A 115,343-nucleotide genomic window follows, 5' to 3' on the forward strand; every position below is an offset into this window, starting at 1 on the left:
TACCATTCCGAACAGAGAAGTTAAGCCCATTTGCGCCGATGGTACTGCATTTGTGGGAGAGTAGGTCGTCGCCTTTTTTAAATCCTCAACATTTATTTGTTGAGGATTTTTTTTGTTTTATTTAAATTTGATATATCCTTTACTGGCATTTAGACATTTGTGTTTTGTTTGTAACTTTTTTGTGTTTTTTTTCTAAACTTCTATTCTAGATTTTATTTGAAAACTTCTTCATATTATTCTACATTAGGCATAGCATAATTATCATAATTATAATTAATCTCATTGTCAATATTATGAGGAAACAGAGCGTTTTAAATAGCAAAACATTTTTTCGTCTAATTAAGAACTGTTGAAATCACTAAGAACAATATGTTTATGTTAATATATCAATGTCCTAAAGTTTAACCTTATCAGTTTTATATAAACATATCTTAAACAAAAGAATGAGATCCTTTTGAGACCTCTTTCTTTTGTTATTATAGATTTACTATTGTTTAATGACTCGGATTGTATTTGTTTGATTCTCGATGTATATTCTTATAATATAAACTCCTACCTGAACATTAGAAATGTCAATATTTTGAATAGTATTTTGACCGTCTTTACATATAATACCTTGACCTAAAACATTAAACACCTCGACTTTATCAATAGCTCTTGATGATTTTATTGTCAATATATCTTAACTGGGTTAGGATAATATATAAAGCCTTCAAATGTATTGTGTTCAAGACCTAAGCTGCTTGGTGACCTAGCACAAATATTAAAGTTTCCTTTAAAGTCATAACCAAATTCCCATACATGTATAAGTAATACTTCTCCTGATGTTCTTCCTATAATAGTTACATTAGAGAATAAATCGTCACCATTATTATTATCACAAGCAATTTCGATCAAAGCTCCAGACGATCCAGAGTAAACTTCCATAACGGTATCAAAAATAGGATAATCATCAGCAAGAGAGGTCTCAATGGTGAGATTGCCTGAGGATGGCACCAGGACTTTAAACCATACATCTTCAGCAGGATCAAAACTAGAGCATGAAGCTTAATTGTCATTTTCAATAGAATTGGTAGCTCCTGCATTTGTAGCAGTAACAATAGTTTCACAAACTGTGTTACCCACTGGTAAATTCATACCACCATCGATTTCATCATTATCTGGAGGACATTCAGATGAATTTCCGTCGTCTTCTATGACTACTATCGTAATACTCAAATTTCCTGTAGAGTTCCAAAAGCCATCTCGTCTTACAAAATAGGTGGTTGTGGTGATAATGTTATACTAAATCCTGTTCCGATAGGACTATCGGTTTCCACGTTAACATCGAAAGGGAAAATATATTCCGAAATACATGAGGTCTCATTATACCACTGAATATTAGCATCCGTACCATTAATGCCACTCGAAGCAGTCAAAGTTGTTGAGTTACCTATGCATATCGTATAGTAACTAGCAGAAACGACTTCTAGTGCTGTGGACTTTATACATGGTTCCAAGGTAAATGGAGTGCTTTGTATTTGGTCATCTGAAACAAAAATAGTACCGAACTCATCAGTGAGGGAATATCCTTCACCTAAATCACAGCATACACTATCTCCATTAGCATCGTATATGGTAAAATTATAAGTACCATCTGGAATACAAAATGTTTCTTCATAATCTAAATTTGCATATTCTGATGGAATACCATGTGCATCATTGTAGCCTCCTAAGTATGGACCACCTGATTGAATGATATCAACACTAGCATTTTTTATATCCCAACTGATATCTTGAGGGAATTCATCAAAATTAATTAATAAGGTCATTGCTCTATTTGATTCTCCAGGACACGATGGGTCTTGTGTATCATAATTGTAGGCAAGCCCTTGAGAACTGACAATTAATTCTCTACCTCCCAAATAAGATTCAAACGTTGTTCTCATTCTCTGTTTTTGCCCCTCAGTAAATAAATTTCTACAATCATCATTAGAGTAATCCATGTAGTTTTGTACCATATCTATTGAGCCACAAGATTCCAATCCTATTTGACAACCATAATTAGGATTACTAGTATTTGGAGTGTCGGAAACCAAGTCATCATCACCAGAACTAGGGGCATTAACACTCCAAGTATGTAATAGACTCAAACAATGCCCAACTTCATGTGTTGCTGATCGACCCTTGTTATTCGGATTTACATTTCCAGTACTTCCACCAACCCAAAATAGTCAACGTAAATTCCATTGATAGGATTATCAGGATTATTATAATCTGGATACGTTGCGAATCCTGCTTGCGAAGGAAGATTAGCAATCCAAAAGTTTAAATAAGAACCAGAAGGCCAGCCATCTTTATCACCATAATCTGAATCAGAAATATAAGCTCTACCTTGACTATCAACAACTGAAATATCTGTTGCAGTATAGGTTCGTGTAATTGCAGTAGTCGGAAAGCCACAAGGGTCATATTTTGCAAGGACAAATTCAATTTCAGTATCAATAGCTTGTGGCCAAATGTCATCAGCATCGGTGTTTTAGCTTCTAAAATCTTGATTTAGAACATCAATTTGTACCTGGATAAGTTCGTCTGATATATTTCCCCATCATCATGATAAACGACATGCACCACAACAGGTATGGTAATCACTCCACTTATAGATTTTAAATTCGGGTTTTCTACTAAATGTTTTATTTTTTCTTCTCTCAACCTTATCTTCTCTTTGAGGTTCGGATCTTTTTTTAATTGTTCTCTATGAATTATATTGGTCGCACAAGGTTCTTGAGCAAATGCTAGTTGAGTTAAACAGAGGCCAAGGAATAGCGAAAAAAGTAAAGATTTACACATGTGTTTTTGATGATTAGTTGATGATATTAATAGCTTATATGTGTTATGACTAACACATTACTAAATTAAACAACACTTTGTCATTTGTCAATCATATGATAATGTGTAATTTGGTTTTATACCAAACGATATTTGAGACTAAGTTCTTATCATACTATCGATTACGATAATATTTAATAATATTTGGAAGTACATTAAAAAAAAAGTGAGCTTAGAAACATCTTGTTATGTGTATTTGCTACATAACTCTTATAATTTTTTTAGTATTATTGGATGTTTCTCTATAAGAAGGGTTACTATTTAAACATACTGTCCATGACTGTTTTTAAACCTTTAAAGGCAAAATAGATGGCTAGAATACAGAATATTGAAGCAACAATTAGAATAGGGATATAAAGTGGTTTTTCTGAATTACTCAATGCCACATAAAAAAGGGTAGGACCTAGAAACATTAAAACTAAAGATATTCCCATGGTTTTAATTCCTATTACAAGTAAGTCTTTATTTGTTCTTTTGGTTTCAGTTTCCATTGCTATAATTTTGTATCACAGTTCTTACGTTTTTATGTTTTTCTAACAAACTCTGAGCTTCTTCAAAACTAATATTTAATTCTTTTACAAGCATTTTGATACCTCTATCAACCAACTTGTTATTGCTCAATTGCATGTCTACCATTTTGTTGCCTTTTACTTTATTCAACTTAATCATGGTAGATGTAGAAATCATATTAAGCACTAATTTTTGAGCTGTGCCTGCTTTCATCCGTGAACTACCTGTTACGAATTCTGGACCTACGACCACTTCAATGGGAAACTGAGATACCTGAGCTAACGGACTATTTTGATTACAAGTAATACAACCTGTTATAATTTTATTTAAATTACATTTTTCTAATGCTGCTATTACATAAGGTGTTGTGCCAGAAGCTGCAATACCAATGACAACATCTTTTTCTGAAATATTAAAATCTTGAAGATCTGTCCATCCTTGGTTTGTTGAGTCTTCGGCAAATTCTACTGCTTTTCTTATAGCTATATCTCCTCCAGCTATAAGGCCAACAACTAGATCGTGAGAAACTCCAAAAGTTGGAGGGCATTCTGAAGCATCTAAAATGCCTAGTCTACCACTGGTTCCAGCACCAATGTAGAATAATCTTCCACCTGTTTTTAGTTTAGATACTATTTGTTCTATTAGTAATTCAATTTGTGGAATTGCTTTTTCTATAGCCAAAGGCACAGATTTGTCCTCAGTATTCATATTGGTCAATAATTCATTTATAGTCATTTTTTCTAAATGATTATAATTTGAATCTTGCTCAGTAGTTTTTGTGAATTTCATAATGTAAAAATAGCTATTTTTTTCTTCTGCGTTAATGGTAGAAGTGACATCCTCTTACATTTTTGTAAGAGATATAACGGATGACACGACCATTTGTAGTTTTACTACAAAAGGTAACGCCCAAAATAGATAACTCTATTGTATAAAAGTCGTTTTAATACTCTAAAAATTTAAAATTAGTTTCGTTAATAGATTTATTTAAAACTATTTATTGACATCAAATATCTATATTATTAGGTAAACATTGATGATTTGTTAAAAATATAAAAGCTCCATTTTTTAAGTGGAGCTTTTAAATATTATTAATATAATGAGTGTTAATCTATGATCTTGTTCAGAGTTTTACTTGGTCTCATAGCTTTAGAAGTCAAATCTTCATTTGGCTCATAATAACCTTTAAGGTCTACTTCATGTCCTTGAACAGAATTTAATTCTTCGACAATTTTAGCTTCATGTGCTTGCAAATCTTTAAATACTTGAGCAAATTCATGTTTCAAATCTTCATCTTTAGTTTGGTTAGCTAAAGCTTCTGCCCAAAATAAAGATAAATAGAAGTGACTTCCTCTATTATCTAATTCATTAACTTTTCTAGATGGCGATTTTCCGTTAGATAATAATTTTTCTGTTGCTTCATCTAAAGTTTCAGATAAAATGATTGCTTTTTTGTTATTATTTGTAGTTCCGAAGTGCTCTAAAGAAACCGCAAGGGCTAAAAATTCACCTAGAGAATCCCAACGTAAATGATTATCTTGTAAAAACTGTTGTACGTGCTTAGGAGCAGAGCCACCAGCACCAGTTTCAAATAAACCACCACCATTCATTAGAGGAACAATTGACAACATTTTTGCACTCGTTCCTAATTCTAGAATAGGAAATAAATCGGTTAAATAATCACGTAATACGTTTCCAGAAACAGAAATTGTATCCTTCCCATCTTTAATTCTTTCAAGCGTAAATTCTGTTGCTTTAATAGGAGAGAGGATTCTAATATCTAAATCAGTTGTATCGTAATCTTGTAAATATGTATTTACTTTTTTGATTAATTCTGCATCATGAGCTCTCTTCTTGTCTAACCAGAAAACTGCAGGAGTTTGTGAAGCTCTAGCTCTACTCACAGCTAATTTTACCCAATCTTGAATTGGGGCATCTTTAACCTGGCACATTCTCCAAATATCACCAGCATCAACTTTATGAGACGTTAAAACTTTCCCTGAAGCATCAATAATTTCTACTTTACCTTTTGAAGCTATTTCAAATGTCTTATCATGAGAACCATATTCTTCAGCTTTTTGAGCCATCAATCCAACATTAGGCACAGTTCCCATAGTAGTAGGATCAAAAGCACCATGTTTTTTGCAGAAAGCTATAGTTGCAGAATAAATACCAGCATAACTACTATCTGGAATAACTGCTTTTGTATCTTGTAATTTCCCTTCTGCATTCCACATTTGACCAGATGTGCGAATCATTGCTGGCATAGATGCATCAATAATTACATCACTCGGTACGTGTAAATTTGTAATCCCACGATCACTATTAACCATCGCTAAATCTGCACTATGGTCTAAAGCAAATCTTATGTCATCTCTAATTTTGTCACGCTTAACTTCAGGAAGTTGACTTAATTTATCTAAGAGATTGGCAAAACCGTTATTAACATCTACACCTATCTTATCAAAAGTATCACCATATTTTTCAAATAAATCTTTAAAGAATACACGTACAGCGTGACCAAAAATAATTGGGTCAGATACTTTCATCATTGTAGCTTTCATGTGTAATGAAAACAATACACTTTTATCTAAAGCATCTTCTACTTGTTCTTCTAAAAACTCAAGTAATGCTTTTTTACTCATGATAGTTGCATCAATGATTTCACCTTTAAGTAAGGATAAGTCATCTTTTAAAATTGTTGAAGTACCAGACTTATCTGTGTGCACAATTTTAACGGTGGTTGCTTCTTCTAAAGTTACAGAAACCTCATTGTGAGCAAAATCTCCATGAGTCATTGTTGCAACATGCGTTTTAGAATCTTTAGACCATGCTCCCATAGAATGTGGATTCATTTTTGCAAAATTCTTAACTGCTTTTGGCGCACGTCTGTCTGAGTTTCCTTCACGTAAAACAGGGTTTACTGCACTACCTTTAATTTTATCGTAACGTGTTTTTATTGCTTTCTCATCATCATTTGAAGGCTCATCTGGATAATCTGGTAATCCATAACCATGCTCTTGTAATTCTGTAATTGCATCTTTTAATTGCGGAACAGAAGCACTAATATTTGGAAGTTTAATAATGTTTGCATCAGGGCTTTTTACTAATTCTCCTAATTCAGCCAATACATCTGGCACACGTTGTGATTCTTTTAAAAAATCCGAAAAATTTGCCAAAATACGAGCAGTAAGTGAAATATCTCTACTTTCAATATTTATGTTTGACGATTTTGTAAACGATTTTATAATTGGTAACAGAGAGTGTGTTGCTAATGCAGGAGCTTCATCTGTTTTTGTATAAATGATTGTTGGAGTATTTGCCATAAAATATTTTGAATTTAGTGTATTAAAAATGCTTAGAAATTAAGCAGTGCGAATATACGAAAAACTAAGGTTTTTTTGAAATGTAAGAAACACATTAACTTTATTTTTTAAGACGAAAAAAGCTTCATTTGAATATAGGATAAAATCTAGTCAATTAATCAATATTAATTTGGAAAATAGTCAAAAGTCCTAAGGCGTTTTCTTTTGAAAAATTTGCATCCTTAATTCGGTTATTGTTTGGATTAATACTAAGATTGTATGAGGTTGTAAAATCGACTTTTTCTAATAATGTATTATCAAAAATGGTTAGATATAAATCACAGTTATCAAATGAAGAACCACTTAAATTTACATTAGTAAAATCCGTTTGTTCAAGTTTACAGTCTTTAAATATTGTGTTTTTGAGTTGTAAATTGAAAAAGGAAGATAAATTAAGTTGAGACTTTATAAAGGTCATAGACATTAAAAACGAATTACTGTCATGAAAAGGGAAACCTAAAAGTTTGCAATTATCAAATATCACATCTTGTAAAGAAGTATTTTTAGCTTTCACCATACTAAAATTACAATCAATAAACACACACTGTATAAAACTGATATTGGATATATGAGATTCTGAAAAATCACAATTTATGAATGTGCAATTATCATATTCTGCCTGTAGCAAGTGATCAGTAGAGTAGTTAGTACTTTTGAAAGTTTTATCACTTATATATGGAAGGTTCATAGGTAAGTTGGTTTTGAGAAACCAAAGTTATGAAAAAGTGTGAGACGCCAACCTTTGTTGAAATTAGTTTAATTAATGATTTTGAATCAGTTTTTAGCTCTTCAAAACGAGATCTCACTAAAAAACAAAAGCCATATCACTGTAGCTAACTACTTTGACATGGCTTTTTTTGAAATAGCTTTACATGACCTATTTAACATTGCTGCTAAAATTAAGACAACTTAACTACTGTTCTTGTGTCTTTTTCAGTTCAAGTATCCACTAAATCAATGAAACGGTTCATAACTTTCAAAATGTATTGACCTGTTATTACTAGGCTTCGTTTTTAGATTGTTTTTCTTGATGTTTATTGTTTACTATTTTTCACTTTCATGATAAATAGAACAATAACATTGCTCTTCCTTTTCACATTCACTTTCGGTTCTGCTACTTTTTCTAAGCTTTCTATTTAAAATTCTATTACCTGCTTGCACATTTAATATAATTTAAACTTCATGATTTTATAGTTACATGTTCATACATGTATTTTCTAAAACCTCAAAAAACAATACTATATAAAGAATAAATCTTTATTACAATTTAACATCAATTTGAAAGTATATTCAAAAACAAACTAAGTTTGTTGTTAATTGTTTAGTAAATGTAAGTTTTTGTTTGGGAATTCCAAATTTATATGAAGTTTAGATATTCACATTTTATGAACTGTAGTTATTAACTTTTGTTAATAACGTGTAGATATGTAAAAAGCCTTGACATTTAATTGTCAAGGCTTTATAAATTTTATGTAGTCGAAACTTATTTTCTTCTAACTTCTTTAATTCTAGCTTTCTTACCAGTAAGACCTCTAAAGTAAAAGATTCTTGCTCTTCTAACTTTACCTCTTTTGTTAACTTCAATTTTTTGAAGTGCAGGTAAATTAATTGGGAAGATACGCTCAACACCAACTGTACCAGACATTTTTCTAATTGTGAATGTTTGAGAAGAACCAGCTCCTTTAACTTGTAATACCACACCTTTAAAAAACTGTGTACGTACTTTTTCACCTTCTCTAATTTCGTAATACACTGTTAATGTATCACCAGCTCCAAATGCTGGAAAATCTTTTTTTGTTACAAATTCGTCTTGTACAAATTTAACTAAACTCATTTTATACTATTTATAATGATTGTTTCAAATCAACATTCGCGATTCTCGCCAGAGGTTAATCCAAAAGTGGGTGCAAAGATAGTTAATAATTGATAATGGACAATTAATAGTTAATTTTTTTTGGGTGTTCCGTTACTACGCTTTTTTGCTTCGTAACGTCAGGCTTTCAGCAGTCGCTCTCTACGAGGAGCTCCAACAATGCTTCAATCCTTAACACGAGTTTTGTATGACTCTAGGTCTTATTCTAAATTAGAAAACAATAAGACGTAACCTATCATCTTTAATATTTCGGTTTAATGATTTAGTTTAAGATTCTCCCTTTTTTAAGTCATTTACTACAAAGAGTAATAAACCTACACAGAACATGCCATACGTTATACCACTAACAATATTCGCAATAACATTGATTTGTATATATGTTTCTACATCATATCGCCCAGCAATTAAACTTAGAAAGATGTCGCCCAAATTAAATATAAAGGCAGAAATACTACCAATTAAAACTAATATTGTCGCGGTTGATTTTACTTTATTATGTAATAGGATACTTGCAATAACTACAATTATACTTGTAATAATGTAAATTACAGTACTTGCTGCATAAAGATATTCGTAGCTTTCCATAGTTTAAATATTTAGTCTTCCAATAAGCCTGGAAGATATTTTTTTAGAACTAATTTTTCAGTTTTAGTACTTTTCCATATCTCTATGGAATAGTAATCATCTCCAGAATCTCCAATAACGCTATCTAGGTTAGCATAATAAATTCTTAGTCTATAATTATCTGGTTCAAGTTTTATTTCTAATTCTATTTCAGAGTTAGGACAATCTAATAATTGTAAATAACCTGAATCTATTTTTATTCCTATCTCTACAATATGATCATATTTAGTTTCATCATATTTTTGATTTTCGGAGATTAATATTCTTAATTCACCTGTAATATCACCATAAGAAGCGGTTCGTATGCCCAAAATTCTATTTTCAATAGCTATTCTATCCTTGTGAGCCTCATCAGTCCAAAATGTATCACTGTTGGTATTCTTACTCGAATTTTTATCACAAATATAGAATTGATGATAGCTTGTATAAAAATTAAATTGATATGTTGATATCATAAATTATTTAATCTTCCAATAAGTCTGGACGAAGTTTTTTAGTCCTCTCATAAGCTTGTTCTTCTCGCCATTTCTCGATTTCAGGAAAATTTCCGCTAAATAAAACCTCAGGAACTTTCATTCCATCATACTCTCTAGGCTTTGTATAAATAGGAGGAGCTAGCAATCCATCTTGAAAAGAATCGGTCAATGCAGAAGTCTCATTACCTAAAACACCAGGTATTAATCTTATAATGGCATCACATAATACTGCAGCGCCTAATTCGCCACCAGATAATACATAATCACCAATGGAGATTTCTCTAGTCATAAACTTATCACGAACGCGTTGATCTACACCTTTATAATGACCGCAAAGAATAATAATATTTTCTTTGAGTGAAACTTGATTGGCAATACCTTGATTAAGTCGTTCACCATCTGGAGTCATATAAATAATCTCATCGTAGTCACGCTCACTTTGTAATTTGGTAATGCACTTGTCTATAGGCTCAATCATCATCACCATACCTGCACCACCTCCAAATTGTGTATCGTCAACAGATTTGTAACCACCAGTTGCAAAATCTCTTAGGTTGTGAAAATGTACACTCACTAAATTAGCTTCAATAGCGCGTTTTAAAATAGAAGCTTCAAATGGGCTTTTAAGTAATTCTGGTAATACTGTTATGATGTCTATGCGCATTGTTAATGATTTTGGATTGCAAAGATAGATGAATTAAAAGATTATTAGTTGTTCATATATTTCTTAAAACCATTTTTTCTTCTTGAAAAATAATAACATTCCCACAGCAACCACTATCATAACAAACCACATTATGAAATAGCTATATTTATATTTTAGCTCAGGTAGGTACTCAAAGTTAGTTCCATATATGCCAGCGATGAAAGTGAGAGGAATAAAAATAACAGAGAAAACAGTCAAGAATTTCATGATGTCATTTAACTTACTACTTATAGTTGTGTGATAGATGTTTAGTTGGTCTGAAAGTATCTCACGATAATCATCTGAAGCATCGTTTGCTTGACTAATATTATCTTCGAGTTCTTTGAAGTGAACATACGTACTTTCAGTTATAAAATCAGAGTCGGTTTTAGCGAGTGAAAAAATCATTTCTTTGGCAGGTTTGATGCTCTTTCTTAAGAAGTTTAATTCTTTTTTGTAATTATTGATTTCATTAATCACATTTTGATTAGGATTTAGAAGAAGCGTTTCTTCTAAGGTTTCAATTTTTTCTCCTAAAATGCTAATGACAAAGAGATAATTATCAACGACAATATCTAACAAAGCAAATATTAGGTAATCTGTACCTCCATTACGAATCCTCTTTTTTTGTTTTCTAATTCTTTCTCTAACGGGTTCAAAAACATCTCCTTTTTGTTCTTGAAAAGACATTAAAACAGTTTTTGTGAGTATAAGACTTAGATTTTCAACGATTGTTTTACCGCTCTGCTCATCAAGTCTTAACATTTTAACTGTTACTAATGTACAATTGTCATACTCAATTACTCTAGGTCTTGCTTCAGTATTTAAAACCTCTGCCATGACTAAGGTGTCAAAATTAAACGCAGAAGTGATTTCCTCCATTATAGAAGTATTATGGAGACCATCAACATTGATCCATGTTACTGTATTTTTATGTTGAAATTCACTGACCTCTTTAACCGTTTTTACAGCATCTTCTGTTAAGTGAGTTGAATCAAAATCGATAATACGTAATAAGACTTGATCAATTTTTTGTTGTCCTCTAAAAATCAATTCGTCTGGTGAAAGTCCAATTTCACTTCTGTTTTTTTTTATAAATCTTGTCATTTTTTTTATTACATTTTAGTAGATACTGATTGTCTAATAAAGCTCGATTTTGATCAGTACTTTTAAATTAAGAAATCTTTATTGTTTTTGACGAATTCAATTGGAAAAATACTAATAGAAAGAATATAAAAAAGGTCCAATCATTAATCCCATAAATAGAATAAAAAATACCAGCCATTGTATCTTTTTCAAAGACATATGAAACAGAATTATTAAGTATCCATTTGGTCCAAATAATACCATAGATTAATTTCTCGATAGCGAATACTAATACCAACCATTTCACATGATTATATGTTTTAGCAACCGATATATAAGCAAAACCCCAAATAATAATCATTAGTAATCCAAAATTTGACATCACATCTTGATCAAATTCATTGATTACTGGGTTATTGAAGAATCTTGAAAATATCAATACAGATATGTTCATTAATCCAGCGATTAGAAATCCTTTGGATATTGTTTTGTTTTTTACGATCATTTTTGATGTTTGAATGTAATAACTAATATAGTTATTGCATTAGATATAAAAATTACTTAAATCAATTTTATGAAACTAAATTTTCAATCTTCTCCAATCTACTGGTACGCATATATAAAAATAAAGGAAAAGTAAAAGCAATGACTTGGAAGCCCAAAAATTATTAATTATGTAGATAGAAGTGTTGCTTTATTTAATTTTTTTAATAATTCAACAAATTTTGGTTCTTTCAATTGAGGTTTCTCTTTTCCGTAGTTGATATAGCGTAGTGTAATTATACTATTATCGTCACCATTTATAAAGATCTTATCATTCTCTATAATTTCTATATCTAAAATTGAATATTTTGGGATATTGATATCTTCAATTAAAGCGTTGTTTTTGTCTGTGTAAAATAGAAATTTAGTTTGTCTATGGCTATAATTATCATAGCCATATATCAATATATTGTTTTCAGAATACAACACAGTTAAATAACATTCAAGTAATATATGTAATTTAGAAAAGTGCACTCTTCCGCTAATTTTAAATTGATACTCATAATCACTTTCTAAAGATTTTATAGCGTTATCTATTTTCTTTTGTTTCTTTTTACTGTTCAAGGCAGACAATAAGATGTATATAACCAAAGCAATAATTAAAGGATAATACAAATCATTCATTTCCTTAGAGGCTTTTAAAGTAACTAAACATTGATATTTTATTTGAGAGAATAATAGTTCTGGAGGTGTTACTTATTGCTCCAGAAAAACTGCAAATCAGGATCCTTTTTAAAACCCAATCGCTCATATAAATGTTGCGCAGGATTATTAAAAGCAGTTTGTATGGCTAGACCTTTATTATTTTCAGTTTGGCATAACTGCTTAGCACGTTCAATCAATGCTTCACCTATACCTTGACCACGATGAGTTGAACTTACAAACAAATCATTAAGCATATACATAGGTTTTATAGAAACCGATGAAAACAATGGATACAATTGTGTAAACCCAACAGCCTCATCATTATCATAAGCGATATAGATAATAGAGTCATTCTTAATCATGCGTTGTTTTAAAAATCGTTTGGCAACATCTATGTTTGAGTTTTGTTTGTAGAACACACGATATGCATCAAAAAGTGATGCTAGATCGTTTAGGTCTTTGAGTTTTGCACGAGTTATAGTCATAAGAAAAACGTTTCGACTTCACTTAATGAACGAGCTTAGTCTATTTAGACAAAAAAATCTGTAATTAAAATTACAGATTTTTATTGATATAATGCGCTTCGATTTCGTTCAGCGACTAAATTTGTCTTTAAATAAATTAATTAAGCTTTCTTTTGCTCATTAATCATATCTTGTAATTGACGTCTTACTTTTTGCTCACGCTCTAAAGCATTACGTCTATGCTCTTCAAATTCTTCTTCTATTTCTGCTAAACTTTTATTAGCTTGTTTAGTAACTGTATTACTACTTTTAAATCTATAAATAAAGAATAATAACAATGCAGATAATACACCAACAATACTCCAAAGTGTAAGGCTATAATTTGGTTTTGTCATTGGGACTCCAAATAATGTCATACTGTCTTTTTCTTCGATAGTATTATCTAAGCTTGTTTTCGTATTACTAAGATTTAATTTTAAACCTTCAATTTCTTTAGCTTGAGTTTCTACAATTGCCTGCGTATCGTATAAATCTTTATGAACCGCTTTAAGAGAATCAATAGTATGTGCTTTTAATGCATATAACCACGTTTTTTTAACAGTCTTGTAATCTTGCCAACTGTTTGATCGTCTAATAACATATTCAAATTGATTGTCTATTGTACCACTGTTTAAAGATAGTTTTTCGTCATCATTTGCATCTTGAGCATTTGATGTAGAAAACAATAAAAGTGTTAAGGTTGTGAGTAAAAGCGTCTTAAAAAATTTCATTTTTGGCTTGGTTGATAATTAATAGCTTATTAATAGTTGGCAATATAATAATTTATAGCGTAAAAAGTATATAATTTAGCCTCACAAAATGCAAGGCTAAATAATATAATTTATATACGAACGAAATTAATTTTTAGATGTTAATAATAAGTAAAACGTCTTACTTTGGCAATATATTTCGCTAATCTAATCACTTGATGGCTGTAACCATACTCATTATCGTACCATATATATAGGATGGCATTTTTTCCGTCAGGACGAACAATTGTCGCTTTACTATCATAAATAGCAGGAGCAGAGCAACCCACAATATCGCTAGACACCAACTCATCATTCATTTCATATTTAATTTGCTCTACAAGATTCCCTTCTAGTGCATATTTTTTCATGATGGTATTAATACTTTCTACGGAAGTCTCTTTCTCTAACTCCAAATTAAGTATCGCTAAAGATCCATTAGGCACAGGAACTCTAATAGCGTTAGACGTTAATTTACCTTCAAACGAAGGTAATGCTTTAGTGACCGCTTGACCTGCACCAGTTTCTGTGATGACCATATTGAGCGCAGCAGCTCTACCACGACGATATTTTCCGTGGAAATTGTCTACTAAATTTTGATCGTTTGTGTAAGCATGAATTGTTTCTAAGTGTCCACTGATAACTCCAAACGTATCTTCCATAACCTGTAAAACAGGAGTAATAGCGTTAGTTGTACACGATGCAGCCGAAAATATATCAACCTTATCTGGATTATATTCTAAATGATTTACACCATGAACAATATTAGGCACTCCTTTACCAGGAGCAGTTAATAAAACTTTATCTACACCTTTAGATTTCAAATGTCTTTTTAAAGCATTTTCATCTCTAAAAGCACCTGTATTGTCAATAACTAAAGCATTATTGATCCCGTATTTTGTGTAATCGATATCTTCTGGTGCGTTAGCAGAAATAATATTAACAGTAGTACCATTAATAATAAGTGCACTGTTTTTTGCATCTGCAGTTACAGTTCCTGAGAAATCTCCATGAACAGAATCGTTACGTAATAAAGAAGCTCGTTTTTCTAAAACCGTTGCATCAATTGCACCACGAGTTACGATAGCTCTTAATCTTAACTGGCTACCTTTACCAGTTCTTGTCATTAATTCTCTAGCAACTAAACGTCCAATTCTACCAAAACCATAAAGCACGACGTCTTTAGGTTCAATAGCTTTATTCTTTTTTGCGTCCTTTAGTTTGTCTGCAACAAAGCCAGTTGCGTTGCTGTATTTTTGATCTTCTAAATGGAACTCGTACGTTAATTTTCCAATATCTAATTTAGCAGGAGGCATATCTAAAGCTAAAATAGCTTGTGCGATTTCTACCGAGTCAAAAATAGAGATTGGTTTTTGTACAAATTCTCCAGCATACTCATGAAGATTTAAAATTTCGCTCACATTACGATCAATTAATTGGTTTCTAAAAAGCACCAATTCTATTGATTTGTCATACCAAAGGTCGCTAACAATTTTAATAAATTCTACTGTAGCTCGTCTTCGATCTGCTTGAAAAGCGAGTTCTTTTTCGTAAGTTCCGTTCAAACCCATTGTGATTAATTTTGTGTTGTGTTGTTTAAAATTTTTGCAAAAATAGTATATTTCAAACGTTTTCGTAGTGTAATATTTAAAAAATAAAACCCCTTTAGAATTTTGAATCCTAAAGGGGTTTTTCTACGAACTAACCAATTTTATCTAAAAATGACTTCCTTACGCTCTAATCTTGTATTCATATATTCTAACTTAAAAATGTTGTCTTGAGCATTGCTACCGTATTTTGCAACAAAGTCTGAAATATCTTCAACCGTCTTAATTGGGATGTCATTAATGCCAGTAATTATATAACCTGGTCTAATGCCTAATTTTGTATATAAAAACTTGTTATTATTGGATTGTACAACAACACCTTCATTGATATTTGTTTCTTTTTTAAACTTCTGCGGAAGGTTGCGTAACTCCATATCAATAAAATCAACACTTATAATATCACTTTTTGAAAGCTTCACAGGTATAGATTTGATTTCATTGTCTCTGAGCACCTCTACGTTAATAACATCATCAGGACGCTTCGTTTTTAAGTAACCACTTAAATCTGAAAACTTAGACACTTCAATATTATCGAGTCTTTTAATAATATCACCATTTCTAATACCAGCTTTTTTAGCCCCAGATTTTTCTTCAACTTCAGATACGTAAACACCTTCAATTTCATTAATGCCTTTTTCTAATGCTTCTTTAGAGTTTCTGTTGAGAATTGAAACTCCCAAAATGCCTTCTTGCACATCACCATATTCTATAATATCTTGGATTACTTTTTTAGCAATATTGCTAGGTACTGCAAATGAATATCCAATATAAGAACCCGTTTGTGATGAAATTGCTGTGTTGATTCCTATAAGTTGTCCAGTAGAATTTACCAATGCTCCACCAGAATTGCCAGGATTAACAGCAGCATCAGTTTGAATAAATGACTGCGAATTTCTACCAGATAAGTCACGAGCTTTTGCACTTATAATTCCTGCTGTAACTGTAGATGTTAAATTAAAAGGGTTACCAACCGCTAAAACCCATTCACCAATTTTAGCAGTATCTGAGTCTCCAAACTCTATTGCTGGTAAATCATCTTCTGCATCAATTTTTAGAAGCGCGATATCAGTTTTTTCATCAGTTCCAATTAATTGAGCTTCATACGTACGATTATCATTTAACGTAATTGAAATTTTATCAGATCCAGCAATCACATGATTATTAGTAATGATGTAGCCATCTGGTGAAACAATAACTCCACTTCCTGTTCCTACTTGTGCTCTTTGCTTAGATTGACGACCATAAATTAGATCTTGAAGAGTTTGTCCTCCAGTTACCAAAGAAGTGTTTTTTACATGTACCACAGAGTGAATTGTGTTTTCTGCTGCTAGTGTAAAATCTGGTGTATTGGCATTTAATACGTTAGTTGTCTTGGCATTATAATTCGCGTTTAAAAATGACGGTTGTTTATTACCATCTTCAATAGTGACGATTTGTTCATTGTTTAAAAAAAAGGTGTAGGCAGATAAAGCTATTATTCCACCTAACACAGATACAAATACTAAGGTTAAAATCTTTTTCATTTGTTATTAGGGTTTTAAATGTTATATAAAATGATTAACGATTAAAATTAACTAATTATTGAATTGGGAATTCAACTTTAACGATTTTTAACGTCACTATTAACGCTCATTTAACAGTATAGTTTTCGATTCATTATTCATATATTTGTGCGACTTATGAATCTTACTTTTTACAAATACCAAGGAACAGGAAATGACTTTGTGATGATTGATAATCGTCAACAAGTCTTTGATAAAAATAATACCAAGCATATCGCATTTTTGTGTGATAGACGATTTGGTATTGGAGCAGATGGTTTGATATTGCTAGAAAATCATGATACTTGTGATTTTAAGATGGTCTATTTTAATGCCGACGGAAATGAAAGTTCTATGTGTGGCAATGGTGGTCGTTGCATCACAGCTTTTGCTAATTTTTTAGGCGTTATCAAAAATGAAGCTACTTTTGAAGCTATTGACGGTTTGCATAAAGCGACGATAGATAAAGGATTGGTGCATCTTCAAATGCAAGACGTTAACAATATAGAACAGCATAAAACGCATGTATTTATGGATACAGGTTCTCCTCATCATGTTCAAATGGAAGCCGATTTATCAGCTTTTGATGTTAAGTTCTTCGGAAGAAAAATTCGCCAAGGTTCGCCTTATAACGAAAAAGGAAGCAATGTTAACTTTGTTTCTAAAATTTCCGAAGAAAAATTTGGAGTAAGAACATATGAAAGAGGTGTTGAAGACGAAACGTTATCCTGCGGAACAGGTGTTACAGCAGTAGCTTTAGCGATGAATTATATTGGAGAAACCGAAAAGAATTTAATTACGCTCCAAACAGAAGGTGGTGATTTACAAGTGTCTTTTGAAAAGGCAGATAAAGGTTATCAAAATATTTGGCTTATTGGTCCAGCAACTCAAGTTTTTAAAGGTACTATATAATGATTACACTCAAAGGTGACACTATTTATTTGAGAGCTTTAGAGCCCGAAGATTTGGACTTTATCCATAAGATTGAAAACAATCAAGATATATGGGAAATCAGCAATACGATTACGCCATATTCTAAATTTTTAATAAAACAATATCTAGAACAAGCACATAAAGATATTTTTGAAGTGAAGCAATTGAGACTCGTTATTTGTGATTTTGATGATGTTGCGATTGGAATGATTGATTTGTTTGATTTCGATTTTAAAAATAGACGTGCAGGTGTTGGAATTTTGATCAATGATTCGGTTAACAGACAAAAAGGCTACGGAAAAGAAGCACTACAATTATTGACAAGCTATTGCAAGTTAGATTTAGATTTACATCAATTGTATTGTAATATTTCCGAAGATAATGAACACAGTTTAAAATTGTTTAAAAATCAGGGTTTTGAAATTATCGGACTAAAAAAAGATTGGAACTACATTAATGGTTCTTATAAAAATGAATACTTATTACAATCTATATTAAATGTACATTAAAAAAATACTTTGGGCAATTGCCATAATTGGTTTAATTGGAGCTGCAATTTTTGGCTACTTTATCTATAATGCGATGCTCGCACCAAATACAGCATTCAATAATGATGAGGCTTATATTTTTGTGCCTTCTAATGCAAATTATGTTGAGGTAAGAGAACAATTAGAACCGCTATTGAAAGATATTGATGCTTTTGATGCCTTGGCAAAACAAAAAAAATACACAACCCATCTCAAGGCTGGGCGTTTTGTGATTAAAAAAGGGATGAGTAATAATGATATTATTAATTCTATTCGTAGTAATAACCTACCATTAAAAATAGCCTTTAATAATCAAGAAAAATTATCAAAACTAGCTAGTCGTATAAGTACACAAATTGAAGCAGATAGTATCTCGCTTTTGGAGGCTATGACAGATCCTAAGTTTTTAAAAGCTAGCGGATTTACAAATAAAACAGCTCTTGGTATGTACATCCCAAATAGCTACGAGTTTTTCTGGAATACATCTGCGGAAGGGTTTAGAGATCGCATGTTAAAAGAATACAATCGTTTTTGGAATGATAGTAGAAATGTAAAAGCCAAAGCCATTGGTTTGACTAGAGATCAGGTTATGACGCTTGCATCTATTGTGCATGAAGAATCAAAGCAAGCGAGTGAGCAACCTAGAATTGCTGGTGTTTACATGAATAGAATTAGAATTGGAATGCCATTGCAAGCAGATCCAACTTTGAAATTTGCAGCTTACCAATTACCAGAATATGAAAACACGATAATTAAGCGTATACTAAATAAACATAAAGAGATTAAATCACCATATAATACATATATGAATACTGGTTTGCCTCCAGGTTTAATTGCTATGCCAGACGTGTCTGCAATTGATGCAGTATTGAATTATGAAAAGCATAAGTACTTGTATTTTGCTGCTGATGCTAAAAAATTGGGCTTTCATAAATTTGCGAAAACATTGAGTCAGCATAATGCAAATGCAAGGGAATACCATAATTATTTATCATCTCAAGGGATTAATAAGTAATGAACATGAGATGTTGCACACTTCTGTTTTTATGTTGTTTTGTAACGCTTTTTGCTAACTCACAGTCGCAATCTAAATTTGATTCTTTTCTAAAACCAAGTGATTCTCTCAACAAATCACGAAGAAATACTGTTGTTATTACTGAGGCTACTTTGGCTTCTCTTACTTTAATTGGTCTTAATCAATTATGGTATGCAGATTTTGAACATTCTAAATTTAAAACCATTAACGATTCCGACGAATGGTTGCAAATGGATAAACTAGGTCATGTATTCTCTTCTTATCAATTGGGTAGAGTGGGTGCTAATACGCTTAATTGGGCAGGAGTTAGTAAAAATGATCAACTTATTTATGGAGCAACTTTAGGTTTTGGGTTTTTAACTGCAGTTGAGATGTTTGATGGTTATTCAAAAGAATGGGGATTTTCATGGTCTGATATGGCAGCAAATGCAGCAGGAACAGGATTGTATGTTGGACAAGAATTACTTTGGGATGAACAACGTATAACTTTAAAATATTCATTTCATCAAACCAAATATGCAAATCAACGTCCAGATAAATTGGGCGATGGTTTTTTAGAGGAAGTTCTAAAAGATTACAATGGTCAAACCTATTGGTTAAGTGCTAACGTGAATTCTTTCTTTAAAGATAGTAAAATCCCTAAGTGGGTAAATGTTGCATTTGGTTATGGAGCAGAGGGAATGTTGACAGGAAAAACAGAGCCTACTGATAACTTGCTCATAACGCAAAATAGGAGGCGTCAATTTTATCTTAGTTTGGATGTTGATCTAAGTAGAATAAAGACAAATTCTCGCGTTTTGAGGACTATCTTTGACGTTTTTAATGTCATAAAAGTGCCAGCTCCAACGATTTCGTTTGACCGAGAAAATGGCATGAAGCTCCACTATATCTACTTTTAACAACACTTTAACAGCTTATTTTCAGTAAGTTAATAAATGTCGTATATTTGCATGCTGAAATTTTAGGACAGTTTAGGGAACATTTAGTCTTAAAGAAAGTGAGCATTTATGATAAAAAAAACAAAAAATTATTTCGTCATTTCATTAGCTATTTGTGTGACGCTTTATTTGGCTCTCAAACCTCAAGAATCATTAAATATTGAAGATTATTCTACAGCAGGTTTAGAACTTAATTATGATATGAGCCATGATCTTGCATCTCTTGATGAAAATAATCAGATGCAATTATCAAATCCATTACAATCAACTCATTTGTCTTTTCCTCATATAGGTAAATCTTATGTAGGTTTTAAAGAAGCTTTGGCTTTTAAAGAATCTAGAGGTAATTATTTTACAGTAAATACTTTGGGTTATTTGGGTAAATATCAATTTGGAGCAGAAACATTAAAACTTATTGGAATATATAATCCTAATCAGTTTTTATATAATCCAAAACTTCAAGAAAAAGCGTTTTTAGCAAATGCAGAACGTAATAAATGGATTCTTAGAAAAGACATCAAACGTTTTGAAGGCAAAAAGATTAAAGGTGTTGTGATTACAGAATCTGGCATCTTGGCAGCTGCTCATTTAGCAGGTCCTGGAAGTGTGAAGAAATTTTTAAGAAGTTATGGAAAAACAAATGTATCTGATGCTTATGGTTCTTCTGTAAGATATTATATGAAAAAGTTTTCTGGATATGACACCTCTTTTATTGAAGCCGATAAGAAGGCAAAGGCTGTTATGTAAACTATTTAAAGTACTATAAAAAAAGCAGAAAGTTACAGTGTAGCTTTCTGCTTTTTTATTTAAAATTCTTAATTATAATATTCGTATTCAATTTTAGTAATAGCTTCTACATTGTTCTTTTTACATTTCTCTTAGAATAGATTTGATAGTTAGAGTTGTCTGTGACGTAGAAATTTTTATTGAATATAAGATGATGTAAATAGCTATAAAATCGTAAGATGTATTAATGATTTCATTAATCCTTATGAATCACAAAAATTGCAGGTCGTTTATGTAAATCAACTTTTGCATGTTTCCATTCACTTACGGTCATTGTTTTAATATATTCTGAAGGTAGAGTGATATCACAAGCAATACAAACTCTTGTATTTGGGTGAAGTGTCGCGCAAATATCTTCTAATATTTTATTATTGCGATAAGGTGTTTCAATAAATAATTGTGTTTGATTTTGCTCAAAAGATAAACGTTCTAAGCGTTTAAGAGTTGCTTTGCGTTCTCCTTTATCTATTGGGATGTAGCCATTGAAAGCAAATGATTGCCCGTTCATTCCAGAGCTCATCAAAGCTAACACAATAGAAGATGGACCAACTAATGGTACAACTTGTATGTTGTTTTCATGTGCTAGTTTTACAATATCTGCACCTGGATCTGCAATACCAGGACAACCAGCTTCAGAGAGTAAACCCATTGATTTTCCGTTTTTGCAGTCATCAAGAAAATGTTGTGTTTCTTCTGGTGTTGTGTATTTATTTAAAACCTTGAAGTTTAAGTTGGATTGTTGCTTTCTAGAATCTACTTTTTTTATAAATCCTCGAGCAGTTTTTTCGTTTTCGACAATATAGTCGTCAATCATTTCAATAATTTTTTTTACTGAAATAGGCAAGACTTCTAAAGGAGGATTGTCACCAAGACGTGTAGGTATAAGGTATAGTTTTCCTAAGGTGTTCATAATTGTTATTCAATAATAAGTTTACGAATATTTCTGCTTCCTTTAGAGTTTTTAATTTCTATGAGATATAATCCGGTAGTTAACATTTCCGTAGAAATAGTCATTAATTGCTCATCAAAATTAGAGTGCTTTGCTATTAATTTTCCTTGTACATCATAAATATTGATATATTCTATTTGGTTTGATGTATTGATTAAATCAAAGGTTAGTTCATTTTTTGCAGGATTAGGATACATTTTAATATCAGTGATTGAATACTCTGCAGTATTTAGTGTGTTTTCTATAATTCTAAAAATAGCACCTTGGTATAGACTAACCACATATAATTCACCGTTAACATCTTCTCCAAAAGCAGAGATTCCTAGTCCAGATAAATCTTCTATAAAAGCAATCTCATAATTATCAGGTGTTGTTTCTTTAACATAACCTATATCATCACTACAAAAGTCTGAAAAGAAATATAGGCCTGCTAAGGTGGTTTGAGAAGAGCCTCTGTAAATGTAGCCACCAGTAATAGAACATCCACCAGTAGCGCTATGAGTATATTGAGCTATAGGAGCTTCGTGGGTTATGATATCACAACCGGTTTCAGTACTAAAAATAGAATTTCCTTCAAAACACTTCCAACCGTAATTTTCACCTCCTGTTGATGATACACTAGCTCTATTGATTTCTTCAATTTGATTTTGTCCTACATCTGCTATCCATAAATCTCCTGTAGTTCTATCAAATGAAAACTTCCAAGGATTTCTTAATCCATAAGACCAAATTTCATCTAAAGCAGTTGAAACACCAATAAACGGATTGTCTGATGGAATTAAATAAGTCGTCCCAGCAGAAATTTGCTCTGGAGTAACATTAACATCTATTCTTAGCATTTTACCAAGTAATAAACTTAAATTTTGAGCTCTATTTCCAGGGTCACCTGAAGCACCACCATCACCTAAAGAAATATATAAATAACCATCAGGACCAAAATTTAAATCACCACCATTATGATTTGGGTAAGGTTGTACAACGTTTAGGAGTGTAACTTCAGAGTTTGGATCTGCTATACCTGTAGCGCTTCTTGTAAATCTTGAAATTACAGTGTCTGCGTTATTATCAATATAGTTAACGTAAAAGAATCCATTAGTAGCATAATTAGGATGAAAAGCTATGGCTAGTAAGCCTTGTTCTCCTCCAAGATCGGTTACTCTATCATTGATATCTAAAAAGGGAGTTGGGTTTACAGTGCCAACTGCGTTAATTATTTTTATAACACCAGCTCTTTCAACAACAAAAAGTCTATCGTCTCCAGCATGTTTAACATTAACAGGACTTGAAAGACCGGTAACAAAAGATTCTAAAGAAATGTTTTGAGCGAAACTTAATGACACAAAACTGAAGATTAGTAGAAATGTAATTTTTCTCATTTTTCTAAAATTTAAGATTTTTTTTACAAAATACGAAAAAAACCCGCAATAATTATAGCAATTATACTGATGTTCAACTCAATAGCTGACGTGAGATAATATTAGTAACATTATCTAAAAGCTTATAAACGTTCTCGAAATTTGAAATATCTCCATGATATGGATCAGGAACGTGTTTTTCTGAAATAGAGCTGTCAACCTCTAAAATGAGTTTTACTTTAGCAATGTCTTCTGTATGTCTTGCAAGTTTGACAATATTCTCAAAATTAGAATGGTCCATAACATAGATATAATCAAATGTATCAAAATCTGTAATTTTAAATTGGCGACCTTGTTGTTGAGAAATATCTATACCATGAGCTTTGGCAACCGCAATTGAGCGTTGATCTGGTGAATCGCCAACATGATAATTTGCTGTGCCAGCAGAATCTACATAAAATCGATCACTAGGAAGCTTAGATTCTAAGATCCCATGAGCTAATGGAGATCGACAAATATTGCCTAAACAAACCACTAGGATGCTTGTCATAATATTTAATTAAAGAGATAATTTTTTAGAAAGATCTTCTACGTATTTTCTGAATTGCTTGTCTGTAGATGATAGATTATCAACAGTTTTACAAGCGTGAAGAACTGTAGCGTGATCACGTTTTCCTATTTGAGAACCAATACTAGCTAAAGAAGCTTTAGTGTATTTTTTCGCAAAGAACATTGCTAATTGTCTAGCTTGTACAATGTGACGTTTTCTTGTTTTAGATTGTAATGTGCTTACATCCATTTGGAAATAATCTGAAACTACTTTTTGGATATAATCTATTGAAACTTCTCGCTTGGTGTTTTTTACAAACTTTTCAACGATTTCTTTAGCAAGACTAATTGTAATCTCTTTTTTATTGAAAGACGATTGAGCAATTAATGATATAATAGCACCTTCTAATTCGCGAACATTAGTTTTGATATGTTTTGCAACATATTCTATAATGTCATCTTCCATTTCAACACCATCACGATAGAGTTTGTTTTTTAGAATAGACACTCTAGTTTCAAAATCTGGACTTTGCAATTCTGCGGAAAGTCCCCATTTAAAACGTGATAATAAGCGTTGCTCAATATCTTGCATATCAACAGGAGCTTTGTCACTAGTTAAAATAACTTGCTTTCCGTTTTGATGTAAGTGATTGAATATGTGAAAAAATACATCTTGAGTTCCTGACTTTCCAGATAAGAACTGTACATCATCAATAATCAATACATCGATGATTTGGTAAAAATGTATAAAATCGTTTCTATTGTTCTTTTTTACAGAATCAATATACTGTTGTGTGAATTTTTCCGCAGAAATGTATAAAACTGTTTTTTCTGGATACTTATCTTTAATATCAACACCAATAGCATGTGCTAAATGTGTTTTTCCTAGACCAACACCTCCAAAAATCAATAATGGATTAAATGATGTTCCTCCAGGTTTATTAGCTACTGCTAAACCAGCATTTCTAGCTAAACGATTAGAATCTCCTTCAAGAAAATTCTCGAAACTATAATTAGGATTAAGTTGAGACTCAATCTTTACATTTCTAATTCCAGGAATTATAAACGGATTTTTAAGTTCTGGGTTTTTGTTATTTAACGGAACATCTACATCTTGAGATTTTAAAGCGCCTCGATTTGAACTAGGAATTTTTTCTGTAAATGGTTGCTTATTACCATAGGTATTTTCCATTTTGATAACATAAACCAATTTAGCAGATTCGCCAATTTGTTTCGTAAGTGCAACTTTTAAAATCTTAACGTAGTGTTCTTCTAACCATTCGTAAAAAAACTTACTAGGAACTTGAATACTTAAAGCATTATCAGTAAGTTTAACTGCTACTATAGGTTCAAACCAAGTTTTGTAGGCTTGAGGTTGAATATTATCTTTTATAAATGAAAGACAGTTATTCCAAACCGATTGCGCAGTTACATCCATTCTTTAAGTTAATTTTTGTGTTGATAATTAGTTAGCAAAAAAAAGAGAAATCTGAGTTTCTCTTCAAACATTCTAGACAGCAAATATGTGAACAAATTTCTTAATAAAAAAATTTAAATCTGTTGATTAATTAGAAATTTTTCCTCATGTTTAATTCCTCTCGAAAGTACAAAAAAAATATCAAAATTTATGAGTAATCTAACTAAAACAATTGAAATAGAATTTAGAGTTCGTTATGGTGAAACAGATCAAATGGGAGTTGTGTATCATGGTAATTATGCACAATACTTTGAAATGGGAAGAACTGGCTGGCTTCGTGAAATGGGTTTTTCCTACAAAGCGATGGAGGAAAGTGGTATTATGTTGCCTGTGGTTTCATTATGTATAAATTACAAAAAGCCAGCACGTTATGATGACCTCATTAAAGTAAAAACTACACTTGTAAAATTACCAACTGCAAAAATAGAATTTGATTATGAAATCGTAAATGAAAAAGATGAAATTTTAACTACTGGAAATTCAGTTTTGGTATTTGTTGATGTTAATAAGAATCGACCTACAAAATGTCCAGATTATATTTTAGATAAACTACGAAATTAATCGTTTAAATCCTTGATATTTATTTCGTAGAGTGAGTCAAAAATTTCAAATATTGAAGAAGCGTCTTTTAATCGTACCGAAATTGTAATCTCGCAACTCAATTCTAGCTTTTGATTTGTGATATTTAAATTTCTCTCTTTAATAACTCTCATCACTTTATTCATATTCTTGTAGTCAAAATAGATCAAATATTCAATGTTTACAGTTCTGGTTACAATTTTTGAAGCTTCAAGACTCATTTGGGCTCCTGTTTTGTATGCGTTTATTAATCCGCCAACACCTAATTTAGTGCCTCCAAAATATCTTACAACGACAATAAGTATATTGGTGGCTCCAAAAGATTGTATTTGTCCATAAATTGGCATTCCTGCACTATTGTTTGGTTCTCCATCATCATTGGCTCTAAAGACATGGTCTTGTTCTTGCTTTCCAAATTGGTAGGCATAGCACCAATGTCTAGCTTGATGGTGTTGTTTTTTTAGATCTTCAAGGTGTTGTTTGACCTCTTCTTCTGAAGTAACAGGGAATGCGTAACCAAAAAACTTGCTATTTCTATCTTTAAATAGAACTTCTGGCGAAGGTTTGGTGATGGTTTTGTAAAGATCTGTTGTTTCCATTTATGCTAAAGTAACAATTACAATAGATATGATGGCTAATATAATTCCTGCCCAATTTATCTTAGAGATTTTTTCCTTAAAAAAGATCAAACCTAAAAGTGTAGAAATCATAACTATTGAGACATTGTTTACCGTGAATAAAGTTGAACTTTCTAAACTTTCGTGATTAAGAGCTTTTAATAGATAGTAGATTGAAAAGTAATTTGTGATCCCTAAAATAACACCTCCAATTATTGCTTTAACTGGAAATCTAAAAGGCTTTCGTATTGCTTTTACAATTAAAATAGTTGAGCCAATAACAAAGGCAATTGCAAAAATAGTAGCTGAGAAAATAGGAATACTATTACCTGGTAGGTAAGTAGTTTCAATATATTTTATTGAAGTGTCAATAACACCAGATCCAAAAAACAATAATATAGGTAGCCACAAACCCTTAGTTGGATTGTCAATGTTTTTGGATTTGATAGAACTCAGGTAGACCGAAACAAGTGCTAATACAATCCCAATAATTTTTTGGGCACCAACGCCTTCATTATAAACATATATTCCAAAAATTATAGGAATTATGACGCTCATTTTAGAAGCGACAGAAGCAACAGAAAGCCCATTTCGTTGAGCAGTCAAAGCCATAACATTAAAAATAGCGATAAATAGAAACCCTAAACCTATAGCTCCATAAATCCATTTTGATGATACAATCTCGCTTACAATTATTGGTTTGTCATACATCAACAAGCCAAATAAGCATGCAGTAAAATAATTGACTACAATGGCTTGGAGTGTGTTGATGTTATATTTATCGAATAGTTTAAAAATGATAAATATAAGTGTAGACGCAATAATACTTAATAATAGGTAGATCAAAATAAATCTTTATTAATGGCAAATAAATCTACTATATCTTGTGAAGTCTCATCAATATTCCATGTATGGATACCTAAAGAAGCTGCAGCAACAGTGTTTTCTTTGGTGTCATCAATAAAGAAACACTCTTCTGGTTTTAACTTGTTTTCTTTAAGTACAAACTCATAGATATCTGTATTTGGTTTTCTTAAATTGATTTCATGTGATAAGTAGAATTCATTAAAACAGGATTTGAAATCTTCATAAAAAGATACGTTTTCTGCAATCCAACTAATATGTAAATCATTGGTATTACTTAACAAAATAAGTTTGTGTGTTTTGTCTTCTGCTAGTTGTTTTATGAATTCTAATCTGTGCTCAGGAAAATCTTTTAAGATATAATTCCATGCTTCGATGATTGTTTTTTCTGATAACTTCGGAAAATTATCTGTGTAAAATTCTACAAATTCTTCCGTAGAAATCAAACCTTGTTCATATAATGTATTTACAGAGACGAGTTCTTCGGGTAATTCGTCGACTTCAAATAATTCTAGCGCATTTGTCATGGCGCCTTGCTTATCTAAATTGATGAAAACATCTCCAAAATCGAATATTATTGTTTTAATTGTTGACATAAATATGTAGTGTATCTTCTATTATTTTTTCTTCGGAAATGAGCTTGCCATAAAATTCAGGCGCTTTAATCCCATTTTTAAAAGTTGTATTTCCTGTAAATACTCGAGCTTCATCCCAGAGATTTTCATCAATAAAGGTTTGAAGTGTTTTTTCTCCACCTTCTATAATTATAGAGTTAATATTTCTTGAATGTAAAATTGTTGCAATCTGCTTAGCTAAAGGTTTATTAAAATCAAAATCATTCTTAGAAATCTCAATAGTTTCAGCTTCAGCATTAAAAACCGAATGTTCTTTAGATAATTTCAGTTCTCGATCTATAACAACACGAATTGGGTTTTTACCAGTCCAATCTCTAACTGTTAAACTAGGGTTGTCCTCCAAAACGGTATTTGTGCCAACCAAAATAGATTGTTCTTCTGCTCGCCATTTATGAACCAATTGTCTAGAGTAAGCATTTGTAATCCAAACAGGTTTCTTTTCGTCTTTCTTTATTGGAGCAATAAAACCATTTGCAGTTTCTGCCCACTTCAATATAATATAAGGACGCTTTTTATTGTGAAATGTAAAAAAACGTTTGTGATGTTCTTTGCATTCAGTTTCTAGAACACCAACAGTAACGTGGCATCCAGAAGCTATTAGTTTTGCGATTCCTTTTCCTGCAACTTCAGGATTGTCATCAACACAACCAATCACCACATTTGCGATTTTATGATGTATAATTAAATCACTGCAAGGAGGCGTTTTTCCGAAGTGAGAACAAGGTTCCAACGTCACATAAAGCGTCGCATCTTTGAGTAGTTCTTTATTTTCTACGGAATTAATCGCATTTACTTCCGCATGATTTCCACCATAAGCACTCGTGTAACCTTCACCAATAATTTTGTTGTCGTATACAATAACGCTACCAACCATTGGATTTGGCGCAGTAGAGCCCAAACCGCTTTTGGCGATTTCTATAGAACGTTTTATGTAGATTTCGTGAGTTTTCAATAGTCTAGTTTAACCATTTCGGTTTCGTCAATAGGATATGTATATGAAAACCCAAAAGTTTTGTAAACAATGTCTCCTTTATATTGCACTTTAATTTGTTTGTTGATTAAGCTAGTTAAAAATGAACCAATAGCATCTGTTCCTCGCATTTTTAAAATACTATCTGTGCTAATGTCTACTTTTAACGGAATTGTAAACTCCTTTCGAGCAGGAACATCAAAACTTTCAGATGATAATTTAGCTAATTTAATGTCATTTACATAAATAGAAATATCATCACTTTTTAAATTACCACCAACATCGTTCGGGTTTTCAAAAAGAGCGGTTGCTGTTAGCGTAATTATTTGCGAATTAGAATCTACAACTTCGATATCCTCAATACCTTTAAAAATTGGTTTTTCTTTCACAGAGCAACTCATCATACTAATGGTTACTGTTAATAATAAAATGAGTTTGCGCATGTTCTTAAAATAGATTTATCTGTATCTTCACAGCGCAAAAATACTATAATAAGTTGAGTGAAGAAGCGATAGTAATTAGAGAAATTAGAGCAGAAGATAATCCGCAAATGGAAGCAGTCATAAAAAGCTGTTTTATAGATTTCAAACTGCCTTTAACTGGAACAGCTTATGAAGATGCCGAAACACCTTTTATGTATGAAGCATATAAAGATGAGAAAGCAGTTTATTTTGTTGTAGCAAATGGGAATCAAGTTCTTGGAGGTGGCGGAATTAAGCAACTCAAAGATTTCGATGGTAACGTTTGTGAGTTGCAAAAAATGTATTTCTCATCATTGGTTAGAGGAAAAGGTTATGGAAAAAAGCTGATTGACAAATGCTTAGAAACTGCCAAAGGGTTTGGTTATGAAACGTGTTATTTAGAAACCATTCCAGAACTTAAAGCTGCAATTCATATTTATGAAACTCATGGATTTATACATAGAAACGAACCTTTAGGTAATACAGGACATTACTCATGTGGTGTTTGGATGGAAAAAGAACTATGATTTTAAAAGACATACTTAATATATACCATAAGGAATTAGATGATCTCTTCGGAAATGAGGAAGTCAATTCATTTTTCAACATTTTGATTGAACATTATCTCGATCTAAAACGAATTCATTTGGTTTTAGAGCCAGAATACGCAATTACAAAAGAGGAGGAGCAACCGCTTTTTGAAGCTTTAGCACATTTGAAATCACAAAAACCCATTCAATACATTCTTGGAGAAACAGAATTCTACGGACTGCCTTTTAAAGTCAATCAGCATACGTTGATTCCAAGACCAGAAACCGAAGAGCTCGTAGATTGGATAATAAATAGTCATTCAGAGCGTAGCGAAGAATCTCAGCTAGAAGAATCTCAATTAAAAATTCTAGATATTGGTACAGGAACAGGATGTATTGCAATTTCATTAGCGAAACATCTTAAAAAAACAAAAGTTTCAGCTTTAGATGTTTCCGAAGACGCATTGAAAATTGCTAAGCAGAATGCAAAGCTTAATGAAGTTGATGTTGAATTTATTAAAGATAATATTTTAAATTCTCGTCATGCTGAAGGTGTTTCAACATCTCATTATTATGACGTCATAGTCTCTAATCCACCATACGTACGCAACCTGGAAAAAGCAGAAATACAACCCAATGTTTTAGAAAACGAGCCACATTTAGCATTGTTTGTAGAGGATGAAAATCCTTTACAGTTCTACAAAGCGATTTGTGAATTTGCGCAACTCAACCTCAAAGACAACGGGACTTTGTTTTTTGAAATCAATGAATATCTTGGAAAGGAGATGATTCAATTGATGAAAGAATTTAAATTCAAAGATATTGAGCTTAAAAAAGATATGTTTGGAAAGGATCGGATGATTTTTGGAAGAAAGTAGGTTTTTGAAAACCACCACGCTTTCATCACCTTTATTAGGAATTAAATGTTTGTTGTTTTGTCATTGTCATGGAGTTTCGAAGTTTCAGCATCTCCAAATAAGGTATTGCTGACGAATTAAATATTTATTATTTCGTCATGCTGAACTTGTTTCAGCATCTCATTACAATAAATCATTCAAAGTTTTAATCTTCAAATCATCCAAAGTATTCGCTTCAGTTTCAAATTCAATTTCAACTTCAGTATTTGGCAATAAGTCAAAGTAATTATCACTAAAATGACCTTTTACTTTAGTAAATAGAAATACGTTTTTTTGCAACGTCTTGCTAGATATTTTAATGATAAAACCATTCTTGCTTTTTGTGATTTCTTTTTCAATAGGTTGTTGTTTTAGGAGCAGGTGTTTAGGGCTTTCAAAGTAGAAATAATTCGTGTTAGAGCCAAATGTGGTTACTACCATTCGACTTTGACTATTGACAATCTCTAGCTCAAGTAGTTTTATGTCTACACGTTCATTAAAGTCGTTGTTTACGGTAATAAACCGTTTTGATTTATACATTTCTCTACCATCAAAATCCATTATTTTTATAGTGAGTGTATCGCTTACTGCTGTTAATTGGTCGTTAATTATAGTTGTATTTAAGATACCGCGACTTCTATAATATTCGTTTGAAACCAAAACATTTTTAAATGATTTCTTGGCCTGATAATGCAAGGCTTTCCAATTTCCGAAGTAATCAATACTCGACCAAGAAACCGCTGGCCAACAATCATTGAGTTGCCAATAGAGGGTTCCCATGTTACGTGGTTTGGCTCGACGATGCGCTTCAATACCTTTTGTGATTCCGTAGGCTTGTAACAACTGACTTACATACATATAATCTTCTGCATTATCTGGAACTGGGAAATCACGTTTCATATACTCGTCAATAAGCTCAAATCCGCGACTATGCTTTTGATGATTTTTAAAGCCTTCCGAAGAAATATCAATGGAATCGCTCTGGTTGATATATCTAATCGTTTCATAGCTAGGAAATGATTGAAATCCAAACTCGCTCATAAATCGAGGTACATTCTGCTCTAAATGTTCAAAAGGATAGCCATCATGCCAAATCCACCAATCGTGAGCATCACCTTCGGTTTTGTATTTTGGATTTCCTCTTCCATAGCGTGGAGAGCTTTCCCAATATGGAGTATCTGTAGTGGTTTTAATAACTGTAGGTAGTAATTCCTTAAAAACTAATTCGTAGTTTTTCCAAATTTCATCTTTTTCTGCATCACTTCTATTGGCTTGCCAGCCCCAACGATGCCAACCTTCAGAGTTTTCATTATTACCACACCAAAGCGCTATTGATGCATGATTACGTAGTCGTTTGACGTTTTGAACAGCTTCTTGTTTGACATTATTGAAAAAATCTTCATCTCCAGGATACATAGCACAGGCAAACATGAAATCTTGCCAAATTAGAATTCCTTTTTCATCACACAAATCATAAAAAATGTCATTTTCATAAATTCCGCCACCCCAAACTCTCAGCATGTTCATATTGGCATCCACAACATCCTTTAATAGTTTTTCATAATGCGCATCTGTGACTTTGTTTTGCAAACTGTTTTGCGGAATGTAATTAGCACCTTTTGCGTACACAGGAACATCATTTACCTTAAAATAAAAGGATTCACCATTGCTGTCTTTTTCTGTAATTAACTCAATTGTTCGTAATCCTTTTTTTACAGAAATACTATCCAGAATTTTTTTGCCATCTCGAACAACAACTTTAATATCGTACAAATAAGGTTCACCTAAATTGTGTGGCCACCAACGTTTAGGATTTTTAATGGTTACATTGAAATCTGGTGTCTTGTGAAATCCAATATTTTCGTAAGTTGTATGCAATTTATTATTAATATAAATATCATAATCTAAAGTGGCTTCTAAGCTGTCTCTCAGCGTTAAGTTAACTGCTAAATCTGCTTTTTCTTCTGTTAAACTATAAGGTCTTATATAAATATCTTTAATCTTAAAATCATTCCAAGCGCTCAGAGTTACAGGTCTCCAAATCCCACTCGTATTTAGTTTTGGTCCCCAATCCCAACCATATTGAAATTGTGCCTTTCTTGTAAATATGCGATTACCTTCAGGAAGTTGATAACCTAGTTTTGTTTTTTCTTTTTCCTCAAAAATAGACGTGTGTTCAAAAAGAATACGCAATTCATTTTCAGCTTTAAGAATTGATTTAACATCTACCGAAAATTCTCTGAACGCGTTATCAGTTTCCAAAATCAAACTATCATTTAAAAAGAAAGAAGCATATGTGTCTAAACCTTCAAAATTGAGTTCTATATGTTTTTTGTTAAGCATCTCTTTATCTACGGAAAAACTCGTCTTGTATTCCCAATCGGTTTCAGAGATCCATTGTAAGCTATCTTCATTAGCGCCAATAAACGGATGCTCAATTAATCTATTCTCCAGTAAATCTGAATGAACATTTCCTGGAACTGTTGCCGATTGCCAAATAGAACCTGTTACTGCTTTAAATTGCCAATTCTCATGTAAATTAATAGTTAGTGGTAAATCATGCTTTGGTTGGCAACTCATTAAAGTGATTAGAAAAACTATAAATACACTATACTTCATCTGCTATCACTTTTAAAATGGCTTTAATTTCTTTTATACTAGAAACGGTTTGAGGTGTATTTCCAAAATAGGAGGAAGATTCTGTATTTATAACTTGAGAAGCTGATGCATGAATTTCATCAAAACCAGCATTTTTAAAAGTCATTGTGTTTTCCGAAGAAACTCCGCTTCCTGCTAATATGATGATTCTGTTTCTTGCTTGTTGTTTGAGTGCTTTTAAAGTTTCTAATCCGTTAATAGCTTTTGGGTGTTGACCAGATGTTAAAATTCTATCAACTCCTAAATCTATTAATTGCTCTAATGCGATTTCAGGATTTGGTACAACATCAAACGCGCGATGAAATGTAAATGGTAAAGGTTTTGAGAGTTCAATAAGTTCTTGTGTTCTTTCAATATCAATTGTATTGTCTTTCTTTAAAACTCCTGAAACAATCCCATGACAACCCAACTCTTTACATATTTGAATGTCTTTTTTAATGATCTCGAATTCAGCTTCAGAATAAAAGAAGTTGCCACTTCGTGGTCTAATTAATACAAAGGTTTCAATGTCTAATTTGTCAATGACTTGTTTTATTAATCCGTAACTAGGCGTAATGCCTCCAATAGATAACTCACTACAAAGTTCTATGCGTTTTGCTCCAGCGATTTGAGCGTTTTTTACAGATTGGTAACTATTTGAGCAGATTTCTAAAAGCATAATTTATCTTCTGTCATTGCGAGACCTTTAGGTCGTGGCAATCTAATTGTTTTATTTAATTATTAAGATTCCTACGTCGTTTCATTCCTCTGAATGACAACTCAATTTACAATGATTTCATCAATAAACGTCCAAGCTTTTTGTCCAGCACCTTGTTTACCGTCTGGAATGGTTCCGTAGTTAGTAATATTTAATCGGATAGTTTTAATCTTAATTCCCATGTTTTTTGGTTTCGGAATTGTATAATCCAAATCTATTACATCGTTACTATTGTCATTATTTAAAGTGATTTTATCAGTTAACTTACTTCCATCATCAAGTATAAACTCTAGAAATATTTCACTAGGAGCATATATCCATTGTCCTTGTACATTGTGAAAACGTGTTTTTATAGTGTTGATATCCATGTTCTCACCTAAATCAATCACAATCTCCAAATCCTCTCCCCAAAATCCTAACCATTCTTTATCACCATAACGAGAATCACTTCCCGAAATTCCATTAATCAATCCTTCTGGACCACATCCAGAGTAAGACTTATGAGGTGTTTTATTAATCGTGATTTTTTTGCCAACAGCTTTATGATAGTTTATCGTTTCAGAAAACACGTTGCCAAGTCGTTTTTCAGTATCAAAAACTGCAGCTTTAATTTTGGTGCTTTCAGTAATTGGGATTGGTTTTGTATATGTATGAGAAAACAGATTCACAGGACTGCCATCTAAAGTGTAGTAAATGGTTTTGTCTTCTAATGTTGCATAAAGTTTGTAGTAATTCTTATTCTCTTCGGAAATGAGTTCACCTTCAATCTCGTATAAATGATTCGCATAATTGATGTCTAAAACATCTAAACGTTTGTTGAAATTTTCCACACGTTTTACAAAATTGGTGTAATCTTTATTTTCATTTTTAGACCAAACTACTTCGCTCATAGCAAGAATACGTGGGAAAACCATGTATTCAACATGATCTTCGGTTGGTATGTATTCGGTCCACAGATTTCCTTGAGCTCCTAAAATGTATTTGGATTCTTCTGCAGATAATTCCGAAGGAATAGGATTAAAACCATACACTTTTTCTAACGGTAGAAATCCGCCAATTGCTATAGGTTCTTCAGGATTTGTAGATTGGTAATAATCAAAATAGCAATGTGAGGTTGGTGTCATTACCACATTATGTTTTTGTTTTGCAGCTTCAACTGCACCTTTAGTTCCTCGCCAAGACATTACTGTTGCATTAGGAGCAAGACCACCTTCTAAGATTTCGTCCCAACCAATAATTTGTTTGCCTTTTGAGTTGAGGTATTTCTCTATACGTGTAATAAAATAGTTTTGAAGTTCGTGCTCATCTTTTAAACCTTCGGTTTTAATTCGGTTTTGGCATTGCTCACACCTTTTCCAGTTTGTTTTTGGTGCTTCATCACCACCAATATGTATATATTCACTAGGAAACAACGGAATCACTTCATCTAAAACATCTTCAAGAAAATCAAAAGTGTCGTCTTTAGAACAAAAAATATGCTCAAAAACACCCCATTTTTGAGCAACATCAACCTGTTCTCCTGTGCAACCTAAATTAGGATACGCACTAATTGCTGCTTGCGCATGTCCTGGCATTTCAATTTCTGGAATGACAGTTACATGCTGTGATTGTGCATAAGCAACAACGTCTTTGACTTCTTCTTGTGTGTAAAATCCGCCATAACGTTTCCCGTCAAATTGATGAGGTTGATCGCTGTAATGACCAATCAATGTTTCATTTCTATACGCAGCAATCTCTTGTAATTCAGGATATTTTTTAATCTCGATTCTCCAGCCTTGATCATCGGTTAAATGCCAATGAAAGGTGTTCATTTTGAGCATTGCAATCGCATCAATGTATTGTTTGATAAAATCTACAGAGAATTGATGTCGTGCAACATCTAGGTGCATGCCTCGATATTGAAATAGTGGAGCGTCTGTAATCGTCATGCATTGAATACTTGCGTTTTTACTAGTGTTGAGCGAAGTCGAAATGTCGGAAAATGAACCGTTTTCAAATTCTGGAGGTAATAACTGACGTAAGGTCTGTACTGCATAAAATGCACCTTGATCTGTTTTTGCGCTGATTATAATTTTAAAAGGTTGAATGCTTAGTTTATAACCTTCAGGGTTTTCAATGGTTTCGTCTAACAGGAATTGGATATCATCATTATCTGTTAATTGGATTGTATTTCCTTTTTGCAGATATTTCCGAAGAAAATCTCCAGAAATCTTAAAAGTATCGTCGTATGAAAGTCCGATAGGATTTTCTAAAAGAAAATAACCTTCGTTAATAGTTTGGCTACTTGGAGTTGGAATAATTTGCGGAATTTCAGCAACATACACTTTAGATTCGCAACTGTATAAAAAGCTGATAAAAACTAAGAGAACGACAATTTTTTTGAAAGACATTTTAGTATATTAGATGCTTTAAAGATAAGTATTTTAATGAGCGTAGAACAAAAAATAAATAGCCTTCGCGATGAACTTCGCGAGCACAATTATAATTATTACATATTAGATAATCCTACGATTAGCGATTTTGATTTTGACATTAAGTTAAAAAAACTTCAGACTCTTGAAGAGGCGCATCCAGAATTTTATGATGCGAATTCGCCAACGAGAAGAGTAGGTGGAGAAGTGACTAAAAATTTTAATACCGTTGTTCATGAACATCGTATGTACTCATTAGATAATTCGTATTCTAAAGATGATTTGTTAGATTGGGAAAAGCGTATTGAAAAAAATGTTGATGGTAAGGTAGAATTTGTATGTGAATTAAAATATGATGGTGCATCAATTAGTTTGACATATGAAAACGGACATTTATTAAGAGCAGTCACACGTGGAGATGGTACGCAAGGTGATGATGTAACTGCTAATATTAAAACAATTAAGTCTGTACCATTAAAGTTGAAAGGCGAATTTCCGAAGAAATTTGATATCAGAGGAGAAATTGTGTTGCCTTTTGAAGGTTTTAATAAAATGAATGAAGAGCGAATTGATATAGGTGAGGAGCCATATAGAAATCCGAGAAATACAGCGTCTGGAAGTTTAAAGTTACAAGATAGTGCTGAAGTAGCACGACGACCATTAGAGTGTTTACTATATAATATTACTGGAAGCAATTTAGGTTTTGATACCCAATTTGAAAGTCTTGAAAAAGCTAGGCAAATGGGTTTTAAAGTTCCAAATGCAGCTAAATTAGTGACTTCTGTAGATGAAGTTTTAGAGTTTATAGCATATTGGGATGTGCATCGTCATGATTTACCTTATGAGACAGATGGAGTTGTACTTAAAGTAAATAATCTTCAACAACAAGAAGAATTAGGATATACAGCAAAATCACCACGTTGGGCCATGGCTTATAAGTTTAAGGCAGAACAAGTGTCTACGCGTTTAAATGAAATAACGTATCAAGTTGGTAGAACAGGAGCTATTACTCCAGTTGCCAATTTAGAACCTGTGGAATTAGCAGGTACGACTGTAAAAAGAGCGTCATTGCATAATGCAGATCAAATTGAAAAATTAGATATTAGAGAAGGTGATGAGGTTTTTGTTGAAAAAGGTGGTGAGATTATCCCAAAGATTATAGCTGTTGATTTAACTAAGCGTCCAGCAAATTCTCAACCAACACAATACATAACACATTGTCCTGAGTGCCATACGGAATTGGTAAGACAAGAAGGTGATGCGAAGCATTTTTGTCCGAATTATAATGGTTGTATGGTGCAAATTATTGGTAGGATTCAACATTTTATATCCAGAAAAGCAATGGATATTGAAGGTTTAGGAGGAGAAACAGTTGCGCTTTTGGTAAATGAAGGCTTGATTTCTAACTACAGTGATTTATATACATTGACTAAAGAAGAGGTTTTGCCATTAGAACGTATGGCAGAGAAAAGTGCTGATAATTTAATTAATGGTATTGAGGCTTCAAAGCAAATTCCTTTTGAACGTGTACTGTTTGCTTTGGGAATTAGGTTTGTTGGAGAAACAGTTGCTAAGAAATTGGCTAAACATTATAAGAGTATTGATGCTTTAGCGAATGCTTCGGTAGAGGATTTGATTACTGTTGATGAAATTGGAGATCGTATTGCTGAGAGTGTCGTGGAGTTCTTTTCTTCTGAAGAGAATAAAGCTATTATTGAGAGATTAAGACATCACGGATTACAGCTTGAGATTTCTGCGGAAAAGTTAGCCAACCAAACCGATAAATTAAAAGGACAATCTATAGTCGTATCTGGAGTTTTTGAAACCGTTTCTAGAACAGAACTTAAAAAACTGATAGAGGATAATGGCGGAAAAGTCTCATCTTCAATATCTTCTAAGACTAGTTTCTTGGTTGCAGGTGATAAAATGGGACCAAGTAAGCTTGCCAAGGCGGAAACACTGGGTGTACAGATTATATCGGAAAAAGATTTCTTATTAAAATTGAAGTAAAAATCCTACAAACTTTTATATTTTATCGATTAAAAGCGTATATAGGCGTTAAAATACAGTTTTTATTTTATATTTGTTTTGCTATTAAGAAACAAATTATGGATTTAAGTAAAATATTAGGGGTGCTTTTGGTACTCTTATCTATCTTATTTTTGAGTTTGCAATTTCAGGCTTATGAAATTGAAGCTACAGGAATAAAAGCTTTGGCGTTAATATCGCTCACATCACTCTATGCGCTTACAGTTAAACATAAACATCCCTTATTTTTTGGGTTTCTTATCGTTTTCACAATGGGCGAAATATTTAACTACATCACATGGGTTGTCAATTTCGATCCTGACCCTTATTTTGATTACTTTTATTACATCAATAATACATTATACATAATTGCTTATACTCTTTTGATTTTTAGAATTTTAGTTGGAATCAATATTGTTAATACAATAAAAAAGTTGCCTTTACAAACATTGTTATTGTTAGGTCTAAGTGTGTTTACGGTCTATATAATAACTGGAACTGCTGAAAAAGAACTTAGTGCTTTAGAATATAATTTTGAGCTTATGTATAACGCTGTTCTAATGTTTTTAATGTGTTTGTCTCTAGTTAATTATATGAATAAGGATAATAGAAAATCCATGAACCTGCTTATTGGATCAATTTGTATTGTTTTTTCTGAAACTTTGCAACTTGCTTTTTACTATATATCTGAAGAGAATATTATCAATTTATTATGTTCAATGTTTTTTGTAGCTGCATTTCTATTCTTTTATTTGCAATCTAGATTATTACCAAAACAATTAGAGACTCTTGAGCAGCACCAAGAATTAAATACTTAATTTTTTTCCAATTAAAGGAATATCTTTTCTATAGATGAATAGTGTAATTAGTGCTAATATAAACGTCACTACAGCGGTATAGAATAAAACACCACCATCGCCTTTTATTTCAATTCCTAATTGAGTGAGATGCATAAGTATTGCGCCTCCAATAACACCTAATGTAATTGTAGCTCCTAACCAAGCTGTTTTTCTAAAAAGCAATAAAATACCTGCTAATAATTCTACGATACCAATACCAATTCTTCCTATAGGTTCTAATCCTACTTGAGTAAAAATATAAATACTAGTTTCATCACCAGTAAATTTGAATCGTAATGTTTGGATTAAAATAATAGCTATGATTAATCTTAGTATAAAAGGTATGTGCTTTTTCATAATATAATAGTATTTACTATTAGACGGTTAAAAGCTTAAAACAAACAAAATTGTATAAGATTTTTTATTCAAAATTGAAAAAGAGCTCAATTACATAGTTGAAATGCTTGTGTTTTGTTTAACTGAAGAAACAGAATAATCCATAACATTTTTAGATTTTGCAAGTTTGTTTTACTTTGTAAGTATGTGCTTGATCACCATACCAGTAAGTATAATGAAAACCAGATGTATATTATAGAATATTTATTCCTACTAACGAGGAATTGTGTCAAATATCAGTTAGTCTATAGTTCTTTAAACGATAATTGAAGTTCCGTTTGCAGCTTTATTTTTGTTTGAATCAAAATAGAAATCTATTTTTCCTAAGTTAATTCCGTAGCAACCTACTTGGTTTACTAATGTGTTTTTTCCTTCGGAATTTTTCACAACCGTAGGTTTCTTCAAAAAAGTATGTGTGTGTCCGCCAATGATAAGGTCAATGTCTTTCGTGATTCCTGCTAGTTTTAAATCTGAAATTTTTTCTGGACGGTTTCTATAGTTATAACCTAAATGGGATAGACATATAATAAGGTCACATTTTTCATCTTCCTTTAAAACTCTTGTCATTTCTTGAGCCATTTCAGTAGGGTCTAAATAAACAGTTTCTTTATACATGCGTTTTTCAACCAAACCATCAAGCTCTATACCTAATCCAAAAATCCCAATCTTAATCCCATCTTTTATAATAATACGATAAGGTTTTACATGTGTATCCATTACAGTATTAGAAAAATCGTAGTTAGCAGATACAAAGTCGAACTTTGCATGAGGAAGTTGAGCATAAAGCCCTTCAATACTATTATCAAAATCATGATTACCAATAGTAGCAACATCATATTTAAGCATACTCATGAGTTTGAATTCTAATTCTCCACCATAATAATTGAAGTATGGTGTGCCTTGAAAAATATCTCCAGCATCTAATAATAGCGTGTTTGGGTTTTCTTTTCTAATCGCTTGAATTAAAGTAGCACGTCTCGCAACTCCACCTTGGTTTGGGTTTCTTCCATCATCTGGACCAAAAGCATCAATGTGACTATGCACATCATTAGTATGTAAAATGGTTATTTTTTTCGTTGTAGCAGGAGTGAATGAGGTTAAACCCATTCCGCCAAGACCAATTAATGCTGAAGCTGCTGCTGTTTGTTGTATAAATTCTCTTCTCTTCATGTCTTTATTTTAATTGGATAAAACGATTGTCAATAACTGGTTTTAGGGTGTCTATTTTAGTAAAGTAATCAATGAGTACATTTCTAATTTTATAATCTAGAACGTAAAGGCTGTCGTTTGTTTTAAAAAAGTCCATATGATCACCTCCATTATATAAATAGTCATTAGTCGCTACATTATATGTTTTGCTAAAATCTAATGGTTTGCTATTTAGTGTTGCAGATTTAAAATTTCCGTCGGAATCTAAAACAATATTTAATTTTGAAATAGGATGAGCACGTTTACCTTTTGCTAAATACTCAACAAGTTCTTTAACCTGAGCGCCTTTTAGTTTTACAACAACAACAGAATTGTCAAATGGCATCACTTCATAAGCAGTTCTCGTTGTAATATTCCCTTTTGAGATAATTGATCTAATACCTCCATGATTGAGTAAAACAAAATCAATGTCTTCTCCAGTTCTGCTTTTAAAAACAGGATTTGATTCTTCATATACAGCATCTGCCATCATATTTCCAATTGCGGTATTATACTCACCATCACTTTTTGAATAGGTATTAACAGCATAAGCAAGAATGCTATCCAAATTGGAATCAACGTGTTCGCGATACGGTTTGATGAAATTTTCTATGCTTTGATCAAGTTTTAAGCTATCAGAAATATTAATCTGTTTGCCTTCAATTTTATTGATATACTCGCCTTGATTTTTACAAGCGCTTAAAATTAGAATTGAAAATAATAGAAATATATGTTTATAATTCATGATTTAATTTTGAAATGTTTAGAATATCGTACAAGCTGTTTTTACTACATTTGTACAAAGTATAAAGGTAAATGATTTTAAAGGTATTTAAAGAAAAATCAAATCAAAAATATATCAACAAATTGTTAAATGCACGACAAGTTGCGGTTAGCAATACCAAAATGAATACAGTTGGTGTGATTTTGAATAGTAAAGAGTTCTCAGATTTTGAGGCCATTAAGTCCTTTTTTAAAAGTATTGGTATACAAGAAAGAAAAATTAAAATTATTACGTTTGTAGAGGATCCAAAAGATTCAAATGATCTTTGGGGCTCTTATTTTAATCCGAAAAACTTTGGATGGAAAGGGAAGATTAATCATTCTGGTTTACAGGAGTTTATTGATACAGAATTTGATCTTCTTATTAGTTTACATGAGACGAATTGTTTAGAATTGAATCAAGTAGTAGCAATGTCTAAAGCTAATTTCAAGGTTGGTTTAACTAACGAGGATCAAAGATTATATGATTTAATGATTCATGTTAAATTATATGATTTTAAGACGCTTACAAAAGAATTAAAAAAATATTTAACTGTTTTAAATAAATTATAAATGACTAAATTTCAGGGTACAGGTGTAGCCATAATTACACCTTTTAATGATGATTTGACAGTAGATCATACTGCCTTAACTAACTTGGTGAATTTTAATATAGAGAATGGAACTGACTATATCGTTATTGCTGGAACGACAGGTGAGAGTGTCACTATGACAAAAGACGAGAAAAAGAACATTACTAAAACAATAATTAAAGCAAATAATGGTCGTGTGCCATTGGTTTTAGGTATTGGAGGAAATAATACAGCTAATGTCATTGAAGAGATCAAATCAACAGATTTATCTCAAATAGATGCTCTTTTGTCTGTGTCACCTTATTACAGTAAACCACAACAAGAAGGAATTTATCAACATTTTAAAACGATTTCTGAAGCATCACCTATAGATATCATTATGTATAATGTTCCAGGTCGTACTTCTTCAAATATGTCTCCAGAAACCACATTGCGTTTAGCAAAAGATTTTGAGAATATTATTGCAGTAAAAGAAGCTGGAAATAATGTGCATCAATATTTAAAATTACTTCGTGATAAACCAGAAGATTTTCTAATTATATCTGGAGATGATGATTTGGTTTTAGGTGTTATTTTGGCTGGTGGAGCAGGAGTGATCTCTGTTTTAGGGCAAGCTGTACCTAAACAATTCTCAAAAATGATAAACCTTGGATTAGAAGGGAAAGCAAAAGAAGCTTATGAGATTCATTTTAAATTAATGGACCTAACGTCTCTTATCTTTTCAGAAAATAATCCTGCAGGAATCAAAGCAGTTTTAGAGGCTTTAGATTTATCAAAATCAACTGTGAGACTACCTTTAGTTGAAGCTTCAAAAGAACTCAAGCAAAACATAAAACAAGCACTTAAAAAATTCGAGTCGTAAATTTAAAAGTTAAATATTACTTAAACATAATGAGAGCCTAAATTCAACAGTTATTTTTGAGTGAAATTAATGTTTTTATTATACGTTATTAATACGTACTTTTGCAACCTGTTTTTAATTTATGAAGAAATTATTTTACTTATTAGCAATATCGTTAGTCTTGAGTTCATGTAGTGAGTATCAAAAAGCACTCAAATCTGAAGATATAGCAACCAAGTTTAAATTTGGTACAGAGTTATTTGAAGCTGGGAAATGGTCTAAAGCTAATAAGCTTTTTGCTCAAATTGTGCCTAGTTATAGAGGGAAGCCTCAAGCAGAAAAGTTGATGTATATGTATGCCAGATCTTTTTATGAAATGGGAGATTATATTACAGCAGGATATCAATTAAGTCGTTTTGAAAGTGGTTATCCAACAAGTGAAAAAGCACAAGAAGCTTCTTTTTTAGCTGCTAAAAGTTACTATCAGGTTTCACCAGTTTATAGTAAAGAACAACATGAAACTGTTGAGGCTTTAGAAAAATTACAATTATTTGTAAATAAATATCCAGATTCTGAGTTTTTACCTCAAGCCAATGAGTTAATTAAAGAATTAGATTATAAGCTAGAGAAAAAAGCATTTGAAATCGCTAAGCAATACAATAGCATTGCTTATTTTGAATCTTCAGATTATTTAGCAGCTATAAAAGCATTTGATAATTTTTTAGCAGATTATCCAGGAACAACTTTTAGAGAACAAGCGATGTTCTATAGATTAGATTCTGCATATAAGTTAGGAATCAACAGTATTAAGTCAAAACAAGAAGATAGATTAAAAATTGCGATTAATTATTATAAAAGCTTTAAGAAGTTTTATCCAAATTCAGAATTTTTAGAAGATGCTAATAAAATGAATGAAGAGATGACAACTGCAGCTCAATTACACAATACAAAAAGTTAAATTACACATACAATGGATTTAAAGAAAACACATGCTCCTGTATCTACAGAAACTTATGATAGAAATATCATTGATGCATCAACAGATAATATCTACGAAGCAATTTCTGTAATCGCTAAAAGAGCAGAACAGATTAACACAGACATTAGACGTGAATTAGTTGATAAACTAGAAGAGTTTGCAACTCATAACGATAGTCTTGAAGAAATCTTTGAAAACAAAGAGCAGATTGAAGTCTCTAAATTCTATGAAAAATTGCCTAAGCCACATGCTTTAGCGGTTCAAGAATGGTTAGATGACAAAATCTATTACAGAAACACAGACGACGATATCAAGGAATAATACAGATATGTCTTCAATATTAAGTGGCAAAAATATATTACTAGGCATAACTGCTGGTATTGCTGCTTATAAGACAGCTGGCCTTGTTAGGTTATTTATAAAAGCAGGCGCAAACGTAAAGGTCGTTATGACGCCTGCTTCTAAAGACTTCATTACACCTTTAACATTATCTACTTTATCAAAAAACCCAGCATATTCTTCGTTTACCAATGAAGATGACGATAATGCTATGTGGAATAATCACGTAGAATTAGGGCTTTGGGCAGATCTCTTTATCATTGCTCCAGCAACAGCAAATACGTTGTCTAAAATGGCAAATGGTACATGTGATAATTTGTTGATGGCAACATACCTTTCGGCTAAGTGCCCAGTGTATTTTGCTCCAGCAATGGATTTGGATATGTATAAACACCAATCCACTAAAAATTCTTTTGAAAAACTTAATTCCTTCGGAAATGTGATGATTCCAGCAACATCTGGAGAATTAGCAAGTGGTCTGGTAGGAGAAGGTCGTATGGCAGAACCAGAAGATATCGTTGCTTTTATTGAAAATGATGTATTAGGAAAATTGCCACTACGTGGAAAAAAAGTATTAATCACAGCTGGTCCAACCTATGAAGCTATAGATCCAGTACGTTTTGTGGGAAACCACTCCAGCGGAAAAATGGGGTTTGAAATTGCCAAAGCAGCAGCTAATTTGGGTGCTGAGGTAACATTGGTTTCTGGACCATCTCATCAAACCGTTACTCATAGTTTCATAAATGTAATTCGTGTTACAAGTGCTCAAGAGATGTATGACGCTTGTCATAATTATTTTGAAAATGTAGATATAGCTATACTTTCGGCAGCAGTTGCAGATTATAGACCAAAAAATGTTGCAGATCAAAAAATAAAAAAGAAGGAATCTACGTTTACTATTGAGTTAGAAAAAACTAAGGATATTTTAAAATCTCTTGGAGCTATTAAAAAACAACAATTTTTAGTTGGTTTTGCATTAGAAACCAATAACGAATTGGAGTTCGCTAAAGGGAAGCTAGTATCTAAAAATTTAGACCTTATAGTCCTTAATTCTTTAAATGATAAAGGAGCAGGTTTTGGAGGTTCAACAAATAAAGTTACTTTTATAACAGCATCTCATGATACGATTGCTCACGAGCTAAAATCTAAGACAGAAGTAGCACAAGATTTAATGCAACAAATTTTAAAACAAACACATGCATAAGTATTTATACATTCTCTTAATATTAGTCATTACAACCTCTTGGTCTCAAGAACTTAATTGTAATGTTGTCGTAAATGCTCAGCAAACAGGTAATGAGAATGTTCAGGTCTTTAAAACGTTAGAACGTCAACTTAAAGAATTTGTTAATAATACGCAATGGACGAACAAATCATACAAAAATCAAGAACGTATAGATTGTAGTATGGTTGTGACTATAACTGGTTATGATACAGATAGATTCCAAGCATCATTCCAAATACAGGCATCGAGACCAGTTTTTGGATCAACTTATGGATCACCGACCTATAATTATAATGACAAAGACTTCGATTTTCAATATTTAGAATTTCAGAATTTTGTATACAACCCAACACAATTTGAATCTAATTTAATATCGGTATTGTCTTTTCATGTCTATATGATTTTAGGTCTTGATGCAGATACTTTTAGTCCAAATGGAGGAGAAGAGTATTTTAAACAAGCACAAACTATTTTAAATTACTCACAGCAAAATAGCGCAAAAGGCTGGCAACTTTCTGACGGAAGACAAACCCGCTTCGTTTTAATTGACAATATATTATCTCCAACTTACAAAGAATTTAGAAATGTCTTATATACTTATCATCGTGATGGGATGGATCAAATGAGTACAAGTCCTAAAATTGCAAAAAGCGCTATTGTTGAGTCTGTAAAAATGCTGCAAACCCTCAATAATAAAAGACCTAACTCTTTTTTAATGCGTGTCTTTTTTGATACTAAAGCAGATGAGATTGAGCAAGTGTTTAGTGGAGGACCAAATGTTAATGTATCAGATTTGATTTCAACGCTTTCTAAGATTGCACCAATGCACTCCTCAAAATGGCGTAATATAAATTTCTAATCTTTTAGTCATTGCCATAAGTATTTTAGTTAATTTTACTTGAGATTATAGAACTTTATGCTTACACAACTTACCATAAAAAATTACGCACTCATTGATGAGCTTCAAGTAGGTTTCAACAATGGTCTTACAATTATTACAGGAGAGACAGGAGCAGGAAAGTCTATTCTTTTAGGAGGTCTATCACTCATTTTGGGTAAACGAGCAGATCTTGCTAGTGTAAAAGACTCATCAAAAAAATGTGTTATTGAAGGTGTTTTTGATATTGCTAAATACAATTTAAAAGCATTATTTAAAATTCAAGATTTAGATTATGAATCGCTTACCATAATAAGGAGAGAGATTCTGCCTTCAGGAAAATCAAGAGCTTTTATAAATGATACACCAGTTAGGCTTGACGATTTACAAGTTTTAGGTGAACATTTATTAGATATTCATTCACAACACCAAACATTACAGTTGACTAATGATGATTTTCAGTTTCAAATTATCGATGCTTTAGCAGATAATGACGAAAATTTGAGTCAGTATATTTCAGAATTAAAAAACTTTAAAACCTTTTCTTCGGAAATTGAAAAACTCCAAAACCAAAAAGTAGAATCATTAAAGGAGCTCGATTACAATTTATTTCTCTTAAAAGAATTAGAAGAAGCAAAATTGGTCGTTGGAGAATTAGAAACGCTTGAAACCGAATATGAAACGCTTAATAACGTAGAAGAGATAAAAGATAAATTAGGTCAATCTAATCAACTGTTAAGTAATGAAGATGTAGGTATTACTTCAAATCTAAGAGAAGTGAAACAACAGTTGTTTAAGTTGGTGAACTATGGTAAACAATACCAATCTATTTATGATCGTATAGATAGTAGTTTAATTGAAATAGACGATATTTTTGCTGAAATTGAAAACCTAGAAGACCAGCTTGAAGCAGATCCTAATCGCTTAGAGGTTGTGAACACAAAGCTTCAGACGTTACATAATTTAATGCAAAAGCATATTGTGTCTTCAGAAGAAGAACTTATTAGTATAAGAGAAGATTTATCAAATAAAGTTTTAGAAACCGAAAATTTAGATGCTCATATTTCAGCAAAAGAGAAAGAAAAAGAGCAGTTAAAGACGCAATTATTAGCTGTGTCTAAAACGATACATAATAATAGGAGTAAAGTTATTCCGAAGTTAATAAAACAATTAGAATCTATTTTAGCAACCTTGGGAATGCCAAACGCTAAGTTTAATATAGAGTTGAAAGCATCAAATTCATTTCTGTCTAATGGAAGCGATGAGTTGCAATTCTTGTTTTCGGCAAATAAAGGCGGACAATTTAACGACCTAAAAAAGTCGGCTTCAGGAGGAGAGTTATCTCGTATAATGCTAGCCATAAAATATATTTTATCAAATTACACGCAATTGCCAACCATTATGTTTGATGAGATTGATACAGGTGTTTCTGGAGAAATCTCAAATAAAATGGCAGTTATAATGCAAGAGATGAGTAAGGCGATGCAAGTGTTTACAATTACACATCTGCCTCAAATTGCTGCAAAAGGAGATCATCATTTTAAAGTATTTAAAGAAGATGTGAATGATGTGACACAGACCCAACTTAAAAAACTAACACCAGAAGAGCGTATTGTTGAGATTGCACAAATGCTTGGAGGTATTAATGTTTCTAATTCTGCATTAGAACATGCAAAACAATTACTCAATTAATACTATCTTTGAATATATTATTAATCAACTAATAACTTAATTATATAAGCATGTCATACAATTTATTAAAAGGAAAACGAGGAATTATCTTTGGCGCATTAGATGCAAATTCTATTGCATGGATAACAGCAGAACGTGTGCACGAAGAAGGTGGTACGTTTGTACTTACCAATGCACCAGTTGCTATGAGAATGGGACAAATTAATGAATTGGCAGAAAAGACAGGATCTCAAATTATTCCTGCAGATGCAACGTCTGAAGAAGATTTACAAAACCTTGTTGAGAAGTCTATGGAAATTCTTGGAGGTAAAATTGATTTTGTATTACATTCTATAGGAATGTCTATAAATGTGAGAAAAGGGAAACATTACACAGATCAAAATTATGCATGGACACAAAAAGGTACAGATGTGTCTGCTATGTCTTTTCACAAAGTAATGCAAACCTTATATAAGGCAGATGCTATGAATGAATGGGGAAGTATTGTAGCTTTAACTTATATGGCTGCGCAACGCGTATTTCCAGATTATAATGATATGGCAGATAATAAAGCGTATCTAGAAAGTATAGCTCGTAGTTTTGGTTATTTCTTCGGAAGAGATAAAAAAGTACGTGTGAATACCATTTCACAATCACCAACACCAACAACAGCAGGTAGTGGAGTAAAAGGCTTTGATGGTTTTATCTCTTATGCTGAAAAAATGTCACCATTAGGTAATGCAACAGCATTAGATTGTGCAAACTATACAATTACATTATTTAGTGATTTAACAAAACGAGTAACACTCCAAAACCTTTATAATGATGGAGGATTTAGTAATATGGGTGTGAGTGATGCAGTGATGGATAAATTTGTAGAATAATAAACACTTTTTATTATAAATTATTAAAGCCTTGATGTTATTTCATCAAGGTTTTCTATTTTTATTGATACATATAATATAGATACTAATCAATATGATGAAAAAATACATTTTTCTTTTTATAGTTTTTACTGTTTTTAAAAACGGTAACGCTCAAATAAGCTTTCAAGATGAAGCAGCTACTCTAGGTGTTGGCATAACTACTGGAAGTCCAATTATGGGATGTGGAATATCATTGATAGATTTTAATAATGATGGTTTTGATGATATTACCTTGGCTACAGAAAATGGGCAAGAACTTCGATTTTTTGAAAATGTTAATGGAAGTTTTATAGAACAAACCTTAAATATTCCAAGTTTTAATTTTCAAACTAAATCGGTAAACTGGTTAGATATTGATAATGATGGTGATAAAGATTTATTTGTAACCAGTGATACCAACGGAAATAGATTATACGAAAATACGGGGAATTTAAATTTTCAAGACATCACTTTAAGCTCAGGTATGAATATCTCTAATATGTTTTCTTATGGAGCGTCTTGGGGAGATTATAATAATGATGGTTATCTAGATGTGTTTATTTCTAATAGGAGTGAGGTATACTCAAATATTTTATATAAAAATAATGGTGATAATACATTTACAGATGTAAGTAATATAGTTGGTATTTCTAATTTAGGGCATATGTCATTTTGCTCTGTTTTCTTCGATTATAATAATGATGGCTGGCAAGATATTTACATTTCTAATGATAAATATGATCAAGCCAATATTTTATATATGAATAATGGAGATAGTACTTTTGTAGACCATAGTGAATCGTCTTTAACCAATGTGTCTATAGATGCAATGACAACAACTATTGGTGATTATAATAATGATGGTTGGTTTGATATCTATGTTACAAATAGTCCAGCAGGTAATGTGCTGTTTAGAAATGAAGGTGATGGTACTTTTTTTAATGCAACTCAAGAATCTGGTACTAGTTTTAATAGTTTTGGTTGGGGAGCTGTATTTTTAGATGCAGAAAATGATACTGATTTAGATTTATATGTTAGCGGACAAATGGATGGATCAATTCCTTCTTTTATGTCTGCTGCCTTTTATGAGAATTTGGGAGATGAAACGTTTAACATACCAGGCACTTCTGGTTTCACGGGAGATACTAATGAAAGTTATTCAAATGCTACTTCAGATTTAGATAATGATGGTCTAATTGATATCGTAGTAAATAATGGAGGTGATGACTTATTGTCTATATGGAAAAACCATAGTGTAACCAATAACAATTGGTTAAAAGTAAACTTAGAAGGTGTGCAAAGCAATAGAGATGGCATTGGTTCTGTTATTGAAATTTCTATTAACGGAAATAAGCAATATAGATACACACATATTGGAGAGGGCTTTCTATCTCAAAATTCATTAACCGAATCTTTTGGGCTTGGTAATGCAATAGCTATAGATTATATTAAGGTCAAATGGTTAAGTGGTACCATTGATATTATTAACAACGTGACTTCTAATCAAATTTTGCATATTGTTGAAGGTGCAAATTCTTTATCAGTAAATAATTCTCAAATCAATGAAGTTAGTTTAAAAATGAATCCAGTAAACAATACTATTATTGTTAATTCTGGATTAGCTATACATCAATTAGAATTGTATTCAATTTTAGGGCAAAGTGTACTCTTGAAATATGATAGTAAACAATTAAATGTTTCACAATTACAATCTGGTCAGTATTTTCTACATATACAAACAAAAGAAGGGACTTTTGTTAAGAATGTTATAATAGATTAAATTAGTATTTTTCTTAATTGTCAGTGTATTTAATCGGTATTATTTTCTTTTTGTCGATTGATGGTTGATTAAAGAGGTTAGTATAAATAATAATAATAAATTAGATTTCTAATAATTTTAAACTAACCTTATATTTTTATGAAAAAAATTACTTTTTTATTAGTGTTTGCCATTTTTGGAGCTTTAACATTTAGCTCATATGCGCAAACCTTAGACCAAGCTGCAACATGGCCAAACGCAGGTTGGACACTTTCTGGTACCTATACAGCAGGTGCATTACTATCAGATCCAACAACTACTGGAGCAACACTTACTTGGGATGATGATGCAGCTGGAAACGGTACAGCAGACACAATTGAAGCTACATCTCCAGTTATCGACTTAACTGCTGCTAGTGGTGCAGGAGAAACTTGGATTACCGTTAGTGGTGATTATGTGTACAGAGCTTTAGGAGGTGACGTTTTAGCAATTGAAGTGTATGATGCAGACGCAATGACCTGGTCAGCATTAGAAACATTTGTTGGGAATTCTACAAATTTAGATTTCCAAACTTGTGCAAGTACAGCTGCATATACTACTGCTGTATTAGATATTTCAGGATTTACTGCGACTCAATTATCTGGATTTCAATATCGTATTTCTTATGATGATCAAGGTGGATGGCAATGGGGATGGTGTTTAACTTCTCCAACAATTACATCTGCTGTACCACCTACATGTTTTGATCCAACTGCATTAACAGCTACTAATATTGACGGTTTTTCTGCAGATTTAGGTTGGACAGAAGCTGGTTCAGCTACGTCTTGGAATATTGAATTAGTAGACATTACTAATGCAGGAACTGCAACAGGTGTTGCTACAGCTTCTGGAGTTGTGAACCCTTATAATCAAGTAGGTTTAACACCATCTAATGATTACGAATTTTATGTTCAAGCAGATTGTGGTGTTGATGGAACATCTACATGGGTTGGGCCTTTTGCATTTTCAACTACTGTGGCTTGTGCAGAACCAAGTGCGTTAACAGCGACAAACATTACTACATCTGGAGCAGATTTAAGCTGGACAGCTGGTGCAGCGGAAACATTATGGAATGTTGAATTAGTAGACATTACTGCTGCTGGAGTTCCTACAGGAACTGCAACTGCATCTGGAGTTGGAAATCCATATAATGTTACTGGTTTAACAGATAGTAATAACTATGAATTTTATGTTCAAGCAGATTGTGGTGTAAATGGAACATCTTTATGGGTTGGGCCTTTTGCTTTTTCTACAACATGTACAGCATTTACAGCACCATATACTGAAGACTTTGAAACATTCACGACTGGTACTGCTGCATTTGAAGCTGAAAATTGCTGGACAGCAACAGGAGGAACATACTATTGGGAATCTGCTCCAGGAACTGATGCTGGTTCAGGAGAAACAGGTCCAGATCCAACAATTACTACAGGAAATTATTTTTATACTGAAGCTTCAGGTGGATTAAGTGGTGATACAACAGATTTAGTATCTCCATTAGTAGATTTAACTGCGCTTACTGCTCCTGCATTAACGTTTAACTATCATATGTTTGGTGCGGTAACAGGAACATTAGATGTATTGGTTAACGGTACAACAAACGTATTTACAATTTCTGGAGAACAACAAGCATCTGCAACAACACCTTGGGAATTAGCAGTTATAGATTTAGCTGCGTATACTGGTCAAACAATTTCAATAACAATTAGAGCAACTAGTGCTGGAACGTATGAAGGAGATATGGCTATTGATAATGTGTCATTTGATGAATTACCAGCTTGTCCTTTACCAAATGTTTTAACTGCAACTACAATTACAGATACAACTGTAGAATTAGGTTGGACAGAAAATGGATCAGCTACCACATGGGATATAGAAATTGTTGATGTTACAGCAATGGGAACTGCTACAGGAACTGCTACAGCATCTGGAGTTACAAACCCTTACTCTGCAACAGGACTTGCAGAAAACAATGATTATTCGTTTTATGTAAGATCAGATTGTGGTGGAGAAACTAGTGATTGGGCAGGACCTTTTGCTTTCAGTACATTAGAAACATGTCCAGCACCAGCAGGATTAACAGCTACAGCTATTACAGAGATAACTGCAGAATTAGGTTGGACAGAAAATGGAACTGCTACGTCTTGGAATATTGAATTAGTAGATATCACAGCAGGTGGAGTCGCAACAGGAACAGCAACTGCTTCTGGAGTTGTAAATCCTTATGCTGCTACTGGTTTAGTTGGAGATAACAGCTATGAATTTTATGTACAAGCAGATTGTGGAGTAGATGGAGCTTCAGCTTGGGCTGGACCATTTGTATTTGCGACACCTTATGTAGCTGTTGATCCAAGTTGTTCTAATGGAATTTTCTTAGATTCTGGTGGAGTAAGTGGAACTTACTCATCTAGTGAAAGTATTACCTATACTATTACTCCAGATAATGCTGGTGATGTTGTGTCAGTAGAATTCACATTTTTCTCAACAGAGAATAACGGAGCGTCTGCTTGTTGGGATGGATTAACAATACATAATGGAGCAGATGCAACTGCAACAACTATTGATCCTCCAAGTGGTGGAACTATTTGGTGTTGGGATAGAAATGATTCTCCAGCAGTAGGTACAGGTGATTTACAAGGAATGATAATTACATCTACAGACGCTTCAGGTGCGTTAACATTTGTATTTACTTCTGATGGATCAGTGACAAGAGACGGTTGGGAAGCAGTAGTGTCTTGTAATACATTAAATGTGAATCAATTTGAAGATTCAACAGCTTTTACATATTTCCCTAACCCAGTGAAAAATACATTAACTTTAAATGCTCAAAATGAGATGAGTAATGTTTCTGTAATTAATATGTTGGGACAAGAAGTATTAACAATGTCACCAAACAATGTTGATTCTGTAATTGATATGTCTGAATTACAATTAGGAGTCTATTTTGTAAACGTAACTATAAACAATACAACTGAAACAATTAGAGTAATTAAACAGTAAGTAAGAAAAACACTTTTCTTATATATAAAAAAAGAGGCCAGAAATGGTCTCTTTTTTTTTGTTATAGGGTTTGTCTAGGGCTTCTATTTAAATAAAATTTTATGATTAAATGATTTAAAATAGACGAAAAGCTATATAAGTTCGACGTATTAATTGGTTTAAATTAGCTCGCGTGTAATTCAATAGGCTTTATATTGTTGTTTGTTTAATATTTTAACTTAATATGTGATAATTCACTAATTGATTTTTGTTTTTTGTCTGATTTTTTAAGCTATTCGTCGAATTGTTAGCATCTTGTTAGGATGTTTTCGGTGGTAAAGTATTTAAAATGAATAATTTACTCGCTTAAAATTAATTCATTAACTAAAAACCAACAAAAATGAAAAAAATTACAATTATGTTTATTATAATGCTAGCCTTTTGCTTGCAAAGTAATGCGCAAGATACTTGTGCGACAGCAACAGTTGTGACACCTGGTACAATAACAGGTACTACTATTACTATTGGCACAGGAAGTGCAGAAATGGCACCTTCTGGTGATGACTCAGTATGGTTTGTTTACACAGCAACTGCAGATGGAACTATCAATGTCAATGCGTGTCTTGGAGGAGCTGATACTGATTTAAGTATTGGAACTGGTACCTGTGGTGCATTAACAGGAGTAGTTAACAATGATGATTCATGTGACTTAGGAGATGGAGATGCATATGCTTCAGAAATTGATGGTTATGCAGTAGTTATAGGAGCAGATTACTACATTGAGTGGTCTAATGAGTGGAGTGAAGGTCCTTTTGACTGGTCATTGACATTTACGCCAGCACCAACATGTACAGCAGCAACTATAGATAGTTCAGATGTAACAGAAACATGTAATCCTGATGGAACAGGAACATTTACAGTAGATATCGTAGTTTCAGATGCTGGAGATGCAGGTAGTGTTTTTAATGATGATACAAATACATATCCTGTAGTTGCAGGAATAGTATCAGCAGGACCTTATAATAGTGGAGAATCAGTAACTATTGAATTAGTATCTTTAGATGAAGATTGTAGTTCTACAGTTGGAACGTTTACTTTTACTTGTCCTCAACCAGCACCAGATAACGATGAATGCTCAGGAGCAATTACAATTGCTTGTGATGGTCAATATGTAGGAGATACAACAAACGCAACACCTGAAGATGAAGATCCAGGGCAGTGCACTACATCAGCTGGAACAGCTGGAGCAGTATGGTATACATTTATTGGAGCAAATTCAAATGATGCAGGAGCAGCTGCTGGAAGTGTTGGAGATGATGTAACTTTAGATTTAAGCTTATCTACTTTTGACACAAAAATTAGAGTGTTCTCTGGAGTTTGTGGAGATTTAACATGTGTAGCTGGTGATGATGATGGCGGAACAGGTAATACGTCTTTAGTTACTATTCCTTCTATTGTTGGAACAGAGTATTATGTATTAGTACATGGGTTCTCTGCTAATGCAGGAACATATACATTAGATGTGTCTTGTGTAGCACCACCAACATGTACAGCAGCTACAATTGATAGTGCTGATGAAGTTGAAACTTGTAATCCAGATGGAACAGGAACATTTACAGTAGATATCGTAGTGTCAGATGCTGGAGATGCAGGTAGTGTTTTTGATGATGGTACAAATACATATCCTGTAATTGCAGGAACAGTATCAGCTGGACCTTATAATAGTGGAGAATCAGTAACTATTGAATTTGTTTCTTTAGATGAAGATTGTAGTTTTACAGTTGGAACATTTAGTTTTACTTGTCCTCAACCAGCACCAGCAAATGATAACTGTGATGGTGCGCTTGCATTAGAATGTGGTGTGACAATAACAGGTACTACAGATGGTGCTACAGCATCAGGTCTAGATACCACTTGTGGATCATTCGGTTCTACTGATGGTCGAGACTTGTTTTATACATTTGATGCAGATGGTGTAAGTAGCTATACTGTTAGCTTAGATCAACCAGCAGGTTCGTTTGCTTTGGATGGAGTTGTAATTGTTTATTCAGGTTTATGTAACGATCTTACTAATATAGATTGTGATGATAGTGGTAATCCTGAGGCAGTAACCTTAGATACTCCAGCAGCAGGAACTTATACTGTAAGAATATTTGATTATACTGGAGTTGCAGACTTTACACTCGACCTAACATGTACAGCGCCACCAGCATGTACAGCAGCGACTATAGATAGCTCTACAGTAGTAGAAAGCTGTAATCCGGATGGAACAGGGACATTTACAGTAGATATCGTAGTGTCAGATGCTGGAGATGCAGGTAGTGTTTTTGATGATGGTACAAATACATATCCTGTTGTTGCAGGAACAGTGTTAGCTGGTCCTTATAATAGTGGAGATTCAGTAACTATTGAATTGATTTCTTTAGATGAAGACTGTAGTTCTACAGTTGGAACATTTGAGTTTACATGTCCTCCACCAGCTCCAGATAATGATGATGTTGCAGAAGCAATTAATATACCAGTTGGTAATACAGTTTGTGAAACTATTGTTATAGGTACAAATGTAGGTGCAACTGATACAGTTGAAAATGATAATGAAGCAGATTGTGGTTCATTTAATCCAGCTGGAGATGTTTGGTTTAAGGTTGTTGTGCCATCTACAGGAGAAGTTACTATAGAGACATCTGCAGCAGATGATAATCCAATAGCAGACACTTTAATGACAGTATACTCTGGTGCATCGGGATCATTAGTTGAAATCGGTTGTAGTGATGATGATGGTGTTAGTTTTTTCTCTTTAATAGAATTAACAGGATTAACAGCAGGAGATATATTACTAGTAAGAGTATGGGAGTATCAAGATAATTTAAAAGGAAACTTTAATATCTGTGCTTGGTCACCAAGTACTTTAGGATTAGCTGATAATACATTTAATGAGTTTGCATATTATCCAAACCCAGTTAAAGACGTATTGACTTTAGAATCACCAAATGCTATTGATAAGATAGAAGTATTTAATGTTTTAGGACAGCGTATTGTAGCTATTGATAGTCAAAATACAATTCAAAAAATTGATCTATCTAACGTTCAAACTGGAGCTTATTTTGTGAAAGTATCCATTGGTAATCAAATAAAAATAATTAGAGTTATTAAAGAATAACTTTTATTTTTTAAAAAGAGGTCTCAAATGAGACCTCTTTTTTTTATAAAATCTTAGTTTTTTAAAACGTCATCTCCGTTTTTATATATTTCAATATAATTGGAGAATTGTCTAATGTGCTGATTATAATAGTAATATGTGTTTTTTGTCGGTATTTTTTGTTTCTTATCGATTATACAGTATTCTCGTGTATATATAAGAGAATTATCATAATTTTAAGACTTAATCATTAAATTCAATTAAATATGAAAAAAATTACTTTTATTTTATTTGCTCTAATGTGTAGTTTGGGATTTTCTCAAACATTTACTGATACAGGAGGACCATATGACATGCAAAATGGAAATGGTACAACAGCTGCAACATGTGATACTGCAGATGCACTTTCTTTACCTCTAACTGTATCGGGTATTGGAACCCTTGGAACTACAAACATCATTCAAAGTGTTACACTTAATGTTACTCACTCATGGAATGCAGATGTTGTATTAAGTTTACAAGATCCTTCAGGTACAGTAATTGTATTATTGGCAGACGATAAAGGAGGAAATGGTGATGGTTTTGCTAATGTTGTTTTAATAGATGGAGCACCAGCTTTACCTGGAGGAAATATGGATTTAACAGGGAATTATGCTCCAGACGAATCATTTGCAGCTTTTAATGCTGCAAGTATTTCAGCAGATGGAGATTGGGTGCTTTTAGCATGTGATGATGCTGGTGGAGATGTAGGATCTATAAATGATTGGTCTATTACTTTTGCTCCAGCTCCAACTTGTTCAAATCCAGCAAGTTTTACTGCTACACCTGTAACAGCAACGACTGCAGATTTAGCATGGACTCAAGTAGGATCTGTTACTTTATGGGATATTGAATTAGTTGATATTACTGCTGCTGGAGCTGCTACTGGAACTGCAACTTCTACAGGTGTATCAAACCCAACAACTTTATCTGGATTAACAGCAGAAAATGATTATGAAGTTTATGTAAGAGCAGATTGTTTGGGTGATGGTGTAAGTAGCTGGGTTGGACCTGTTGCATTTACAACACCTGTTGCTTGTGATGTTATTAATGGAGCACCATTAATTGACGCTTTAACAGATGTTAGTATAGATTTTTCTTGGACAGCTCCAGCAACAGGAACTCCTGTTGGTTACAATTGGGAAATTGTTGAAGATGGTACAGGCCAAGGCGGAACTATTTTGGCAAGTGGGTCTACTGCAGGAACAACTGCTTCTTCAGGAGATGTTTTAACATTAGATACAACTTATAATGTATTTATTCAAACAGATTGTGGTGTTGCTGATGGAACAAGTGTTTGGGCAGGACCTTATGGTTTTACTACACAACCTGGACCAGAACCAGCAAATAATGATTGTGCTGGAGCCATCGTTATTGTACAAGAAACAGATATTGCAGATGTAGGATCTGCTACACCAACTGCTGGTAGTCTTATTGGTGCAACAGCTTCTGGAGTTGCTCCTGAAGCTTGTAATGGCTTCACAGGAAATGCTAATGATGATGTATGGTATTCATTTGAAGCGTTAACTACGAATGTAAATATTACTTTTGAAATAAATTTTGATGGTGTTGCTGAGTTGTATTCTGGTACATGTGGTGCTTTGACAGTTATCGATTGTGCAGATAATACGATTACTACAGCTCCTATTGTAGAAGAAATTAATGCAACAGGTTTAACAGCTGGGACTACATATTATGTTAGAATTTTTCAATATTCTACAGGATCTACCTCAGGGTTGAATTTTGATGTTAAACTTTGGTCACCAGATACTTTAGGTACAGATGAGTTTGAAAATGAAAATGCATTTACGTATTTCCCTAACCCAGTTAAAAATGAGTTAACATTGAATGCTCAAAAGGATATTCAAAACGTATCTGTATATAACATGTTAGGTCAAGAGGTTCTTAGAACTGCTCCTAATGCTACAGATAGCATTATCAATATGAATGAATTAAGTCAAGGCGCTTACTTCGTACAAGTTACTATTGGTAATGTTGTAGAAACTGTAAGAATTATTAAGCAATAAGCTTTAAACAAATAGTTTTTCAAAAGCCACCCTTTGGGTGGCTTTTTTATTTTCTTTACTTACCTTTGTAAGGTATGAGTGCATTACATTTTTCATTTATAATCCCAGTATTTAATAGACCTGATGAAGTCAAAGAACTTTTAAGTAGTTTTGAAACTTTAGAAGGTGATTTTTCTTTTGAAATTGTCATTATTGAAGATGGATCAACTACAGATTGTAAATCGGTAATTGATAGTTTCTCATCTATATTAAATATAGCTTACTATTTTAAGCCTAACTCAGGACCTGGTGATTCTAGAAACTATGGAATGTCTATGGCTAAAGGAAATTACTTTATAATTTTAGATTCAGATTGTTTATTACCAAAACATTATTTAACAACGGTTAACCTATACCTATCTTCTAACTATGTTGATTGTTTTGGAGGACCAGATGCTGCACATCCTTCTTTTACTAACCTTCAAAAAGCAATTAACTTTGCTATGACATCGTTTATCACAACAGGAGGTATTAGAGGTGGTAAAATCTCTGGTGATAAATTTCAGCCAAGAAGTTTTAATATGGGTTTGTCTAAGAAAGCTTTTGAGGACTCTGGAGGTTTTGGTTTAATTCATCCTGGAGAAGATCCAGACTTATCGATTAGGCTTAATAATCTTGGTTATGAAACAGTATTAATTACAGAGGCTTATGTATATCATAAACGTCGTATTTCATGGAAAAAGTTTTACCAACAAGTTCATAAGTTTGGTATGGTTAGACCAATACTAAATAAGTGGCATCCTAACACAAAGCGAATAACATATTGGTTTCCAACTGTATTTTTATTAGGTTTTATAATATCTGTATTGTTATTCTTATTTGGTTTTCAAGTCCCTTTATTTCTCTACGGAAGTTATCTACTCTTAGCTTTTATATTATCATTGGTCGCTAATAAGAGTATAACCATAGCAATTCAATCTATATTAGCTATTTTTATACAGTTTTTTGGCTATGGATATGGTTTTCTTAAATCTACAATTGCTATTGGTATTTTGAATAGAAATCCCAAAGAGCATTACCCAAATTTATTCTTTAAAGATGTTAAATAGGTTACAAACTAAATTAGGGCAATCAGTAAAAAGTAAAAAGCTTAATGTTTTTGGGCTTTTCTTCTTATTGGCTTTTTTAATTTTGGTTATAACCAAACTATCAGATACTTATGTTGAAACCATCTCGTTTAATATTCAATACAAGAATCTTCCCGAGAAAAACATTATTACATTAGATAGTGTTCCAAAAGTAAATGTCACTGTTTCTGCTCATGGCTTTAAACTCTTATCTTATTATTTTTATAATAAAGATTATCAATTAGATTTTGAAAAAAACACATATATCAAAGGTAATAGTTACGTGTGGTTGGCAGATAAAGGAATTTATGATTTGAAAGACCTTTTAGGTAAAAATATAAAGATTGTTTCAGTAAAGCCAGATACTTTATTATTGCCTTTTGGAACATTGAGCGTTAAAAAGGTGCCAGTGATTTTAAAATCTAAAATTAATTTTGCTCCTGGTTATGATACGTTGAATGGTTTAGAAATCACTCCCGATTCTGTTAATATTATTGGGGCACAAAAAGAGATTGATAACATCGATTACGTAGAAACAAAAGCTTTTAATTTTGAGAGTATTAAAACGAATATCAATACAAATTTAGATTTAGAGTTTTCAAATTCTTCTGATCGATTAAAACTTTCAGAATCAAACATCAATGTAACTGCTCAAGTAGAGAAATTTACAGAAGGGACGTTTGATATTCCTATAACGATATTAAATTTGCCTAATAACGTTGAGATTAATTACTTTCCGAAGCATATAAAAGTAGCATACTACCTAAGTCTCAATGATTATAAAGAAATAAAGCCATTAGATTTCATTATAGAATGTGATTATAATGATGTAATAAAATCTGGTCAATCATTTTTTAAACCTAAACTTATCGTAAATTCAGCTAAAGTAAAATCGGCTAGAATGAAACAACATAAAGTAGAATACATCATAAAATGATAGTTGTAGGACTTACAGGAGGAATTGGTAGTGGAAAAACTACAGTAGCTAACTTTTTTAAAGAGCTAAACATACCTGTTTATATAGCAGATGATGAAGCTAAAAAATTAATGGTGAGATCTAAAGTCATTAAAAGACAATTAATTGCATTGTTTGGTGATGATGCATATATTGATAATGAGCTCAATAAACCATTTATAGCATCAAAAATCTTTAGTGACAAGACGTACTTACAACAAATGAATGCTATCGTCCATCCAAAAGTAGCTGCTCACTTTAAGAGATGGATGAAAAAACAAAAATCTGAGTATGTTATTAAAGAAGCTGCTATTATTTTTGAACACAATAAAGAAGCCGATTTTGACTTTATAATTACTGTGACAGCCAATCTGGATGAGCGTATAAACCGTGTCATAAAAAGAGATAACTCTAGCAAGTCAAAAATAGAATCTATTATTAATAATCAAATGAGTGATGAGGAGAAAGTAAAAAAATCTCATTTTGTAATTACTAATGATAATTTAGAGGATACTAGAAATCAAGTAATAAAGACGCATCAAATTATCTTAAAACGCATCAAAAATCTTAAAAATTAACAGTTGTGTTAATGTAAGGTTAAACAGCAATCATCCTAAATGTTAAAATATTAAATTTGGATGATGAAGAAAAAGCTATTCGTTTTACTGGTGGTTTTAATGAGTTTATCACTTATTGGGATTATTTTCGTACAAGCATTTTTTATTAATAACGCATTAAAAAACGAAGAAAAACAATTTACTTCAGATGTGTTTCGTTCTCTTAGTTTAGTATCAAAAGCTATTGAAGACAAAGAGCTTCTTAGTTATGATAAACTTTACAAAGAAGTTACAAAAAGTGGTAAAACACCAGATAGTAGTGAAATTAGAAGACTTTTGATTTTTGAATCATTTAATGAAGAGACAAATCAATCAACTCAATTTAAAAGCACTATTACTGAAGAAAGCTTTAAAGCTCCATCATTGTTCTTTGACATTGGTATAGGTACAGACAGTATAAATATTAAAAAATTTATCAGCCAAAGCGAGATAAATGTTTTTGATCACAGTCCTATTGACGGACAAATTAATTTACAACCTGTTCAAACATCAAAAGATTATAGTACGATGGATGAGTTAGGACGCATTTTTTATAAAAAAGATTATAGAGCAGTATATAAAAATTATCCTGTTTATAAACGAATTTCTAACGAAGAAGTTTTAGAGTTATTAGAATCTCAATTTTTATTAAGTGGTATAAAAACAGCTTTTGAATATGCTATTTATGATAAGGATTTATCAACGAAAATACGATCAGATAATTTTGAGCTTACTCCTAAATCAACAATAGGAATTCCTGTTTTTTTAGATAATGAGAGTCGAAGTAATTATTCTCTTTATGTGGATTTTCCAGAACGTAAAAAGTATTTATTGTCCTCAATATTAGGCATGATTGTGTTGTCAATAATATTTACAATCATCATCATATTAGCCTATTCTAGTGCAATCTATCAATTAGTAAAGCAACGTCAAATTTCACAAATTAAGACAGATTTTATTAATAATATGACACATGAGTTTAAAACGCCTATTGCAACTATCAATTTGGCAATAGATTCTATTAGAAACCCAAAAATAATAGGTGATCAAGAAAAGGTCATGCGTTATTTAACAATGATTAAAGAAGAGAATAAACGTATGCATGCTCAAGTTGAAAATGTATTACGTATTTCTAAATTAGAAAAAAACGAACTTAATATAAGTAAGGAAAGAGTAGAGCTTAACGACTTAATTGAAGATGCGATTACTCATGTAGAATTATTAGTAGAAGATCGTAACGGTTATGTGAAAACGCATTTAGAAGCAGGTAAGTCTTCTGTGTTAGCCAATGAAACGCACTTTACCAATGTTATTGTTAATATTTTAGATAATGCAATTAAGTATAGTGAAGGAGAACCTAAGATAGATGTTTACACTGAAAATGTTGGAAACAGCATTCTCATTAAAATAGCAGATCAAGGTAATGGGATGTCTAAACAAGTTCAAAAAAGAGTGTTCGAGAAATTTTATCGAGAACATACAGGAAATGTACACAATGTAAAAGGTCACGGTTTAGGCTTGGCTTATGTAAAAAGAATTGTTGACGACCATCAAGGTCATATATCAGTAGAAAGTGAAAAAGGAAAAGGTAGTATATTTACAATAAAACTACCATTAATATCATAAATTATGGAAGAGCAAAATAAGAAAATACTTTTAGTTGAAGACGATCCAAATTTTGGAACTGTATTAAAAGACTATTTAAACATGAACGATTATGACGTTGTTCATGCAAAAAACGGAATGGAAGGTTTCGAGAAATTCAAAAAAGACGATTATGACCTTTGTATTTTAGATGTCATGATGCCTTATAAGGATGGTTTCACTCTCGCAAAAGAAATTAGAGAGAAAAATACTGATGTTCCAATTATTTTCTTAACAGCTAAAGCCATGAAAGAAGATGTGCTTAAAGGTTATAAAGTTGGTGCAGATGATTATTTAAATAAACCATTTGATAGCGAAGTGCTTTTAATGAAAATTAAAGCAATCATACAGCGCAAAGCAACAGATACTATTGCAGACAGCAAACAATTTGAATTTAAAATTGGAAGATTTGATTTAAACTCAAAACTAAGATTTTTAAAGTGTGATGGTAAAGATCCTATTAAATTATCACCAAAAGAAAATGAATTGTTACGTATGTTAGCGCTTCATGAAAATGATTTAATGCCAAGAGAATTGGCGTTGACAAAAATTTGGAGAGATGACAATTACTTCACATCTAGAAGTATGGACGTTTATATCGCTAAACTTAGAAAATATTTAAAGCTAGATCCTAATGTAGAAATATTAAATATACATGGAGAAGGATTTAGATTGGTAGTAAACCAAGATGCTTAAGCTAAATTATAGACACAAAAAAAAAGCCAATCATTATGATTGGCTTTTTTATTAAAAAATATCGAAATATTAGATAACTTTTACGTTTACTGCGTTCAATCCTTTTTTACCTTCTGTTAAATCGAATTCAACTTCATCACCTTCACGAACTTCGTCGATCAAACCTGAAATGTGTACAAAATGTTCTTTGTTGTTTCCTTCTTCTGTGATAAATCCAAATCCTTTAGAATCGTTGAAGAATTTTACGGTACCTTTACTCATAATATATATTAAATTAATTAAGTCGCAAATGTAGTGTTATTTATTTAAAAATAAGCTTTTTATTTAAAAACTATTTTTTTTTCAAACTATTAATTTGATCATTACAAATATTAATAATGTCTTCAATATCAGTTTCATAGTCAAACCAAATTGTTTTCTCACTCTTTTTAAACCAAGTCAATTGACGTTTTGCAAATCGTCTTGAGTTTTTCTTTATTTCTGAAATTGCAAAATCTAAAGTCCATTGCTCATCCAAGACATTAAATAACTCTTTATAACCTACAGTTTTTAATGCATTTAAGTTTTTCTTCGGAAGTAAAGCCTCTACTTCTCCCAGCAAACCTTCTTTCATCATGATATCTACACGTCTATTAATTCGGTCATAAATAATGTCTCTATCTGCAGTTAATCCTATAGTTATGGTTTCAAAATCTCTTTTCTTGTTTTCCGAAGTTAAAAAAGAAGAGTAAGGTTTACCGCTAGATAAACAAACTTCTAACGCTCTTATCAAACGTTGCGGATTATCAATCGCAATCGTACCATACGCTTTTGGATCTAATTCTTTTAGCTGAAATTGTAAACCTTCAAGTCCGTCATTTTTAAATCTATTATTGAGTTCGTCTCTTAGATCGTGATCTACTTTAGGAAGTTCGTCCAAACCTTTGGTAACAGCATTGACATATAAACCAGAACCACCAACCATAATTACGACATCATGTTTTGTATAGAGTTCTTTAAGTAATGCGATTGCATCTTTTTCAAATGCTCCAACATTGTAATAGTTTTCTACCGAAATGTGTTTTATGAAATGATGAGGTGCAGCAGCAAGCTCTGTTGGAGTAGGAGCTGCAGTTCCTATTTGCATCTCTTGATAAAACTGTCTTGAATCTGCCGAAATAATTTCAGTATTGAAATGATTAGCAAGTTTAATACTAAGTGCAGTTTTTCCTATAGCGGTAGGACCAACGATAGAGATGAGTATTGGTTGTTTTGTAGAGATGACTTTTGAGGTTTAAAGGTGTAAATTATGTCCGCAACTGTGACAGTATTTTGCTTTGTCTTTGTGATCCATAGCATGACAGTTGCTACAACTTTGAGTATTGAGTTGAATTTCTTCAGGTTGTTTACCTTGTTCTTTTTCTTTATCTGCTTTATTTGTGCTTCTCACATATTCTGCAGAAACAATTCCTGTAGGCACTGCAATGATACCATAACCCAAAATCATAATGATAGAAGTTATAAATTGACCAAGTGCAGTTTGAGGAGCAATGTCTCCAAAACCAACTGTCGTAAGGGTTACAATACACCAATAGACACTTTTTGGAATGTTTGTAAATCCGTTTTCTTCACCTTCAACCAAATACATGATAGTTCCAAATATGACAGATGAGATCACTACTGCGAATAAAAATACCGCAATTTTTACACGACTGGCAATTATAGAATCTTTAAGCTGATTGGATGCGCCCAAGTAACGAGCAATTTTTAAAATTCTAAAAACACGAAGTAATCTCAATGCTCTTAAAGTTACTAATGCATGTGAACCAGCAAAAACAAAGGATATGTACATTGGTATGGTGGAGAGGAAATCAATAATTCCGTAGAAACTAAAAATATATTTCCAAGGTTTACGTACTGTTATCACTCTTGCTATATATTCAATAGAAAATAAAATGGTAACTACCCATTCTCCATAATAAAGAAATTTATGATAATTTTTGTCAATTGTATGAACACTTTCTAGCATAACTAATGCTATACTGGCTACAATAAAAATAAGGAGTACAATATCAAATAACTTTCCTGCAGGTGTATCTGCTTCATAAATTATTTCATGAAGTTTATCTTTCCAGTTGCTATTTGTATTGTTAGTACTCATTAAATCAAATGTACTAAAACTTTATTTAGTGTTAAGTTGCATTGTTTTAACTCTTTTATTACGTCTCAAATAACTTTGAATGATATGTTGAGTATCTCTATTATTTTCCATTGGTGTAATAATAGATTCTAAAACTTTAATATTATTAATTTGATGGTTTAAATCATAGAAACCTAAACCTCTAAATACACCGTTTTCTATGTAAATTACACTTTTCTCATCGATTTCTCTACCTTGATCTATAATGACCATGTTCTTGTTGTCATAACTGTTTTTTGCTATGAGTTCTTCAACACGTTTATTGTAGTCTTCAGGAGTTTCTTCACTAATGCAAGCGCCATTACAACTTTTAATAGTGTAATTAAAGCAATTTGTTTTGGTAGGATAGAGTCCTGTTAGTTTTTGGCAAAGCGAAAATTGCTCAACAACTCTAAACATAAAACTTTTAGCACTTTGCATATTACTAAAAGTGGTAATATGTTTTTCATCTACAGTCGTTTTGTCTATTCTTAAATTGATATAGCCATTACTATCTTTAAAACTATAAAGCGCATGAGTAAATACGGTACGTCTTAAAGCACGATTGTAAATAGGTTTATTACGTTTTATTTCTTCACTTTCTTTCAATAATGCAACAAGCTCACTTCCTGTAGTTTCATAGGTTACAGATCTTGCGTGCAATTGAAGTTTCTTAGATTTCGAACTTGTATTAGTGAGGTGTTGATTGATGCGGTGTTTTATGTTTTTACTCTTACCAATATAGATGATTTCACCATTTTCATCATGTATATAATACACTCCAGTAACAGCAGGCAGACCATCAATTATAGCTTTATGTGTATTGTTTATTCGTTTAGTGATGTCTAGTTTGACATTATCTTTAATAATATTTTTATCTAAATCTTTAGATAATAACATTTTAAATAATTTTACGGTTGCCATAGCATCTCCATTGGCACGATGTCTATCACTTACAGGAATCCCTAAAGCACGTGTTAATTTACCTAAACTATATGATGCTTGATCAGGTATTAATTGTTTTGAAAGTTCTACTGTACACAATGTTTTTCGTTTAAAAACAAAACCTAATCGCTTAAATTCTGTGCGTAAGATTCTATAATCAAATTGCGAATTATGAGCAACGATAATACAATCTTCTGTAATTTCAACGATACGTTTAGCCACTTCATAAAATTTTGGAGCGCTTTTAAGCATATTGCTGTTAATACCTGTAAGGTTAACAACAAAAGGTTGAATTTCTCGTTCAGGATTTACAAGGCTAATAAATTTGTCGACTACTTGATGTCCATCAAATTTATAAATGGCAATTTCTGTTATGCCTTCTTCATTGTATTTTCCACCAGTGGTTTCTATGTCTAGTATTGCGTAGATAATGTATGTTTTCTATGTTCTCGCAAAGTCGCAGAGGCGCTAAGCGAGATTTGATTATTCAAAATATTTATGTTTTTTTTCTTCGGAAATTTAAAAATTAAAATCAATCGTTAATTATTATAATTTCGCACACCAAATATACTACTTCCTACACGAATCATGTTACTTCCACACTCAATTGCTAATTTATAATCACCACTCATACCCATTGAGATAATTTGCAGGTCGCAATTACTTTTTTGTATTGGTTTTAAATCGTCAAAAATAGTTTTGAGTCTTTCAAATTCTTGTTTAACTTGATTGTTATCATCAGTAAATGTTGCCATTCCCATGAGTCCCTTAATCTTAACGTTTTTTAATTCTGAAAAGTCTTCCGAAGACAACATATCTTTTACATCATTTAAAGACATTCCAAATTTACTATCCTCTTCAGCGATTTTTATTTGAAGTAAACAGTTGATTGTTCTATCGTGATTTAAAGCTTGCTTATTAATTTCTTTGAGTAATTTAAAACTATCCACACCATGAATTAAGCTCACAAACTCAGCCATATATTTGACTTTGTTACGTTGTACATGACCAATCATATGCCACTCAATATCCTTTGGCATTTCCTCATACTTATCTGCCATTTCTTGGATCTTGTTCTCTCCAAAAATACGCTGACCAGCATCGTAAGCTTCCATTAAATCACTAATTGGTTTTGTTTTAGAAACTGCAACCAGTGTGACTTGATTTGGGAGTTGCGATTTTATGTCGTTTAGGTTTTGTTTTATGTTCATTTGAAATTATATAATTGTTTGTAAATTGGAGCTAATTCATGTCTTGCAACTAAATGATATTCAGATTTGTTGTCAGTATCATAAGAGTTAATTCGCTTTTTGAAATTATCTAATAGAATCTCTCTGTATTCCGAATTTTGAGCCAACATGTCATTATCATTTTCATCATAAACAATTACAGAAGATAAAACATCATGATAAGATGTTAATCCATAAGTGAATTTTTTATCTATGCCTTCTATTTTTTGATCTTTCCAAAAAATTATAACTGATTTCTTTTCTTTATCAACATAAAGTCCATCCCAATGACCAAGTTCTTCATACAAAAGTTGACTAACCACACTTGGATTATGTGTACAATATCTCACTTGATTCAATTTTACATCAGCTTCTTTGATATGAACATAAGACCAAGTTATTTGTCTTTCTGTTCCTATTCTGTAAGAAGAGCAAGAGCCTACATAATAATTATCTTTTTCATTAATATTAGATGATTTACAAGAATATATTAAGATAGAAAATATCAGTATGCAAGTAAGTTTGTATTTCATTTTTTCAATAAAAATAAGAGATTCCTGCCTTCGCAGGAACTAGGTTAAAACTCATAAATAGTCACACCACTTCTCAGCTTAGGTTCAATAAATGTGCTCTTTGGTGGCATTTTAAGTCCGTCGTCTGCAATGTGTTTCATTTCGTTAATGTCAACAGGAACCATGCCAAATCCAACCGCATATTCACCAGAGTCAATAGCGCTTTTAACATTGATGACATCTTTCTTTCCGTTGATGTAATTAATTCTAATATCGTTACGTAAATCTTCAATACCTAAAATAGGTTTCAAAATAGTATTATATAAAATTTGCGGATCCAAAGCATCAAGAGATGTTTTAAAATTGTATCCTGTTTTCCGAAGATATAAAGAATAAAATTCACCATCTAAATACATGCTGAAATGATGTTTTTTTGATGGCTTATAAGGCATAATACCTCTATTTTCTATTCGGAAAATCGTATCCAATTGAATCAAGAATTCTTCTTTAGTCAATCCGTTTAAATCTTTAACGAGTCTATTAAATTCGTGAATACGCAATTCAGATTCCGGAATTAAAAACGTCATAAATTGATTGTAAGATTCCAGTCCTGTATGATTAGGGTTTTGCTCTTTTTCATCTTTATATAACAAATATGAAGAGGCAGAACGATGGTGACCATCTGCAATGTAAATGGTTGGCATCTGTTCAAATTCTTTCTGTATAGTTGCGATGATGTCTGAGTTTTCTAATTTCCAAAGATAATGTGTATCTCGATAGGTTGTCGTGAATTCAAACTCAGCACGTTCTTTTTGTAACTCTTTAATGATTTTTGAAATCACTTGATTGTCAGGATAGGTGAGGAGTACAGGCTCTGCATTAAAGCCAACGGTTTTTAAATAGTCTTTGAAAATTCGTTCTCGATACTCAATCGTGTCTTCATGTTTTTTGATAAAATCTTTTTCATAATCTTCAGCACTTGCAGCTGCAACAATACCATTAAACACTTGTTTGTCACGATCTACAATTTTATAAATATAATAACTTGGAATTTCATCATGAACAAATACATTATCCTCTTTAAATTCTAAATAACGATTCCTCACTAGTTGATAACGTTCTGTACCTGTTATTTCTCGATCATATTTATAACCAGGATTTACTATATGTAAAAATGAAAACGGGTTATAATTTAAACGAGCCTCACGCTCTGCTTGCGTATAGGTTTGGTAAGAACGAGAAGCCACTAAACTGACTTTATCTCGTGTTGGTCGTACTGCTTTAAATGGAAGTATTTTTGCCATATATTACTTTACATTTCTCAATTTCTATTTTTATATATAAAATCTGTTGGATCTAAATAGCCTGTTGTTTCTGTAGAATATCCAGGACCTATATCTAATCCTATTTCATTTCTAATCTCTAAAAGCAAATGTACCAAATATGTACCATTGCAATTCCCAATAGTCGCAATTTGCTCTCCTTTTTTTATGAATGTATCTTGCGTCACTAACATCATATCACCGGTTTAGTATAAGCGTAGTGCAGGATTAAAAGCGCTTCACTTTCAGTTTACCTATACAGTTTTTATATTCAATTCGTTTCAAATTTATTACTTTAGCCAGCATTACGCTTATACATTGTTAGCTACTGTGCTTTCTTTCTATATTTTAAGTGTTTTATAAACTTCATCAAAAACATTGTGTTTGTCTGCGAGAACTATCAAAGTATCCTGCGCTTTAATTTTCGTTGCTCCGTTTGGTGTTATATAATTATTATCTCTTATAATCATTGCAATTATTGCATTTTTTGGAAACCCTAATTCCACAATTTTCTTATCTACCGCACTATAGTCTGAAGTTATCAAAATTTCTTTCATTTCAGCTTTGGGATTTTCTGATAATAGCAAATCTGTTGCGGTTAATTTCTTTGCTTGTTCAGGTAATGCCACATTTAACCATTTTGCAACAATAGAAAGCGTAGTTCCTTGGATTAATATTGATGTCACTGAAATGAAAAATACAATGTTAAAAATCATATGTGCTTTATCGATTCCTGCCAAAAGTGGATAAGTAGCAAACACAATCGGAACAGCACCACGTAACCCAACCCAAGAAATATAAAATCTTCTTTTCAGTTTCATTTTGAAAAACATTAGGCTAATAAATACGCCTAAAGGTCGTGCAACAACTATTAGGAACACTGAAATGAGTAGTCCAATGCCCATATATGGAATAATTTGAGAAGGAAAAACAAGTAGGCCTAATGTAAGGAACAGAACAATTTGCATTAGCCACGCTAAACCATCAAACATTTTTAAAATGGTTTTTTTATGTATTAGGTCTTGATTGCCTAAATAAACCGCACAAATGTAAATGGCAAGAAACCCATTGCCACCCACAAAATCGGTAGCTGAAAATGTAATGAACATCAATGTGATAACCAATACAGGGTAGAGCCCCTCAAAGTCAAGTTTGATTTTGTTGATGATATATTTACTAGATATTCCAAAGGCAATACCTGCTATGCCTCCTAAAATCATTTGTTGTAAAAACAATGGAATTATAGAGAGAAAACTTTGGTCTTGATTGATTACTAAAGTTAAAAATGCAATAGTTAACACATACGCCATTGGATCGTTACTTCCACTTTCCAATTCTAAAGTTGGTCTTAAATTAGTTTTTAGTGCTAGGTTTTTTGAACGTAGAATTGAAAAGACTGCAGCTGCGTCTGTTGAAGATACAATCGAACCTAATAGTAAACTCTCATAAATGGTAAAATCTGTAATAAACCATACAAATGTACCAAGAGAAACCGCTGTTAATAAAACACCTAATGTTGATAATAGAATCCCTTCTCGGAGAATGGGTTTAACGTCTGTCCAATTGGTGTCAAGTCCACCTGAAAACAAAATGAAGTTAAGTGATACAATACCAATAAATTGCGCAAGTCTTGGGTCGTCAAAACGGATACCACCAATACCGTCAGAACCTGCCAACATTCCAATTACCATAAAAAGTAATAAGGTAGGAACACCAAATTTGTAAGAAGTCTTACCTACAATAATACTTACAAGAAGCAATAGTGAGCCAATTAATAGTATATTTTCGATTGTTAAGTTCATTCTTTTTCCTCTTATATCTTATTCTACATTGGTATTGTTTCTCGTCAAGGAAGTTGGTGAAATTGTGTGGTGTATTCTCTTTTAGTAACCCTCACTTTGTCAACTTACACAAAGTTGTTTCGGAGTTGATCATGCATTACAGCCAAAATGCGTATATAAAGATTCATAGAGTTTATCATTGTGTAAATGAACAATTCTCACCACATTTCCCCAACCACCTTCATAATCTTTTACTTCACTAATATAACCATTTGCTACGGAATATATTGGATCACCCAAATTACTATTTCCACTACCAACACCATTCCAATCATCACCTAAATGATTATTTTCTTTAAATTTTTGAGCATTGTAGTATCCACGAGCATTTGGTTTTCCTATAGGGAAATCAAAACCATTAAAAGCGAAGTTAGGGTTCTCTTCAAAGAGTTTGATGTCATCTGTTTTTTCTTCGGAAATTGGAATTTTATTAACTATAATATCTATGTTTTCGGGAAGGCTTGTAACTTCATTTACAGATGTGTCTTTTTGTTTACAGCTAATTACTATAATACACAGACTACAAAATATAAGAAGTCGGATCATATTATTCTTGTATCATTAATAGCTTGCTAAAGTCACTAAAGTCATTTTTTGAATAGAAAACATCTTTCGGGACATATATAAAATTACCTTGTTGAATATATAGCATCCAATAATCCTTTCTAGAAATAATATTTTTGATATTACGTAAAGGGATTTTAGATTCAGTTCCACTTCTCTCAAAATAAAGGTTTGAATCATCAAATGACATATTAATGGTTTCAAAAAGAATATCATTACTTTTTGATTTTGACCAGAAATAAAGATAAATGAAAACAATTATAGGATAAGCAAAACCAAAAATGATAATAAATGTCGAGAAACTATCCTTACCAAATTTATTGAAATTAAATGTAGATATCAATAGCATTAACAAATAAAGCCACCAAGATTTTTTAAACCTTTTTTCAATAACAATAGCTGTATATTTTTCTTTTGTTAAATTATAAGGTTTGGTTTTTATCATAAAAATTAAGTAAGGTTCTATAACTGAAAGACTTTGAACGTACCTGTTTACTTCCTAAACTGCTTAGCTACATGTTCTGCCTTTCTGCTTTCAGAATAATCATAAAAACCTTCACCAGATTTTACGCCTAGTTTTCCAGCTCTTACCATATTTACTAATAACGGACAAGGTGCGTATTTTGGATTTTTGAATCCGTCGTACATCACATTTAAAATCGAAAGACATACATCAAGACCAATAAAATCTGCTAATTGCAAAGGTCCCATTGGATGAGCCATTCCAAGTTTCATAACGGTATCAATTTCTTCAACACCAGCAACACCATTGTATAATGTCTCAATAGACTCGTTAAGCATTGGCATTAAAATTCTATTAGCTACAAATCCAGGATAATCATTCACCTCTGTAGGTACTTTTCCTAAAGTTTTAGAGAGTTCCATAATAGTTTTAGTGACCTCGTCACTAGTATTATAACCACGAATAATTTCAACCAATTTCATGATTGGCACAGGATTCATAAAATGCATTCCAATAACCATGTCTGGTCTAGAAGTCACTGCTCCAATTTGTGTAATTGAAATAGAAGATGTGTTTGATGCTAGAATAGCATCTTTTCTACAAGCTTCGTCTAATTGTTTGAATATTTTGAGTTTTAAATCGATGTTTTCGGTTGCAGCTTCAACAACTAAATTTGCATCTTTAACACCAGCTGTAATATCTGTAAAGGTTGTAATATTATCAAGTGTAGCTTTTTTGTCATCTTCGGAAATTTTCTCCTTAGACACCATTCTATCTAAATTTTTAGAAATAGTATCCATTCCTCGTTTAAGATTCGCTTCACTAAGATCTATTAATTGTACTTTAAATCCAGATTGAGCAAAGGTGTGGGCAATTCCGTTTCCCATTGTTCCTGCTCCTATAACTGCTATGTTTTTCATATTCTTATGCTTAACCTTTTCCGAAGAAAAGAAAATTTTATTTGTTTTTATTCTTATTATATATCGTTACTATCATCGCAAAAATCAATAGAACACTAGATAATGTTTGCATCCAGAATCCGTTATCATAATCATCTGTTGTTGTAACATTAATGATTATCATAATGATACATGCGATAATTAAAATGATAGGTAATATGTTTTTCTTCATTACTTCTTATTTGAGTTTCCTTTCCTGAAGAAAGGATTAAGAATGAGACTAAAATTGATCTATAATCATTGTAGCCACACGTAGAGCTTCAGTTCCATCATGTAACGTCACAATAGGTGTTGTGTTATTATTTATGGCATCTGCAAAAGTTTCTAACTCATCTAAAATAGCATTGTTATTAGCCACTTCTGGATTGTCAAAATAGATTTGTTTTTTAACGCCTTCTGCATTTTGAAGAATCATATCAAAATCACCAGGAGTTACAGGTGCATCTTTCATTTTAACGACTTCACATTTTTTCTCAAGAAAATCTACAGAGATGTAGGCGTCTTTTTGAAAGAAACGTGTCTTTCTCATATTTTTTAATGAAATGCGACTTGCAGTAAGATTGGCTACACATCCGTTTTCAAACTCTATTCGTGCATTTGCAATATCTGGTGTATCACTAATCACCGAAACACCACTTGCATTCACCTTTTTAACTTTAGATTTCACGACACTTAGTATAATGTCAATATCGTGAATCATTAAATCTAAAACCACAGGAACATCTGTACCACGTGGATTAAATTCTGCCAAACGATGTGTTTCAATAAACATTGGGTTTTTGATCTGTTCTCTCACAGCTATAAATGCTGGATTAAAACGTTCTACGTGACCTACTTGTCCGCGAATATCATGTTCAGATAATAATTCTCTAATATGCTCAGCCTCTTCAACGGTATTGGTAATTGGCTTTTCTATGAAAATATGTTTCCCAAATGAGATGGCTCTTTTAGCACAATCATAGTGTGATAACGTAGGTGTTACGATATCAACCATGTCAACAGCTTGAATGAGCTCTTCCATGGTTTTAAAATATTTGTAACCAAATTCTTCTTCCACCTTTTTACCATTAATTTCGTCTGCATCATAGAAACCTACAAGTTCATATTTATCAGATTGATTAAGAAGTCTTAAATGAATTTTTCCTAGATGACCAGCACCAAGTACACCAGCTTTTAGCATTGTTTTACGATTTTTATCAAAAGTAAGATTTTTAGACGTTTTTTTATGTGAAATTGATAATAAAAATACCTCTAATTTGAGTAGTTGATAATTCGTTTAGATTTAGCTTTCAGTATAAAAATGTTTCCGCTATTTTTACATAGCAAACCTAACAAACTACTTTGAAAGATACATTTAAACATCAAGGCTTACGACAAAAATTAGTTGACATTCTAAAAACCAAAGGAATAACCGACAATAAAGTGCTTGACGCTATTGGTAAAATCCCGAGACATCTCTTTATGGATTCTAGTTTTCTAGACCATGCCTATCAAGATAAAGCATTTCCAATTGGAGCAGATCAAACGATTTCACAACCGTACACAGTTGCATTTCAAACCGAATTAATGCAAGTTAAGCGAGGCGATACTGTTTTAGAGATTGGTACAGGAAGTGGTTACCAAACTGCAGTTTTATGTTTATTAGGAGCAAAAGTGTTTAGTATAGAACGTCAAAATGAACTCTATAAAAAAACGAGTAAGTTTTTACCTAAATTAGGATATCGTGCAAAGAAACTCATTTTTGGAGATGGTTATATTGGTTTAGAAACCGAAGCACCTTTTGATAGTATTATTGTTACTGCTGGAGCACCTTTTGTACCAAAGCCTTTATTGAGTCAGTTGAAAATAGGAGGACGTTTAGTGATTCCTGTTGGTGATGATGTGCAAGTGATGACCTTGTTTATTAGAAAAGGACCAAAGGATTTTGAACAACATGAGTTTGGGGAATTTCGATTTGTGCCTTTGTTAGAGGATAGGAATTAGATGATCTCGCAAAGACGCAAAGTTGTGTTTGATTACTCTTATTCAAAATATAAACAATATGAGAAAAAGACTTTCTATAATTACATTTATTATTGCTGTTGCAGTTTTGGCTAAGTTTTGAATAGGTGTTTATGAGCATGATGAATTTATTATGGAACATCAATTTTCTGATTAAAGGTTTCAAATATAAAAAAACCTAAAAAATGCAAAAATCAATTTTCGAAATATCTAAAATGGATTGTCCTTCGGAAGAAAATCTAATTCGGATGAAATTGGATGATATTACTGAAATTAGAAATCTCGAATTTGATATCGCTAATAGAAGATTGGTTGTATTTCATGTTAGCAATCTTGATACCATCGAAAATTCACTTACGGAATTAAAGTTAGGTTCTAAAAAAATCTCAACAGAACAAACAGACCAAATCGATTTTGTAGAAGATAGCAATCAACGAAAATTACTTTGGACAGTTCTCATTATAAATTTCGCTTTCTTTATTATAGAAATGGCAACAGGACTCTTCTCAAAGTCTATGGGATTAGTTGCAGATAGTTTAGATATGCTTGCCGATTCTTTTGTTTATGCGATAAGTCTTTTAGCAGTTGGAGGAACACTAATCAAAAAAAAGAAAATTGCTAAACTTGCAGGTGTCTTTCAAATTATACTGGCAGTTTTTGGTTTTCTGGAAGTAATTAGGCGATTTTTTGGAGCAGAAGAATTACCAAACTTTTCCACAATGATTGTTATTTCAGTTTTAGCACTTGTGGCGAATGGTGTATGTCTCTATACTTTACAGAAATCTAAAAGTAACAACGAAGCTCATATGAAAGCCAGTATGATTTTTACGTCAAATGATGTTGTCATTAACGGTGGAGTTATTTTAGCTGGAATATTAGTTAATGTACTCCACTCCAATAAACCCGATTTAATAATTGGTATGGTTGTTTTTGTCTTGGTAGTTCAAGGTGCTTTTAGAATATTGAAATTGAGTAAATAGTAATTTTTAATCCAAACTCAAAATGGCAATAGTCTGTTTTTGATCTTTTGGTTGCTTCACTCGAACGTTAATTAATTTATAACCCCAAACGTCATCTACCTTATCTGCAATGATATCTAATTTGCCTCTTGCCTTTGATCCTACGATTCTTATTGAGGACTTAATGGTTTTATTATCATTTGAATAATTTACAGAACCTTCCAAAATAGCTAAGTTGTCAATGGGTTGTAGTTCTCCTAAAACTTTAGAAGCTTTATCATTGGCTTTTACTTTTTCAAACGCATTGTTGTATAAATCCTTTTCTGCATAAGCCTTAGAAATGTCTGTGGCAGCACCACCTAGTCCAGAAAATAAGAACATAAGTAATCCAAACATAATTACTGTACTTGGAATTAACCATTTCCAGTTGCGTTGCCACCAATTTTTATTCTGTATGATTATATTGTCCATTATTTTAGAAAAACTTCAAGCCAAATAAAATAGCATCGCTTTGAAAACCGCTTTGATACGAACGCACATAATCTAATCTTAAAAATCTAAATTTTCCCCAACCAATGTTATCTAAACCAATAGTGTATTCTTGATATGGTTTGTTGTCTGGAGTTGCTAATGCATGTGCTCCAACTACCAAATTAAAGTTGAGCTTTTTTAGTAATGGCACTTTTCCGAGGAGAAAACCATTAAAATCATGTTCGGCATGCATCTCTAAATAAGAGTCATTTGTACTTGCTGCATAATAAGGTAAATTATTAAAAACGTTGAGGTATGAGCCAGCACCAATTTGTGTTTGATTGCCATTAAAATGTTGGTAATCAACAAAAGCAATATCATCTCCATTAAAAAATTTACCTGCTTTTATGTTGTAATCAAAACGACCTTTATCTGCAATATTTAAGCCTTGCGATACACGAATTTTTACTTGGTCAAAATTATAATCATCAACCGATGATGAGAATCCTTTTTCATAACCAATATTTAACGTTGGATATTTTCCGCTTGGAATATTATATTTTCCATCAGGATAGCTTAAATAATCTTGAGCAAAATTGATTCGTGCATCAACTGCGAATTTCATAATGTTATGCGTTGCAAAAGGAGCAATACCGTAAGCAGTTTCATCTAATGGATTGTTACTGGTGTATTCTCTGTCACCTTTAGGATACCAAGCTTGATCTGTGGTATTAAAAAGTGCTTTTCGTCGTTGATAGCTTAAACTAGTGTTGAGTCTAAAGCCATTAAAAAGTTCGTTAGAGTAGGAGGCTTGAGCATAACTGTTTTCGTAAATCTTCATGAAATTTTGTTCAGAAAACATAGAAAATGCAGTATTCATTAGTTTAGAAATTGGCTGACTAGAATTAAATTGTTGTGTTGTCACACCTCCAGAAACCGTTAAATAAGGTCTGCTTTTATTGTTGAATTTATACGTTGCGTAAAGTGTTCCTCGTAAACGGTCATCACTAAATCCGTAGTTGATATTTCCACCAACGGACAAAAATCGCTCATAATCATCATAATTTTTTCTATAATAAGCACCAACATTAGCATTCCAGCCTTGTACGGTATTAAAGCTAATAGCTTCAATTGGAGAGGTAATGCCTGCGCTCCAATTTTCATAGGTATTGGTGTAATTATAGCCTCCAATGATATCGCCTAGCTTAAATTTATTTCTAACCGTATCTACAGAATCTTTATACACTTTAGAATCCTTTACAAGTTGAATACTGTCTTTTTTTATGTAATCTGTAATTTCTTCGGTGGTTAATGGAACAGGTCTGGTTATGTTCCAAAATGTGGAATCTTTTTTATTTGCCTCATCTGCAAAAGACACAATTTCTCTAGAAAAATCTTTCCTTGTTAAACCAGGATTAAATTCGTAATTACTAAAAACAGCTGTGAAACGACCATCTCCTTTTATTCCGAAGAGACCATATTTGAAATCAATATTTTGAGAAATTTTAGCCCAAATTTGATCGTTTTCTGAGAACGAATAATTTTGAGTAATGGTGATTTTATCAACTCCAAAAAGTTTTGCTTGCGTTCCTGTGATGTCTAATTCTGAAGCATAAATCGTCCATTGATCCTCAACAATGTATATATAACCTTCAAAAACAGGATCATTTTCTCGTTTAGGTGTTGCTTTAATTTTGTTGATGAGGTTGCCTCTGTCATCATAAAATATACCTTCTAATTTATAGCGATAATATCCAAATGCATTGTTGGCAATAGGTGAGATAATTTGGTTACCAAGTTCAATGGTGTTTTCATATAAATCAAATTCTACATCAATGGCATTATTAAAACTAAAGCCTTTGCTGTCTCCACTTACTTTTGAGGCTAGGATTTTTTCTTTTAGTTTATTTGGTCTTAGGAATTCTAGTTTAGAAACCGTTTCCGAAAGATAAATCACACCACTTCTGGTTGAATCTAGTCCGTCAATTTCTATCTCTTCACCCAAAATCTTTTTTGGAGCGTCTTTAATTCTAATTAATCCTCGTGAGTAAAAATCTGCTTTGTAGCTATTGATTTTTTCAAGGTTTTCTTTTCGTTTAGCAATTGCTGCACGAATAATTATGTTAGCTGGATTTTCTTCGGAATTAATTACAACCTCATTCAATGACACTTCCTCTTCAACAAGAACAGCATCTAATACAAACGGAAAAGATTGAATGTCTACATTTTTTTTAACCGTTTTATAACCCAAATACTGAAAAACAATAGTGTGATTTTTAATTTCGGTGACATTGAGTTCGTAGTTACCATCTTCGTTACTGGTTGTTCCTGTATATGTGTTTTCTAGATAAATGTTTACGAATGGTAACGGTTGATTTTTGTCATCTGTAACGGTTCCTTTAATTTGTGCAAATGAAACGAATGCGCATAAAAGTGTAAACGTTGTGAGTAGTTTTGTTTTCATGTGTTAGAGTTTGTTTTTTTAACGGTCACATGTATTTCGCTATTAATCATTGTATAAATTGATAACGATTTTAACATGATTGTGTCATAAATGTTGATAGAGTTGATTGATGGTTTTTATTATATAGACGCACTTTTTTATAAAAAGATTGCCTAGAGATGTCAAACTTAGACATTTAATTAAATGTCTTTTGTTAAACAATCATAAATAAAACGAATAGTTTTGTTAAATATTTTCTTACAAGATTTAGAATGTAAGAGGAGTGTTACTTGTAGATTTTCTTAATGCGATCTAGATTTTTCTTATTGTCACGATCTTTGATGACCTCACGTTTGTCAAAGAGTTTTTTACCTTTTCCCAAAGCGATATCAAGTTTTGCTAATCCTTTTTCGTTAACAAATAATCGTAGTGGAACAATTGCATTTCCTTTAACATTAACTTCTTTCTCAAGTTTTTTAAGTTCTCTTTTGTTGAGTAGGAGTTTACGTTCTGCTTTTGGTTTGTGATTGTAGTAGTTACCAAAAACATATTCTTGAATGGTCATATTGATGACAAAAAGCTCTCCACGATCATTAAATTCACAAAAACCTTCGGCAATAGAAGCTTTACTATCTCTAATAGATTTGATTTCGGTTCCAGTAAGCACAATACCAGCAGTATAAGTATCGAGAATCTCGTACTCAAACTTTGCTTTCTTGTTCTTTATGTTTACCGGTTTTTGCATATGAAACAAAGGTAAATAAATTTAATATTTTTGTATGTTATTAATGAACTTGTTTTCCGACTTAGGTTAAAAATACTCTACACATGAAATATCTATTATCTATAATTCTTTCTGTTTTTTTACTGAATTGCAAAAATGTGAAGCAAGATGTTTCCGAAGAAAAACAAACTGCGCAATCTATTATTGATAGTTCGATTACCATTTCTGGTGGAGATAAATTTGATACTTCTACTATAGAATTTGATTTTAGAGATAAGCATTATCTGGCATATAGAAATAAGGAAACGTTTAATTTAGAGCGTCGTTATGAAGATGCTAGTGCTCAATATTTTGACACTATTTCTAATATTAAAGATGTTGTTAATAATAAAGGATTTCAGCGTTTTGTGAATGATTTTCCTATGGCAGTTCCAGATTCTATGGCTGTGAAATATTCAGCTTCTGTGAATTCTGTGCATTATTTTTCGGTATTACCTTACGGTCTAAATGATAATGCAGTTATCAAAACGTTGTTGGAAGACGTTTCAGTAAAAAATAAAAAATATTATACTATAAAAGTGACGTTTAATCAAGATGGAGGAGGAGAAGATTTTGAAGATGTTTTTATATATTGGATAAACCAAAAGACTAATAAAGTTGATTATTTAGCATACTCTTATAATGAAATTGATGGTAAAGGGATTCGTTTTAGAGAAGCTTATAATGAACGTTATGTTGAAGGTATACGATTTGTAGACTATAATAATTACAAACCAAAAGACGCTTCTATCTCATTAACAGATTTGCCTCAGTTATTTGAAAACGGAAAACTTAACTTGCTCTCTAAAATAGAGTTGGAGAATATTGCAGTTAAACTTAATTAATAGAGAGTACTTGGTCTGTAGTTTTATCTCCAGAAACCGTTACAATAAACAATTGGCTATTGTCATTATCATTAATATCCTCATATTTTTTTTCGCCTAAAACCATATTGACAAATGCTGGAGTTGTATTGCTATGACCAACAACTAGAACTATTTTTCCCTTGGTGGCTTTTGCAAAATCTTCGGAATATGATGTACTAGGATCATAATCTAAAATCTTTAATTTTTTCTTTTTGGCTGTAGGCTGAGCAGTTTGCTGAGTGCGATTGTAATTGGTAGAATAAATAGCATCTAATTTAATGTTCTCAAAATATTTTGACCATCCATCGGCACGTTTTAGTCCTAATTGATTCAAATTTGGATTTTTATTAGTAGCGTCTGTTCTATCCTTTTCAGCATGACGTATAAAATAATACGTTGTCATTTCAGTATCCTTATTGTCTTTGTTATTTTTTTTGCCTTCATTACAAGATAGGAAGGTTAGTGTAATAACTAAAAGGAATGTAAATAGTGATTTCATATTTTAAGAATTTGATATTCTCAAATATAAAGACTCTTTATTAAAATTTTAATAAAGACGGGTTAAAGTTAATAGTCAGCATGAGATAATGCACCGTTTGAAATGGCAACACCTTTTGAAGTACCTATACGATCTACACCAATATCGATGTATTTTTTAGCAGTTTCGTAATCACCAATACCACCAGATGCTTTTATTTTACAATGATTTCTCACGCTTTTTCTTATAATCTTAACAGCAGTAAGCGTTGCTCCACTTTTTGTGAATCCTGTAGATGTTTTGATAAAATCTACTTTAGCATCTAAACAAATTTCACAAGCTTTTACGATTCCGTTTTTTGAGAGCTCACTAATTTCTAAAATAACTTTTAAGGGTGTTTTGCCAATAGCAGTTTTAACTTCTTTAATATCTTTAAAAACCTCAACGTAGTTTTTACTTTTAAAAAAACCAAGATTCATAACCATGTCTATCTCATGAGCTCCATCGTTAATCGCTTGTTTTGCTTCAAAAACTTTAGATGGAGTTGATGTTGCTCCAAGTGGAAAACCAACAACAGTACATATTTTAACGTTAGAACCTTTTAGCAATTGTTTTGCTAAAGGTACATAGCAGCTATTTATGCACACGGAATAGAATCTATGCTCCTTTGCTTCATTGCAATGGTCAATAATATCACGTTCAGTTGCAGTGGCTTTAAGAAGTGTATGGTCAATATATGAGTTAATATTCATATTTAAGTAGGTGAATTATTGTCGAGTCTTGATTTGAAGAAGAATCAACAGGCTTGTGAAAAATTGTAAATTTGGGAATTAATAGCAAGTCAAAGTTAGTAATAAAATCTAATAATCATAACCTTAATTACTAAAGTTTTATTGCATAAACTATGAGTTTTTAACATGTTTTCAACAAAAAAGCCTCTCAATGAGAGGCTTATATTTTTCAAAAGAGTGTTTTAATTTACATATTTAACAGTATAACCAGCTTTTCTAAGCAATTTTATCACGCCATTATCGCCTGCAAGGTGTGCAGCACCCACACCAAAGAAGGTTGGTTGTTGCTTTGCATGGTCTCCAATTTTAGTAATCCAGTTCTTATTTCGGTTATCTAGCATTTTGTCTTTATGCTTTGTTGTGCTTAGATTTTTATCTTCATCCATCATTGTAATCATACCTTCTATATCTTCGTTATTGTATAATTCCATCAACTTTTGAAATGATTCTTTATCATAAGCTAGATTGTCTTTTGCAGAACGTAATAAATCTGTAGCCTGATCTTCATAAGGAATCTCATCAAATACATTGAGTTGCTCTTCAATAGTTTCTAAACCTAAAACCTCTTCTTCTTGTGAGTGCGCTACTTTCATCAATGCTTCTTCATATGATTGTACAGGACAACCTAGTAATTTAGGATAAAACATAGCTGTTATGAAAAAAGGTTTGATGTTACCCATCGCATCAAGTGGCATTCCCATTTGTTCTTTTACAAATTTTGAAATTGTAATATACTCTTCCTCAGTAACAAGATCTTTAATCGTTTTTCCTTCTTTCATATACATCCCTTTCATCATGGTCATTTGCATTGAAGGATCATCCATATCAATTTCTAAAACAAGAAGTTTAGTGTCATCCAGCGCTTTTAGAACATCTTCATCTAAAGAAGCATCGCAAGTCATGTGTATGGTTCCATATAAATAAGAAGACTCTGTTAGCCCATTACCAGAGATTTCCCAAAGCAATGATTTTTCTAGTTCTTGAGCTTGAAGTGCAACAAAACTAAATAAGGCTGTTGCGAGTGTAAAAAGAATTTTTTTCATAATTATCATATTAGATTCAATAATAAGTACTAATTTATTCTGAAATGTTACATAATTAATCAATTTGTGCTTTAGTTTTTTTGAATTGTGAGATTCGTTCTTCAAAATTTATAGCATCTACAGGATTAACGATAGACTCAAAAAGACTTACTAATTCATCGGTATGTGTCTCACGAGATTGCTTTAATAAATTAAAATGCACAAAACCACACCAAATTACTGCCTTTAACTGTGATTTGTCTTCATTATACATGCGCATTTCTACTTTTAAGTGACTAGCATCATGATAAATTAATTGAGATTCAATGGTAATCGTTTCCATTAAAAACGCTGGTTTTAAATATGCAATTTGGTTACTGCTGGATACCCAACTCACACCTTTAACTTTTGCCATTTTGTAGATGTCTATATTGTAATGCTCTATCAATTGGTCTTCACGATGATTCATGAAATAATTAATATAACTTCCATTATTTAAATGATTGAAAGGATCACAATCTTGAAATCTTATTTTTGTTTTACTGCTAACAATTTTTGGTAATTCCATATATGATGTTTTAAATATACCAATTGGTATATTGTTAATTAAATTTTTTTTATGCTTTTAATTCATTATGAATCATTTGGTCAATTTGGTTCATAGTATCTTTTAAATAAAATTCGTCATCCATTGTGTAGGTCATAAACACAGCACCTTGTATCATAGTATCTAAACGCTTTGCATATTGCATGGCATTAATTTCTGCGGAAATTTCTCCAACTTCAATTCCTTGCTCAATAATACTAGCCACTTGATCTTGAATTTTTTCAATAATAATTTTTACATTTTTGAGCAGAAGTGTGTTTTGATTATTAGCATCTACACCAATATTTAAAACAGGACAACCACCTAATTGCTTACTGTAATCGTAATAATTGCGATAAAAATCTGTAATTAAAAAAAGTTTCTGTATTGGAGAATCACTTAATTCTAAATGATTTGAAATGCGTGTCATAAGTTTTTTGACAGTAAACTTAAATGATGAAATAGCTAAAGCTTCTTTGTTTTTAAAGTTTCCGTAGATAGCACCTTTAGTTAAACCTGTGGCATTAGTAATATCACTCATACTCGTTGCTGCATAACCGTTTTGATTAAAAATAGGTGCAACGGTTTCTAAAATATGAAGCTTTGTAAGTTCTGCTTTTGTTTGCATAACACAAATGTATATAAAATATACCAATTGGTATATTTAAATTCAAATGATTCTCATTTTACTTATTTATATTTATAAAAAAAAGTATGGCAAATAATTCTATTCACATAGACAAAGACTACGATTTAATTTGTGTTGGAGCAGGCATCATGAGTGCGACTTTAGCATTGATGGCAAAACTTTTTGATCCTAATATGAAGATTCTCATTTTGGAGCGGTTAGATGATGTTGCTTTAGAAAGTTCTGCTGCATGGAATAACGCAGGAACTGGTCACTCTGCCTTATGTGAGTTGAATTATTGTCCGGAAGAAAATGGAGGTGTATCCATTAAAAAGGCTATCGATATCTGTAATCAATTTGAAGTGTCTAAACAGTTTTGGTCATATTTGGTTGCTCATGGTTTAATTGATTCTCCAGAAGATTTTATACAAAATGTACCACATCATAGTTGTGTTTTTGGCGAGGACAATGTCAACTATCTCAAACAACGCTATGATGCTATGAAAGGGCATTTTATGTTTGATACTATTGAATATACAGAGCAAATTGAAAAAATGAAGGAGTGGTTTCCTTTGATTGCTCAAGGCAGAACTTCCGAAGAAAAAATAGCAGCAAGTAGAATTAATCGTGGTACTGAGGTTAACTACGGAAATTTAACACGTCAACTCTTTAAGATCCTAGAAACAGAATACGATACTAAAGTTCAATGTCATCATGAGGTTTTAGATATTGATCCAGATGAAAGTGTAGAATGGTCTGTCATTGTTAAAAATTTAGCAACAGATGATAAAAAATATTACGATGCACATCACGTCTTTATTGGAGCAGGAGGAGGAAGTCTTTTACTGTTACAAAAAGTTGAAATAGATGAAAAGGAAGGTTATGGCGGATTCCCAGTAAGCGGAGAATGGTTGGTTTGTAAAAACGAGGACATTATAAGTCAACATAATGCAAAAGTGTATAGTAAGGCAGGACCACATGATCCACCAATGTCAACGCCTCATTTAGATACACGTTATATTAATGGAAAACGTGAATTATTGTTTGGTCCATTTGCAGGATTTAGCCCAAAATTTCTAAAAGAAGGTTCTAATTTAGATTTATTTAAGTCGATTACCTTAGATAATATTGCACCTATGCTTGGTGCGTTTTGGCATAATCTACCATTAACAAAATATTTAATTGAGCAATTGGCAATGTCTCATGAGGATAGAATGAATGATCTTAGAAAATTTTATAAAGACGCTAAAAACGAAGATTGGGAAATTTTGGTTGCAGGACAACGTGTACAAATTATTAAAAAAGACGAATTTGAAAATGGAAAACTTCAATTCGGTACAGAAGTGGTAAGCAGTAAAAACGGAAGCATAACTTGCTTACTTGGAGCTTCTCCAGGAGCATCAACCGCAACTCATGTGATGTTACAAGTTTTAGATAAAGCATTTCCTGAAATTATACATTCTAAAAAAGGGAAACGTTTATTAAATGAAATTGTTCCTTCTTGGAATACAGATATTAATGAAGAACAATTTAAAACACAACTTGAAAAATCAAAAAGCCTTTTGAAATTATAGTTTCAGGGAATGAATTTCTCAAACTCAGCAAGTATTCCTAAATAGCATTTTGCTAACTAAAAATTAATAATTAAAATCTGTTAAAATCATATTTATTAAACTATGACTTTTGTCAGCATTTAATGGTCTTGTGTACAATATTTTTGTGTTAAATATTAAATCATATATATCATGAAAAAAATAATTTTTAGTACAATTTTAACTTGCTTATTCGTATTTAACACTCAGGCACAAGATGAAGCAACATCTAATGATGATTATAGTAAATGGCAAGCTCGTTTTAGAATCATTTCTGTAATACCTTCTCCAGGTGATGACATAGTTGGAGCAGATATAGACATCTCTACAGCTTTTGTTCCTGAATTAGATTTCACGTATTTCTTTACTAAAAATATTTCTGCGGAATTAATTTTAGCAACGACTAAACATGACGTAGAAATTGAAAATGGAGCAGATTTAGGACACGTATGGTTATTGCCTCCAACGCTTAGTTTCCAATATCATTTCTATGCAGATAAATTTAAACCTTATGTAGGAGCAGGTATTAACTATACTTTATTTTACGGAATAGATGAAGGAGATTTAGAGGATATAGATTATGAAAACACTATAGGTTTCTCATTGCAAACAGGTCTAGATTATAGTTTAAATGAAAAATGGTTTTTAAACCTAGATATCAAAAAGATTTTTCTTAAAACAGATGTAACTGTTAATAATGCACCTGAAGATGTTGAAGTTGAAATTAATCCTTTAGTAATTGGTTTTGGTGTAGGTATGAAATTCTAATTGCCTACAAAACATATTATCTTAACAAAAAACGAGCCTAAATAGGCTCGTTTTTTGTTTCTATGATTTATTAATTCTAAATGCATTTAGGATGTGTTTAAAATAGAAAAGCAACGCTCATTTTATTTCTAAAATTCACATTGCTTTTCAACTAACCAACCACTTAATAGACTGTAATATTTAAAAAATGTTACAGTATTTTTTTAAATTTCTTCATCAACTAAACTAGCTTCATTTCTAAAGACAAGTTTATCATCAAAAGCATCGAGAAGAATAATACTATCTGTAGTGACTTTACCAGATAATATTTCTTTACTCAGTTCATTGAGTACTTCTTTTTGAATCACTCGTTTTACAGGTCTTGCACCATATTCTGGATTATATCCTTTATCAGCTAAATATTGAATAGCTTCTGGAGTTGCATCAAATGTAATGCCTTGTTTTGCAATCATTTTTTGAACACCTTTTAATTGTAAACCGACAATTTCTTTAATATTGTCTTTAGATAAAGGTGTAAACATAATGGTGTCATCAATTCTGTTTAAAAACTCAGGACGCACACTTTGTTTTAATAATGCTAAAACATCAACTTTTGCAGCTTCCATAGCAGAATCTATATCTTTTGTTGCTGCGAAACGTTCTTGTATTATTTGACTTCCCATATTTGAAGTCATAATTATGATTGTGTTTTTAAAATCTGCCACACGTCCTTTATTGTCTGTTAATCGACCTTCATCTAATACTTGTAATAAGATATTAAACGTGTCTGGATGTGCTTTTTCAATTTCATCAAGTAACACTACAGAGTATGGTTTACGTCTCACAGCTTCAGTCAATTGTCCGCCTTCATCATATCCAACATATCCTGGAGGTGCACCAACTAATCGACTCACACTATGACGTTCCTGATATTCACTCATATCTATTCGTGTCATTGCATTTTCATCATCAAAAAGATATTCAGCCAAGGCTTTCGCAAGTTCTGTTTTACCAACACCTGTTGTTCCTAAGAATAAAAAGGTACCTACTGGTTTATGTGGATTTTGTAATCCTGCTCTTGAGCGTCTTACAGCATCACTCACAGCGACAATAGCTTCTTCTTGACCAACAACACGTTTGTGTAATTCGTCTTCTAATTTTAAAAGTTTTTCACGATCACTTTGTAGCATTTTTGTTAAAGGAATACCTGTCCATTTTGCTACAACTTCAGCAATATCTTCATAAGTGACTTCTTCTTTAATTAGAGAGCTTTCACTTTGATTGTCTTTCAAATCTTTTTGAAGTTTTTCGAGTTCTTCTTGAGCTTCTTTTATTTTTCCGTAGCGAATTTCTGCTACTTTACCATAATCACCATCACGTTCTGCACGTTCAGCTTCGAGTTTATACTCTTCAATATTAGATTTTGCAGTTTGAATGTTATCAACGACTTCTTTTTCGCTTTTCCATTTAGCGTTAACCTCATTACGTTCTTCTTTTAGATTAGCTAAATCAGCACGTAAAGATTTTAACTTTGTTTCATCTTTCTCGCGTTTGATGGCTTCAATCTCAATTTCTAACTGCATAACCTTTCTGTCTAAGACATCTAACTCTTCTGGTTTGGAGTTAATCTCCATACGCAGTTTAGCAGCTGCCTCATCCATTAAATCAATCGCTTTATCTGGAAGAAAACGGTTTGTAATATATCTTTCTGAAAGTTCTACAGCACCAATAATCGCTTCATCTTTAATACGAACTTTGTGATGTGTTTCATATTTCTCTTTAATTCCTCTTAAGATTGAAATCGCACTTTCTGTATCTGGTTCATTCACCATTACTTTTTGGAAACGACGCTCTAAGGCTTTGTCTTTTTCAAAATACTTTTGATATTCGTCTAAAGTTGTCGCACCAATTGCACGAAGTTCTCCACGAGCTAAAGCTGGTTTTAATATGTTTGCTGCATCCATGGCTCCTTGTCCGCCACCTGCGCCAACAAGCGTATGAATTTCATCAATAAATAAAACGACAGCACCATCACTTGTTGTGACCTCTTTAATCACTGCTTTAAGTCGCTCTTCAAATTCACCTTTAAATTTTGCACCTGCAATAAGTGCTCCCATATCGAGTGCATAGATTTGTTTATCTATTAAATTTTCTGGGACATCACCATCTACAATTCTATGTGCTAAACCTTCGGCAATTGCAGTTTTACCAGTTCCTGGTTCTCCTACTAAAATTGGATTGTTCTTAGTTCTACGTGATAAAATTTGAAGAATTCTTCTAATTTCTTCGTCACGACCAATTACAGGATCTAGCTTTCCATCTTTTGCTAATTGATTTAAATTCTTCGCATATTTATTTAGCGAATTATATGTTTCTTCTTGACTTTGAGAGGTTACTCTGTCGCCTTTTCGAAGCTCATCAATTGCAGCATTTAAACCTTTTTCAGTAACACCTTGATCTTTTAACATTTGAGCAATCTTACTCTTTGACTTGAAAATCGCTAATATTAAATGTTCTATAGAAACGTAATCATCATTCATTTTTTTAGCGATGATAGATGCTTCGTTAAGCATTTTACTTGCATCTCTAGAAATCGATAATTCGCCTCCAGTAACCTTTGAAAAACTTTCTAATTGCTTGTCTAAAGCTAATTTTAAAATGTCTATATTGACATTCAATTTTTTAAGAATGAATGGCAATACATTTTCATCAACCTCAAAAATTGCTTTTATGATATGCTCATTTTCGATTTGCTGATGACCCAAACTTTGAGCGAGCTGTTGCGCTTGCTGAATTGCTTCTTGGGATTTTATGGTATAATTATTAAAGTTCATATTATATATAGTATTTAATGGTTGTTAATTCAAATGAATTGAGGAATCTAAATTAAGACTCTTATTTATGGTTTGGAATGACATAAATCATTTATTCAAATTTTTATAATAGCATTAAGACAATAACCTTACCAATAGTAAAATGCAACAATTAAATGACAAAATGACCGATTTTACGTATTAAATGATGACTTTTAGTCAGTTTGTAAGATTTTAGTTAAGGTACGACTTATAAGAGGAAAGAGATTCTGCATTAGAATTTGAATCAATAAAAAAGAACTATGGGAATATTTAAAAATATATTTGGAGCTTCGACAAGCTCAGCGACTAATAAAAAAGAAGAGAAAGTTTTGCCTTGGCAAGCACTAACAGATGTTTCGCAATTGAGCGAAATTGAAAAACGTTCTAAAAGCAAAACACAAGTGATATTTAAACACTCGACAACTTGTGGAATTAGTAGAATGGTAATGAAGCAGTTTGTAAGTATGTATGATTTGGAAGCAAATTTAGACTTATATTATTTAGACTTGTTGAGTTATCGTGAGGTGTCTAATGAGGTTGGTTATAAATTTCAAGTGATTCATCAATCTCCACAACTGCTAATTATTAAAAATGGAACAGCAGTTGCTCATGCTTCTCATGGTGGGATTAATGAGTTAGATTTGAGTAGGTTTTAATAAGTTTTGACTAGTCTGTACTCTTGACTTTATCAAAAAAATAGTCGAACTTCGTCTAACTGCGGATATCGACAATTGAAACAGTCGATATCCAAGGGCATTACCTGTAATTATGAAAAAAATCTCTCTTAAGATATTATCTCTGATTCTAATATTTACTGCGCTATCATGTAAAAAAGAACTTGAAACATTGATAGAAACTGATTACAAAGTAATTGAATTGGATTACGGATTTGACAACTATTTGCAAAACACTAGATATGAATCCGATGACATTATAATCAAGGAGAGAAATATTGTTATAATAGAAGTTGATAGAAATGGAAAAACAATAATTGAAGATAGTTTTGTTCCCGATAGTTTAATAATATCTGAAATCAAAAAATATATAGTTCCAGACCCTACTAATGAAAAAATGCCAATGACAACGGAAAAGAACTTTCATCACTCTGGTAAAGTCAATATGCACAAAAATATTATCATACTTGGTAAATATGACAAAGAATTGAATTATGAAAAGTATCGAGAAATCAGAAACAAATTGTATTTAGCTTACAATGAAGTACATAATGAATTCTCTGTTTCAAAATTTGACAAAAGCATGAGCGAATTGTTGAAATCAGGTAAGAAAGAGAACCTTGAAAAATGGAGAGAAGTAAGACAAATATTTGATATTCGTTATACAGAAGTGCTGGACGAAAAATAACTACAGGTAACACCGTGTATAATTCATTGCTAGACAGTGTCTACTTGCGAAAGTCCTCGCGGACTTTCTATCTGTGTTTTATTTGCTAACTTTAGTGCTTAAACACGCAACGAAATCATACACAATCACGTTAGACGAACCTAAAAAAAAACTCCCACATTTAGGCAAATTCAATGTCCATGTGGGAGTTTTCAATATGTTAATTAATTATCTAACCTCTTCTCATTCTATAAGAGTTAATAATATCTTTCAATTTTAACTTTAAATCTTCTCCTGTATCATACACCATTTGTGAATCACTAGGGAAGTGGAGGCTTCTATTTCTAATCAACTCATATTCTTCGTTGTTTAGAGCTCTTTGGTCTCCTCTAATAGTTGCGTAAAAATGTTCAAATATAAATTCACTATCAATGGTAAAAGCATCTAAAGTTTGATTTGTTTTTAAATCTGTATAAACTACATCTGCAATAACTTGTGTTGATTTAAATTGATTCACTTCAAAGTAACGTGCTCTAACATTAACAATTTTATCAATCTTAATTTTGTTACCAAGACTATCAACCATCACATTACCATTATTATCTGTTTGATATTCCCAACCGTCAATAATATTTTTTTGTTTCAATTCTTGCTTTGAGTTCACTTGCTCTGGCGAAATATTAATTTGCTTAAGTTGTAATTGCATTGCGAAATCATAGTTTACTTCGGAAACTTGCTGTGCATGATAAACCGTCCAAAATTGATCCAATCCGTAAGTATCAAAGTTTAATAAATCGGCTTCTAATTGCTGCGGAATGATTTGTCTAGTTTGATTTTCAATAGACACCATCACATAATCTGTTCCTTTATTGTGAGCTTCAGTTATTAAACTTCTAGTCTCTTCAAAATTCGGATTAATACGTTCGATATAACTAAAGATGTCATAGGCTTCTCTAGCATTATACTTATCTTCAGAATCTAAAAGTGTAATCCCTTGATCAATTAAATAATCAGATGTCTTATATCTATAGTCGACGATTTCCGAAGTATAATCATTAAACTCTAAATTAAGGTTTACGCCATTTATTTGTAGAGGCATCACACGTTTGATTGCGTTTTGTCTTGCGTCTAAATCTAAATAGATTTCGTAAATCATTTTGTATTGCTCAGGATTACCATCTTTTTTTAAGTGAGCTACATCTTGTAAATCTTCCTCTAAAACTTTGTAGTAAGCATCCTCAAGCATAACAATATAATCTTGCTTACGCTTTTTGTCTTTATTGTTTTCGAGTTTTTGTAAGGCGTCATTGATAGCTTGGTCATAATTTCCATGACTAATTGCTTTTTCAATTTGTTTTCTTCCACTACATGATACTAGTAATGAAATAAGTACTGATAAGAGTAGTAATTTTTTCATCTTTTTTGGTTTTATTGGTTTCTATTTTAATAGAAATTCAATTATGATGCCAAACTAAAATAGAATAGCCTTTAAATTTTGAATTTAAAGGCTATTTGTTTGATTTTTAAATAGTTATTATTTCTTCTTCTTAGGATTAAAAACAGGTAATAACTGCGTTTTTACAGATCCAAATCCAATACGAGTACCATCGTTTTCACAATATCCTCTCATAATTACTGTATCATTATCATTTATGAATTTACGTTCTGTGCCATCTTTCATTTTAATTGGTTTTGTGCCTTTCCATGATAACTCTAACATGGATCCATAAGAATCTGGTGTTGGTCCAGAAATGGTTCCACTTCCCATCATGTCCCCAGAGTTTACTGGACAACCATTTACGGTGTGATGTGCCAATTGCTGAGACATGTTCCAGTACATATATTTAAAGTTTGATTTTGCAACCGTTGTTTCTTTAGCACCTTTTGGCTGTATACCAACTTCTAAATTAATATCAAAACTCTTTTTACCTTTAGTTTGAAGATACTCTAATGGTTTTGGGTTTTGTTTTGGACTTTCTACTCTAAAAGGTTCTAGAGCGTCAAGTGTAACAATCCAAGGTGACATTGACGACGCAAAGTTTTTACCTAAGAATGGTCCTAATGGCACATATTCCCATTTTTGGATATCGCGAGCAGACCAATCATTAAATAATACCAATCCAAAGATGTATTCTTCAGCTTCAGCAATAGGAATTGGTTCTCCCAAATCATTTGCATCTGTTGTAATAAAAGCCATTTCCAATTCAAAATCTACTAATTTTGATGGACCAAAAACTGGAGTTTTTGCACCTTCTGGCATCGTTTGTCCTTGCGGACGATGAACAGGAATACCAGATGGAATGATAGACGAACTACGACCATGATAGCCTACAGGCATATGAACCCAATTTGGTAATAATGCGTTGTCTGGATCTCTAAACATCGTACCTACATTGGTAGCGTGCTCTTTACTTGCATAAAAATCTGTGTAATCACCAACTTGAATTGGTAATTGCATTTCAATTTCATCCAAACGGAATAATACAGTTTCTTTTTGTGGATTGTTATTTTTAAGAGTATCGTTTTCAGCATCAAAAATTTCAGCAATACGATTACGTACTAAACGCCAAGTTTTTCTACCATCTGCAATAAAATCATTCAAGGTATCTTGAAGAAAAATATCATCGGTTAATGGGATGCCTTCAAAATAACCTAATTGATGCAAAGCACCTAAATCTATGGCTGTATCACCAATTCGAGTACCTATAGTAATGATATCATCACGAGTTAAGAATACTCCAAACGGAATGTTTTGAATTGGGAAATCAGAATTTTTTCCAACGTGTAGCCACGATGAGCGATCAGGATTATTTGCAGATAAAGGCATATTAAAAAGTATTATGTTGATTTTATTTTCTATTCAAACCTACATAATTTTTTTAGTTTAAAACTATAAAAGCATAAAAAATAGCGATAAATTAACTGTTGATAACATGCTCATAAAAGTTTGTTATAATCATGCTTTTTTGAATCCTTTTAAGACAATGATTTCTTATTTTTGATAAAATTTAATTAAAAACTTAGATATGCAACGCGATACACAGATTTTTGAGCTTATAGATGCTGAAAAAAACAGACAAATAAATGGTTTAGAGCTTATTGCTTCAGAAAACTTTGTAAGTGACCAAGTTATGGAAGCTGCAGGTTCTGTACTAACAAATAAATATGCAGAGGGTTATCCTGGTAAACGTTATTATGGTGGCTGTGAAATCGTTGATGAAGTCGAGCAACTCGCTATTGATAGAGCAAAAACTTTATTTGGTGCTGTCTATGCTAATGTGCAACCTCACTCTGGAAGTCAAGCCAATACAGCAGTTTTTGCTGCATGCTTAAATCCTGGTGATAAAATATTAGGTTTTGATTTGTCTCATGGCGGACATTTAACACATGGATCTCCTGTGAATTTTTCTGGTAAATTGTACAATCCTGTATTTTATGGAGTAGATGAAGAAACAGGTCGTATAAATTACGATAAAATGGAAGCTATTGCAAAAGCCGAAAAGCCTAAATTAATCATCGCTGGAGCTTCTGCTTATTCTAGAGATATGGATTTTAAACGTTTTAGAGCTATTGCAGATAGTGTTGGTGCAATTTTAATGGCAGACATTTCACATCCTGCAGGTTTAATTGCAAAAGGTATTTTGAATGATCCAATTCCGCATTGTCACGTTGTAACGACAACAACACATAAAACATTACGTGGACCTAGAGGTGGTTTAATTTTAATGGGTGAAGATTTTGATAACCCATTTGGTTTAAAGTTGAAAAACGGAAACCTTAAAAAGATGTCTTCGTTATTTAATTCGGCAGTATTTCCTGGAAATCAAGGTGGACCATTAGAACATATTATCGCAGCTAAAGCTATTGCTTTTGGAGAGGCTTTGACAGATGAGTTTATGCATTATATGTTACAAGTGAAAGCCAACGCAGCAGCAATGGCAAAAGCATTTGTAGATAGAGGTTACCACATAATTTCTGGTGGTACAGACAATCACATGATGCTTATCGATTTAAGAAATAAAGATATCACAGGTAAAGCAGCAGAAGAGGCTTTAGGGAAGTCAGATATTACAGTAAATAAAAACATGGTACCATTTGATGATAAGAGTCCGTTTGTGACTTCAGGAATTAGAGTAGGTACAGCAGCAATCACAACCAGAGGTTTAAAAGAAAACGATATGGAAACGATTGTTAACTTTATAGATCAAACGATTATTAATCATGAAGATGACGCTAAATTAGAAGCGATTGCAACTCAAGTTAATGATATGATGAGTGGAAAGCCTTTGTTTGCTTAATAAGATAAAACTTATAGTATAAAAAAGACCTTTCTAATAGAAAGGTCTTTTTTGTGTTTATTACGTTTTTATATCTTCGGAAAAGATAAACCATAATACCGTAGATGTTAAAGTTCCATTTTGATTATTGAGCTTTATTTTTTCCTATAAAAATCAAAATAGTCATCCAAATGATTGGTGTCAAAAATTTTATGCTCTCCAATAATTATATAAGAATTATTTTCAGATACTAATAATCCAGTTAGTTCGTTGGTCTTTAAAATAGCATCTAGATATAAGGTGTCAGATTTAGTTTCTACGATGTAAGATTCTATGATATCATCGTTTCTTCCCAGAATATTAACTTCATTATTGTTGTGATCTTGTAGTTTCTTTATTGATAAACTGTTTTTGTCAAAATCTTTAGAATAACCTTTAGCTATTTCACTGTAAATATTTATGAGGACTTTATTGTCATTAATTCTGGTTGCTAATACAGATGAATGATTTACGCCTAATCCACAAATCATTCCTGATACATAAATGTTTAAGTCAAAACCATTAATTCTATAATTAAGCTCTTTTATCTTTCTGAGCAAGTTATATTTTTCTAAATCACTTTTGAGTTTAATTGGTAGCTCTTCTACTTCTTTTTCTACAAATTTAAGATACGTAAATTTTTGCTTTAAAATTGACGTTTTGAGGTTTATAAGTAGTTTGTTTATGGTATCTAAATTTTTGGTATTAAATACTCTATTTTCAAATCTTAGACATAATTTATTTAAGATTTTGGCTTCTTTGTTTTTATTTTTATGGTTTAAATCTGAAGGTATTTCTAATGATCTTATATCAAATTGTTCAAGTTGATAATTTATTCTTGCTTGTTTAAAATGTAAATCTTCTTTTATGTATTCATTTAAAGCTAATTCATAATCGTTTGTGTTTTTACATGATGATAAAACAAGAAGGATGAGAATTAATTTTTTCATATTGAGTTGCTAATGTATTAGTAAAACGTTTGTATGTAAAGCAAAGTATTTTTTAAGATGATTTTAGAAAAATAAATCATTAGAATATGATAGAATTGACAGTTTTGTTAAGATAAAAAACAAGAAAGAAAGTGCGTATCGTCATTCTGAACTTGTTTCAGAATCTCATGCTTATATGAAAGCGAGATTCCTCAATACTTCGGAATGACAAATAGTTTATTTTTTTCTTCGGAAAAATTTAATCAATCCTCAGTAAAAATAGTACTCTTATAAGCACCTATATCTGCTGGAGACGTTCTCGGTTCTCCCAAAATATCTGGTGAAATAATAAAATCATCACTAGCTTCACCATTTGCTGCAGAATCTGCACCAATCCTCAACATATTCTCAAAAGGCAATTCAAAATCTGGATCGCTATTAAAGATACATTCCTCATATAAATCACCATTGCTAGTCAAATAATTAGCATCATTAGAAAAGTTACCACTAGAATCTTGAAAACGAATCAAGCAATTCGTAAACTTGAAATCAAAAAGATTAGCAGAAATATTATCAAAACCAATTTCTGGATTGTCATTACCAAAAATGATGCAGTTGTTGAATCTAGCGAATAAATCATTTCCAACAGGCATGTTATTTTCGTCTGTAACATAGTTATTTAAAAATAGCGCTGGAAACTGTCTAAAACTATTATTCCAATAATTAGCTAATGTACAATGTGTAAAATTATATCTTCCGCCAAGAGTACCAGCAAAAGAGGATTGTCCGCTAGCATTAATGACCACATTTTCTGCGGAAATAGAACTTGCACGACCCAATATTCCGAAGTTACTGGAATTGTATATCTGTGAGTTGGTTATCGTTAATTTATCGTCTGTAGCATTTTGATTGCCTTCGCTTAAAATACCAACCGTTGAGTTTTTAATAGTTGCGTAATTAATATCATTATCAATACTACCATTATACAACCAAATGGTTCCCCATTGTCCAGGAATATCTGTGTAAAGCGGTTCTAAACGGTCACCTTCAAAAATAACTTCATTTTCTAAGAGTTCTTGATCTGCGCTTAATGCTCCATTAACTTTTAGGGAGGCATTGTTAGTGACTAATAGACCAGAATTAGCATGAAAATGTACTCGTGCTCCAGCTTCTATCGTTAACACATCTCCTTCATCTACTGCTGCATATCCATAAATGACATAAGGTTTTTCATTGGTAAATGTAAGTTCACTATCTTCTAGAAAACGACCTTGAAGTGTGGTTTCATCATCATTTCCGTCGCCATCAGCATCAAAAGTTAGGGTTTCAACAATGCCTGTTGTGTTGTCTCTATCTGGATAAATAAATACAGCATCTTTTATAAGAGTTACCAATTCTACTTTTTGAGAATTAGTACCACTATCAAATTCAATAGCATCTGTATATAAAAATTCTAAACTGTTTAGTGCGAGTGTTTGAATATCTGCTGTAGTTTCTACAAAAATGAATAAACTATCATTCGCTAAAAGTTCAACATTTTGAAATTCTTTACCAGGAAGTCCGTCAACATTTAATCTGTAATTTGAACTTTCACCTTGACTTAAACGTACTGTGGGAATTGAAATATCATCATCACTACGATTATAAACTTTTAGGTTATAAGTGCTTGATCCAATATTTGAAAAAATGGTGTCTAAATATATGGTGTCTTTAGAAAATCCAAGATTTCCTGTACTTGGTGCAAAATCAAAATCTTTTCGGCATGAGCTCCAAAACATTAAAATGCATATTGTAAATAAAAAGTATATAATCTTTTTCATAAAAATTAATCTAAACTTAGTGCGCATGAGTAAAATACCAAATGTGCTTTTGGCACACTTAGGCACCACAAATATAACTTTTGGAGTTCACTTTTATTATGGTTGACTGTAAAAAAAAATAAATCTAATTTTTAGTATGTTCTTCTAATATTTTTTTGAAGGCATCGCTATGTAGTAAAAGTGCTTCTACCAAATCAAACTCATTTTCTTTTTTTAGAATGGTTACATTTAATTGTTGTGCGCTACAATAGTCGAAAAATAATTGCTGATACGGTTTTGGTATTTCTAATTGTGAAGTCAAATATTTCTGATTAAAATACGTGTTGGTTTCAAAAAGTGTGATTAAATCCTCTGGAGTTACATAGACCACATCTGGTGCTTTGTTTTTATTTTTAAAAAGGTTGCCTATTAATTTTGCAACAGCAATAAGGTCTAAAGTAGGTTGGAGGTTTTTTCCGCTACCAAAGGTTCGTTTTTTATATGCAATTTGTCCTTGTTTCGCAGTATTATTACTTAATCCAATAGAATCAAATAGTTTTTCTTGAACTTTTGTGACTTCAACTTCATCTAACTCGTTGATGATTTTTTTGAGTTCTATGACCAATTCTTCATCAAAATGAGATTCATTAATACTTACAAATTGTTGATCGTGAAAATATGAGTTAATGACTAAAACATCATTGACTTTTGCTTCAATTTGAAAAGCACCTTCGTCATCAGTATAGGTTAAAATATTCTGTGTTCTATTTATGATTTTAGCGCCTTTTACAGCAGCTTCATAATCGTAAATGACACCTTTTATAATCTGTGCATTAGACAGTAACGGTAAGAGTAGAAAAACGAGGAGTTTTAAAGATTTCAATGGTTTGGTTGTTGGTTATGATTTTAAATCTAAGACATTTCCATAGAAAAAAATATGCATTAAGAATATTTAACAACATTCTTAGCGTTTATTTAACTGAATAAGTGAGTAAGTTCATCTGGAATTCTCACAGGACGATTAGTCTTGTGTGACATAAAACACCAAATTGTTTCTGAAGTAGAGAGTAATTTATTGGTGCTTTTATTGTAGATGTTTACCGTTCTTGTTGATCTTACAGCTCCAGATTTTACTGCATAAGTTTTTAATAGTAACGCATCGCCTAGAAGAGCTTCTGCTTTGTATTGAATGTGGTGACTAAGCAATACCCAATAATAGGTGTTCCTTATGTCTTCCGTAGTTTTTGAATTCCAATGTGCTTCCGCGATATCTTGAACCCAACGTACATATTCTATATTATTGACATGGTTTAAATGATCTAAATGGTCTTTAGTAACGGTAAGTTCTTGCTTGTAGGTTTGCATTTTTTTAAATTTCTGAAATTAAAATTTAAAAGTATGTATTATTCTTTTCTTCGGAAAGCATTAGTCATGTTATATAGCAATTTTCCAATTTGAGTGCGTTCTAGTTCTCCGTTATTGATTTTTTCGAGTTTTATAGATTCTTAATTCCTTGTTTTTACTGGCTTTTTGCATTTTTTATAGTTAGGTATATAAGACGGACTGCCAATAATTATATAAGGAGTAGGTAGACAAATATCTTTTTCTATTTTAGTTTTTAAATCTTCCAGATTTACTAATTCATTTGGAACAATTCCTCTTATTGGTTTCCTATTTAAGTGTTCTGAAACAACCTCTATTTTTGCTGTTGAAGTGATAATCTTATTTGTTTTCAAATAAATTTGACGCTTACCAAAATCATTAATTGTGATTTCTGCAGTTTCGTAACCCGAAGTTTTAACAATAAGAATAAACCCTAATTCTACTTTTATTGTAAAATTTCCACCAATATCTGAAGTTGTAGAATTTGCACTGTTTTTGATGAAAATTTCAACATTTGGTATTGGGAATTTTTCAGAACTAAAGACAGTTCCATTAATAGGTTTTGTGTTCAAAATAGAAGTTTCAATTTTCTCATTAACCATTTGTTGTTGTAGAGAATCTACTTTTACAATTCTAGGTTCTTCTTGCGCTTCAATATCTTGAGTGCCAAAACTCAAAAATGCAAATAGGGTAGAAGCGACATAACTTAAATAATTGTTTTTTTCTTTTCGAGTTAAAACGAGTTCTCTATTGAGTTGAGTAGATTTAAATCGACCACAAACTTTACCTTCATCTAAAAAGGTTTTGACGATCTGTTCATCTGTTTTTGTGGTGAAATCAAAAACTGTTTTTTCACAAGATGTGCAATGACGACCTTTTTGTTGAAGTGTCATTTTGCTCCAATCTTCGTGACATGGTTCTGGGATATTGATGTTTAGGCTGGTTCTCATGATTATTCTTTTCTACGGAAAATATTAGTCATGTTATATAGCAATTTTCCAATTTGAGTGCGTTCTAGTTCTCCGTTTTTGATTTTTTCTTGTTTCTCAGTACGTCGCGCTTGCTTTTTTAATTGTTTACATTTTCTTTTGTAGATATAATCAGAACTGTATGTTGCTGTACCTGCAACTATGTAAGCATCTCGTTCGCAAGGGTTTTCGGATAACTCAATATTGTAGATACTTTCGTTATCGATAATTGACTCGACATTTAACATTCCATAAAACTTATATTTTAATGAGTCTCCTGTTTTCGCTTTTAAAGAAAAATTACCATCAAAGTCTGAATATGTTTCAACTTTAGTCCTCAAATTAACAATCGTGACTCCTGGTAATGGTAATCCGTCACTTTTGGCAATGATATTCCCTTTTATTAATTTTTCATTTATGTTTTTAGTTTCAGTTTGTACTTGTTTATTTGAAATAACAATACTATTTGTTTTCAAATAAATTTGACGCTTACCAAAATCATTAATTGTGATTTCTGCAGTTTCATAACTCGAAGCTTTAATAATAAGGACACTTCCTAATTCTACTTTTATTGTGAAATTTCCACTACTATCTGAAGTTGTAGAATTTGCACTATTATTGATAAAAATTTCAACATTTGGTATTGGGAATTTTTCAGAATTAAAGACAGTTCCACTAATAGGTTTTGTATTCAAAATAGAAGTCCCAATTTTCCCATTAACCATTTGATACTGTAAAGAATCTACTTTTACAATTCTAGGTTTTCCTTGCGCTTCAACATCTTGAGTGCCAAAACTCAAAAAGGCAAATAAGGTAGAAGCAACGTAACTTAGATAATTATTTTTCTCTTTTCGAGTTAAAACGAGTTCTCTATTGAGTTGAGTTGATTTAAATCGTCCACAAACTTTACCTTCATCTAAAAAGGTTTTGACGATCTGTTCATCTGTTTTTGTGGTGAAATCAAAGACTGTTTTCTCACAAGATGTACAATGACGACCTTTTTGTTGAAGTGTCATTTTGCTCCAGTCTTCATGACATGGTTCTGGGATGTTGATGTTTAGGCTGGTTCTCATGATTAATTTTTTCTATTAAACATATGTCGCATACTATATAAAAACGCACCAGAAGTAGATCTATCTAAATTTCCATTTACAATTGGCAATGGATTTTCTTTTTTAGTATTAGTAGTAATCACTGGATATCCAGCAATACCTCCTAAAATAGAATGAACAGTTTCAGTTTTTGTTGCTGTTATTACGCAAACAGGAATCACACTTGTAACTTTTTCATTAGTTTGGGATTTTAAATAAATTTGACGTGTACCAAAATCTCTTATCGTAATTTCTGCTGTTTCATAACCAGCAGCTTTAATTAGTAAAATAGTCTCTAATGTTCCTTTTATTGCGAAGCTTCCATCCTCTGTAGAAATTGTGGAAATACCATTACCTTTTATTGTAATTATAGCATTTGGTATCGGGAATTTATCAGAATTATAGATGGTTCCATGTATAGCTTTTATGTTTAAAATTGATGTGGCAGGTTTCCCATTTACGTTTGGTTGTTTTAAGGAGTCCACGTTTACAATTCTAGGTTTTCCTTGTGCTTCAACATCTTGAGTGCCAAAACTCAAAAAAGCAAATAGGGTAGAAGCAACGTAACTTAAATAGTTGTTTTTTTCTTTTCGAGTTAAAACGAGTTCTCTATTGAGTTGTGTAGATTTAAATCGACCACAAACTTTGCCTTCATCTAAGTAGGTTCTAACGATTTGTTCATCTGTTTTTGTGGTGAAATCATAAACTGTTTTTTCACAAGATGCGCAATGACGACCTTTTTCTTGAACTGTCATTTTGCTCCAGTCTTCGTGACAAGGTTCTGGAATGTTGATGTTTAACGTAGCTCTCATAATTTTTATTTTCTTCGGAATATGGATGTCATGTTATAAAGTAATTGTCCAGTTGTAGAACGTTCTTTACTATCTAAATTCTCGCTTTCATTTTTATTATGTGTCTTTTCAATTTTAGGATCATGAATCATGATTTCTCCCATAATTGAAATATCTGAAGATTCAAATAAGATGTTATACATGTTTGAATGGGATACTTTAACTTCCTTTCTATTATAACCTAAATATGAGAATACTAATGTGTCACCCTTTTTTGCTGCTAGTTTATAATTACCATCAAAATCGGTTTGCACTCCAGTTTTAGTTCCTTTGATAACAACATTAACGCCTACAATTGGAAGTCCGTTGTAGCTATCTGTTACAGTACCGCTAATTATTTTATTTAAAACAGAAACAGCTATTTTTCCTTTTATAGTTGGATTATGAGAAGAATCTACAGCAATAACTTTTGGTTGCTCTTGTGCTTCAAGATCCATAGAGCCAAAGCTTAAAAAAGCAAAAAGGGTAGAAGCAGCATAAGAGATATAGTTGTTTTTCTCTTTTCGGCTTAATACGAGTTCACGATCTAATTGAGTTGATTTGAATCGACCACAAAGATTGCCTTGATTTTGATAAGTTTTGATAATTTGCTCATCTGTTTTAGAAGTGAAATCAAAAACAGTTTTTTCGCAAGATGCGCAATGACGACCTTTTTGCTGTGGTGTCATGATGTTCCAATCCTCATGACAGGGTGTTGGAATGTTTATATTTAGTGTCGTTCTCATGACTCAAAGAACCAAAAGAAAGAGACATTTTAAAAGTAAGAATGAGTAAACGGTACTTTTGAGTGAGTGAAATAAGAAATTACTGCTTTTTATTAAATCTTAGTTTTAACCAAACAATAGTGGATATTATAAAAATTAAAATAAAAGCATAAATGAACATCGGGATTTCTTGCCTTATGGGATACATAGGTGATATTCGTAGATAAATATAGTATAACAGAATACAGAATGAGATTAATGATACAATTAAAGAAATCATTTTAATAAATGTATTCATATCTCAAAAATGAAAATTACGATTCTGTAATGATCTATTTCTCAAAAACCTCTACCTCAAACAATTTATCCCAACGCTTACCAGTTACGAAAAGTGTTTTTGTTTCAGGATTGTAAGCAATACCATTTAATACATCTAATCCTGCATGTTGAGTGACTAAATTATGTAACGGAGAAAAATCGATAACACCCTCTATTGCTCCGTTTTTAGGATTGATAATTGCAACACCATTTTTTTGGTAACGATTAGCATAAATTTTTCCGTTGACGTATTCTAACTCATTCATTCCAATAATTTTTCCTTTATTGGTATAGACTTGAAGTTTAGAATCTTCAACTAAAGTTTCAGGGTTTAGTAACCAGATTTGTTCTGTACCATCGCTTTTGTAAATGTTTGTGCCATCGTTACAAATTCCCCAACCTTCTTTACTTTTTCCGTAGGTAAAACTACTTTTCTTTTCAAATGTATTGACATCATAAACAAAGCCAATATTTTCTTGCCATGTTAATTGATAGATATTGTCGTTCATAATGGTTAAACCTTCACCAAAATATTGATTATCGATTGCTTTATTTTGAAGCACTTCACCTGTTTTATAATTTACTTTTCTCAATTTAGATTCGCCATATTGACCTGTGCTTTCGTATAATTCTCCGTTATGAAATTCTAAACCTTGCGTGTAAGAAGTGATATCATGAGGATACTCATTGATGATTTTATAACCGTACACTTTTGGTGATTGGTTGTTTAATATGGTAATCTTAGTTGTGATTTCTTCGGAAGCATCGCCAATCTTTACATTCGCTATAACCGTTTGAACTCCCAAAAGCTCATCATCTAATTTAAATGATGCGTCAACAGGTTCTCCATTTAATGTGTAGCTAATAGAAGAAATTTCTACTCCCTTAGGGTTTTTAATAGAAAGTTTTACCGTTTTGCCAAGTGTTGCCACGTTATTTTTGGCATCTGTAGTAATGGAAAGATTTGTTTTTTGAGAATTAGAATTTCCGCAGGAAATAATAGTAACACTTAAAAGTGTGATTATGAAAGCTTTAATTGAATGCATTTTTGTTGAGATTTAGGTGCAAGTTATTTAATAAAATTCAGTTTAAAAAATCAAATAAAATTAGGTTTAAAAATATTGTAAAAGAATTAAAAGATTGTATCTTTGCTGCTGGCAAGTCCTACACAACTAGCTCCTGTTGAATCCTCCAGGTCGGGAACGAAGCAAAGGTAAATGGTCGTAGCAGTGTGATGTAGGTAGCTTGCCTTTTTTTATGACCTAATTTGAAGTCTTTTCTTAAGACAGATAACGATAAATAGAAGAGATTTGTTAGATGAAACTAGCAAATCTTTTTTCATTTTTACCATACTTGTAAATTTCATTAGTAATTTTACTAATAATTATATGTTTACTAAAGGCAGAAGCTAATAGCTAAAAACCATTTTTATGTCAAAAGTTGTTTTAATCACAGGAGGATCTTCAGGAATTGGAAAATCAATTGGAGAGTTTTTATCTCATAAAGGATTTACGGTTTATGGAACAAGTAGATCACCTGAACGTTACCCAGATTCTAAAATTAAATTGGTTGCTTTGGATGTGGCAGATGTGCTTTCCGTAGAAAAAGCAATTGAGACTGTTGCTCATGAAGCTGGACGAATAGATGTTGTTATTAATAACGCAGGTGCAGGAATTACTGGTCCTATAGAAGATATTCCAAACGAAGAAATCAAACGTAATTTTGAAACAAATCTTTTTGGACCAATCAATGTCATCAAAGCGGTTTTGCCTCAAATGCGTAAACAAAACTCCGGACTAATCATTAACATCACATCAATTGCTGGATATATGGGATTGCCATATCGCGGAATTTACAGCGCAAGCAAAGGTGCATTGGAGTTGATTACTGAAGCCTTTAGAATGGAAATTAAAGATTTTAATATCCATATGACTAATGTAGCTCCTGGAGATTTTGCTACTAATATTGCAGCTGGTCGCTATCATGCTCCAGTGGTTAAAGGATCGCCTTATGAAGCAACTTATGGCAAAGTTTTAAAAGCTATTGACGAAGATGTAGATAGTGGTGATGATCCTATTATGGTTTCTAACATGATTTATAAGATCATCAATACGCCAAATCCCAGAATACATTATAAGGTTGGTGCATTTATGCAAAAGTTTTCTATTGTTCTCAAACGAGTTTTACCTGATAAGGTTTATGAAAAAATGTTGTTGAATCATTATAAGTTGTGAAAGCTTAGTTTTTCTCTTGTTAATATCATTTAATAATATGTTTTCTAGAAAGCATGATAAAAATCGTAAATTCGTGCTCATAAATTTAATCACAACTATAATATAAGTACATATGAAATTTTTTATTGATACAGCCAACCTTGACCAAATTAAAGAAGCTCAAGATCTTGGTGTTTTAGATGGAGTAACTACCAATCCATCATTAATGGCAAAAGAAGGAATTACAGGTCATGATAATATTATGAAACATTATGTCAACATCTGTAATATTGTAGATGGTGATGTATCTGCAGAAGTTATTGCTACAGATTATGAAGGCATGGTAAGAGAAGGTGAAGCTCTTGCAGATTTACATGAGCAAATCGTGGTTAAATTACCAATGATTAAAGATGGTATTAAAGCATGTAAATACTTTAGTGATAAAGGTGTTAGAACAAACTTAACTTTAGTATTCTCTGCTGGACAAGCATTATTGGCTGCTAAAGCTGGAGCAACGTATGTGTCTCCATTTATTGGTCGTTTAGATGATATTTCTACAGATGGTTTAAACCTCATTGCAGAAATTAGATTGATCTACGATAATTACGGTTTTGAAACTGAAATTCTTGCAGCATCAGTTCGTCACACTATGCACGTTATTGATTGTGCTAAACTTGGTGCAGATGTGATGACAGGTCCTTTAAGTTCTATCGTTGGATTATTAAAACACCCATTAACAGATATAGGATTAGAGAAATTTCTAGCAGATTATAAAAAAGGAAACTAAATAAAATTTAGATTCTCTTAAAAACAAAAAAAACTCTTGAATTGACTTTCAAGAGTTTTTTTGTTTTTACACTATAGTCTTACAAGCTATTCCATAACCAAAGTTGTTTCAATAAGCTTTTCAATATCAGTACTAAATAAATCGGTATTTGCTTCAATGATTAATCCTTTATCATCCACGATTAGCACTTTTTGAGAGTTCGCAATAGCAAACTTTTGTATCGCTTCATTGGGATTTTTAAACATGTATTCATTTTCGGTAGGGTACTTTAATAAATTCAATGTCTTTTTCCATGAAGTTGTATTCATATCATTGATATTGATAGCAATAAAATTCATATTTGGATATTTAGCTTTTAAACTTTTCATCATATAATGATTGTTTCTATAACTAAATTTAAAATTTGACGACCAGCAGTAAATTACGGTTGGAGCCTTAATAACATCATGAAGATCTATTACATTACTATTAAAATCTACAATATCTATATTAGGTACTTTATTCCCTTTATATAAACTTAACGTGGAGTTTGCTAAGTTTTTTATGTAAGTTTTATCATCATCATTAGTGCTCTTCTCTAAATAAGAATCTACCATGCTTTGAGATTGCTCAGCACTAGCACTGTTGTAAACAAATACTTTAGTTGCATGCATGAGCACATAATTCTTTATTGTTTTGTTATCAATAACACTATCAATTAACCTTAACTTTTCCAGATTGTAATCTAGCGCTTGTCTATTAAACTTATGATGATTACCATCTTGATAGTACTCTTTTAAAGCAGTATTATGAAAATACCAATCCATGAATTTATTATAAGAATAAACACCACTTAGAGAAACATCATTAAAATCAACATCTTTTCTATAATCGTAAAACCCTTCAGGAAGATCCTTATAATGTATTAATTTATTATTTCCGAAGTAACCAAAAGGATATTTTTCCTTGTAAGTATAATAGCTGTAATTGATGCTAGCCTCAGCAATTTTTTTAAATAAAGGAGAGGTTTCTTGTTCAAGTGCAAAACGCTCTAAATAATCTAAACGCTGTTGCTTTGCTGTATAAATACTTTTTTCAAAAATTTCGGGCTCTAAATGTTGAAGTTTGTAGAATTGCTTACTCACCACTTCATCATTTAAAAAAGCTTTAATAAAGTAATTGTTTTTTTTAGAACCAATTCCAGTGTAGACTAAAGACTCATCAAAATCATTAGTGTTTAATCTAATCAAAATACTATCCTTAGGCTCAATGAGTAGCGTTTGGTATTCTCCACCATGCGTAAAATGATATAAACCAGCTTTTAAATTGTCAAATTTGTAGATGAATCTGTTTTGGGCATCCAGTGGGATTGTATCACGCTCACTTTCTTTGCTATATATGGTAATGTAATTATTTTTAGGATTAACAATTTCGCCTCCAAAATAAGCGATATCTGCAGTGTTAGTTTTAGAATCGCAACCCAAACACAGGAAACTTGTTAATATGCTAACTATAATTAATTTCATAGAAAATTTTAAACGTAAATATTATATAGATAACAAAAATAAAGGTTGCGAGGTCTAACTGTTGTTAATACGTTGTTAAATGTTGATTTTACTATGATTAGAGGATAAATAGACTTAAAAAATTAGCACGTTTAGTTTCATACAATCGTTAGAATTTTTTACTTTTGCATCCTGAAACTTGGAGCACTATTATTTCTTCGGAAATTTTAAAACACTAAAAGTTGTAACTTAAATAAATACAGTATGTTAACAGTATCAAACCTTTCGGTACAATTCGGAAAAAGAATACTTTTTGATGAAGTAAATACCACCTTTAATAATGGAAATTGTTATGGAATCATTGGAGCTAATGGCGCAGGGAAATCTACATTTCTAAATATTATTGCAGGAAAGCAAGATCCTACTTCTGGGCATGTGCATTTAGAACCAGGCAAACGTATGTCGGTTTTAGAACAAAATCATAACTTATATGATGAGCACACTGTTTTAGAAACCATCATAATGGGTAACAAACCTTTGTTTAAGTTAAAGTCTGAAATTGATGCACTCTACGCAGATTATACAGATGAAAATGCAGAGAAAATAGGAGAACTTCAAGTGCAATTTGAAGAAATGAACGGTTGGAATGCAGATAGTGATGCTGCTGCAATGCTTTCAAATCTTGGTATCAAAGAAGAATTTCATTACACTTTAATGAAAGATCTAGATGGTAAGCAAAAAGTACGTGTGTTATTAGCTCAGGCGCTTTTTGGAAATCCAGATTTATTAATCATGGATGAGCCTACTAATGATTTAGATTATGAAACCATCTCATGGTTAGAAAATTTCTTAGCCAATTATGAAAATTGCGTTATTGTGGTATCTCACGATAGACACTTTTTAGATTCGGTTTGTACACATATATCAGATATTGATTTTAGTAAAATCAACCATTTTTCTGGTAACTATACGTTTTGGTATGAGTCTTCACAATTAGCAGCAAGACAGCATGCTCAACAAAACAAAAAAGCCGAAGACAAGAAAAAAGAATTAGAAGAATTTATTAGACGTTTCTCTGCCAATGTTGCAAAATCAAAGCAAGCAACAAGTAGAAAGAAAATGATCGAAAAATTAAATATTGGAGACATTAGACGATCTAGTCGTCGTTATCCAGCAATTATTTTTGAACGTGATCGCGAAGCAGGAGATCAAATTTTAAATATTGAAGGATTAGCATCTTCTTTAGAAGGTGATGTATTGTTCAGTAATATAGATATCAACCTTAATAAAGGAGAAAAAGTCGTTGTGTTCTCTAAAGATTCTAGAGCTACAACAGCGTTCTACCAAATTATAAATGGTAAGCAAAAACAAGATGCAGGTGAGTTTTCTTGGGGAGTTACAACAACTCAATCTTATTTACCTTTAGATAATAGTGATTATTTTGATAATGACCTTACTCTAGTAGACTGGTTGCGCCAATGGGCAACAACCGAAGAAGAAAGAGAAGAAGTTTTTATTAGAGGTTTCTTAGGAAAAATGATTTTTAGTGGAGAAGAAGCTTTAAAAACTTCAAATGTACTTTCTGGAGGAGAAAAAGTACGTTGCATGTTAAGTCGTATGATGATGGTAAGAGCAAATGTATTAATGCTTGATGAACCAACAAACCACTTAGATTTAGAAAGTATTACAGCTTTTAATAATTCTCTTAAAAATTTCAAAGGCACAGTATTATTTACAACTCATGATCATGAATTTGCGCAAACAGTTGCAAACAGAGTTATCGAGTTAACACCAAGCGGAGTTATAGATCGTTACATGACTTTTGATGAATATATGAGTGATAAGAAGATTAAAGAAATGAGAGAAAAAATGTATGCAGTAACCGCATAAATTTAAAAGTTTATTTTTCTTTTCTTCGGAAATTTAAAAAAGCTCTAAACTCACTTAAACCTTTTGTGTTTAAGTGATTTTAGAGCTTTTGATATAAAATGAAAGTTTATTTAAACCATTTAGCATTGCTATTTAGCGAAAAATAAGATTTCAGTTTAATTGAATAATTTTCAGTAAATAATAATTTTAAACGAAATCACTAAGATTCTAACTCTTCCTTAACACTAGTGATAATTGTTTTTGCTTGAGCTAATTCCTCATTACTAACATAAAGCTCTTGGTAACCTTGTATAGAGGCTCCAAAACCTGCAAGTCTTCCAGATTCAGATTCATCCTTGACAATCGCATTTATTCCTGCGCCTTTAAGTCGATCTAAAGCTAATTGAACAATAATAAAACTTCCTGAGAATATTTTCGTATATGTGGTATCTGACATAATTAAAAGAATTTAGGTTAATAAAATATTAGTCGTATTCTAAACATTAAGTTACAAAAAATATACCATATTTCATCTATTAACTACCTAATACTAATTCAGTGATCATTAGATGATGATAGCTTTTTTCAATTCAATAATAATATATTATAATCTAAATCTATTATTGATTGAGGGGTAAATAACCTAAATTTATAGAATTAAGAATAATAAAAAAAAATATTATGGAAAATAATCCTCATGCAAGTGCTCCTCAAGGTAAAAATTTTGATATCAATGAAAGTTCTGCTAAATGCCCATTTTTAAGCGGAACAGTTAAACACACCTCAGGTGGTGGTGTAAAAAACAGAGATTGGTGGCCAAATGAATTAAAACTAAATATTTTACGTCAAAATGCTTCAAAGTCAAACCCAATGGGAGATGATTTTGATTATGCAGAGGCATTTAAAAGTTTAGACTACGATGCTTTAAAGAAAGAGCTGACTGCTTTTATGACAGACTCTCAAGATTGGTGGCCTGCAGATTATGGACATTATGGAGGATTAATGATTAGAATGGCTTGGCATAGTGCAGGTACGTATAGAGTTGGAGATGGACGTGGTGGAGCAGGAGCAGGAAACCAAAGATTTGCACCGATTAACAGTTGGCCAGATAATGGAAATTTAGATAAAGCCAGATTATTACTATGGCCTATAAAACAAAAATATGGAAACAAAATTTCTTGGGCAGATTTAATGATTCTTGCAGGAAACTGTGCTTTAGAATCTATGGGATTTCCTACGTTTGGATTTGCAGGAGGACGAGCTGATGTTTGGGAACCAGAACAAGATATATATTGGGGAAGTGAAACAGAATGGGGAGAAAATAAAGACCGTTATGAAGATGGAGATTTAGAAGATCCATTAGCAGCAGTGATGATGGGTTGGATTTATGTAAATCCAGAAGGACCAAACGGAAATCCAGATCCATTGGGTTCGGCTCACGATGTGAGAGAAACTTTTGGTAGAATGGCAATGAATGATGAAGAAACCGTTGCATTAGTTGCTGGAGGACACACCTTCGGAAAAGCGCATGGAGCAGCAGATCCTAATGAATATGTTGGTAAAGAACCACATGGAGCATCAATTGAAGAAATGAGTACAGGTTGGAAAAATTCTTATGGTACAGGTGTTTTAGATGATACCATTACAAGTGGAATTGAAGGAGCATGGACACCAAATCCTACACGTTGGGATGCAGATTATTTTGATGTCTTATTAAACTACGACTGGGAATTAACAAAAAGTCCAGCAGGAGCACACCAATGGAAGCCTACAGCAGCTTCACATGCTAAACAAGCTCCTAAAGCTGGTGACCCTAATGGTAGACAAGATTTAATGATGACGACTGCAGATATCGCTTTAAAAGTAGATCCTGCGTATTTAGAGATTTCTAAACGTTTTCATGCAGACCATAAAGCGTTTGAAGATGCTTTTGCTCGTGCTTGGTACAAATTAACGCATCGTGATTTAGGTCCAACATCTCGTTATTTAGGACCAGAAGTTCCAAAAGAAGAATTATTATGGCAAGATCCAATTCCAACAGTAAACTATACATTAAGTGATGCAGATGTGTCAACCTTAAAAAGTATGATTTCAAATTCTGGTTTATCAATTTCTCAATTGGTAACTACAGCTTGGGCTTCGGCTTCAACTTTTAGAGGGTCAGATAATAGAGGAGGGGCAAACGGTTCTCGTATTCGTTTAGAACCACAACGCAGTTGGGAAGTTAATAATCCAACCGAATTAAATAAAGTGTTAACTGTTTTAGAAGGTATTCAAAATGATTTTAATGCTGAAATATCTCTTGCAGATTTAATTGTCTTAGCAGGAAATGTAGGCGTTGAAAAAGCGCTTAAAAACGCAGGATATCATAATACAGTAGCATTTAGTCAAGGAAGAGGCGATGCAACACAAGACCAAACAGATATTGAGCAGTTTGGATATTTAGAACCTTTAGCAGATGGATTTAGAAATTACACAAAAGGGAATTTAAAAATCGCTGCGGAAGATTTATTAATAGATCGTGCTAATTTATTAACACTTTCTGTACCAGAATTAACTGTTTTAGTTGGTGGTTTACGTGTGTTAGGTGCTAATTATGATGGTTCAAACCACGGAGTATTTACAGATAACGTTGGAAGTTTAACTAACGATTTCTTTAAAAACATATTAGACTTTACATATACATGGAAAGCAACCTCTGAAGATGATAGATTCTTTGAAGGTCGTAACCGTAAAACTGGTGAATTGAAATTTACTGGAACTCGTGCAGATTTAATTTTTGGTTCTAACACAGAGCTGAGAGCTATTGCAGAAGTTTATGGAGCAAACGATGGACAAGATCGCTTTGTTAAAGACTTTGTTGCAGCATGGACTAAAGTGATGAATTTAGATCGTTTCGATTTAAAATAAGTTATAATTATAGAAGAAAAGAAGGAGTGAGTCGTTTGTACTCATTCCTTTTTTTATAACACAAAACTGAAATGAAAAATATAGAATTATTCTTTGAAGCCATACGAACAGAAGATGACCAAAAACTTAAAACGCTTTTAAGCGTTCATCCAGAATTGGTTCATACTAAAGATGTTCGTGGTTTTACACCATTAATTTTTGCAACCTATTTTGATAACGAAATCGCAACCAAAATCTTAATTGAACATAAAGCACCAATTAATGCTAAAGATGCTTCAGGAAATACAGCTTTAATAGGTGTAAGTTTTAAAGGAAACGTGGCTTTTGCCCAATATTTAATTGAAAATGGCGCCAATTTAAATGAAGTCAATACCAACGGAACAACTGCATTAATCTTTGCCACACAATACAATAAAGCTGAGATCGTGAAATTACTTATAGAACATAAAGCAGATCCAACCATTAAAGATAACGATGGTAAAACAGCTTTAGATTATGCTAAAGAGAAGTATTTTGCAGAGATTGTTGAGCTTTTGGGATAATAAAAAGTGGATTTTGTAATAAAGAGAATCTGAGTTTAAGATTAAGTGTAATTACTTACTTTAACTCAGTTTTTATTTGTTTTATACGGATGTTATCCAACGTTTTTATTTTTCTCCAATCCAAACATTGCCTAGTTCAAAAGCAAAAGATTCGGTTCCATTTTTCAAATTTTTTCTAGTATTGTTTTTCTTTAATCTATCGTTAAACTATTTTATACCAAACTTCTCCTCGTTTATATTTTTCGTTTCCGAGTTTAAGCCCAAATAATCCGATGAATTCACTATCCAATCTATTTTCAATTGCGAATGTGTAGTTTTTTATTTTGCTCAACTTATTTTCCGCAATCCAAGGTTCAATTATATTTTTCGTTTCCTCAATATTTTTTGGAATACCAAGAGCATTAAATTCATATGTTTTAGGTAAAGAATGTAATTTATGAATCGAATTTAAATCTGACAATTCAATTAATCTCAATTTTATTCTTTCTGTTGATATTTCGATTTCGGTCATTTTTTTAATTAAGCACAACTAGTTGTTATTTCGCAATATTTTTTGATTTTTTTTCTAAAATTAAAATTTTTTGATTTAAATTTTGTGGATTTCGCTTTTCTGAAATGAGTGAGGACTTTTAGCTTACAGATGCATATATTTGCGCTAACAATTATAAAATAAATATGAAAAAACCAACTATCGGATTTATCGGACTTGGCCTTATGGGCGGAAACATGGTTGAAAATCTGCAAAAAAGAGGATTTGAACTTACAGTAATGGATCTTAATAAAGATGAAGTTGCAAAAGTTATCGCTCGCGGTAATGCGACTGAAGCTTCTACTCCAAAAGAATTAGCTGAAAAGAGCGATATTGTAATGTTCTGTCTTACTACTTCTGCTGTTGTTGAAAAGATCGTTTACGGTGAAGAAGGTATCCTGGCTGGTATTAAAGAAGGTAGTGTTTTGATCGATTTTGGTACATCGATTCCTGCATCTACTATCAAGATCGGTAAAGACTTAGCTGAAAAGGGAGCGGGAATGATTGATGCTCCACTTGGACGCACACCTGCTCATGCAAAAGACGGAC

The 115,343-nt window shown here is 32.0% G+C and carries 111 protein-coding genes, 1 rRNA gene, 1 other RNA gene and 1 pseudogene (1 of these 114 running past the window's edge); 43 read left to right on the forward strand and 71 right to left on the reverse strand.

Features of this window, described 5'->3' with window-relative positions:
• Positions 1-77 (forward strand): 5S ribosomal RNA (gene rrf, locus IM744_RS20995); the annotation flags it as partial.
• 410 nt (positions 78-487) lie between these two features.
• On the opposite strand, the gene IM744_RS20890 is transcribed toward rrf, so the two are convergent.
• The 19 genes and pseudogenes from IM744_RS20890 to IM744_RS03655 all read right to left on the reverse strand — a co-directional run bounded on the left by IM744_RS20890 (position 488) and on the right by IM744_RS03655 (position 17,057).
• Positions 488-676 (reverse strand): T9SS type A sorting domain-containing protein, encoded by a 189-nt coding sequence (locus IM744_RS20890; protein WP_194506736.1) that lies wholly within the window; start codon positions 674-676, stop codon positions 488-490.
• Positions 673-996, reverse strand: coding sequence for a hypothetical protein (locus tag IM744_RS03570; protein WP_194506737.1), 324 nt, complete (start codon positions 994-996; stop codon positions 673-675). Before IM744_RS03570 ends, IM744_RS20890 begins: the two co-directional genes overlap by 4 nt.
• A gap of 51 nt (positions 997-1,047) precedes the next feature.
• Complete coding sequence (locus tag IM744_RS03575; RefSeq protein WP_194506738.1) at positions 1,048-1,218, reverse strand: hypothetical protein; 171 nt, start codon at positions 1,216-1,218, stop codon at positions 1,048-1,050.
• A gap of 32 nt (positions 1,219-1,250) precedes the next feature.
• Positions 1,251-2,162, reverse strand: a pseudogene (locus IM744_RS03580) (M43 family zinc metalloprotease); the annotation flags it as partial.
• 963 nt (positions 2,163-3,125) lie between these two features.
• Positions 3,126-3,359: a DUF6095 family protein gene (locus tag IM744_RS03585; RefSeq protein WP_194506739.1), complete on the reverse strand. Its 234-nt coding sequence runs from the start codon at positions 3,357-3,359 to the stop codon at positions 3,126-3,128.
• On the reverse strand, positions 3,349-4,167 hold the full coding sequence (gene murQ / locus IM744_RS03590) for an N-acetylmuramic acid 6-phosphate etherase (protein ID WP_194506740.1): 819 nt from the start codon (positions 4,165-4,167) through the stop codon (positions 3,349-3,351). Before murQ ends, IM744_RS03585 begins: the two co-directional genes overlap by 11 nt.
• A 317-nt stretch (positions 4,168-4,484) precedes the next feature.
• On the reverse strand, positions 4,485-6,704 hold the full coding sequence (locus tag IM744_RS03595) for an NADP-dependent isocitrate dehydrogenase (protein ID WP_194506741.1): 2,220 nt from the start codon (positions 6,702-6,704) through the stop codon (positions 4,485-4,487).
• Positions 6,705-6,858: 154 nt separating this feature from the next.
• Complete coding sequence (locus IM744_RS03600; RefSeq protein ID WP_194506742.1) at positions 6,859-7,431, reverse strand: pentapeptide repeat-containing protein; 573 nt, start codon at positions 7,429-7,431, stop codon at positions 6,859-6,861.
• 795 nt (positions 7,432-8,226) lie between these two features.
• Positions 8,227-8,577, reverse strand: coding sequence for a 50S ribosomal protein L19 (gene rplS / locus IM744_RS03605; RefSeq protein WP_194506743.1), 351 nt, complete (start codon positions 8,575-8,577; stop codon positions 8,227-8,229).
• 306 nt (positions 8,578-8,883) lie between these two features.
• The gene (locus tag IM744_RS03610; protein WP_194506744.1) at positions 8,884-9,201 is read right to left on the reverse strand and encodes a hypothetical protein; all 318 of its coding nucleotides are present in this window, start codon (positions 9,199-9,201) and stop codon (positions 8,884-8,886) included.
• Positions 9,202-9,212: 11 nt separating this feature from the next.
• Positions 9,213-9,695 carry a hypothetical protein gene (locus IM744_RS03615; protein WP_194506745.1) on the reverse strand — a complete coding sequence of 161 codons (483 nt, stop codon included), beginning with the start codon at positions 9,693-9,695 and terminating at the stop codon, positions 9,213-9,215.
• A gap of 7 nt (positions 9,696-9,702) precedes the next feature.
• Positions 9,703-10,380: a tRNA (guanosine(37)-N1)-methyltransferase TrmD gene (gene trmD, locus IM744_RS03620; protein ID WP_194506746.1), complete on the reverse strand. Its 678-nt coding sequence runs from the start codon at positions 10,378-10,380 to the stop codon at positions 9,703-9,705.
• A 63-nt stretch (positions 10,381-10,443) separates the two neighbouring features.
• Positions 10,444-11,508: a magnesium/cobalt transporter CorA gene (gene corA, locus IM744_RS03625; protein ID WP_194506747.1), complete on the reverse strand. Its 1,065-nt coding sequence runs from the start codon at positions 11,506-11,508 to the stop codon at positions 10,444-10,446.
• Between the two features lie 67 nt (positions 11,509-11,575).
• A complete protein-coding gene (locus IM744_RS03630; RefSeq protein WP_194506748.1) occupies positions 11,576-11,992 on the reverse strand; it encodes a hypothetical protein in 417 nt (138 codons plus the stop codon).
• Positions 11,993-12,159: 167 nt separating this feature from the next.
• A complete protein-coding gene (locus IM744_RS03635) occupies positions 12,160-12,654 on the reverse strand; it encodes a hypothetical protein (protein WP_194506749.1) in 495 nt (164 codons plus the stop codon).
• A gap of 68 nt (positions 12,655-12,722) precedes the next feature.
• Positions 12,723-13,160 carry a GNAT family N-acetyltransferase gene (locus IM744_RS03640; RefSeq protein ID WP_194506750.1) on the reverse strand — a complete coding sequence of 146 codons (438 nt, stop codon included), beginning with the start codon at positions 13,158-13,160 and terminating at the stop codon, positions 12,723-12,725.
• Between the two features lie 140 nt (positions 13,161-13,300).
• A complete protein-coding gene (locus tag IM744_RS03645) occupies positions 13,301-13,909 on the reverse strand; it encodes a tRNA (guanine-N1)-methyltransferase (protein ID WP_194506751.1) in 609 nt (202 codons plus the stop codon).
• 140 nt (positions 13,910-14,049) lie between these two features.
• Positions 14,050-15,498, reverse strand: a complete 1,449-nt coding sequence (locus tag IM744_RS03650) for a glyceraldehyde-3-phosphate dehydrogenase (RefSeq protein WP_194506752.1) — start codon at positions 15,496-15,498, stop codon at positions 14,050-14,052.
• 140 nt (positions 15,499-15,638) lie between these two features.
• Entirely contained in the window at positions 15,639-17,057 is a 1,419-nt protein-coding gene (locus IM744_RS03655; RefSeq protein ID WP_194506753.1) for a S1C family serine protease, read from the reverse strand.
• Positions 17,058-17,213: 156 nt separating this feature from the next.
• On the opposite strand from IM744_RS03655, the gene dapF reads away from it, so the two are divergent.
• From dapF to IM744_RS03680, 5 genes are all read left to right on the forward strand, one after another.
• Entirely contained in the window at positions 17,214-17,987 is a 774-nt protein-coding gene (gene dapF, locus IM744_RS03660) for a diaminopimelate epimerase (protein WP_194506754.1), read from the forward strand.
• Positions 17,987-18,517, forward strand: a complete 531-nt coding sequence (locus IM744_RS03665) for a GNAT family N-acetyltransferase (RefSeq protein WP_194506755.1) — start codon at positions 17,987-17,989, stop codon at positions 18,515-18,517. The genes dapF and IM744_RS03665 overlap by 1 nt, the downstream gene beginning before the upstream one ends.
• Positions 18,507-19,550 carry an endolytic transglycosylase MltG gene (gene mltG, locus IM744_RS03670; RefSeq protein WP_194506756.1) on the forward strand — a complete coding sequence of 348 codons (1,044 nt, stop codon included), beginning with the start codon at positions 18,507-18,509 and terminating at the stop codon, positions 19,548-19,550. The genes IM744_RS03665 and mltG overlap by 11 nt, the downstream gene beginning before the upstream one ends.
• Complete coding sequence (locus tag IM744_RS03675) at positions 19,550-20,470, forward strand: DUF2279 domain-containing protein (RefSeq protein ID WP_194506757.1); 921 nt, start codon at positions 19,550-19,552, stop codon at positions 20,468-20,470. The genes mltG and IM744_RS03675 overlap by 1 nt, the downstream gene beginning before the upstream one ends.
• A 108-nt stretch (positions 20,471-20,578) precedes the next feature.
• On the forward strand, positions 20,579-21,256 hold the full coding sequence (locus tag IM744_RS03680) for a peptidoglycan-binding protein LysM (protein WP_194506758.1): 678 nt from the start codon (positions 20,579-20,581) through the stop codon (positions 21,254-21,256).
• Between the two features lie 235 nt (positions 21,257-21,491).
• Here the strand turns inward: IM744_RS03680 and IM744_RS03685 are convergent, their stop codons facing one another.
• The 4 genes from IM744_RS03685 to dnaA all read right to left on the reverse strand — a co-directional run bounded on the left by IM744_RS03685 (position 21,492) and on the right by dnaA (position 25,586).
• Positions 21,492-22,205 carry an SAM-dependent methyltransferase gene (locus tag IM744_RS03685; RefSeq protein WP_194506759.1) on the reverse strand — a complete coding sequence of 238 codons (714 nt, stop codon included), beginning with the start codon at positions 22,203-22,205 and terminating at the stop codon, positions 21,492-21,494.
• Positions 22,206-22,210: 5 nt separating this feature from the next.
• The gene (locus IM744_RS03690) at positions 22,211-23,620 is read right to left on the reverse strand and encodes a PQQ-dependent sugar dehydrogenase (RefSeq protein ID WP_194506760.1); all 1,410 of its coding nucleotides are present in this window, start codon (positions 23,618-23,620) and stop codon (positions 22,211-22,213) included.
• A 73-nt stretch (positions 23,621-23,693) separates the two neighbouring features.
• On the reverse strand, positions 23,694-24,149 hold the full coding sequence (locus IM744_RS03695; protein ID WP_194506761.1) for a low molecular weight protein-tyrosine-phosphatase: 456 nt from the start codon (positions 24,147-24,149) through the stop codon (positions 23,694-23,696).
• Between the two features lie 9 nt (positions 24,150-24,158).
• Positions 24,159-25,586 (reverse strand): chromosomal replication initiator protein DnaA, encoded by a 1,428-nt coding sequence (gene dnaA / locus IM744_RS03700; protein ID WP_194506762.1) that lies wholly within the window; start codon positions 25,584-25,586, stop codon positions 24,159-24,161.
• 189 nt (positions 25,587-25,775) lie between these two features.
• On the opposite strand from dnaA, the gene IM744_RS03705 reads away from it, so the two are divergent.
• Entirely contained in the window at positions 25,776-26,186 is a 411-nt protein-coding gene (locus IM744_RS03705; RefSeq protein WP_194506763.1) for an acyl-CoA thioesterase, read from the forward strand.
• Here the strand turns inward: IM744_RS03705 and IM744_RS03710 are convergent.
• The 5 genes from IM744_RS03710 to IM744_RS03730 are packed head-to-tail and all read right to left on the reverse strand — an operon-like array spanning position 26,183 to position 29,733.
• Complete coding sequence (locus IM744_RS03710; RefSeq protein WP_194506764.1) at positions 26,183-26,803, reverse strand: IMPACT family protein; 621 nt, start codon at positions 26,801-26,803, stop codon at positions 26,183-26,185. The genes IM744_RS03705 and IM744_RS03710 overlap by 4 nt on opposite strands.
• Positions 26,804-27,667 (reverse strand): DMT family transporter, encoded by an 864-nt coding sequence (locus IM744_RS03715; protein ID WP_194506765.1) that lies wholly within the window; start codon positions 27,665-27,667, stop codon positions 26,804-26,806. It abuts the gene before it with no gap.
• Positions 27,664-28,281 (reverse strand): HAD family hydrolase, encoded by a 618-nt coding sequence (locus tag IM744_RS03720; protein ID WP_194506766.1) that lies wholly within the window; start codon positions 28,279-28,281, stop codon positions 27,664-27,666. The genes IM744_RS03715 and IM744_RS03720 overlap by 4 nt, the downstream gene beginning before the upstream one ends.
• Positions 28,268-29,272, reverse strand: coding sequence for a bifunctional diaminohydroxyphosphoribosylaminopyrimidine deaminase/5-amino-6-(5-phosphoribosylamino)uracil reductase RibD (ribD, locus tag IM744_RS03725; protein ID WP_194506767.1), 1,005 nt, complete (start codon positions 29,270-29,272; stop codon positions 28,268-28,270). The genes IM744_RS03720 and ribD overlap by 14 nt, the downstream gene beginning before the upstream one ends.
• The gene (locus IM744_RS03730; RefSeq protein ID WP_194506768.1) at positions 29,269-29,733 is read right to left on the reverse strand and encodes an NDR1/HIN1-like protein; all 465 of its coding nucleotides are present in this window, start codon (positions 29,731-29,733) and stop codon (positions 29,269-29,271) included. The genes ribD and IM744_RS03730 overlap by 4 nt, the downstream gene beginning before the upstream one ends.
• A 53-nt stretch (positions 29,734-29,786) precedes the next feature.
• Here IM744_RS03730 and IM744_RS03735 point away from each other — a divergent pair, with 53 nt between their 5' ends.
• Both IM744_RS03735 and prmC read left to right on the forward strand, forming a co-directional pair.
• Positions 29,787-30,278, forward strand: coding sequence for a GNAT family N-acetyltransferase (locus IM744_RS03735; RefSeq protein WP_194506769.1), 492 nt, complete (start codon positions 29,787-29,789; stop codon positions 30,276-30,278).
• Entirely contained in the window at positions 30,275-31,159 is an 885-nt protein-coding gene (prmC, locus tag IM744_RS03740; protein ID WP_194506770.1) for a peptide chain release factor N(5)-glutamine methyltransferase, read from the forward strand. The genes IM744_RS03735 and prmC overlap by 4 nt, the downstream gene beginning before the upstream one ends.
• Before the next feature lie 162 nt (positions 31,160-31,321).
• Here the strand turns inward: prmC and IM744_RS03745 are convergent, their stop codons facing one another.
• From IM744_RS03745 to IM744_RS03755, 3 genes are all read right to left on the reverse strand, one after another.
• A complete protein-coding gene (locus IM744_RS03745) occupies positions 31,322-33,757 on the reverse strand; it encodes a beta-mannosidase (protein ID WP_241738279.1) in 2,436 nt (811 codons plus the stop codon).
• A 28-nt stretch (positions 33,758-33,785) separates the two neighbouring features.
• Positions 33,786-34,493 carry a copper homeostasis protein CutC gene (locus tag IM744_RS03750; RefSeq protein ID WP_194506772.1) on the reverse strand — a complete coding sequence of 236 codons (708 nt, stop codon included), beginning with the start codon at positions 34,491-34,493 and terminating at the stop codon, positions 33,786-33,788.
• Between the two features lie 101 nt (positions 34,494-34,594).
• The gene (locus IM744_RS03755; RefSeq protein ID WP_194506773.1) at positions 34,595-36,922 is read right to left on the reverse strand and encodes a beta-N-acetylhexosaminidase; all 2,328 of its coding nucleotides are present in this window, start codon (positions 36,920-36,922) and stop codon (positions 34,595-34,597) included.
• 36 nt (positions 36,923-36,958) lie between these two features.
• On the opposite strand from IM744_RS03755, the gene ligA reads away from it, so the two are divergent.
• On the forward strand, positions 36,959-38,953 hold the full coding sequence (gene ligA / locus IM744_RS03760; RefSeq protein WP_194506774.1) for an NAD-dependent DNA ligase LigA: 1,995 nt from the start codon (positions 36,959-36,961) through the stop codon (positions 38,951-38,953).
• A gap of 98 nt (positions 38,954-39,051) precedes the next feature.
• Entirely contained in the window at positions 39,052-39,789 is a 738-nt protein-coding gene (locus IM744_RS03765; protein ID WP_194506775.1) for a hypothetical protein, read from the forward strand.
• Here IM744_RS03765 and IM744_RS03770 read toward each other — a convergent pair.
• The 3 genes from IM744_RS03770 to IM744_RS03780 form a co-directional block, all read right to left on the reverse strand.
• Positions 39,778-40,167, reverse strand: coding sequence for a DoxX family membrane protein (locus tag IM744_RS03770; RefSeq protein WP_194506776.1), 390 nt, complete (start codon positions 40,165-40,167; stop codon positions 39,778-39,780). The genes IM744_RS03765 and IM744_RS03770 overlap by 12 nt on opposite strands.
• 294 nt (positions 40,168-40,461) lie before the next feature.
• Entirely contained in the window at positions 40,462-41,376 is a 915-nt protein-coding gene (locus IM744_RS03775) for a bifunctional metallophosphatase/5'-nucleotidase (protein WP_194506777.1), read from the reverse strand.
• 4 nt (positions 41,377-41,380) lie between these two features.
• The gene (locus IM744_RS03780) at positions 41,381-42,139 is read right to left on the reverse strand and encodes a 5'-nucleotidase C-terminal domain-containing protein (RefSeq protein WP_194506778.1); all 759 of its coding nucleotides are present in this window, start codon (positions 42,137-42,139) and stop codon (positions 41,381-41,383) included.
• Between the two features lie 71 nt (positions 42,140-42,210).
• On the opposite strand from IM744_RS03780, the gene IM744_RS03785 reads away from it, so the two are divergent.
• The 17 genes from IM744_RS03785 to IM744_RS03865 all read left to right on the forward strand — a co-directional run bounded on the left by IM744_RS03785 (position 42,211) and on the right by IM744_RS03865 (position 64,565).
• Positions 42,211-42,729, forward strand: coding sequence for a DUF6913 domain-containing protein (locus IM744_RS03785; protein WP_194506779.1), 519 nt, complete (start codon positions 42,211-42,213; stop codon positions 42,727-42,729).
• Positions 42,730-43,611 (forward strand): 4-hydroxy-tetrahydrodipicolinate synthase, encoded by an 882-nt coding sequence (gene dapA, locus IM744_RS03790; protein ID WP_194506780.1) that lies wholly within the window; start codon positions 42,730-42,732, stop codon positions 43,609-43,611.
• Between the two features lie 121 nt (positions 43,612-43,732).
• Entirely contained in the window at positions 43,733-44,548 is an 816-nt protein-coding gene (locus tag IM744_RS03795) for an outer membrane protein assembly factor BamD (protein WP_194506781.1), read from the forward strand.
• A gap of 12 nt (positions 44,549-44,560) precedes the next feature.
• Positions 44,561-44,890 (forward strand): DNA-directed RNA polymerase subunit omega, encoded by a 330-nt coding sequence (locus IM744_RS03800; RefSeq protein WP_194506782.1) that lies wholly within the window; start codon positions 44,561-44,563, stop codon positions 44,888-44,890.
• A complete protein-coding gene (gene coaBC / locus IM744_RS03805; RefSeq protein ID WP_241738280.1) occupies positions 44,844-46,112 on the forward strand; it encodes a bifunctional phosphopantothenoylcysteine decarboxylase/phosphopantothenate--cysteine ligase CoaBC in 1,269 nt (422 codons plus the stop codon). Before IM744_RS03800 ends, coaBC begins: the two co-directional genes overlap by 47 nt.
• Positions 46,105-46,992 (forward strand): type IX secretion system protein PorD, encoded by an 888-nt coding sequence (gene porD / locus IM744_RS03810; RefSeq protein WP_194506783.1) that lies wholly within the window; start codon positions 46,105-46,107, stop codon positions 46,990-46,992. Before coaBC ends, porD begins: the two co-directional genes overlap by 8 nt.
• Positions 46,993-47,049: 57 nt before the next feature.
• Positions 47,050-48,702, forward strand: coding sequence for a DNA repair protein RecN (recN, locus tag IM744_RS03815; RefSeq protein WP_194506784.1), 1,653 nt, complete (start codon positions 47,050-47,052; stop codon positions 48,700-48,702).
• A gap of 50 nt (positions 48,703-48,752) precedes the next feature.
• A complete protein-coding gene (locus tag IM744_RS03820; protein ID WP_194506785.1) occupies positions 48,753-49,565 on the forward strand; it encodes an enoyl-ACP reductase FabI in 813 nt (270 codons plus the stop codon).
• A gap of 97 nt (positions 49,566-49,662) precedes the next feature.
• Complete coding sequence (locus IM744_RS03825; RefSeq protein ID WP_194506786.1) at positions 49,663-51,366, forward strand: FG-GAP-like repeat-containing protein; 1,704 nt, start codon at positions 49,663-49,665, stop codon at positions 51,364-51,366.
• A gap of 138 nt (positions 51,367-51,504) precedes the next feature.
• Positions 51,505-54,384, forward strand: coding sequence for a T9SS type A sorting domain-containing protein (locus IM744_RS03830; protein WP_194506787.1), 2,880 nt, complete (start codon positions 51,505-51,507; stop codon positions 54,382-54,384).
• Between the two features lie 379 nt (positions 54,385-54,763).
• A complete protein-coding gene (locus IM744_RS03835; protein ID WP_194506788.1) occupies positions 54,764-57,523 on the forward strand; it encodes a T9SS type A sorting domain-containing protein in 2,760 nt (919 codons plus the stop codon).
• Between the two features lie 245 nt (positions 57,524-57,768).
• Complete coding sequence (locus IM744_RS03840; protein ID WP_194506789.1) at positions 57,769-59,568, forward strand: T9SS type A sorting domain-containing protein; 1,800 nt, start codon at positions 57,769-57,771, stop codon at positions 59,566-59,568.
• Positions 59,569-59,642: 74 nt separating this feature from the next.
• Positions 59,643-60,656, forward strand: coding sequence for a glycosyltransferase (locus IM744_RS03845; RefSeq protein WP_194506790.1), 1,014 nt, complete (start codon positions 59,643-59,645; stop codon positions 60,654-60,656).
• Positions 60,646-61,611, forward strand: a complete 966-nt coding sequence (locus IM744_RS03850) for a CdaR family protein (protein WP_194506791.1) — start codon at positions 60,646-60,648, stop codon at positions 61,609-61,611. The genes IM744_RS03845 and IM744_RS03850 overlap by 11 nt, the downstream gene beginning before the upstream one ends.
• Positions 61,608-62,207, forward strand: coding sequence for a dephospho-CoA kinase (gene coaE / locus IM744_RS03855; protein WP_194506792.1), 600 nt, complete (start codon positions 61,608-61,610; stop codon positions 62,205-62,207). The genes IM744_RS03850 and coaE overlap by 4 nt, the downstream gene beginning before the upstream one ends.
• A 63-nt stretch (positions 62,208-62,270) precedes the next feature.
• A complete protein-coding gene (locus IM744_RS03860; protein ID WP_194506793.1) occupies positions 62,271-63,851 on the forward strand; it encodes a sensor histidine kinase in 1,581 nt (526 codons plus the stop codon).
• A 3-nt stretch (positions 63,852-63,854) separates the two neighbouring features.
• Positions 63,855-64,565, forward strand: a complete 711-nt coding sequence (locus IM744_RS03865; protein WP_194506794.1) for a response regulator transcription factor — start codon at positions 63,855-63,857, stop codon at positions 64,563-64,565.
• Positions 64,566-64,634: 69 nt separating this feature from the next.
• Here IM744_RS03865 and IM744_RS03870 read toward each other — a convergent pair whose 3' ends face one another.
• The 14 genes from IM744_RS03870 to IM744_RS03935 all read right to left on the reverse strand — a co-directional run bounded on the left by IM744_RS03870 (position 64,635) and on the right by IM744_RS03935 (position 75,738).
• Positions 64,635-64,826, reverse strand: coding sequence for a cold-shock protein (locus IM744_RS03870; RefSeq protein WP_119029192.1), 192 nt, complete (start codon positions 64,824-64,826; stop codon positions 64,635-64,637).
• A gap of 70 nt (positions 64,827-64,896) precedes the next feature.
• Positions 64,897-65,826: a tRNA (adenosine(37)-N6)-dimethylallyltransferase MiaA gene (gene miaA / locus IM744_RS03875; protein ID WP_194507374.1), complete on the reverse strand. Its 930-nt coding sequence runs from the start codon at positions 65,824-65,826 to the stop codon at positions 64,897-64,899.
• 12 nt (positions 65,827-65,838) lie between these two features.
• Positions 65,839-66,705 (reverse strand): ion transporter, encoded by an 867-nt coding sequence (locus IM744_RS03880; RefSeq protein WP_194506795.1) that lies wholly within the window; start codon positions 66,703-66,705, stop codon positions 65,839-65,841.
• A 21-nt stretch (positions 66,706-66,726) separates the two neighbouring features.
• A complete protein-coding gene (locus IM744_RS03885) occupies positions 66,727-68,097 on the reverse strand; it encodes an exonuclease domain-containing protein (RefSeq protein ID WP_194507375.1) in 1,371 nt (456 codons plus the stop codon).
• 110 nt (positions 68,098-68,207) lie between these two features.
• Positions 68,208-68,879 (reverse strand): YggS family pyridoxal phosphate-dependent enzyme, encoded by a 672-nt coding sequence (locus tag IM744_RS03890; protein ID WP_194506796.1) that lies wholly within the window; start codon positions 68,877-68,879, stop codon positions 68,208-68,210.
• Positions 68,876-69,430, reverse strand: coding sequence for a hypothetical protein (locus IM744_RS03895; RefSeq protein ID WP_194506797.1), 555 nt, complete (start codon positions 69,428-69,430; stop codon positions 68,876-68,878). The genes IM744_RS03890 and IM744_RS03895 overlap by 4 nt, the downstream gene beginning before the upstream one ends.
• Before the next feature lie 44 nt (positions 69,431-69,474).
• The gene (locus IM744_RS03900; protein WP_194506798.1) at positions 69,475-70,713 is read right to left on the reverse strand and encodes a DUF1015 domain-containing protein; all 1,239 of its coding nucleotides are present in this window, start codon (positions 70,711-70,713) and stop codon (positions 69,475-69,477) included.
• 17 nt (positions 70,714-70,730) lie between these two features.
• Positions 70,731-70,928, reverse strand: a complete 198-nt coding sequence (locus IM744_RS03905) for a hypothetical protein (protein ID WP_194506799.1) — start codon at positions 70,926-70,928, stop codon at positions 70,731-70,733.
• A 144-nt stretch (positions 70,929-71,072) separates the two neighbouring features.
• Positions 71,073-72,533, reverse strand: coding sequence for a potassium/proton antiporter (locus tag IM744_RS03910; protein WP_194506800.1), 1,461 nt, complete (start codon positions 72,531-72,533; stop codon positions 71,073-71,075).
• 129 nt (positions 72,534-72,662) lie between these two features.
• Positions 72,663-73,118 (reverse strand): M23 family metallopeptidase, encoded by a 456-nt coding sequence (locus IM744_RS03915; protein WP_194506801.1) that lies wholly within the window; start codon positions 73,116-73,118, stop codon positions 72,663-72,665.
• A gap of 1 nt (position 73,119) precedes the next feature.
• Positions 73,120-73,581, reverse strand: a complete 462-nt coding sequence (locus IM744_RS03920; protein ID WP_194506802.1) for a YcxB family protein — start codon at positions 73,579-73,581, stop codon at positions 73,120-73,122.
• Between the two features lie 47 nt (positions 73,582-73,628).
• Positions 73,629-74,519, reverse strand: a complete 891-nt coding sequence (locus IM744_RS03925) for a 3-hydroxybutyryl-CoA dehydrogenase (protein WP_194506803.1) — start codon at positions 74,517-74,519, stop codon at positions 73,629-73,631.
• A gap of 37 nt (positions 74,520-74,556) precedes the next feature.
• Positions 74,557-74,730, reverse strand: coding sequence for a hypothetical protein (locus IM744_RS03930; RefSeq protein ID WP_194506804.1), 174 nt, complete (start codon positions 74,728-74,730; stop codon positions 74,557-74,559).
• A 48-nt stretch (positions 74,731-74,778) separates the two neighbouring features.
• Entirely contained in the window at positions 74,779-75,738 is a 960-nt protein-coding gene (locus tag IM744_RS03935) for a Gfo/Idh/MocA family protein (RefSeq protein WP_194506805.1), read from the reverse strand.
• 161 nt (positions 75,739-75,899) lie between these two features.
• Between IM744_RS03935 and IM744_RS03940 the strand changes: the two genes are divergently transcribed.
• Together IM744_RS03940 and IM744_RS03945 are read left to right on the forward strand one after the other, a co-directional pair.
• A complete protein-coding gene (locus tag IM744_RS03940) occupies positions 75,900-76,541 on the forward strand; it encodes a protein-L-isoaspartate(D-aspartate) O-methyltransferase (RefSeq protein WP_194506806.1) in 642 nt (213 codons plus the stop codon).
• A gap of 203 nt (positions 76,542-76,744) precedes the next feature.
• A complete protein-coding gene (locus IM744_RS03945) occupies positions 76,745-77,539 on the forward strand; it encodes a cation transporter (protein ID WP_194506807.1) in 795 nt (264 codons plus the stop codon).
• Positions 77,540-77,545: 6 nt separating this feature from the next.
• On the opposite strand, the gene IM744_RS03950 is transcribed toward IM744_RS03945, so the two are convergent.
• From IM744_RS03950 to smpB, 3 genes are all read right to left on the reverse strand, one after another.
• Positions 77,546-77,989, reverse strand: coding sequence for a cytochrome c oxidase assembly factor Coa1 family protein (locus tag IM744_RS03950; RefSeq protein WP_194506808.1), 444 nt, complete (start codon positions 77,987-77,989; stop codon positions 77,546-77,548).
• A gap of 4 nt (positions 77,990-77,993) precedes the next feature.
• Entirely contained in the window at positions 77,994-80,453 is a 2,460-nt protein-coding gene (locus IM744_RS03955) for a DUF5686 and carboxypeptidase regulatory-like domain-containing protein (RefSeq protein ID WP_194506809.1), read from the reverse strand.
• 265 nt (positions 80,454-80,718) lie between these two features.
• Entirely contained in the window at positions 80,719-81,177 is a 459-nt protein-coding gene (gene smpB / locus IM744_RS03960; protein ID WP_194506810.1) for an SsrA-binding protein SmpB, read from the reverse strand.
• A gap of 83 nt (positions 81,178-81,260) precedes the next feature.
• On the opposite strand from smpB, the gene IM744_RS03965 reads away from it, so the two are divergent.
• Positions 81,261-82,040 (forward strand): DUF6503 family protein, encoded by a 780-nt coding sequence (locus IM744_RS03965; RefSeq protein WP_194506811.1) that lies wholly within the window; start codon positions 81,261-81,263, stop codon positions 82,038-82,040.
• Here the strand turns inward: IM744_RS03965 and IM744_RS03970 are convergent.
• The 5 genes from IM744_RS03970 to IM744_RS03990 all read right to left on the reverse strand — a co-directional run bounded on the left by IM744_RS03970 (position 82,033) and on the right by IM744_RS03990 (position 85,566).
• The gene (locus IM744_RS03970; RefSeq protein ID WP_194506812.1) at positions 82,033-82,560 is read right to left on the reverse strand and encodes a SixA phosphatase family protein; all 528 of its coding nucleotides are present in this window, start codon (positions 82,558-82,560) and stop codon (positions 82,033-82,035) included. The two genes, IM744_RS03965 and IM744_RS03970, sit on opposite strands and share 8 nt — an antisense overlap.
• 68 nt (positions 82,561-82,628) lie before the next feature.
• On the reverse strand, positions 82,629-83,291 hold the full coding sequence (gene deoC / locus IM744_RS03975; protein WP_194506813.1) for a deoxyribose-phosphate aldolase: 663 nt from the start codon (positions 83,289-83,291) through the stop codon (positions 82,629-82,631).
• Between the two features lie 221 nt (positions 83,292-83,512).
• Positions 83,513-84,373: a TraB/GumN family protein gene (locus IM744_RS03980; protein ID WP_194506814.1), complete on the reverse strand. Its 861-nt coding sequence runs from the start codon at positions 84,371-84,373 to the stop codon at positions 83,513-83,515.
• A 55-nt stretch (positions 84,374-84,428) separates the two neighbouring features.
• The gene (locus IM744_RS03985) at positions 84,429-84,920 is read right to left on the reverse strand and encodes an acyl-CoA thioesterase (protein ID WP_194506815.1); all 492 of its coding nucleotides are present in this window, start codon (positions 84,918-84,920) and stop codon (positions 84,429-84,431) included.
• 49 nt (positions 84,921-84,969) lie between these two features.
• Positions 84,970-85,566 (reverse strand): TetR/AcrR family transcriptional regulator, encoded by a 597-nt coding sequence (locus IM744_RS03990; protein WP_194506816.1) that lies wholly within the window; start codon positions 85,564-85,566, stop codon positions 84,970-84,972.
• A gap of 86 nt (positions 85,567-85,652) precedes the next feature.
• On the opposite strand from IM744_RS03990, the gene mqo reads away from it, so the two are divergent.
• Both mqo and IM744_RS04000 read left to right on the forward strand, forming a co-directional pair.
• Entirely contained in the window at positions 85,653-87,140 is a 1,488-nt protein-coding gene (gene mqo / locus IM744_RS03995; RefSeq protein ID WP_194506817.1) for a malate dehydrogenase (quinone), read from the forward strand.
• A gap of 171 nt (positions 87,141-87,311) precedes the next feature.
• Positions 87,312-87,926, forward strand: a complete 615-nt coding sequence (locus IM744_RS04000) for an OmpW/AlkL family protein (protein ID WP_194506818.1) — start codon at positions 87,312-87,314, stop codon at positions 87,924-87,926.
• Positions 87,927-88,129: 203 nt separating this feature from the next.
• On the opposite strand, the gene clpB is transcribed toward IM744_RS04000, so the two are convergent.
• The gene (gene clpB, locus IM744_RS04005) at positions 88,130-90,739 is read right to left on the reverse strand and encodes an ATP-dependent chaperone ClpB (RefSeq protein WP_194506819.1); all 2,610 of its coding nucleotides are present in this window, start codon (positions 90,737-90,739) and stop codon (positions 88,130-88,132) included.
• A 281-nt stretch (positions 90,740-91,020) separates the two neighbouring features.
• On the opposite strand from clpB, the gene ytxJ reads away from it, so the two are divergent.
• Positions 91,021-91,416 carry a bacillithiol system redox-active protein YtxJ gene (gene ytxJ, locus IM744_RS04010; RefSeq protein ID WP_194506820.1) on the forward strand — a complete coding sequence of 132 codons (396 nt, stop codon included), beginning with the start codon at positions 91,021-91,023 and terminating at the stop codon, positions 91,414-91,416.
• 112 nt (positions 91,417-91,528) lie between these two features.
• Positions 91,529-92,122 carry a hypothetical protein gene (locus IM744_RS04015; protein ID WP_194506821.1) on the forward strand — a complete coding sequence of 198 codons (594 nt, stop codon included), beginning with the start codon at positions 91,529-91,531 and terminating at the stop codon, positions 92,120-92,122.
• Between the two features lie 211 nt (positions 92,123-92,333).
• On the opposite strand, the gene IM744_RS04020 is transcribed toward IM744_RS04015, so the two are convergent.
• Together IM744_RS04020 and fahA are read right to left on the reverse strand one after the other, a co-directional pair.
• Positions 92,334-93,518 (reverse strand): hypothetical protein, encoded by a 1,185-nt coding sequence (locus IM744_RS04020; RefSeq protein ID WP_206694463.1) that lies wholly within the window; start codon positions 93,516-93,518, stop codon positions 92,334-92,336.
• 117 nt (positions 93,519-93,635) lie between these two features.
• Positions 93,636-94,928, reverse strand: a complete 1,293-nt coding sequence (gene fahA / locus IM744_RS04025; protein WP_194506822.1) for a fumarylacetoacetase — start codon at positions 94,926-94,928, stop codon at positions 93,636-93,638.
• 199 nt (positions 94,929-95,127) lie between these two features.
• Here fahA and glyA point away from each other — a divergent pair, with 199 nt between their 5' ends.
• The gene (glyA, locus tag IM744_RS04030; protein WP_194506823.1) at positions 95,128-96,399 is read left to right on the forward strand and encodes a serine hydroxymethyltransferase; all 1,272 of its coding nucleotides are present in this window, start codon (positions 95,128-95,130) and stop codon (positions 96,397-96,399) included.
• Between the two features lie 134 nt (positions 96,400-96,533).
• Here the strand turns inward: glyA and IM744_RS04035 are convergent, their stop codons facing one another.
• The 9 genes from IM744_RS04035 to IM744_RS04075 form a co-directional block, all read right to left on the reverse strand.
• Positions 96,534-97,367 (reverse strand): hypothetical protein, encoded by an 834-nt coding sequence (locus IM744_RS04035; protein ID WP_194506824.1) that lies wholly within the window; start codon positions 97,365-97,367, stop codon positions 96,534-96,536.
• Between the two features lie 242 nt (positions 97,368-97,609).
• Positions 97,610-99,166 (reverse strand): hypothetical protein, encoded by a 1,557-nt coding sequence (locus IM744_RS04040; RefSeq protein WP_194506825.1) that lies wholly within the window; start codon positions 99,164-99,166, stop codon positions 97,610-97,612.
• A gap of 124 nt (positions 99,167-99,290) precedes the next feature.
• Entirely contained in the window at positions 99,291-100,028 is a 738-nt protein-coding gene (locus IM744_RS04045; protein WP_194506826.1) for a hypothetical protein, read from the reverse strand.
• 92 nt (positions 100,029-100,120) lie between these two features.
• Positions 100,121-100,510, reverse strand: coding sequence for an acyl-CoA thioesterase (locus IM744_RS04050; protein WP_194506827.1), 390 nt, complete (start codon positions 100,508-100,510; stop codon positions 100,121-100,123).
• Positions 100,511-100,650: 140 nt separating this feature from the next.
• A complete protein-coding gene (locus tag IM744_RS04055; RefSeq protein WP_194506828.1) occupies positions 100,651-101,478 on the reverse strand; it encodes a carboxypeptidase-like regulatory domain-containing protein in 828 nt (275 codons plus the stop codon).
• Positions 101,479-101,480: 2 nt separating this feature from the next.
• Positions 101,481-102,569 carry a carboxypeptidase-like regulatory domain-containing protein gene (locus tag IM744_RS04060; RefSeq protein ID WP_194506829.1) on the reverse strand — a complete coding sequence of 363 codons (1,089 nt, stop codon included), beginning with the start codon at positions 102,567-102,569 and terminating at the stop codon, positions 101,481-101,483.
• A 2-nt stretch (positions 102,570-102,571) separates the two neighbouring features.
• The gene (locus tag IM744_RS04065) at positions 102,572-103,399 is read right to left on the reverse strand and encodes a carboxypeptidase-like regulatory domain-containing protein (protein WP_194506830.1); all 828 of its coding nucleotides are present in this window, start codon (positions 103,397-103,399) and stop codon (positions 102,572-102,574) included.
• A gap of 5 nt (positions 103,400-103,404) precedes the next feature.
• On the reverse strand, positions 103,405-104,163 hold the full coding sequence (locus tag IM744_RS04070; protein ID WP_194506831.1) for a carboxypeptidase-like regulatory domain-containing protein: 759 nt from the start codon (positions 104,161-104,163) through the stop codon (positions 103,405-103,407).
• Between the two features lie 311 nt (positions 104,164-104,474).
• On the reverse strand, positions 104,475-105,506 hold the full coding sequence (locus tag IM744_RS04075; protein WP_194506832.1) for a glutaminyl-peptide cyclotransferase: 1,032 nt from the start codon (positions 105,504-105,506) through the stop codon (positions 104,475-104,477).
• Between the two features lie 109 nt (positions 105,507-105,615).
• Between IM744_RS04075 and ffs the strand changes: the two genes are divergently transcribed.
• From ffs to fsa, 3 genes are all read left to right on the forward strand, one after another.
• An RNA gene (gene ffs / locus IM744_RS04080) (signal recognition particle sRNA small type) lies at positions 105,616-105,714 on the forward strand.
• A gap of 176 nt (positions 105,715-105,890) precedes the next feature.
• The gene (locus IM744_RS04085; RefSeq protein WP_194506833.1) at positions 105,891-106,694 is read left to right on the forward strand and encodes an SDR family oxidoreductase; all 804 of its coding nucleotides are present in this window, start codon (positions 105,891-105,893) and stop codon (positions 106,692-106,694) included.
• 112 nt (positions 106,695-106,806) lie between these two features.
• A complete protein-coding gene (gene fsa / locus IM744_RS04090) occupies positions 106,807-107,460 on the forward strand; it encodes a fructose-6-phosphate aldolase (RefSeq protein ID WP_194506834.1) in 654 nt (217 codons plus the stop codon).
• Positions 107,461-107,546: 86 nt separating this feature from the next.
• Here the strand turns inward: fsa and IM744_RS04095 are convergent, their stop codons facing one another.
• Positions 107,547-108,965 carry a TlpA family protein disulfide reductase gene (locus IM744_RS04095; RefSeq protein WP_194506835.1) on the reverse strand — a complete coding sequence of 473 codons (1,419 nt, stop codon included), beginning with the start codon at positions 108,963-108,965 and terminating at the stop codon, positions 107,547-107,549.
• 243 nt (positions 108,966-109,208) lie between these two features.
• Here IM744_RS04095 and IM744_RS04100 point away from each other — a divergent pair, with 243 nt between their 5' ends.
• Positions 109,209-110,834, forward strand: a complete 1,626-nt coding sequence (locus IM744_RS04100) for an ABC-F family ATP-binding cassette domain-containing protein (protein ID WP_194506836.1) — start codon at positions 109,209-109,211, stop codon at positions 110,832-110,834.
• A gap of 199 nt (positions 110,835-111,033) precedes the next feature.
• On the opposite strand, the gene IM744_RS04105 is transcribed toward IM744_RS04100, so the two are convergent.
• Positions 111,034-111,270, reverse strand: coding sequence for a putative signal transducing protein (locus IM744_RS04105; RefSeq protein WP_194506837.1), 237 nt, complete (start codon positions 111,268-111,270; stop codon positions 111,034-111,036).
• Between the two features lie 224 nt (positions 111,271-111,494).
• Between IM744_RS04105 and katG the strand changes: the two genes are divergently transcribed.
• Positions 111,495-113,723: a catalase/peroxidase HPI gene (gene katG, locus IM744_RS04110; protein WP_194506838.1), complete on the forward strand. Its 2,229-nt coding sequence runs from the start codon at positions 111,495-111,497 to the stop codon at positions 113,721-113,723.
• Between the two features lie 71 nt (positions 113,724-113,794).
• Positions 113,795-114,265: an ankyrin repeat domain-containing protein gene (locus tag IM744_RS04115; protein WP_194506839.1), complete on the forward strand. Its 471-nt coding sequence runs from the start codon at positions 113,795-113,797 to the stop codon at positions 114,263-114,265.
• Positions 114,266-114,467: 202 nt separating this feature from the next.
• On the opposite strand, the gene IM744_RS04120 is transcribed toward IM744_RS04115, so the two are convergent.
• Positions 114,468-114,776 carry a GNAT family N-acetyltransferase gene (locus IM744_RS04120; RefSeq protein ID WP_194506840.1) on the reverse strand — a complete coding sequence of 103 codons (309 nt, stop codon included), beginning with the start codon at positions 114,774-114,776 and terminating at the stop codon, positions 114,468-114,470.
• 164 nt (positions 114,777-114,940) lie between these two features.
• Between IM744_RS04120 and IM744_RS04125 the strand changes: the two genes are divergently transcribed.
• Positions 114,941-115,343, forward strand: the beginning of a protein-coding gene (locus tag IM744_RS04125) for an NAD(P)-dependent oxidoreductase (protein ID WP_194506841.1). It continues 479 nt past the right edge of the window; only the first 403 of its 882 coding nucleotides appear in the window; its start codon is at positions 114,941-114,943; its stop codon lies off the right edge, out of view.

This window comes from Psychroserpens luteus (assembly GCF_015319355.1).
Lineage (GTDB): Bacteria > Bacteroidota > Bacteroidia > Flavobacteriales > Flavobacteriaceae > Psychroserpens > Psychroserpens luteus.

What these genes read in the sequence shown, in the direction of transcription:
- fsa (WP_194506834.1), top strand. Translation starts at nt 106,807, where the DNA reads ATGAAATTTTTTATTGATACAGCCAACCTTGACCAAATTAAAGAAGCT.
- IM744_RS03775 (WP_194506777.1), bottom strand. Translation starts at nt 41,376, where the DNA reads ATGAAGAGAAGAGAATTTATACAACAAACAGCAGCAGCTTCAGCATTA.
- glyA (WP_194506823.1), top strand. Translation starts at nt 95,128, where the DNA reads ATGCAACGCGATACACAGATTTTTGAGCTTATAGATGCTGAAAAAAAC.
- IM744_RS04120 (WP_194506840.1), bottom strand. Translation starts at nt 114,776, where the DNA reads ATGACCGAAATCGAAATATCAACAGAAAGAATAAAATTGAGATTAATT.
- IM744_RS03595 (WP_194506741.1), bottom strand. Translation starts at nt 6,704, where the DNA reads ATGGCAAATACTCCAACAATCATTTATACAAAAACAGATGAAGCTCCT.
- IM744_RS04040 (WP_194506825.1), bottom strand. Translation starts at nt 99,166, where the DNA reads ATGAAAAAGATTATATACTTTTTATTTACAATATGCATTTTAATGTTT.
- IM744_RS03695 (WP_194506761.1), bottom strand. Translation starts at nt 24,149, where the DNA reads ATGACAAGCATCCTAGTGGTTTGTTTAGGCAATATTTGTCGATCTCCA.
- IM744_RS03950 (WP_194506808.1), bottom strand. Translation starts at nt 77,989, where the DNA reads ATGGACAATATAATCATACAGAATAAAAATTGGTGGCAACGCAACTGG.
- smpB (WP_194506810.1), bottom strand. Translation starts at nt 81,177, where the DNA reads ATGCAAAAACCGGTAAACATAAAGAACAAGAAAGCAAAGTTTGAGTAC.
- IM744_RS03985 (WP_194506815.1), bottom strand. Translation starts at nt 84,920, where the DNA reads ATGGAATTACCAAAAATTGTTAGCAGTAAAACAAAAATAAGATTTCAA.
- IM744_RS03990 (WP_194506816.1), bottom strand. Translation starts at nt 85,566, where the DNA reads ATGCAAACAAAAGCAGAACTTACAAAGCTTCATATTTTAGAAACCGTT.
- IM744_RS03705 (WP_194506763.1), top strand. Translation starts at nt 25,776, where the DNA reads ATGAGTAATCTAACTAAAACAATTGAAATAGAATTTAGAGTTCGTTAT.
- ytxJ (WP_194506820.1), top strand. Translation starts at nt 91,021, where the DNA reads ATGGGAATATTTAAAAATATATTTGGAGCTTCGACAAGCTCAGCGACT.
- dapA (WP_194506780.1), top strand. Translation starts at nt 42,730, where the DNA reads ATGACTAAATTTCAGGGTACAGGTGTAGCCATAATTACACCTTTTAAT.
- IM744_RS03685 (WP_194506759.1), bottom strand. Translation starts at nt 22,205, where the DNA reads ATGAACACCTTAGGAAAACTATACCTTATACCTACACGTCTTGGTGAC.
- IM744_RS03750 (WP_194506772.1), bottom strand. Translation starts at nt 34,493, where the DNA reads ATGCTTTTAGAAATCTGCTCAAATAGTTACCAATCTGTAAAAAACGCT.
- IM744_RS03845 (WP_194506790.1), top strand. Translation starts at nt 59,643, where the DNA reads ATGAGTGCATTACATTTTTCATTTATAATCCCAGTATTTAATAGACCT.
- porD (WP_194506783.1), top strand. Translation starts at nt 46,105, where the DNA reads ATGCATAAGTATTTATACATTCTCTTAATATTAGTCATTACAACCTCT.
- IM744_RS04115 (WP_194506839.1), top strand. Translation starts at nt 113,795, where the DNA reads ATGAAAAATATAGAATTATTCTTTGAAGCCATACGAACAGAAGATGAC.
- fahA (WP_194506822.1), bottom strand. Translation starts at nt 94,928, where the DNA reads ATGCCTTTATCTGCAAATAATCCTGATCGCTCATCGTGGCTACACGTT.
- clpB (WP_194506819.1), bottom strand. Translation starts at nt 90,739, where the DNA reads ATGAACTTTAATAATTATACCATAAAATCCCAAGAAGCAATTCAGCAA.
- IM744_RS03650 (WP_194506752.1), bottom strand. Translation starts at nt 15,498, where the DNA reads ATGGGTTTGAACGGAACTTACGAAAAAGAACTCGCTTTTCAAGCAGAT.
- mqo (WP_194506817.1), top strand. Translation starts at nt 85,653, where the DNA reads ATGGCAAATAATTCTATTCACATAGACAAAGACTACGATTTAATTTGT.
- IM744_RS04105 (WP_194506837.1), bottom strand. Translation starts at nt 111,270, where the DNA reads ATGTCAGATACCACATATACGAAAATATTCTCAGGAAGTTTTATTATT.
- IM744_RS03675 (WP_194506757.1), top strand. Translation starts at nt 19,550, where the DNA reads ATGAACATGAGATGTTGCACACTTCTGTTTTTATGTTGTTTTGTAACG.
- IM744_RS03820 (WP_194506785.1), top strand. Translation starts at nt 48,753, where the DNA reads ATGTCATACAATTTATTAAAAGGAAAACGAGGAATTATCTTTGGCGCA.
- IM744_RS04020 (WP_206694463.1), bottom strand. Translation starts at nt 93,518, where the DNA reads ATGAAAAAATTACTACTCTTATCAGTACTTATTTCATTACTAGTATCA.
- IM744_RS03915 (WP_194506801.1), bottom strand. Translation starts at nt 73,118, where the DNA reads ATGATCCGACTTCTTATATTTTGTAGTCTGTGTATTATAGTAATTAGC.
- IM744_RS04035 (WP_194506824.1), bottom strand. Translation starts at nt 97,367, where the DNA reads ATGAAAAAATTAATTCTCATCCTTCTTGTTTTATCATCATGTAAAAAC.
- ligA (WP_194506774.1), top strand. Translation starts at nt 36,959, where the DNA reads ATGAGCGTAGAACAAAAAATAAATAGCCTTCGCGATGAACTTCGCGAG.
- IM744_RS03920 (WP_194506802.1), bottom strand. Translation starts at nt 73,581, where the DNA reads ATGATAAAAACCAAACCTTATAATTTAACAAAAGAAAAATATACAGCT.
- IM744_RS03925 (WP_194506803.1), bottom strand. Translation starts at nt 74,519, where the DNA reads ATGAAAAACATAGCAGTTATAGGAGCAGGAACAATGGGAAACGGAATT.
- rplS (WP_194506743.1), bottom strand. Translation starts at nt 8,577, where the DNA reads ATGAGTTTAGTTAAATTTGTACAAGACGAATTTGTAACAAAAAAAGAT.
- IM744_RS03870 (WP_119029192.1), bottom strand. Translation starts at nt 64,826, where the DNA reads ATGAGTAAAGGTACCGTAAAATTCTTCAACGATTCTAAAGGATTTGGA.
- IM744_RS04055 (WP_194506828.1), bottom strand. Translation starts at nt 101,478, where the DNA reads ATGAGAACCAGCCTAAACATCAATATCCCAGAACCATGTCACGAAGAT.
- IM744_RS04015 (WP_194506821.1), top strand. Translation starts at nt 91,529, where the DNA reads ATGAAAAAAATCTCTCTTAAGATATTATCTCTGATTCTAATATTTACT.
- IM744_RS03680 (WP_194506758.1), top strand. Translation starts at nt 20,579, where the DNA reads ATGATAAAAAAAACAAAAAATTATTTCGTCATTTCATTAGCTATTTGT.
- IM744_RS03850 (WP_194506791.1), top strand. Translation starts at nt 60,646, where the DNA reads ATGTTAAATAGGTTACAAACTAAATTAGGGCAATCAGTAAAAAGTAAA.
- IM744_RS03720 (WP_194506766.1), bottom strand. Translation starts at nt 28,281, where the DNA reads ATGTCAACAATTAAAACAATAATATTCGATTTTGGAGATGTTTTCATC.
- IM744_RS03970 (WP_194506812.1), bottom strand. Translation starts at nt 82,560, where the DNA reads ATGAAATCACTATTTACATTCCTTTTAGTTATTACACTAACCTTCCTA.
- IM744_RS03710 (WP_194506764.1), bottom strand. Translation starts at nt 26,803, where the DNA reads ATGGAAACAACAGATCTTTACAAAACCATCACCAAACCTTCGCCAGAA.
- dapF (WP_194506754.1), top strand. Translation starts at nt 17,214, where the DNA reads ATGAATCTTACTTTTTACAAATACCAAGGAACAGGAAATGACTTTGTG.
- IM744_RS03905 (WP_194506799.1), bottom strand. Translation starts at nt 70,928, where the DNA reads ATGATGTTAGTGACGCAAGATACATTCATAAAAAAAGGAGAGCAAATT.
- IM744_RS03655 (WP_194506753.1), bottom strand. Translation starts at nt 17,057, where the DNA reads ATGAAAAAGATTTTAACCTTAGTATTTGTATCTGTGTTAGGTGGAATA.
- IM744_RS04065 (WP_194506830.1), bottom strand. Translation starts at nt 103,399, where the DNA reads ATGAGAGCTACGTTAAACATCAACATTCCAGAACCTTGTCACGAAGAC.
- IM744_RS03770 (WP_194506776.1), bottom strand. Translation starts at nt 40,167, where the DNA reads ATGAAAAAGCACATACCTTTTATACTAAGATTAATCATAGCTATTATT.
- IM744_RS03945 (WP_194506807.1), top strand. Translation starts at nt 76,745, where the DNA reads ATGCAAAAATCAATTTTCGAAATATCTAAAATGGATTGTCCTTCGGAA.
- IM744_RS04075 (WP_194506832.1), bottom strand. Translation starts at nt 105,506, where the DNA reads ATGCATTCAATTAAAGCTTTCATAATCACACTTTTAAGTGTTACTATT.
- IM744_RS03955 (WP_194506809.1), bottom strand. Translation starts at nt 80,453, where the DNA reads ATGAAAACAAAACTACTCACAACGTTTACACTTTTATGCGCATTCGTT.
- IM744_RS03635 (WP_194506749.1), bottom strand. Translation starts at nt 12,654, where the DNA reads ATGAATGATTTGTATTATCCTTTAATTATTGCTTTGGTTATATACATC.
- IM744_RS03900 (WP_194506798.1), bottom strand. Translation starts at nt 70,713, where the DNA reads ATGGCAAAAATACTTCCATTTAAAGCAGTACGACCAACACGAGATAAA.
- IM744_RS03860 (WP_194506793.1), top strand. Translation starts at nt 62,271, where the DNA reads ATGAAGAAAAAGCTATTCGTTTTACTGGTGGTTTTAATGAGTTTATCA.
- IM744_RS03890 (WP_194506796.1), bottom strand. Translation starts at nt 68,879, where the DNA reads ATGAACATAAAACAAAACCTAAACGACATAAAATCGCAACTCCCAAAT.
- IM744_RS04060 (WP_194506829.1), bottom strand. Translation starts at nt 102,569, where the DNA reads ATGAGAACCAGCCTAAACATCAACATCCCAGAACCATGTCATGAAGAC.
- coaE (WP_194506792.1), top strand. Translation starts at nt 61,608, where the DNA reads ATGATAGTTGTAGGACTTACAGGAGGAATTGGTAGTGGAAAAACTACA.
- IM744_RS03965 (WP_194506811.1), top strand. Translation starts at nt 81,261, where the DNA reads ATGAAATATCTATTATCTATAATTCTTTCTGTTTTTTTACTGAATTGC.
- trmD (WP_194506746.1), bottom strand. Translation starts at nt 10,380, where the DNA reads ATGCGCATAGACATCATAACAGTATTACCAGAATTACTTAAAAGCCCA.
- IM744_RS03780 (WP_194506778.1), bottom strand. Translation starts at nt 42,139, where the DNA reads ATGAATTATAAACATATATTTCTATTATTTTCAATTCTAATTTTAAGC.
- IM744_RS04000 (WP_194506818.1), top strand. Translation starts at nt 87,312, where the DNA reads ATGAAAAAAATAATTTTTAGTACAATTTTAACTTGCTTATTCGTATTT.
- IM744_RS03645 (WP_194506751.1), bottom strand. Translation starts at nt 13,909, where the DNA reads ATGAAATTTTTTAAGACGCTTTTACTCACAACCTTAACACTTTTATTG.
- katG (WP_194506838.1), top strand. Translation starts at nt 111,495, where the DNA reads ATGGAAAATAATCCTCATGCAAGTGCTCCTCAAGGTAAAAATTTTGAT.
- IM744_RS03835 (WP_194506788.1), top strand. Translation starts at nt 54,764, where the DNA reads ATGAAAAAAATTACAATTATGTTTATTATAATGCTAGCCTTTTGCTTG.
- IM744_RS03930 (WP_194506804.1), bottom strand. Translation starts at nt 74,730, where the DNA reads ATGAAGAAAAACATATTACCTATCATTTTAATTATCGCATGTATCATT.
- IM744_RS03910 (WP_194506800.1), bottom strand. Translation starts at nt 72,533, where the DNA reads ATGAACTTAACAATCGAAAATATACTATTAATTGGCTCACTATTGCTT.
- IM744_RS04095 (WP_194506835.1), bottom strand. Translation starts at nt 108,965, where the DNA reads ATGAAATTAATTATAGTTAGCATATTAACAAGTTTCCTGTGTTTGGGT.
- IM744_RS03785 (WP_194506779.1), top strand. Translation starts at nt 42,211, where the DNA reads ATGATTTTAAAGGTATTTAAAGAAAAATCAAATCAAAAATATATCAAC.
- IM744_RS03895 (WP_194506797.1), bottom strand. Translation starts at nt 69,430, where the DNA reads ATGAAATACAAACTTACTTGCATACTGATATTTTCTATCTTAATATAT.
- IM744_RS03630 (WP_194506748.1), bottom strand. Translation starts at nt 11,992, where the DNA reads ATGATCGTAAAAAACAAAACAATATCCAAAGGATTTCTAATCGCTGGA.
- dnaA (WP_194506762.1), bottom strand. Translation starts at nt 25,586, where the DNA reads ATGGATGTAACTGCGCAATCGGTTTGGAATAACTGTCTTTCATTTATA.
- IM744_RS04070 (WP_194506831.1), bottom strand. Translation starts at nt 104,163, where the DNA reads ATGAGAACGACACTAAATATAAACATTCCAACACCCTGTCATGAGGAT.
- IM744_RS03690 (WP_194506760.1), bottom strand. Translation starts at nt 23,620, where the DNA reads ATGAGAAAAATTACATTTCTACTAATCTTCAGTTTTGTGTCATTAAGT.
- IM744_RS03755 (WP_194506773.1), bottom strand. Translation starts at nt 36,922, where the DNA reads ATGTCTTTCAAAAAAATTGTCGTTCTCTTAGTTTTTATCAGCTTTTTA.
- recN (WP_194506784.1), top strand. Translation starts at nt 47,050, where the DNA reads ATGCTTACACAACTTACCATAAAAAATTACGCACTCATTGATGAGCTT.
- IM744_RS03840 (WP_194506789.1), top strand. Translation starts at nt 57,769, where the DNA reads ATGAAAAAAATTACTTTTATTTTATTTGCTCTAATGTGTAGTTTGGGA.
- IM744_RS03615 (WP_194506745.1), bottom strand. Translation starts at nt 9,695, where the DNA reads ATGATATCAACATATCAATTTAATTTTTATACAAGCTATCATCAATTC.
- IM744_RS03610 (WP_194506744.1), bottom strand. Translation starts at nt 9,201, where the DNA reads ATGGAAAGCTACGAATATCTTTATGCAGCAAGTACTGTAATTTACATT.
- IM744_RS03730 (WP_194506768.1), bottom strand. Translation starts at nt 29,733, where the DNA reads ATGCGCAAACTCATTTTATTATTAACAGTAACCATTAGTATGATGAGT.
- deoC (WP_194506813.1), bottom strand. Translation starts at nt 83,291, where the DNA reads ATGAATATTAACTCATATATTGACCATACACTTCTTAAAGCCACTGCA.
- IM744_RS03600 (WP_194506742.1), bottom strand. Translation starts at nt 7,431, where the DNA reads ATGAACCTTCCATATATAAGTGATAAAACTTTCAAAAGTACTAACTAC.
- IM744_RS03980 (WP_194506814.1), bottom strand. Translation starts at nt 84,373, where the DNA reads ATGAAAAAAATTCTTTTTACACTCGCAACAGCCTTATTTAGTTTTGTT.
- corA (WP_194506747.1), bottom strand. Translation starts at nt 11,508, where the DNA reads ATGACAAGATTTATAAAAAAAAACAGAAGTGAAATTGGACTTTCACCA.
- IM744_RS03665 (WP_194506755.1), top strand. Translation starts at nt 17,987, where the DNA reads ATGATTACACTCAAAGGTGACACTATTTATTTGAGAGCTTTAGAGCCC.
- IM744_RS03640 (WP_194506750.1), bottom strand. Translation starts at nt 13,160, where the DNA reads ATGACTATAACTCGTGCAAAACTCAAAGACCTAAACGATCTAGCATCA.
- IM744_RS03830 (WP_194506787.1), top strand. Translation starts at nt 51,505, where the DNA reads ATGAAAAAAATTACTTTTTTATTAGTGTTTGCCATTTTTGGAGCTTTA.
- coaBC (WP_241738280.1), top strand. Translation starts at nt 44,844, where the DNA reads ATGACAAAATCTATTACAGAAACACAGACGACGATATCAAGGAATAAT.
- IM744_RS03765 (WP_194506775.1), top strand. Translation starts at nt 39,052, where the DNA reads ATGGATTTAAGTAAAATATTAGGGGTGCTTTTGGTACTCTTATCTATC.
- IM744_RS04085 (WP_194506833.1), top strand. Translation starts at nt 105,891, where the DNA reads ATGTCAAAAGTTGTTTTAATCACAGGAGGATCTTCAGGAATTGGAAAA.
- IM744_RS03865 (WP_194506794.1), top strand. Translation starts at nt 63,855, where the DNA reads ATGGAAGAGCAAAATAAGAAAATACTTTTAGTTGAAGACGATCCAAAT.
- IM744_RS03880 (WP_194506795.1), bottom strand. Translation starts at nt 66,705, where the DNA reads ATGAGTACTAACAATACAAATAGCAACTGGAAAGATAAACTTCATGAA.
- mltG (WP_194506756.1), top strand. Translation starts at nt 18,507, where the DNA reads ATGTACATTAAAAAAATACTTTGGGCAATTGCCATAATTGGTTTAATT.
- IM744_RS03585 (WP_194506739.1), bottom strand. Translation starts at nt 3,359, where the DNA reads ATGGAAACTGAAACCAAAAGAACAAATAAAGACTTACTTGTAATAGGA.
- IM744_RS03795 (WP_194506781.1), top strand. Translation starts at nt 43,733, where the DNA reads ATGAAGAAATTATTTTACTTATTAGCAATATCGTTAGTCTTGAGTTCA.
- IM744_RS03935 (WP_194506805.1), bottom strand. Translation starts at nt 75,738, where the DNA reads ATGCTAAAAGCTGGTGTACTTGGTGCTGGTCATCTAGGAAAAATTCAT.
- IM744_RS03745 (WP_241738279.1), bottom strand. Translation starts at nt 33,757, where the DNA reads ATGAGTTGCCAACCAAAGCATGATTTACCACTAACTATTAATTTACAT.
- IM744_RS04100 (WP_194506836.1), top strand. Translation starts at nt 109,209, where the DNA reads ATGTTAACAGTATCAAACCTTTCGGTACAATTCGGAAAAAGAATACTT.
- murQ (WP_194506740.1), bottom strand. Translation starts at nt 4,167, where the DNA reads ATGAAATTCACAAAAACTACTGAGCAAGATTCAAATTATAATCATTTA.
- IM744_RS03825 (WP_194506786.1), top strand. Translation starts at nt 49,663, where the DNA reads ATGAAAAAATACATTTTTCTTTTTATAGTTTTTACTGTTTTTAAAAAC.
- prmC (WP_194506770.1), top strand. Translation starts at nt 30,275, where the DNA reads ATGATTTTAAAAGACATACTTAATATATACCATAAGGAATTAGATGAT.
- IM744_RS04050 (WP_194506827.1), bottom strand. Translation starts at nt 100,510, where the DNA reads ATGCAAACCTACAAGCAAGAACTTACCGTTACTAAAGACCATTTAGAT.
- IM744_RS03800 (WP_194506782.1), top strand. Translation starts at nt 44,561, where the DNA reads ATGGATTTAAAGAAAACACATGCTCCTGTATCTACAGAAACTTATGAT.